We start from the raw sequence: 113,780 nt of genomic DNA, 5'->3' as shown, positions 1-113,780 counted from the left end.
CTTTGCGCGCTGAGGTAACGCAACAAGCCTAGCCATCCCATCGCGCGCCCCACATAGAGTACTGACTCGTCTGGGTAACCAGCCGGGCCCTTGGCGCACAGTCGCGGGCAAGCCCGGCTACCACGAGGGCCTGTAGCAGCCGGGCTTGCCCGCGACAGAGTTAAGCGCTGAGGTAACGCAACAAGCCTGGCCATCCCACTGTGCGCCCCACATAGGGTACTGACCAATATGGGGTGATCAACCCCGCCCTTAGCGCACAGTCGCGGGCGCGCCCAGCTGCTACGAGGGGCTGTAGCAGCCGGGCTTGCCCGCGACCGCTTTGCGCGCTGAGGTAACGCAACAAGCCTAGCCATCCCAGCGCGCGCCCCACATAGAGTACTGACCAATATGGGGTGATCAACCCCGCCCTTGGCGCATTGTCGCGGGCAAGCCCGGCTGCTACGAGGGGCTGTAGCAGCCGGGCTTGCCCGCGACAGGGTTGAGCGCTGAGGTAACGCAACAAGCCTAGCCATCCCATCGCGCGCCCCACATAGAGTACTGACCAATGTGGGTAACCAGCCCTGCCCTTAAAGGGTTAGCCACAACGTAGCGGGCCGCGCTTAAAAGCGAGTCCTCTGCCCGCAGTGCGCGGTCGTGGTAACCCTTCTGCCATACTTTTTTCGAGCAGCCTTTTGTCTGCTTGTTAATCGCAACGGTCGAGCGGGATTTCATTCTCCCCACAACGGTACCTAGGTCCGCCGGGCCTAGCCTGAACAGCCAATGAATATGATCAGGCATCACTACCCATGCGTACGTCTCAGTCAGCAGCGCTTCATCCGAGGCCCTGAGTGCATGAATGACCGGGCGGGCACTCACCCAGTCATGAAAGCGCTTTAAACGGTTTTCTGTATTTACCGTTACCAGATAGGCGCTTCCTGATTGGGAAAATCGCCCAGCGCGTAAAGTGTGCGTCTTGTAACCCATCGAGCCCTCCTTGGTACATAAGCACCAAAGAAGGTTATCAGTGGGGGTTCGCGAGGTGTCTGGTGCGGGTGTGTCCTAGTGCAACAACTGCACCGCTCAATCCGCCTCAAAAGGCCCTTTTTCCACAAAAGCCCCGCCGTGGTACAGCGCCAGTGGATCGTTGGCTGCAGGCTGCGGTTGTGCGTCGACCTTGGCCTGAAAGCCTGCCGAGCTGCTCTGCGGTTCATACCCCAAGTGGGCGGCCAGGCGGTTGTCCCACCACACCTCAGGGTTATCGGACATGCCGAACACCACGGTGTGCCCCAGGTTCGGTGCTTCCAGGCCTTTCACGATCAATTGCGTCAGGTCTTCGTAGCTCAGCCAGGTGCTGAGCATGCGGCGGTTCTCAGGCTCCGGGAATGACGAGCCGATGCGAATGCTGAGAGTTTCGATGCCATAACGGTCGTAATAAAAAGTCGCGAGGTCTTCGCCATACGACTTCGACAGGCCGTAATAGCCGTCTGGGCGGCGCGGTGCCAGGGCGTCGATGGTTTCGGTCTGCTTGTAAAAGCCAATCACATGGTTGCTACTGGCGAAGATCACGCGCTTCACGCCATGTCGACGTGCAGCTTCGTAAACATGGTAGGTACCTGCAATGTTGGGGCCCAAGACCTCTTCGAACGGCCGCTCCGTGGACACACCCCCGAAATGCAAGACAGCGTCTACGCCCTTGACCAAGAGGTCCACGGCCGCTTTGTCTGCAAGGTCGCAGAGCACCACTTCTTCGTGATCTTCGGCTGCTTCTGGAGGCACGAGGTCAGAGAGGCGCAGCATGGAAACGTAAGGTTTCAGGGTACGCCGCAGCACCTTGCCAAGGCCGCCGGCCGCGCCGGTGAGCAGTAACCGGCGCCGTGGGGTAGGGGTATCGCTCGATGCACTCATGGGGTCTCCGTTATTGTCGTTATCGGTTGTCGTATAACCTGGCGTCAGTATCCGGATGGCGCCTGGTTTGTCAAAGACTGACCACGGATTTCATGCCACACAGGCATGACGTTCTGCCGATTGCTCCATTGTTCTGCCCTAGGCTGCGCTCGGATACTGGGCTTTTGACACAGGAGCGTAGCGTGATGGATGCAACGTCGAAGGGGTACCGTTTCAATCAGGCATTCCAGGCGCCAGGCGGGTCTGCGATCCGTGAGCTGTTCAAGTACTTGTCCCAGCCTGGAATGATCTCCTTCGCAGGGGGCTATCCTGCCCCGGCACTGTTCGATGCTCAAGGCTTGGCCGCTGCGACGGCCTTGGCCATGGCCGAGCCTGAGCGCTGTCTGCAATATGGCGCCACGGAAGGCACGCCTGCGCTGCGCGAGCAACTGGCTGCGCTGATGGCTCGGCGCGGGGCACCCGTGCGCCCCGATGAGCTGCTGGTAACGACCGGCTCGCAGCAAGGGCTGGACCTGCTTATTCGGGTGCTGCTCAGCCCCGGTGACGCCGTACTGGTAGAGCGCCCCACCTACCCGGCAGCGGTACAAGCCTTTCGATTGGCGGGGGCAGCCATCACCGGCGTAGCCAGCGATGCCGACGGCCTGGACCCTCACGCCTTGGCCGAGCGACTGGCCGATGCAGCCCCAGGGCATTACCGCCTGCTGTACTGCGTGCCGGACTTCGCCAACCCCACCGGTGCCTGTATGCCCCTGGCCCGTCGCCTGGCCTTGCTGAGGCTGGCGGCTCAACACCAACTGCTGCTGATCGAGGACGATCCTTACGGTGCCCTGCGTTTCAAGGGGCAGGCCATACCGTCACTGCTAGCACTTGCCGCCCAGGTCCCCGGCGCCGAAGGGCAGGTCGTGCATTTGTCCAGCCTGTCCAAGGTGGTCGCGCCCGGCCTGCGCATAGGGTGGATGATCGCGCCCGCCGCCATCGGCCAGCGCTGCATCATTGCCAAGCAAACCGTAGACCTCTGTACCTCGCCCATCAGCCAACAGATTGCGGCGTGCTACTTGGCCAGCGGCGCGTTGGAGCAGCATCTGCCCAGGCTGTGCGAAGGCTATGCGCGTAAATGTGAAGCCATGCTTGTCGGCCTTGCCGCTTTGGATCGCCGCCTGACTGTGCTGCGGCCTGATGGCGGCATGTTCGTATGGGGGCGCCTGGCCGACGGCAGTGATGCCCAGGCGCTGTTCGACCGTGCTATCGAGCAGAACGTGATGTTTGTGCCAGGGCGGCCCTTTTATGCCAACGACCCCGACCCTGCCAGCCTGCGCTTGTCGTTTGCCGCCCCTGACGTGGAGCAGATCGGCGAAGGCCTGCACCGCCTGGCCAGGGCGCTCGGCCAGGGGTGAGCGGGCCCTGGCGATAGCGGCGGCTGGCGGCGCGGGTTAATCTTGGCGCCCAGGCGGTTGCACGGCCGCCCGGATGGTCGGTTCCCGAGCGCATACGAGGCTGCGATGAAGCTGCTGTTGGTAGAAGATGAAGCCCTGCTACGCCATCACCTGCACACCCGGCTGGGTGACAGCGGGCACATCGTCGAAGCCGTCGCCGACGCCACCGCAGCGCTGCACCAGGCGGCGCAGACCGCCTTTGACCTGGCCATCGTCGACTTGGGCTTGCCGGGGCTGTCGGGGCTTGAACTCATACGTCAGTGGCGGTCGGAAGGGCAGGGGTTCCCGGTGCTTATCCTGACCGCGCGCAACAGCTGGCAGGACAAGGTAGAGGGCTTGGCGGCGGGTGCTGACGACTATGTCGTCAAACCCTTTAGTTTCGAAGAGGTCGAGGCGCGCCTGAACGCCCTGTTGCGCCGCGCCAGCGGCTTCACCCAGCCCACGATTCTGGCGGGCCCGCTGGCCCTGGACCTCAATCGCAAGCAGGCTACCCTTCAGGGTGAGCCCCTGGTGCTCACCGCCTTTGAATATCGCATCCTTGAGTACCTGATGCGCCACCACCAGCAAGTCGTGGCCAAGCAGCGGCTGATGGAGCAACTCTACCCCGACAATGACGAACACGACCCTAATGTGATCGAGGTGCTGGTGGGCCGCATCCGCCGCAAGCTGGAAGCCGCCGAGGGCTTCAAGCCCATCGACACGGTGCGGGGCCTGGGCTACCTCTTCACCGAGCGCTGCCAGTGATTCGTTCCCTGCGGCTGCGCCTGATGCTGGCCGGGGCCTTGCTGGCCGTGCTGTTCATGCTCGGCCTGTTGCCAGCGCTACAGGGGGCGATCAGCCAGGCCCTGCGCGAGTCGGTGGAAGAACGCCTGGCCACCGAAGTCAGTACGCTGGTCGCCGCCGCGCGCCTGGAGCAGGGCCAGTTGCGCATGCCAGCGCCTGCTACCGACGCACGGCTGGCCGTGCCGGATGAGCGCCTGCTGAGCTATATTTTCGATCACCAGGGGGCCCTGCTATGGCGCAGTCAAAGCGCGCCGCCGCCCGAATACCACCCCAGCTACGACGGCCATGGCAACCGCTTTTCTCGCTTTACCGACAAAGCAGGGCAGGCCTGGTGGGTCTATGACGTTGAAGTGCGCGTGCTAGGGGGTGAGCAGGCCGCGTTCAGCGTTGTCACCTTGCAGTCTGTGGGGCCCTACCAGCGCACCCTGGACGCGCTGCGCGATCGGCTTTACCTGGGCTCCGGGGCCGCGTTACTCACCTTGTTGATGTTGTTCTGGGTAGGGATGACCTGGAGCTTGCGCTCGCTGCGTCGGCTTAGCCGTGAACTCGACGAGATTGAAGCCGGCCACCGCCAGGGCTTGAGCGAAGAGCACCCCAGTGAGCTGTTGCGCCTGACCCGGTCGCTCAACCGGCTGCTGGCCAGCGAACGCGAACAGCGCCAGCGTTACCGGGATTCGTTGGGCGACCTGGCCCACAGCCTCAAAACCCCGTTGAGTGTGTTGCAAGGTATCGGTGAGACCCTGGCCAGTGGCAATACCAGCGAAGACGGGCGCCAGGCCTCGGTGCTGCGCGCCCAGGTGGCACGCATGAACCAGCAAGTGGACTACCAACTGCAACGCGCCAATGTGCGTCATGGCGGCTTGGTGCGCCGCCGGGTAGCGGTACGCCCCGTGCTGGATAACCTGGCGACCAGCCTGCGCAAGGTGTACCCGGACAAGCCGGTGACGCTGCACATTGCCCTGGAACCACCCGGTACGCTGCCCATTGAAGAGGGCGCCTTGCTGGAGCTGCTGGGCAACCTGCTGGAAAACGCCTGGCGGCTCTGCCTGGAAGACGTGAGCGTAAGCATGAGCGTGATCGGCCGGCACCTGGAGCTGCTGCTCGAAGATGACGGCCCTGGCATCCCGCCGGACCAGCGCAGCCGTATCCTCCAGCGCGGGGAGCGTTTGGATCGCCAACACCCTGGCCAAGGCATTGGCTTGGCGGTGGCCCAAGACATCGTGCGCGGGTATCACGGCACTCTCACCATCGAGGATTCTCCATTGGGCGGGGCCCGATTCCGGATGAGCTTTCCACTTTAGCGGCCGCCTTTGCTGCGCCTGCGTGTCGTAAAGTTGGCGGATATCCGCCGCGCTGGCCCTCTGCCACCTAGCGGGGTGGCGAGAAACCGCCACCCTCTGTACCTGCCTGTATTCACTTTATCCGCTACAACGCCCGGCTGCTCTGGTGTGTAACGATCTTGTGCGTCTTGGCACGGCCCTTGCGATCTAGCACGCCAGGCCTGCCGGGAATCGCTTCCCGTGCAGCTAGCCAAGAACAAATCCCTCCAATCAGGAGGGTTCACGCTTCATGTGCGCCCGTGTCCGGAAGACGCAGGCAAGCACGCTTGAGGAAATTGCCATGACGACCCGTCAGCCGTTTTATAAATCCCTGTACTTTCAGGTGATCGTCGCGATCATCATCGGTGTGCTGCTCGGCCACTTCTATCCCCAGACCGGGCAAATGCTCAAGCCTCTGGGTGATGGCTTCATCAAGCTGATCAAGATGGTTATTGCACCGATCATCTTCTGTACGGTCGTCAGTGGTATTGCCGGCATGCAGAGCATGAAGGCCGTGGGCAAGACGGGCGGCTACGCGCTGCTGTACTTCGAAATCGTCTCCACCCTTTCTCTGATCATTGGCCTGATCGTGGTCAACGTGGTCCAGCCTGGCGCAGGCATGCACATTGACCCCGCTACCCTGGATGCTTCCAAGGTTGCCACCTATGTGACTCAGGGCGAAGGCCAGAGCGTGGTGGGCTTCCTGCTCAACGTGATCCCGAACACCATCGTGGGTGCCTTCGCCAACGGCGATATCCTGCAGGTGCTGATGTTCTCGGTGATCTTCGGCTTCGGGCTGCACCGCCTGGGCGCCTATGGCAAGCCGCTGCTGGACATGATCGATCGCTTTGCCCATGTCATGTTCAACATCATCAACATGATCATGAAGCTTGCGCCCCTGGGTGCGCTGGGTGCCATGGCCTTCACCATTGGTAACTACGGCATCGGCTCGCTGGTGCAACTGGGCCAACTGATGCTGTGCTTCTACCTCACCTGCGTACTGTTCGTAGTGCTGGTGCTGGGCGCCATTGCCCGTGCTCACGGCTTCAGCGTGTTGAAGTTGGTGCGTTACATCCGTGAAGAACTGCTGATCGTGCTGGGTACGTCATCTTCCGAATCGGCCCTGCCGCGCATGCTGGCCAAGATGGAACGCCTGGGCGCTAAGAAATCTGTGGTGGGCTTGGTGATCCCTACCGGCTACTCGTTCAACCTGGATGGCACTTCCATCTACCTGACCATGGCGGCGGTGTTCATCGCACAGGCCACCGACACTCATATGGACATCACTCACCAGATCACCTTGCTGGCCGTGTTGCTGTTGTCCTCCAAGGGCGCTGCGGGCGTGACCGGTAGCGGCTTTATCGTACTGGCCGCCACCCTGTCGGCGGTGGGCCACTTGCCAGTTGCCGGCCTGGCGTTGATCCTGGGCATCGACCGCTTCATGTCCGAAGCTCGCGCCCTCACCAACCTGGTAGGCAACGCCGTCGCCACCGTGGTGGTTGCCAAGTGGGTTGGCCAGTTGGATGAAACCAAGCTGCAAAGCGAGTTGGCTTCCGGCGGTACGCCGTTGGAGCTGGCATTGCCTGAAGATGACCTGCAAGTGGCCGAAGGGACTCGCTTGTAACACCGGGCCTGGCGCTGTGGGAAGCGTTCGCGAGCTTCGCCCGCTTCCTACAGTGCAAAGCCTTGATGTGGGAAGCGGGTGCTAGCTCGCGAATAGCACACCGCTGTACTCCTTTATGAACATCCCCCTCTCTACTCGTCATTCCCGCATCGGCCTATCAGCCCTTACCGATGCAGGGCTCTCCTGCCTGCCCCACAGCGATGCGCCAGCGCGCTATAAGAGGGCTAAAACCTGTAGCTTTCGCCGAAGATTTTAGCTAAGTAATTGATAAATATAACAATTAAATAATGGCCTGGTTATTGCTAAAGCTGGATTACAACTTGGATACAAGATGGAATCCGCTATGCAGCCCACTCGTTCCTCTTTCTTTGGCTGGACTATCAGCGAATGGATCGCCGCCTACCAAAGCAATGCCATCACGCCTGACAGCCTCCATTGCCTTTCTAAGCAATACCCGCAGGACGACACCGCGTGGATTGCGCGGGTGAGTGATTCCCAGCTGCAGTCCCAGCTTGCCGAGCTTGGCGAGCGGTTGGCTGCCGTAAGTGGCGATATCAGCAAGCTTCCTTTATATGGCGTGCCGTTTGCCATCAAAGACAACATTGATGCCGCCGGCTGGCCCACCACCGCAGGCTGCCCCGAATTTAGCTACATGGCCAGTGAAGACGCTTTCGTTGTCGCACGGCTGCGTGCCGCTGGCGCCATCCTCATGGGCAAGACGAACCTTGATCAGTTCGCTACCGGGCTGGTAGGTACGCGGTCTCCGTTTGGTGCTGTGGTTAACACCTTCAACCCTGAGTACGTCAGTGGTGGCTCCAGCTCAGGGTCTGCATCGGTCGCGGCTCGTGGGTTGGTCGCGTTTTCGCTCGGCACTGACACGGCCGGGTCTGGTCGGGTACCCGCGGGGTTCAACAATATCGTCGGCCTCAAGCCTACGAAGGGGCGGTTGTCCAATACCGGGCTGGTGCCCGCCTGCCGCACGGTTGACTGCATCTCGATTTTTGCACTCACAGTCGAAGACGCTGAATGCGTTGCCAACCTGGCAGGCGTCTACGATGCCACTGATGCGTACTCACGGCACAATCCACAGGCCGCGCCCGTAGCGATGGGCAAGGCGCCGACGTTTGCAGTGCCTGCATCGCTTGAGTTTTTCGGTGACGCCCAGGCCCACGCGGTGTTCGAACACGCGCTGGTGAAGCTTGCCGACCTCGGCGCAGAAATCACGCCCATCGATTTCGCGCCGTTCCGTGAATTGGCCGAGCAGCTTTACTACGGGCCTTGGGTGGCCGAGCGAACCGTGGCTGTGGAGAGTGTGCTGAAGTCCAGGCCTGAGGCTATCGACCCTGTGGTACGCGGGATCGTTGAGAGTGGTTTGGGGTACAGCGCGTGCGATGCTTACAAGGCTGAATACTTGCGTGCTGCGTTGAGCCGCCACATCAACGATGCCCTGGCGGGCTTCGACGCGCTGGTAGTGCCTACATCCCCCACCATCCGCACCTTGGCCGAGATGAAGGCAGAACCGGTGCTGTTCAACTCGCAGTTTGGTTTCTATACCAACTTCACCAATCTGGCGGATTTGTCCGCGCTGGCATTGCCCGCAGGCGTGCGCGCGGACGGGCTGCCCGCAGGGATCACACTGATCGCTCCCGCATGGCATGACCTTGCGCTTACCCATTTCGGGAAACGCTGGCAAACCGCTATCGGCCTGCCGCTGGGTGCAACCGGGCGTTCTTTGCCTGCGGCCCGGCCCGCTGCTCAGGCCGCAGGCACGGTGAGGGTTGCCGTAGTGGGGGCTCACCTGACAGGTATGCCGTTGAACGCTCAGCTGACGAGCCGTAATGCCGTGTTGGTGGAGCAAACCATGACCAGTGGCGACTACCGGCTCTACGCCCTTCCTGGGACCGTGCCGCCCAAGCCGGGGCTGGCCAAAGCCATGGACGGTAAATCGATCATCGTCGAACTGTGGGACATGCCCCTTGCACGGTTCGGCGAGTTCGTTGCCGAGATCCCATCCCCCTTGGGTATCGGGAACCTGACGCTGCTGGATGGGCGCAGTGTGAAGGGCTTCATCTGTGAGCCCTGGGCGCTCACGGACGCGCTGGATATCACAGGTTTCGGCGGATGGCGGGCGTATATCGCTAGCGTGAAAAACACCTGATCGCCGCCCGCAGGCCAAGACAGGCGCTGGCGTTGTTTTCTCGACATTCCTAGGGGTCAACTGATGTTCCATACCGTGCTTATCGCTAACCGCGGAGAAATCGCAGTTCGCGCCATTCGGACGCTGACGCGTCTGGGCGTCAAGAGCGTTGCTCTGTATTCGGAGCCGGACCGTAACGCGGCGCATGTCGCCATGGCCGACGTGTCTGTGGCCCTGGTAGGCGAAAAACCAGCGGATACCTACCTGCATATCGACAAGATTCTGGCGGCCGCCAAGGAAACAGGTGCCCAGGCGATTTACCCCGGTTACGGTTTCTTGTCCGAAAGCGCCGAGTTCGCGGATGCATGCGAAGCGGCGGGCATTGCGTTCATTGGGCCAACGCCTGACCAGATCCGTGAGTTTGGCCTTAAGCACCGTGCACGTGAGCTGGCTGGCGCCGCGCAGGTTCCCATGACGCCGGGCACAGGCTTGCTAGCTAGCCTGGACGAGGCCTTGGAAGAAGCTGCGCGCATTGGTTACCCGATCATGCTGAAAACCACGGCAGGTGGGGGCGGCATCGGTTTGACGCGCTGCGATGACGTTCAAGCCTTGCGCGAGGCCTACGACAGCGTAAAGCGCATGGGTGAGCAGTTCTTCCGCGATTCTGGCGCGTTTATAGAGCGCTTCGTGGATCAGGCCCGGCATGTAGAGGTACAGATATTTGGTGACGGCCAGGGCCGAGTTGTCGCCCTGGGCGAGCGCGATTGCTCTTTACAGCGGCGCAATCAGAAAGTCGTCGAAGAAACGCCAGCGCCGCATCTTCCTGAGGCCACCCGTGCAGCACTGCACCGGGCGGCGGTGAAACTGGGCGAGTCTGTCCGCTACCGAAGCGCGGGCACCGTTGAGTTTATCTATGACGCGGCGTGCGACGAATTTTACTTCCTCGAAGTCAACACCCGTCTTCAAGTGGAGCACCCGGTGACCGAAATGGTGACAGGGCTGGACCTTATCGAGTGCATGCTCAGGGTAGCCGCTGGCGATGCGCTCGACTGGGCAGCCATGACCCGCAAGCCTCAGGGCGCGGCCATCGAGGTGCGTCTTTACGCGGAAGACCCACTGCGCAACTTTTTGCCAAGCCCAGGCGTGCTGACCGAGGTATTTTTCCCCGACGATGTACGTGTCGACAGTTGGGTGAGCACCGGCACTGAAGTGTCCGCATTCTACGATCCGATGATCGCCAAGCTCATCGTGCATGCGCCAACCCGAGAGCAGGCCATTGAAAAGCTTCAGGCCGCACTGGCCGCAACGCGCCTGCACGGCCTGTCGAGCAATCTGGATTATCTGCGTCAGGTGGTGGCCGACCCTCGCTTTTTGAAGGGGGACGTCTGGACCCGGATGCTGGATAGCTTCGTCTTCAAACCCAGCGTCATTGAAGTGATCGAGCCCGGCACCTACAGCAGCATCCAGGATTTTCCCGGTCGCTTGGGCTATTGGAGCGTGGGTGTACCTCCCTCCGGGCCCATGGACGATTTTGCCTTCCGCCTGGCTAACCGCATCGTCGGTAACCACGAAAGCGCGGCTGGTCTTGAGTTTACATTGCAGGGCCCGACGCTGCGGTTTCATTGCGACGCGGTGATAGCGCTCACAGGCGCCAACTGCCTGGCTACCCTGGACACTAAACCGGTGCCGTCTTGGGCGCCGATCCAGGTCGCCGCCGGGCAGGTGCTCAAGCTGGAGCGTGCTATCGATGGGTGTCGGGCTTATCTTGCGGTGCGTAACGGGCTGGACGTGCCCCAGTACCTGGGCAGCCGATCAACGTTCGCCCTCGGGCAATTCGGCGGTCATGCCGGTCGTACCTTGCGCACGGCCGATAGGTTAAGCGTGTCACAGCCTGACCTGCCAGCCTGCACGACGCCCGCCCCCGAAGCGTTACCCCAGGCCGTTTCGTCCGCCCTGATTCCGGTGTACGGCAACACCTGGAAGATTGGCGTGCTGTATGGCCCGCATGGCGCGCCGGACTTCTTCACCCAGGCCTCCATAGACGAATTCTTCGCGACCGAATGGGCAGTGCACTACAACTCCAATCGGCTGGGCATTCGCCTCACTGGCCCAAAGCCAGGCTGGGCGCGGCCCGATGGCGGCGAGGCGGGGCTGCACCCTTCTAACGTGCACGACTGTGAGTACGCCATTGGTGCCATCAACTTCACGGGCGATTTTCCGGTCATCCTCGCCAAGGACGGCCCCAGCCTCGGTGGGTTCGTCTGCCCTGTCACCATTGCCAAGGCTGAGCTGTGGAAGATAGGCCAGGTCAAGCCCGGTGATAAATTGACCTTCTACCCGGTCAGCTTCGAACACGCTCGGCTGATGGAGCAGGCACAAGGCGAGGAGGTGCTGACGCTGCAGGCCAGCCAGGTGGTGGCGTCGCCTGGCCCCAGCCTCCATGCCAGCAGCACCCGCTCGGCCACTGTGCTCGCAGAGCTGGAGGCCACCGACAGCCGCCCTTGCGTGGTCTATCGCCAGGCAGGCGATCACTACCTCCTGATGGAGTATGGCGACAACGTCCTTGATATCGCTTCGCGCCTCAGAATTCATGTGTTGATGGAGGCGCTCAACGCCAACCCCCTTGAAGGATTGGAGGAACTCGCGCCGGGTGTTCGCTCCCTTCAATTGCGGTACGACAGCCGGTTGCTGCATCAGCGCACGCTGATCGCTCACCTTATTGAGCTGGAGCAAACACTTGGGGATGTTTCGGGCATCAAGGTACCGACACGTATCATCCACCTCCCTCTTGCGTTTGAAGACAGCGCAACGCTTGGCGCTGTCCAGCGTTACCAGGAAACCGTCACGGCCCAGGCACCCTGGCTGCCTAACAACGTCGATTTCCTGCAAAGAACCAACGGCTTGCAAACCCGTGAACAGGTGCGCGACATCCTGTGCGAAGCCAGCTATCTGATCCTGGGGTTGGGCGATGTGTACCTGGACGCACCCTGTGCGGTCCCCTTGGACCCTCGCCACCGTTTGCTCAGCTCTAAGTACAACCCTGCGCGCACCTTTACCGCCGAAGGCACTGTCGGAATCGGCGGGATGTACATGTGCATCTACGGGATGGACTCCCCAGGCGGCTATCAGCTGGTAGGCCGTACCTTGCCGATCTGGAACAAATACGCCAAGAACTCTCAGTTCAAAAACGGCCAGCCGTGGCTGCTCCACTTTTTTGACCAAGTGAAGTTTTATCTGGTGGAGGAGCAAGAGTTGACCGCACTTCGCGAGGCGTTTCGCGAAGGTCGTGCGCACATCCGCATCGAAGAGACGGAGTTCGATTTCGCTCAGTACAAACGCTTTCTCGACGACAACGCGGACAGTATCGACGCGTTCCAGGCCCGGCAGAAAATTGCGTTTGACGCAGAGATCGACCGATGGAAAGACGACGTTATCGATGACCCAATCGAACAGGCCACGCCAAGTCAGCAGGAAGACAGCTTCGCAGGCCATCAAGTGTGTGCCGATTTGAATGGAAGCGTCTGGAAAGTGTTAGTAGAGCCAGGGCAGGCGGTGGAGGTGGGCGATAAGCTGGTGGTGGTCGAGGCCATGAAGATGGAACTTGCGATCACTGCCCCAGTGGCGGGCACGGTCGCCTCGATTCGATGCATCCCCGGCAAACCCGTTGTACCGGGTGATGTAGTGCTTTACATCGATACCACTGAGCGAGCAATCGCCTAAACAGACCCGCCGGACGCACATACACATGCAGATTTCAGATTCGAAAAAGTCAAAAGAACGTCCGGAAAACCTTGCCGAACGCATCTACACCCAGCTTAAGGGCGACATTTTCGAATTTCGCCTCATCCCCGGCGACCGCTTCAGCGAAACTGAAGTAGCAGAACGTGTTCAGGCGAGCCGTACGCCGGTTAGACAGGCGCTTTATCGCCTGGAGCGTGAGGGGTACCTCGAAGTGTATTTTCGTAGCGGCTGGCAAGTTAAGCCTTTTGACTTCAATTACTTCGAAGAACTGTACGACGTGCGGGTCGTGCTGGAAACCGCCGCAGTGGCACGGTTGGCGTCCATGGACCTTGAGGCCAACCCCGAAATCAGCGAACTCAAGACTATATGGCTGATTGAGGAGGCTCAGCGCTTTCAGGACAGCCAAATCGTTTCCACGCTAGATGAGCGTTTTCACTGTGCCTTGGTAGAGGCCACGGGTAATACGCAAATGGCCCGGATGCACTTCGAGGTCACTGAAAAGATCCGGATCATCCGGCGCCTGGACTTCACCCAGGCGCCCAGGGTCAGCGCCACGTATGCCGAACACGGGCAGATTCTTAGCGCGATATTGCAACGTAGGCCCGAACAAGCGCAGCAATTGCTGAAGACTCACATCGAGATCAGTAAGAAAGAAGTGCGCAAGATCACCCTTCATATGCTGCATGTGGCTCGCCAGCGTGCCCAGTTGAAAGCGGTGACAGAGTAAACCTTTGATTCAACTGCCCGGCTGTCTCGATTGACCTTTGGCAACTAATTAGAATTGGAGCAGATATCAATGAAGCGTCGTAGTTTGATCAAGGCTTTCACGCTGACGGCATCCATCGCCGCCATGGGGCTGACCTGGACTGCCCAGGCCGCAGAGACCCTCAAGGTTGGCATCCTGCATTCGCTGTCGGGCACCATGGCAATCTCCGAGACGTCCCTCAAGGATGTCGCGCTGATGACAATCGATGAGATCAACGCTAAGGGCGGTGTTAACGGCAAGATGCTGGAGCCGGTGGTGGTCGACCCCGCGTCCAATTGGCCGCTGTTCGCGGAAAAGGCCCGGCAGTTACTGACCCAGGACAAGGTGTCCGTGGTATTCGGTTGCTGGACCTCGGTGTCGCGTAAATCGGTACTGCCGGTATTCGAAGAACTCAACGGTTTGTTGTTCTACCCTGTGCAGTACGAAGGTGAAGAAATGTCGCCGAACGTATTCTATACCGGCGCCGCACCCAACCAGCAGGCAATTCCCGCAGTTGAATACCTGATGAGCGAAGACGGCGGTGCGGCCAAGCGATTTTTCCTGCTGGGCACGGACTATGTTTACCCGCGCACGACCAACAAGATTCTGCGTTCGTTCCTGCACGCCAAAGGCGTGAAAGACAGTGATATCGAAGAGGTGTACACCCCATTCGGGCACAGCGACTATCAAACCATTGTGGCGAACATCAAGAAGTTCTCCGCCGGTGGCAAGACCGCTGTGATTTCTACCGTTAACGGTGACTCCAACGTGCCGTTCTACAAGGAACTGGCCAACCAGGGCCTGAAAGCGACCGACGTTCCAGTCGTCGCCTTCTCGGTGGGTGAGGAAGAGCTGCGCGGCATCGACACCAAGCCGCTGGTAGGCAACCTTGCCGCCTGGAATTACTTCCAGTCCGTCGAGAACCCGGTAAACACGAAGTTCGTGGCGGACTGGAAAGCCTATGCCAAGGCTCACAACCTGCCAGGTGCTGACAAGGCGGTCACTAATGACCCGATGGAGGCCACCTACGTGGGTATTCACATGTGGGCGCAGGCAGCCGAAAAAGCCAAGTCCACTGAGGTGGATAAGGTTCGCGACGCCATGGCCGGGCAGACGTTCGCCGCCCCCTCGGGCTTTACCCTGACCATGGACAAGACCAACCACCACCTGCACAAGCCGGTGATGATCGGTGAGATCCAGGACGACGGCCAGTTCAACGTTGTGTGGCAAACCAAAGAGCCCATCCGCGCCCAGCCTTGGAGCCCCTACCTTCCAGGTAATGACAAGAAACCTGACCACCCGGTGAAGGGTAACTAACCACGGGTTAGTCATGTTCATCTGAAATAAATCCTGTCCAGGGCTGGCTGCGCGCCAGGCCTGGATGGCTCGGCGATGATTTCAGGATCCCTTATGCGCTTAGTGTTTTATCGATTGGTTTTGATACTGGGCATGCTGATCCCCGCATGGGCCCACGCATCGGATGCCGAGGAGTTCGCCTCGGCCAGTTCATCTGGGCAGGCCGAGCTTTTGGAGACGTGGGGCGCCCAACCTGATCCGTCACGAGTGAGCCTGTTGGTTGCCCTGCAAGAAGGGCGAGTTGCAGTGGGCAACGACAAGCGTGTGTTCATCGAAACCGGCACAAACTGGGTAGCGCTCGACGGGGCCGAGGTGGGCACCGAAGCGCCCCGAAAACTGCGTTTGAATAACCGCATGCGCGGGCTGGTCAATATGGCGCTGGCTAGCCACCAATTACTGTCTGGCAACCCAAGGGTTCGCCTGTCCTCCGCGCAGGAACTACAGAAGACCGCGCAGCCCGCGATGTTGGGCCTGCTGGATCGACGGGCCGCGGCAGAAACCGATAGCAACGTTAAATCCGCGTTGATCCTGGCACTGGCCAATCTGCAAATGGTCGACCCCCACCCGGCGGTTCGGCTGGCCGCTGTGCGCTTGCTAGGTGAAACCGGCGAACCCATGGCGCAGGTTCGCCTGGAGGCCTTGTTAGCACCTTCGGTCGAGGCAGATGCCTCGGTTCGCCTGGCAGCGGAAACCAGCCTTGCCCAAGTCAAACGCAAACTGATGATCGGAGAGCTGCTGGGCCAAGCGTTCAGCGGGCTGTCATTGGGTTCGATTCTGCTGCTCGCGGCGCTGGGGTTGGCCATTACCTTCGGCCTGCTGGGCGTCATCAATATGGCCCACGGCGAGATGTTGATGTTAGGTGCCTACTCCACCTACGTGGTGCAAAAGCTAGTCCAGCAGCTCGCGCCAGAGGCGCTTGAGTTCTACCCATTGATCGCACTGCCGGTCGCCTTCGTGGTAACAGCGGCCATCGGCATGATGTTGGAGAGGGTCGTGATACGCCACCTTTACGGGAGGCCACTGGAAACCTTGCTGGCGACCTGGGGCATCAGCCTGATGCTGATCCAGGCAGTCCGCTTGATCTTCGGCGCACAGAACGTCGAAGTGGCCAACCCTCAGTGGCTATCAGGTGGCTGGCAGGCCCTGCCGAACCTGGTGCTGCCATACAACCGGATCATCATCATTACCTTCGCGTTGTGCGTTGTACTGCTTACCTGGCTGCTGCTGAACAAGACGCGCCTGGGGTTGAACGTACGCGCCGTGACCCAAAACAGAAGCATGGCGGCGTGTTGTGGCGTGCCAACAGGCCGTATCGACATGATGGCCTTTGGGCTGGGCTCAGGTATCGCGGGCCTTGGGGGCGTCGCGCTGAGCCAGATTGGCAACGTGGGCCCTGACCTCGGCCAGGGCTACATCATCGACTCCTTTCTGGTCGTGGTGCTGGGCGGTGTGGGCCAGTTGGCTGGTAGCGTATCAGCGGCCTTCGGCCTGGGTATCGCGAACAAGATTCTCGAACCTCAGATCGGCGCCGTACTGGGCAAGATCCTGATCCTGGTGCTGATCATTCTATTTATCCAGAAACGTCCGCAGGGCCTCTTCGCACTCAAAGGCCGGGTAATCGACTGATGAATCAACCACTGATGCTGACTGCTGCACAAAAAGCCGGGCCCAGGCTCACGGCGACCCTGGGTGGCGCGGTGTTGCTGCTGCTGATCGCACTGCCCTTGTTGTCATTGCTACCGGCTGATAACCCACTGCACGTCTCTGCGTACACCTTGACGCTGGTGGGCAAGATTCTGTGCTACGCGATCGTCGCATTGGCGCTTGATCTGGTCTGGGGTTACGCCGGTATGTTGTCCCTTGGGCATGGCCTGTTTTTCGCATTGGGTGGTTATGCGATGGGCATGTACCTGATGCGCGAAGCGGCTGGCGATTCATTGCCTGGCTTCATGACCTTCCTCTCCTGGACGGAGCTGCCGTGGTACTGGGTCGGTACTCAGCATTTCCTCTGGGCACTGTGCCTGATCGTACTGGCACCCGGTTTATTAGCCTTGGTGTTCGGCTTTTTCGCGTTCCGCTCACGGATCAAGGGCGTGTATTTCTCGATCATGACCCAGGCACTTACGTTCGCCGGCATGCTGCTGTTTTTCCGTAATGAAACCGGCTTTGGCGGAAACAACGGGTTCACCAACTTTCGCAGTATTCTGGGCTTTGATATCACCTCGCAGGGTACGCGGGCCGTGTTGTTCTTGCTGACCGTGGCGTTACTGGTGGCAAGCCTTTATGTGGGCTGGCGCTTGGCTCAGAGCAAGTTCGGCCGGGTGCTGACAGCACTTCGTGATGCTGAAAATCGCCTGATGTTCTGCGGCTACGATCCGCGCGGTTTCAAGTTGTTCGTGTGGGTACTCAGCGCCGTGTTGTGCGGCTTGGCAGGCGCGTTGTATGTGCCTCAAGTTGGCATCATCAACCCCAGTGAAATGTCACCCACCAACTCTATCGAGGCTGCTGTCTGGGTGGCATTAGGCGGCAGGGGCACGCTGATTGGCCCCCTGTTGGGCGCCGGGGTGGTGAATGGAATGAAGAGCTGGTTCACCGTGGCGTTCCCGGAATACTGGCTGTTCTTTCTGGGTGCCCTGTTTATCGTGGTAACGCTGTACCTGCCAAGGGGCGTTATTGGTCTGGTGAAGAAAAAGGCGGAGCAATGAAAGATCCAGCAGCGTCCTCCAAGGCTTGCTTAGTAGCCAATACGCTCGACAACCCGCATGGCAGTGGCCGGGATGCAATTGGCCTGGGCCATGCGCCTAGTGCGGGCCTTGACGTCAGGCACGGCACCCTTCTCACCCTGGAAGATATCAGCGTCAGCTTCGATGGGTTCAAAGCGCTGAATAACCTGAACCTCTACATTGGTGTCGGTGAACTGCGGTGCATCATTGGCCCTAATGGCGCGGGCAAGACCACGCTGATGGACGTGATCACCGGCAAGACACGGCCTACAGAGGGCAAGGCATGGTTCGGCGAAACCATGGATTTGACCAGGATGAGCGAGGTGCAGATCGCTCAAGCGGGCATCGGTCGCAAATTCCAAAAGCCAACGGTATTCGAGGCGCTCAGCGTTTTCCAGAATCTTGAGCTGGCCCAGAAAACCGACAAATCGGTATGGGCGAGTTTGCGTGCAACGCTTAGCGGTGAGCAGCGTGATCGTATTGAAGGCGTGCTTGAGACCATTCGCCTCACCAGCTCGATGCACAGGCCGGCCGGGCTCCTGTCCCATGGCCAGAAACAATTCCTGGAGATTGGAATGCTGCTGGTGCAGGGGCCGCAGCTCCTGCTGCTCGATGAGCCGGTAGCGGGTATGACCGATGCTGAAACCGAGTTCACGGCAGAGCTTTTCAAAACGCTGGCGGGGGCACACTCGTTGATGGTGGTGGAGCATGACATGGGCTTCGTCGGCGCTATTGCCGACCATGTAACGGTACTGCATCAAGGCAGTGTGCTGGCGCAGGGATCGCTTGAGCAGGTTCAAGCCGATGAGCGTGTGATCGAGGTGTATCTGGGCCGTTAAGCCCGACGGGGGTAACTATGTTGCGAGTCGAGAAACTTCACCAGTTCTACGGTGGCAGTCATATTTTGCGGGGGTTGTCCTTCGAGGTGAACGTGGGCGAAGTCACCTGTTTGCTAGGGCGAAACGGGGTCGGAAAAACCACCTTGCTCAGGTGCCTGATGGGGCTGATTCCCGCACGGGAAGGCTCGGTATTCTGGGAGGGCACTGCTATTACCGGTTACAAGCCCCACCAGCGTGTCCATTCAGGGATCGCCTATGTGCCTCAAGGGCGAGAGATCTTTGGGCGGCTTACAGTGGAGGAAAACCTCTTGATGGGGTTGTCGCGTTTTCCAGGCTCACAGGCCAAGGCAGTGCCCGAATTCATTTACGAGCTGTTCCCCGTGCTGCTACAGATGAAACATCGCCGGGGCGGAGACTTGTCTGGTGGTCAGCAGCAACAGTTGGCAATTGGTAGAGCATTGGCCAGCCGTCCACGGCTGTTGATCCTCGATGAGCCCACGGAGGGCATACAGCCGTCTGTCATCAAGGAAATCGGGGCTGTGATCAAGACGCTGGCCGCCCAGGGCGACATGGCTATTCTGCTCGTCGAGCAGTTCTACGACTTCGCCGCCGAGTTGGCGGATCACTACCTGGTGATGTCACGCGGGGAAATCGTGCAGCAGGGGCGTGGTGAGCACATGGAGGCCGAGGGTGTGAGGGGGTTGGTGACCATCTGAGTCGGCGACCGGGCATGGCTACATCACCTTCGTTTCCCCACTGAACACCAAGGCCTTGCGGCACGCCCGGCATAGGTAGCGGCGCCCTTTGCGCACGAACCCATGACGTTGAGCAGTAAAGTGGAATACCCCTTCGGGGCAAGGGCAGCGGTAGATGTACCGCGTTACTTGCCGACGCTTCACAGCATAGTTGTGACAGCGCAGGGGTTTAAGTTCATACACCCCCTTCATGATGAGCTGCCATTCCTCGCCATGGGGCTGTATGCGGTCGCCGAACAATTCGTGCGCCACCAGGTGCGCCACCTCATGGGGCACCGTCTGACGTAGAAAGTCTTCGGTGTTTTGCTGGTACAGCTCGGCATTGAAGCGCAGCGTGTTTTCATGCAGATGGGCAACGCCGGCTTTCTGGCCGCGCAGCTTCAGGCTCACCATCGGGCGCTTGAAAGGGCGTTTGAAAAAGGTTTCGGCTTGCCGGTAGCAAGCTTCTACCTGGGATAACAACGGTTCGGACATAGGCAGTGCTCCACAAGCGGCAATTATGCCCTGCACACCGCTGCGCTGTAGAACCGCTTGTCATTGTTCATGGGCGGCCTGGCCCTGCACGCGCTGCCTGGCCTACGTTTGCCGCCGATTTGCAGGTAGAATGCGCGCCTTCGCATTCCGCCGTCGTACGTATCAGGATTTCTTTTCATGGGCACCTTCTCGGTCAACCAGAACAAACTGCAGAAACGTCTTCGCCGCTTGGCGGGGGAGGCCGTGGCTGACTTCAACATGATCGAGGACGGCGACAAGGTGATGGTGTGCCTGTCGGGCGGCAAAGACAGCTACACCATGCTGGACGTGCTGCTGCACCTACAGAAGGTAGCGCCTATCCGCTTCGAGCTGGTGGCGGTGAACATGGACCAGAAGCAACCGGGTTTCCCAGAGCACGTGCTGCCGGCTTACCTCAAGGCCTTGGGAGTGGAGTACCACATCGTCGAAAAGGACACCTATTCGGTGGTCAAGGCGTTGATCCCGGAGGGCAAGACCACCTGCTCGCTGTGCTCGCGCCTGCGCCGTGGCACGCTCTACACCTTCGCTGATGAAATTGGCGCGACCAAAATGGCGTTGGGGCATCACCGTGATGACATCGTGGAGACGTTCTTCCTCAATATGTTCTTCAACGGCGCGCTCAAGGCAATGCCGCCCAAGCTACTGGCAGACGACGGCCGCAACGTGGTGATCCGGCCACTGGCCTATTGCGCAGAGAAAGACATCCAGGCCTATTCCGACCTCAAGCAGTTCCCGATCATCCCGTGCAACCTGTGTGGCTCTCAGGAAAACCTTCAGCGCCAGGTGGTCAAGGACATGCTGGTGGAGTGGGAGCGCAAGCACCCAGGCCGCACGGAGAGTATTTTCCGTGGCTTGCAGAACGTCGTGCCGTCGCAATTGGCCGACCGCGACCTGTTCAACTTCTGTGACCTGCGTATCGACGAAAGCGCCACGCCGCGCTTCGTCGATCTGATGAACCTCTGACCCTCAGTGATTCACCGTGTGGGCCAGCATCACCGACAGTTGGCACAAGGGGCGCCCGCTCTGCGCGTGCCAGGTGTTGAACGCCGCTTGCGCCGCGGCCAGGTCTCGCAAACTGGTGGGCACCCGGTCCACGATACCCTGGGCATTAAGCGCGGCGACCACATCTTGAGTGGCCACAAAGGTGTCTTTGCCTACCATGCGCAAAAAACGCGGCGCCGATAGCCCACCCAGCTGGTTGCCATGGCGTTGCAGGTAGCGCCATAGCCCAATGATGTCTGTCACGGGCCAGTCGGTGATAAAGGCTGCGAAGCTGCCGTGCTCCTGGGCCACGTCCAGGATCATCTGGGCATTGATCGGCACGCTACGCAGCTTGCCCAGGTGCCGGATGATCCGCGTGTCGTGCATCATTCGCTCCAGGTGCTCGCCCCCCATCAGCACGACTTTCTCCGGATCAAAGCCGAAAAACACCTGCTCGAACGCCGGCCACTTGGCGTCCACCAGGCTGTGCTTGAGCCCGGCACGGAACACACGCAAGGCGAGGGTAGAGAGGTAGCGGTCATCAGGCTTTGCCCGCAGCTCGCTGTCGGGGCGCGGGTGGGGCAGGCGTGCCTCTAGCGCCGCGACCGAGCCGAAGCGGTTCAGGCAGTGTTCGTACAGCCATTGGTAATCACGCATTCAGGCCCGCGCCTCCAGGGGGTGGGCAAGCCTGCGCGCAGCCTCGGCCACCCGTTGGCCCAACGCCCGACACAGGGTAGTTTCATGGGTGTCCAAGGGGCGTTTGCCGTCGTTACCGGCGTGGTGGCTGGCGCCATAGGGGGTACCGCCGCCCTGCGTGTCCAGCAAAGCGGATTCACTGTACGGCAGGCCGGCGATCAGCATGCCGTGGTGCAGCAGGGGCAGCATCATCGACAGCAGGGTGGTTTCCTGGCCACCGTGCAAACTGGCCGTAGAGGTAAACACCGCCGCCGGTTTGCCAGACAGCGCGCCGCTCAGCCACAGGCTGCTGGTGCCGTCGAGAAAGTACTTCAGGGGGGCGGCCATGTTGCCGTAGCGCGTAGGGCTGCCCAGTACCAGGCCTGTGCAGTGGCTCAGGTCGTCCAGCGTGGCGTAGGCCGCACCTTCGGCCGGTACGGCCGGGGCGACGGCTTCGCAGTCGGCCGAAACCGCCGGAACGGTACGCACACGGGCTTCCAGGCCGCCACGTTCGACGCCTCTGGCCACTTGCATGGCCATCTCCCGGGTGGCGCCGTGGCGGCTGTAATAGAGCACTAAAACGTAGGGGGTGGTCATGACAACAGCTCCAACAGGTTATCCAGCGGTCGGCCGATAGCGGCGCGGTCGCCACGCACCAGAATCGGCCGCTCGATGAGTACAGGGTGGCTGACCATGGCGTCGATCAGCGCTTGTTCAGAGTGGTGAGGCGCCGCCAGGTTCAAGGCGGTGTAGGCGTCTTCGCCGGTACGCAGCAGCCCACGGGCACCGATGCCCAGGCGTGCCAGCAGGTCGCGCAGGGTGTCAGCGCTGGGTGGCGTATCCAGGTAACGCACCACGGTAACGGGCAGGTTACGGCCTTGCAGCAGTTCGAGCGCGGCTCTTGATTTGGAGCAGCGTGGGTTGTGATAGAGAGTAAGGTCGTTCATGGGGGTCGCCTAGGCTGTCAACAGGCGGCTATTCTACCGTCCTGATTCCTGATGACGAGGCAACCCATGCGTTCACACTTCAACGTGGGTCGGATAAGGGCGCTGGCGCCCTGGCTGCTGGCGCTGTGCTTGGCCGGTTGTGGGCAACCCGACCTGGGCCCTGACATGAAGGGCCAGACGGTCACGGCCAAGAGCCTTGAAGGGCAATGGCTGGTGGTTAATTACTGGGCCACTTGGTGTGGGCCCTGCCGCCGGGAGATTCCCGAGCTCAATGCCTTTGCCACACAGGTGGCAAGCCAGGGGGTGCACGTGGTGGGGGTGAATTTCGATCAGCTCAAGGGCGACGAACTGGCCCAGGCTGCCACGGGCATGGGCATCACCTACCGGGTGTTGGTGCAAGACCCGGCAGAGGTGCTGGAATTACCATCGGCCGAGGGCTTGCCGGTAACCTTCGTACTTGACCCGCAACGTAAGGTACGGGCCATCCTACTCGGCGAACAAACAGCGGCTGGCCTGACCCAGCGCCTGGCAGCGCTCAAGGGCAGCTAACCGCTACGCTGCTTGGGCTGCGCAGGCCGGGCAGAGGTGACCAGCGCTTTCGCTGCGCCAGCCCAGCTCGGCAATGCGCGCAGTGGCGGCCGGCTGAAGCGCCGCCTCGCCCAGGCTTGAATCCACCGCGAACTCGAAGTTCATGGCCTTGCCACAGGCGTCGCAGTTCACGTCCCAGCGGTGAATGGCCAGTGCCTTGAAGGCCGGGCCACTGGCCACGGCGGTCCACTGACCGGGTGGGTTGATGAGGTGGCGCACTTTGTCGACCGTCAGGCGCATGCTCAAGGTTTGACTGCCCTTGAGGGTGACCAGCAACACGTCATCGGCGCGCACCGCGCCCCCGTTACCCGTTACCTGATAGCGGCCTGGCGACAAGGCCCGGCACTCGATCAAGGTATGGTGAGGCGTAAGCAGGCTGTAGCGGAAATCGTGTTCGACCATAAGGCCTCCGAGAAAGGGCGCGCATCTTACCACGTGGCTGCCCCTGGGGCGCCCCTGCGGGCAGGGCTTACGCCGTTACCCGCGCATGCGCCGCCAGCCGCACGATGGCCTGTTCCAGTTCGTCCAGGGCGCCTTGAGCGCCCGGGGCCTGTTGTTTGAGCAAGGTTTCACTGCGCTGACAGGCTGCGCGCAGTTGAGGCACGCCACAGTACCGCGTTGCGCCATGGAGCCGGTGCACCCGTTCGAGCAACGCATGCTGGTCGTTGGTCTGACGGGCCGCGTGGATGGCCCGACGGTCTTCGTCCAGCGCTGCCAGCAGCATGGCCAGCATGTCCACCGCCAAGTCTTCCTTGCCGGCAGCCAGGCGCAGGCCTTCCTCGTGGTCGAGAATCAATTGATCGCTGTCGCTGCTGGCGATTTCGCTCAAGCGTTCAGCCGGCTGGCCGCGCAGGGCGAGGCCTGTCCACTTGAGTACGACTTGTGCCAGCTGACGCTCGCTGATGGGCTTGGTCAGGTAATCGTCCATGCCGCTGTGCAACAGCGCCCGTTTTTCATTGGCCATGGCGTGGGCGGTGAGCGCCACGATTGGCAGCGCGGCGCCTGGCCGGTTGGCTTCCCATAAGCGAATGCGTTCAGTGGTTTCACGGCCGTCCATGCCGGGCATCTGCACGTCCATCAGCACCAGGTCCAGCGGGCGATGCTGCACGGCCTCCAATGCGGCCTTGCCACTGTCCACGGCCTCCACCCAGGCGCCCATGTCTTCCAGCAAGGTCTGTACCAGCAGCAGGTTGGCAGGGTTGTCGTCCACACACAGGATGCGCGGGGGGCGGTCCATGGGCGCTTCTTCAACGGTGACCTGCCCCCGGTGTGGGCTTACCAGTTCGCTCAATACCCTGCGTAACGTGCGGTTGCAGGCAGGTTTGGCCTGAAGCTGACTATGGGGGTTGGGCACCACTGAGTGGAAGGCGCTTTGCTCGGTCGTTGGGCACAGCACCAGCACATGACACCCTTGCTGTTGCAGGTCCCTGAGCCAGGGCCTCAGGCGCTCGGGCGGGTATTGCTGGGCCGTCAAGCCCAGCACGGCCAGCTCGATGGGCTGGCCGGCCACGTGTGCTGCCGCCACCGCATGGGCCAGTGTTTCCAGGGTGCTGAAGGTCACAGCCTGCAGGCCCAGGTCCGTGAGTTGGTGCTCCAGGGCCTGGCGTGCCAGTTCGTGGTGCTCCAATACCGCTACGCGCCGCCCTTGCAAGGCCGGTACAGGCAGGTCTTCGGCTTCTTCACGGGCGCGGGGCAGGGCAAGGCTGATCCAGAAGGTACTGCCTTCGCCGGGGGTGCTGTCTACGCCGATCTCGCCGCCCATCTGTTCGACCAGGCGCTTGGAGATCACCAGGCCCAGGCCCGTGCCGCCGGGTTGCCGGGACAGTGAGTTGTCGGCTTGGCTGAAGGCCTGAAACAGCGCTCGCACGTCATCGTTGGACAGGCCGATGCCGGTGTCCTGAATGCTGATGCGCAAGTGCGCAATGTCGCCAGACTCACTGTCCTCTTCGAGCATGGCGCGGGCAATGATAGTGCCTTGGTGAGTGAACTTGATGGCGTTGCTGACCAGGTTGGTAAGGATCTGCTTGAGCCGCAGCGGGTCGCCCACCAGCGCCAGCGGGGTGTCCCGGTAAACCAGGCTCACCAGCTCCAGCTCCTTGGCATGGGCGGCAGGGGCGAGGATGGTCAGGGTGTCCTGGAGCACGTCACGCAGGTTAAAGGGGATGCTGTCGAGCACCAGCTTGCCGGCTTCGATCTTGGAGAAGTCCAGAATCTCGTTGATGATCGCCAGGAGGTTATCGGCCGATTTTTCGATGGTGTTGAGGTAGTCCAGCTGGCGCGGTGTCAGCTCGCTCTTTTGCAGCAGGTGGGTAAAGCCCAGGATGCCGTTGAGAGGCGTGCGAATTTCGTGGCTCATATTGGCCAGGAATTCGGACTTGATCCGGCTGGCCTCCAGGGCCTCTTTGCGGGCTAGGTCCAGCTCTATGTTCTGGATCTCGATGGTTTCGAGGTTTTGCCGCACGTCCTCGGTGGCTTGGTCGATGCTGTGTTGCAGCTCATCGTGGGCTTCTTCCAGGGAGGTGGCCATGCGGTTGATGCCGTCGGCCAGTTCGTCCAGCTCATGGTTGCCCAGGGTGGGCAAGCGGTAGTCCAAGTGGCCTTCTTTGATACGGGCAACGGCCAGCTTGATGTGCCCCAGCGGAGCGCTGATGCCACGGCCTAGTTGCAACGCCAGCAACAAGGTGGTGATCAGGCCCGCCGCGATCAGCACCAGGCTGGCAAACAGCATGCGGTAGCCGCGTAACAAGGTATTGGCATGGGAGAGTTCGACCTCGACCCAGCCCAGCAGGCGGTCTTCCTCACCCGGTACCCGTTTACCGGCCATGTCCCGGTCCCGGCCAAACACCGGCTGCAGGTAGCGGGTGGCATCGTTGCCGCTGCGTTGGGCGAGCTGGGTGCCGGTTTCGGTGGGCATGGGGTTCAGCATGCTAGGCCCGGCATGGGCCAGCAGGCCGCGCTCGGCATCCAGGAAGGTCACGCTGCGCACGTCGTTCTGTTCCAGTGCCTGGGCCGCGATCCGCTCCAGCTGGTTGGTTTCGCGAGCAGCCAGGGCAGGCGCCGCCAACGGGGCTAACTGGCTGCTTAGCATTTCGCCACGATTGAGCAGTTGCACGTGCAGCTCAGCCTGCTGCACCCAGGTGAAGTAACCGCCCAGCAGGACCGCCAGCAAGGTTGCCGGCAACATGGTGAGCAGGATCACCCGCCCCTTGATTCCCACTTTCCTTAACACGCCCACACCTCGATACCGGAAGCTCCGCTTGGTGGGCGAACCATACCCTGCTGGCGCCCCCCGTGCACCTGTGGCGCTCGGATTACATCAAGGCGTAAAGCAACAGGGCATTGACCACCAGCATGGCCAGGGCTGTAGGTACCTGCGCCTTGATCACGGCGTAGCGGTCGGGCAGCTCCAACAGCGCCGCGGGCACCAGGTTGTAGTTGGCGGCCATGGGGGTCATCAGGGTGCCGCAGTAGCCAGAAAACATGCCGATGGCCGCGATCACCGCGGGGTTACCGCCGTACACCCCCATCAATACAGGTACCCCCACACCGCCGGTCATCACGGGAAACGCTGCAAAACCGTTGCCCATGACCAGGGTAAACAGGGCCATGCCCAGCACGTAGACCAACACAGCCACCAGGCGGTAATCCATGTCGATGTAGCTGCTGGCCAGGAAGGCCACGGCCTTGCCCACCCCCGCTTCGGTGAACATCAGCCCCAGCATGGCGAGCATTTGCGGCAACACCAGGGCCCACCCCAAGGCTTCGGTCAGGCGCCGGGATTCGCGCATGGCCTGCGCTGGGGTATCCCGCGTGAACCAGCAAGCCAACAGCAATGCCGCCACGCTGGCGACGCCCAGCGCGACGAAGGTGGTATTGGCAGGGTCCAGCAGCAGGCGGTCACCGAGCCTGACGTGCTTCAACCCCAGCGATACCGCCACCGTCAAGACAGGGATGGCCAGCGCTGGAATGAACAGCCGATTGCCCAGCCGGGCCGCCACGGCCTGCTGAACGGTGTCGGCCAACGGGCGGTAGCTGCCGACCGCGACCCCACCGCAGCCGGCCAGAATCGCCATTACCAGTACGCCAATGCCTACCGCCACCGGGGGAAGGCGTTCGCCTATCAGAAACGCCACCGCGAATAGCCCCCAGAACACCCCACTGCGCCAACGACGAGGGTGGGCACGGTCGGCCAGGGTCATGAGGCTGGTAATGGCCAGGATTACCCCCGCCAGCCAATACAGGTACTGGATAGACAAGATCATGCCCGTGGCCCCTCTGCCGGTGGGGCCGCCTGCGCGTGTCGAGCCAGGTAGTGGTCCAGCCGGTACAACCGCAGGCCATGAATGATGAACACACTGATCGCGGTAGGAATGCCCCAGACGGCAATGTGCAACGGGTCCACGTCAATGCCTACACCCAGCAGGAAGGTGTGCATCAAAGCAATGGCGCCAAAGGCCACGAAAATATCTTCACCGAAGAACAAGCCAATGTTGTCGGTGGCCGCACAAAAGGCCAGCAGGCGTTGTCGCACGTCGCTCGATAACGGGCCGTGTACGCGGACTGCGGCGCCCTCTGCCATGGGCGCCAGCAAGGGCCGCACCATTTGCGGATGGCCACCCAGGCTGGTCAGCCCCAGCGCCGCGGTACTTTCACGCACGAACAGGTAGCCGATCAGCAGGCGCCCGGCAGTGGCCTTGGCGAAACGCCCGATCCACTGTTGAGCGTGACGGCGCAGGCCGTGCCGCTCCAGCAGCCCGATCACGGCCAGCGGCAGCAGAATGATCAAGGGCAGGGTGCGGGTTTTGATGAAACCGGTGCCGATGCTGGCGAGGATGCGCTCCAGCGGAAAGTGCGCGGCAAGGCCGGTGACCACGGCAGCGATAGCCACCACCAGCATGGGGTTGAAGCGCAGGATAAACCCGAGAACGATGACGGCGACGCCCGCAAGCGGCCAGAGGTTGAGCGACTCATTCATGGAGAGGTGCCTTTGAGTGGGACGTTCGGCAGAAGCAAGATTATTGTTGCAAGGGCGGGGAGCCCCCTGTTGTTATGAGGCCATTGTTGAAACGGGTGACAGTAAGCGTCCAGCGAGAAAATCCCGTGCCCCCTGATAGGTTTTTCTTGAGGCCCCTTGCCTGCATGAACATTCGCTTTCTAGAAACGTTCGTTTGGGTCGCACGGCTTAAAAGCTTCCGGTTGACCGCCGAAAAGCTGTGCACCACCCAGGCCAGCATCTCCAGCCGGATCGCTGCCCTCGAAGCCGAACTCGGCAGCCGGCTGTTCGTGCGCGACCCACGCGGCGTAACCCTGACCCCGGACGGGCAGCGGGCACTGGACTACGCCGAGCGCATGGTCGACACCTTGCACGCCCTCAAGGCTACTCTCAAAGACCCTGGCCTGGCCCGAGGGCACTTGCGTATCGGTGCCATGGATACCGTCATTCACACCTGGTTCAGCGGGCTGATCCGGCAGGTGGGGGCCACCTGGCCAGGGGTCGAGGTGGACATCACCGTCGATACCGCCCGCAACCTTTGTGAGCAGTTGGAAAAAGGCTACCAGGACATCATCCTGCAAACCGACATGGTACGCCTGGACACCGTGCGCAATCGGGTGCTGGACCGCTACCCCATGCAGTGGGTGGTCGCCACGGGCTCACCTCAGGACCGGCCCTACGCCGACCTCGCTGCGCTGGCCGCCGAGCGCCTCGTGACGTTTTCACGCAACTCGCAGCCCCACCAGGATTTGCTCAACCTGCTACACAACGCCGGCCTGGCCAGTACGCGGGTGAACTGCGTCAACTCCGCCTCAGCAATCATTCGCTTGATCCACGACGGCTTTGGCATCGGCCTGATGCCATTGCCCCTGGTCAAGGCGGGGCTCAGCGATGGCAGCTTGCGGCTAATCGACCACATCGCCAGCCCGCCACCCATGGACATCGTTGCGTCATGGCGCACCGGGCCAGGCATGGCGCTCTCTGAGCGAGTGGTGGCCCTGGCGCAGACGATGACCAGCCCCACCCCGGCATAAACAATTGTTATCGCCCACGGTCGGTTTTTCTGGGTTGACCCTGGTGGCATCCGGCTTCTACCGTGCAGGTGTTTTCCTCATGTGGAGTGGCCCCATGATTGTTCTGAACTGCGACATTGGTGAAAGCTACGGTGCCTGGCACATGGGCCTGGACGCCGAGGTAATGCCCCTGATCGACTGCGCCAACATCGCCTGTGGGTACCACGCGGGCGACCCGGTCACCATGCGCCGTACGGTGGCGCTTGCCGCCCGGCATGGGGTACGCATCGGGGCGCACCCTGCTTACCCCGACCTGATGGGCTTCGGGCGCCGCTCGATGGGGTGCTCCGGCGAGGAAATCGAGAACCTGCTGCACTACCAGATCGGAGCATTGCAGGCCTTCTGCGCTCTGGAAGGCACGCGGGTGGAGTACGTGAAACCTCATGGCGCCTTGTACAACGACATGATGGCCAACCCCGCGATCCTCACGTCGGTGCTGACCGCCATGGCGCCGTACGGGTTGCCCTTGGTGCTGCTGGCGACTCGCGACAACAGCGCCGAGCGTGCCTTGGCTGCCGAGCATGGCGTACCCCTGTGGTTCGAAAGCTTCGCTGATCGCGCCTATGAGGGTACCGGGCATCTGGTGTCTCGGCGCTTGCCGGGGGCGGTTCATGAAAGCGCCGATCAGGTGGTTGCCCAAGCCCTGGCTCTGGCTAACGGCCAGCCGCTGACCGCGCGCGATGGCAGCGAGCTGCGCCTGCACACCGATACCTTATGCGTGCACGGCGATAACCCGGCATCGGTGGCCGCCGTGCGGCGTATCCGTGAGGCGCTCAAGGCCCATCAGGCATGAGCGGCCTACAGGTGCGCGTTGGCCAAGGCCTTAAGGGCGTGATCGAGACGGTCGCCCTTGACACCCTCATGGTGCGTCTGTTCGAGCATATCGACGAGGCCAACGTGGGCTGGCTGCTGACGGTGGTTACGTGCCTGCGTGACGCCTTCGGCGAAAGCCTGCTGGATGCGGTGCCGTCCTACACCACCGTCATGGTGCATTACGACGTACTTGCGCTGAGCCCCGAGGTTGCCAGAGCCCGGGTTGTGCGCGCCTTGGAGGGGCTGGCGCCGGCCGCCCTGACCGAGGGCCGCGAGCACTGTGTGCCAGTGTGGTACGACCCCAGCGTGGGGCCGGACCTGCAGCGGTTATCCACCGTGAGCGGCCTGGCGGTAGAGGAGGTGATTCGCCGCCACTGCGCCAAGCCTTACCGGGTCTTCGCCTTGGGCTTTACGCCAGGCTTTGCGTTCATGGGGCTGGTCGAGCCTGCCCTGGCAGCCCCCAGGTTGACCACGCCGCGCCAGCGAGTCGTGGCTGGGAGCGTAGGCATTGGCGAACGCCAGACCGCGATCTACCCCAGCACGTCACCCGGCGGCTGGAACCTGTTGGGGCGAACGCCGGTGGTGCTGTTCCGGGACGGCAGCAGCCTGCTTGATCCAGGCGACAGCGTACGCTTCGAGGCCGTCAGCCGTGCGCGCTTCGAGGCATTGGGCGGAGATTCGACGCCGTTTGGAGAGGCACCATGAACGCGTTACGTATCGATAAAAGCCATGCCTTGTGTCAGCTTCAGGATGCTGGCCGGTTCGGTAGCCGCCACTTGGGCATTACCCAGGGCGGCCCCGCCGACTGGCTGTCCATGGGCTGGGCGAACTGGCTGCTGGGCAACCCACCGGGTGCAACGGCGGTGGAGATCACCTTGGGCGGTTTCGAGCTGACAGCCCTTGAGGACTGCCACCTGGCCCTGGCCGGCGCAGACCTGAACGCTACCGTAGACGGGGCTGCACTGGTGCCTTGGCGCAGCTTCAACCTGCGCCGTGGCCAACGCTTGATGTTCAGCGCACCCGCGCAGGGTGTACGCGCTTACCTGGCGGCCCCGGGTGGCTTCACCGCGCCGGCAGTCTTGGGCAGTACCGCCACAGTGAACCGAGACCAGCTGGGCGGTCTGCACCGCAACGGCGCCAGCCTGGAGGCGGGGGATGCCTTGGCCTGCACCGGGCACATGGCACAAGGGCGAGAAACGGCTGTGGCCCGTATTCCCGACCTCAGCCTGGCTGAGCCTCTGGACTTGGTGCTAGGGGCTCAAGTGGCGGGGTTCTCAGGGCAAAGCCTGTTCGACGCCTTCAACCAGCCCTGGGCCCTGGACAGCCGCGCCGACCGCATGGGCATACGCTTGCTAGGCCCCGCGTTGGTCTATCAAGGGGGCGGGCTGGTGTCCGAAGGTATCCCGCTGGGCGGTGTGCAAGTGCCACCCGATGGTCAGCCCATTGTGCTGGGCAATGATCGACAGACCATCGGCGGGTACCCGCGCCTGGGCGCACTCACGCCCCTTGCCTATGCCCGGCTGGCGCAGGCAGCGCCTGGTGAATGCCTGCGCTTGCGGGCGACGGGCGCCCAACAGGCGCGCGACGAACACTTGAAGGTGATGAAAACTCTAATGAGTTAAGTCTAGGTTTATAACTGGATCGAATAACCGCCTAACGCAGCGTGATATGGCGTTCAGGCGAATGCGCGTATCATGGCGCCCCCCGCGTCCGGAATGCGAAATGTCATGACCGTGCATTACTCTACTATCGCCGACTGCGTCGGTAATACCCCGCTGGTTCGCTTGCAGCGCCTGGGCGGGGTTACCAGCAACACACTCTTGGTCAAGCTCGAAGGCAATAACCCTGCCGGCTCCGTGAAGGACCGCGCCGCGTTGTCCATGCTTACTCGGGCAGAGCTGCGTGGCCAGATCACGCCAGGCGACACCCTGATCGAGGCCACTTCCGGCAATACCGGGATCGCCCTGGCCATGGTTGCGGCGATCAAGGGCTACCACATGATCCTGATCATGCCAGACAACTCCACCGCTGAACGCAAGGCGGCGATGACTGCCTATGGCGCCGAACTGATCCAGGTCACCCGCGAAGAGGGCATGGAAGGCGCGCGCGACCTCGCCGAGCGCCTGCAAGCCGAGGGGCGTGGCAAGTTGCTGGACCAGTTCGCCAATACTGACAACCCCGAAGCGCACTACCACAGCACCGGCCCGGAGCTCTGGCAGCAGACTAACGGCACCATTACCCATTTCGTCAGCTCCATGGGTACGACCGGTACCATCATGGGCACGTCCCGTTATCTCAAGGAACAGAACCCCGCCGTTCAGATCATCGGCTTGCAGCCCATGGAAGGCGCAGCCATTCCGGGTATCCGGCGGTGGCCACAGGCCTATCTTCCGAAAATCTACCAGGCCGAACGCGTAGACCGAGTGATCGACATGGGCCAGGCTGAAGCCGAGAACACCATGCGCCGGCTTGCCCGAGAAGAGGGCATCTTCTGCGGCGTGTCCTCCGGTGGTGCGGTGGCGGGCATGTTGCGGCTGAGCCAGGAAGTCGAAAACGCAGTCATCGTGGCCATCGTATGCGACCGTGGTGACCGCTACTTGTCCAGCGGCCTGTTCGACGCGCCTAACTAATGGCGCGCAAATCAGGGGGGCTGCGGTTTCAGCCCACCGGCGGCCAGCGTGCCGTCGCCGTGCCCGTCGGCAAAAAGCAGCGGCTTACCCTTGAGCGCCTTGCGGCCGACGGGCGTGGCGTTACGTTCGTTGACGGGCGTACCTGGTTCGTCGCCGGTGCCCTGGCGGGGGAGGAGGTCGAGGCGCGCGTGCTGGGTAGCCACGGCAAGGTGGTAGACGCTCGGGCCGAACGGGTCATCAAGCCCGCCGCCATGCGCCGGCCAGCGCCGTGCCCCTTCGTCGACCGTTGCGGCGGGTGCAGCGTGCAGCACCTCAGACACGACGATCAACTGGCCCTCAAGCAACGTCAGCTGGCCGAGCAGCTAATGAAAGTTGCCAGCACCGAACCCCAGGCCTGGGTGGCGCCCTTGGTGAGCGCTGAGTTCGGTTACCGGCGCCGTGCGCGCGTCGCAGTACGTTGGGACCCGAAACAGCGCCAGCTGGAAGTAGGCTTCCGCGCCGCGTCCAGCCAGGCGATCGTGCCCATCGACCAGTGCCTGGTGCTGGTACAACCCTTGCAGCGGATATTCCAAGCGTTACCCGGAGCCCTGCGTCAGTTGAACAACCCCCAAGCCATTGGCCATGTCGAGTTATTCCATGGCACCGCGCCGGCGGTACTGGTTCGCCATACCGCTGCGCTGGCCGAGGCAGATCAAGACACTCTTCGAACACTGTGCGTCCAGCAGGGTGCGCAACTGTGGTGGCATGGCGTGGGCGAGCCTTCGCCTGACCAGCCGCAGGCCGTGTCTGGCTATGAGCTGGCGCCCTGGCAGCTGGAGATCAGCTACCGTCCTGGCGATTTCGTTCAAGTGAACGAGGCGGTCAACCTGGGGATGATCGAGCAGGCCCTGGCGTGGCTTGCGCCTCAACCGGGCGAACGCATCCTCGATTTGTTCTGCGGGCTGGGCAATTTCAGCCTGCCCATTGCCCATCGGGCGGGCGAAGTGGTGGGTGTGGAAGGGGTAGCCGGCATGGTGCAGCGTGCTCAGGCCAACGCGCAGCGTAACGGACTGATCAATGTCACCTTTTACCAGGCTGACCTTTCGCAGCCGCTGCAGGGCGCGGAGTGGGCCAGGAAAGGCTTCGACGGTATAGTATTGGATCCGCCCCGAGAGGGCGCCTATGAAACAGTTCGCCATATATCCTCGCTGGGGGCCCGGCGCATCATTTATGTATCGTGCAACCCGGCAACCCTGGCGCGGGACACCTTGGTGCTTGAGCAGCAGGGCTATCGCTTGAAACGTGCTGGCGTGCTCGACATGTTCCCGCAAACGTCCCATGTCGAGGCGATGGCGTTATTTGAAAAAGGCCAACAGGCCATATGACTGGTGGCCTACGTGGCGATCAAGGTCCGCACCCCCACAGGGCTGTGCGAAGCCGGTGAACACCGGCGCGTCGAGCGACGCGCCATAGGGAAGGTAAGCAGATGGTACAGGTGAGAGCACAGCAGCCGGTCAATACGGACGGCAGCATCAACCTCGATGCGTGGCTCGATCATATTGTCAGTGTCGATCTGGCGCTGGACCGGGAGGCCCTGAAGCTGGCCTGCCAGTTCGCCCGCGACCTGGATATTTCGGACAACACCGCGAAGCACTCCTGGGCCGATGGCACGTCCAGTTTCCAGGCCGGGCTTGAGATCGCCGACATTCTTGCCGACCTCAAGCTGGATCAGGATTCCCTCGTCGCGGCGGTGATCTACCGTGCCGTGCGCGAGGGCAAGGTATCCCTGGCCGAAGTAGGCCAGCGTTTCGGCTCGACGGTGACCAAGCTGATCGACGGCGTGCTGCGCATGGCGGCCATCAGCGCCAGCCTTAGCCCGCGTCAGTCCCTGGTGCTGGGCAGCCAGGTGCAGGTAGATAACCTGCGCAAGATGCTGGTCGCCATGGTCGACGACGTGCGCGTTGCGCTGATCAAGCTGGCTGAACGCACCTGTGCCATTCGCGCCGTCAAGAATGCTTCCGAAGAAAAGCGCCAGCGAGTGGCCAGGGAGGTATTCGATATTTACGCGCCTTTGGCTCACCGGCTGGGCATCGGGCATATCAAGTGGGAGCTGGAAGACATTTCCTTCCGCTACCTGGAGCCGGACCAATACAAGCAGATCGCCAAGCTGTTGCATGAGCGCCGCTTGGACCGGGAGCGTTTCATTTCCGACGTCATGAGCCAGTTGCACCACGAGCTGATCGCGACCGGGGTCAAGGCCGACATCAGCGGGCGCGCCAAGCATATCTATTCCATCTGGCGGAAGATGCAGCGCAAGGGCCTGCAGTTCAGCCAGATCTACGATGTGCGAGCGGTGCGGGTGCTGGTGCCTGAAGTGCGCGACTGCTACACCGCCCTGGGGATCGTCCACACCCTCTGGCGGCACATTCCCAAGGAATTCGACGACTACATCGCCAACCCCAAGGAAAACGGCTATCGCTCTTTGCACACTGCGGTGATTGGGCCTGAGGGCAAGGTGCTGGAGGTGCAGATCCGCACCCACGCCATGCACGAGGAGGCCGAGCTGGGGGTGTGCGCGCATTGGCGCTACAAGGGCACGGACGTCAAGCCTAGCTCGAATCACTACGAAGAGAAGATTTCGTGGCTGCGGCAGGTGCTGGAATGGCATGAAGAGCTAGGCGACATCGGCGGCCTGGCTGAGCAACTGAGGGTAGATATCGAGCCTGACCGGGTGTACGTGTTTACCCCCGACGGCCATGCGATCGATTTGCCCAAAGGCGCCACACCGCTTGATTTTGCGTATCGGGTACACACCGAAATCGGCCACAACTGCCGGGGCGCCAAGATCAACGGCCGCATCGTGCCGTTGAACTACAGCCTGCAAACGGGCGAGCAAGTCGAAATCATCACCAGCAAGCATGGCAACCCCAGCCGTGACTGGCTCAACTCCAACCTTGGCTACGTCACCACCTCGCGTGCCAGGGCCAAGATCGTTCACTGGTTCAAATTGCAGGCCCGCGATCAGAACGTCGCTGCCGGGCGCAGCCTGCTGGAACGCGAGCTCAGCCGGCTTGGCCTGCCTCAGGTGGACTTCGAGCGCTTGGCGGACAAAGCCAATCTGAAAACCGCCGAAGACCTGTTCGCGGCACTGGGCGCCGGGGATTTGCGCCTGGCGCCATTGGTCAACGCTGCTCAGCAACTGGTAGAGCCCGAGCGCAGCCAGACCGAAACCTTCGACCTGCTCACACGCAAGCCTGCCACGGGCTACAAGCCCGGCAAGCGTGGGGATATCCAGATCGAAGGGGTGGGCAACCTGCTGACCCAGATGGCAGGCTGCTGCCAGCCTCTGCCGGGGGATGCCATCGTCGGCTACATCACCCAGGGCCGGGGGGTGAGCATCCACCGCCAGGACTGCGCCTCGGTGCTTCAACTGGGTGCCAAGGAGCCAGAGCGCATCATCCAGGTCAACTGGGGCCCTGTGCCGGTGCTTACCTACCCTGTGGACATCGTTATTCGGGCATACGACCGTTCAGGCCTGCTGCGCGACGTGTCGCAGGTATTGCTCAACGAGCGTATCAACGTGCTGGCGGTCAACACGCGCTCCAACAAGGAGGACAACACCGCACAAATGTCTCTCACGATCGAAATCCCTGGGCTCGATGCCCTTGGCCGGCTGCTGGGGCGTATCACGCAGTTGCCTAACATCATCGAAGCCCGCCGCAACCGTACGCCATGAAGCAGCCTTCCACCCCTTACAGCCTTGGGGACCTGCTGTACCTCATGGCGAGGCTGCGTGACCCCCTTCATGGCTGCCCTTGGGACCTGAAGCAGACCTACGCCAGCTTGGTGCCGTTTACGCTGGAAGAGGCCTACGAGGTGGCTGATGCCATCGAGCAGGCAGACTTCAAGCATTTGCCAGGCGAGCTGGGCGACTTGTTATTCCAGGTGGTGTATTACGCAAGGCTTGGTGAAGAAGAAGGTCGTTTTGCCTTCTCCGACGTGGTAGACGGGATTACTCGCAAACTGGTGCGCCGCCACCCCCATGTGTTTCCTACCGGGGATTTGTACGCACCACCCGGCACGGCGGCCCTGGATGACACCCAGGTCAAGCAGCGCTGGGAGGCCATCAAGGCGGAAGAGCGCGCCGAGCGTGCCCAGGTGCCTGAACAGTTATCCCTGCTTGATGACGTACCGGCTGCGATGCCTGCCCTGGCCAGGGCCGCCAAGCTGCAAAAGCGTGCCAGCACCGTTGGCCTGGATTGGCCTGCGGCATTGCCGGTAGTCGAGAAGGTACGCGAAGAGTTGAGCGAACTGGTCGAGGCGATGGAGCGGGGCGATCCAGTCAGCATGTGCGACGAGCTGGGCGACCTGTTATTCACGGTGGTCAACCTTGGCCGCAAACTCACGCTAGACCCAGAAACCGCCCTGCGTGGCGCTAACGCAAAGTTCGAACGGCGTGTGCGCTACATCGAACAGGCATTGCGCGAGCGGGGGCAAGTCATTGAAGATTGCAGCCTGGAGGCACTCGATGCACTCTGGGCTGAAGCCAAACGTCACGAATAACCCGCGCCTGCAAGCGTGCCCAGCCACGGCTGAGTAAGAGTGAGTACACCATGAGCCTTTCCCTTCGCGACCAACTGCTCAAGGCAGGGTTGGTCAACCAGAAACAAGTCAAGCAGGTTGCCAAGGACCAGCAAAAGCAGAAGCGGCTAGTCCACAAAGGCCAGGCTGAAGAAGACGACACCCAGAAGCGCCTGGCCCAGGAAGCGGCCGCCGAGAAGCAGCGCAAGGACCAGGAGCTCAACCGTCAGCAGCAGGAAAAAGCTGAAGCAAAGGCCCGTTCGGCTCAGGTCAAACAGCTTATCGAGGCCACGCGCCTGCCTAAGTTGACAACCGAAGACTATTACAACTTTGTCGACGACAAGAAAGTGAAGCGCCTGTCTGTGAACAGCCTGATGCGCAGCAAGCTCTCCAATGGCAGCTTGGCCATCGTTCACCATGGTGGGGGTTACGAAGTCATTCCGCGGGAAGCTGCCCTGAAGGTGCAGGAGCGTGAGCCCCGCCGGATCATCATGCTCAGCGTGCCGACCGAGGAGCCCGAAGGTGAAGATCCATACGCCGCATATAAGATCCCGGATGACCTGATGTGGTGAGGTTATAGGCGTTCACTTGAACGCCATAGCAGCAGGCCGCGACCGTGGCCGACATCACACTGGTGTCGGGCCGGTCGCGGCCTGCTGCTACGTCCCTCTTGGCGGGAGGCATGTTCAAGGCGTTGCCTGTGCTCGCTGTGCTTCACTCTTCTGCAGCTCTTGCTGGTACGCCACTGCTTCGTGTTCGTTATGGAACATGCCCACCAGCAAGTCTTGCTGATACACGTCCCAGATCCGAACCCCGGCGGCTACGCCTTCGTGTGACATATGGGCATCATCGCGCTCGCTAACTTTCACAGTCATGCTGTTACTCCTTTCGGTTGCCATAATCAGTACGTGCTTCTGTTATAGAAGTGTCGATGAGTGATGGGAACAGGGCGTCAGCGCAACGGTGCTTTACGGAATACGAGAAAATCGCTAAGGGCCAGGCGCAGCACGGGCTGCGACAGATTGTCGCGCTAAATGAAGCTACGTGAAGAAAATGTTAGGGAACGCAGTCGCGGCTGTCTCGGTAGCCGCGACCTTGGATAAGGCAGGCGTTGCGCGCGGCCTTAGTTGCCTTTGACGGCGCGGCCGTCCACGGTGCCGTCTTGCAGCATGATGGTGTATTCCTTGCCATCGGTTTCAATCTGCTGCAGTTGTACCAGCAGGTAATCCCAGCCCTTGGCAAACCACAACACGGTTACACGCTTGCTTTGTGTCGGGTCGCGAACACGCTCTACCTTGATGGCATCTATGGAGCCGGCCTTGGTTGCGACTTTTTCTTCGCCCAGTACACGAAAGTCATAGGTGTCGATTTCATCACCGTCTACCACTTGGTAGCTCATGCTCTTCTTGCCTGCCGCTACATCATGCTGCAGGGCCAACTGGTAGCTGCTTTTATCCAGTACGCCGCGGTTGAGCGGAAGGTTAATAGGGTCACCGCGGTCGGTGCCGGTGATCTTCTTGGCAGACCAGTCGAAGTCCAGGTCCACTTTCTTGGACTTGCCAAGGCCGCCGCGCTCGAAGGTGTAGGCAACCGGCAGCAACGTGCCCTTGTCCATGCGCAGGGTGCTGATTTCGCTCAGGCTGGCGATCATCATCGAGGCCTTGAACTGGAGCGTCCAGGTACCGTCTGCGTTAGCGCTGAGGCTGCGTTCGGCAGTGCCGCTCATGGGGAGTTGTTTCCAGTCAGCAGTGTAGCTGGCGGAGAAGGGCTTTAAATCCGCAGCCTGTAGGCCAGGCACAGTGAACAAGGCAAGGGCGAATAATAGAGCACGACGCATAGGGTCTCCTAAGGGCAAATCAAATGGCCAGTTGCGGCAAGGGGGCGGCTGTCCAGCAGCACGCCTTGGCTACCCAGGCTAAGCCTGCCTTCGGCAAACCAACGTACGGCCATGGGGTAGATGTCATGCTCTTTGGCATGAACGCGGCGGGCCAGTGACGTTGGCGTGTCATCGGCCGCCACCGTAACGGCAGCCTGTACTACCAAGGGGCCTCCATCCAGCTCCTCGGTAACGAAGTGTACGCTGCAGCCGTGTTCGCTGTCCCCCGCTTCAAGCGCGCGCTGATGGGTGTTCAGGCCTTTATGGCGAGGCAGCAGCGAAGGGTGGATGTTAAGCAACCGGCCGTGGTAATGCCGGACGAAGGCGGGCGTAAGGATGCGCATGAACCCGGCCAAAGCCACCAAGTGAGGGTCGAAGCTGTCGATCAAGGCCATGAGCGCCGCGTCGAACGCTTCGCGGCCCACATATTCTTGATGCTCGATCACGCGGGTTTCGATGCCAACGGCCTGAGCCCGCCGAAGGCCCGGTGCATCGGCGCGGTTGGAGATCACTGCCGCTATACGTACGGGTGCAGGGCCCTCCGCGAACGCATCGATCATAGCCTGGAGGTTGCTGCCGGCGCCCGACAGCAAGACCACCAGATTGCAGGGCCCAGGCATCAATGGGCCTTGAGGTTTTTCAACTCGACCTGTGCCGCGCCCTGGGCGGCGGCGGTGATTTCACCGATGACCCATGGCTGCTCACCTTCGGCCTTGAGCACGTCCAGTGCACGCTGCACGTCCGCCTTTGCCACGCAAATCACCATGCCTACGCCGCAGTTGAGCACGCGGTGCATTTCGGTTTCATCCACATTGCCGTGCTGCTGAAGCCAGTCGAATACCGCCGGGCGCGCCCAGCTGGCCACGTCGACCACGGCCTGCGCACCAGCGGGCAGCACGCGAGGGATGTTGTCCAGCAAACCACCGCCAGTGATATGCGCCATGGCCTTGACCGCGCCGGTTTGGGCGATCAGTTTCAACAAGGGTTTGACATAGATGCGGGTAGGCGCCATGAGCAGGTCTGCCAGGGGCGTGCCGTCCAGCTGTTCGGTAGCGATGTCGGCGCCCGAGACCTCGATGATCTTGCGGATCAACGAGTAGCCATTTGAATGAGGGCCGGAGGAGGGCAGGGCAATCAAGGCGTCGCCGTTGGCGACCTTGGAGCCGTCAATGATGTCTGCCTTTTCGACGACCCCTACGCAGAAGCCTGCCAGGTCGTAGTCTTCGCCTTCGTACATGCCAGGCATCTCGGCGGTTTCGCCGCCCACCAACGAGCAACCTGCCTGTTCGCAGCCTTCGCCAATACCGGTGACCACGGTGGTGGCCACGTCCACGTTCAGCTTGCCGGTAGCGTAGTAGTCGAGGAAGAACAACGGCTCGGCGCCACAGACCACCAGGTCATTCACGCACATGGCGACCAGGTCGATGCCGATGCTGTCGTGCTTGTTCAGGTTAAGGGCCAGGCGCAGCTTGGTACCCACGCCATCGGTGCCCGACACCAGCACGGGCTGCTTGTAGCCGGCGGGAATTTCACACAGGGCGCCAAAGCCACCCAAGCCGCCCATCACCTCAGGCCGTGCGGTACGCTTGGCAACGCCTTTGATGCGTTCGACCAGCGCTTCACCAGCGTCGATGTCCACGCCGGCGTCCTTGTAGCTCAGGGAGGGTTGCTTGCTCATGATCCAGGCCTTTGAAAGGGGCGATACAGAAAAAACCACAAGGGTCTGCGAAGGCGCGCGATTTTATCAGGCTTGGCTTGTTCAGGCCAGAACAGGCCTAGGGCGGCTTAGTGGATACGTGGCGGGCCGGCGATTTTGACCGTTTCGTTACCGGCGGGTACGCGATCAGAGTTGGCAGGCCGAATGTTTTACGGGAAAGTGTGTCCCACTCACTTCGGCACCCCTGTCTTTGGAAACCAGCCCATGCGCCTGCGCCCCACTTTGTTCGCTTCATTATTATGTTTTGGCTCCCTGGGTGCCTGGGGCGAGACGGTCACGAACCTGTATCAGGTCAATGAGCCGGTAAGCGGTCAGGCGACCGAGGAACGTAGCCAGGCCACCCAGCACGCTCTGGAGACTCTGGTGCTACGGCTTACCGGCGACGCCAAGGCCTATGCAGGCGCCGGGCTGGCGTCTGTGCGCAAAGATCCTCAGCAGATCATCAGCCAGTTCGGTTATCAGGCCGGCCCTCCTCAAGTGCTGCAGGTGGATTTTGACCCGGTGAGCACCGACAAGGCGCTGCGTCAGGCCGGCCTGGCGACCTGGGGTGCCAATCGCCCGTCGATCCTTGCCTGGTGGTTGACCGAAACGGCTGGCGGCACCGCCCTGGCCGGTGACGCGCAACCGAGTGCCGCCCCCTTGCGTAGTGCGGCCAAACACCGCGGGTTGCCGGTCAAATTGCCTATCGCAGATCTACAAGAGCAATTGGCGGCCACCGCTAAAAACCTCGAAGGCACAGACCCCGCACCGCTCCAGGCTGTTTCGGGGCGGTATGGCGCAGACGCCCTGCTCGCGGTGCATGCCAGTGCCGACGGCGACCATTGGCAAGCCAAGTGGCGCCTGTGGCAGGGTAGCCAGCGTGAGCAGGGCAGTGTACAGGCCGCTGACCAGGCCACCCTCGCCGATGCCGTCATGTTGGCTGTGGCTCAGCGCCTGGCCCCTCGCTATGCCGTCAAGCCAGGCGCCAGCGGTGACCTGACGGTCGAGGTGCAAGGCATGACACTGGAGCGTTACGCCGAACTGGGCCGCGTACTGGATAGCCTGGGCGGGCGCCTTCAATCCGTTTCTGCCGATACCGCCGTGTACCGGGTGACCGCCAGCCCTGAACAGGTGCGTACGCAATTGGCGTTGGCCCATGTACAGCCGTCGGATGACGCCACCGCGCCTGCTGTGGCGCCGGTAACGCCGCCGCTACCAGGCGCTGCGCCTGCTGGCCCCGAACCTCTGCGGTTTCACTGGTGAGCCTGATGATGACTGACAAGAAACAATGGGTGTGGCTTGCCCTGGGCGTGGTGTTTTGCGCCTTTATCTTTGAGCTTCACGCCATTCTTTCGCCGTTTCTGGTCGGTATGTTGATCGCCTATTTAGGTGACCCGCTGGTGGATCGCCTGGAGCGGTTGAAGCTGTCACGCACCTTGGCAGTGGTGGTGGTGTTCGTACTGTTCACCCTGATCGTCTTGATTGCGCTCATCGTCGTGATTCCCATGCTGGCCAAGCAGTTGGTTCGCTTGTACGAGCTAACGCCTCAGTTCCTTGACTGGCTGCAACAAGTGGCCTTGCCTTGGGTTCAGGCCAGGCTCGGGCTGGCTGAAGGCTTCTGGAAGTTCGACAAGATCAAACAGGCTATTTCCGGGCACATGGGCCAGACCACTGACGTGGTAGGCCTGGTGCTGGCTCAGGCCGGAGCTTCCGGGTTGGCCCTGATAGGGTGGTTGGCCAACCTGGTGTTGATTCCGGTGGTAGGGTTTTACCTGCTGCGGGACTGGGACCTGATGATGGCCAAGATCCGTGGCTTGCTGCCGCGTCAGCGCGAGGCCCGAATCGTGGCGCTGGCCCGCGAATGCCATGAAGTGTTGGGCGCGTTCGTCCGCGGGCAGTTGATGGTGATGCTGGCGCTGGGCGGCATCTACTCCGTGGGGCTGATGCTGACCGGCCTTGAGCTGGGCCTGCTGGTAGGCGTGGTGGCGGGGCTTGCGTCTATCGTGCCGTACATGGGGTTTATCACGGGCATCACTGCGGCACTGGCAGCGGGGCTGTTCCAGTACGGGCTGGACGCCTGGCACCTGGCTGCCATTGGCGCGGTGTTCGCCATCGGTCAGGCGCTGGAAGGCATGGTGCTTACTCCGCTGTTGGTGGGGGACCGCATTGGCCTGCACCCGGTGGCCGTCATCTTCGCGATTCTGGCCGGGGGCGAGCTGTTCGGCTTTACCGGCGTGCTACTGGCCTTGCCCGTTGCGGCGGTGATCATGGTGCTGATTCGTCACGCCCATGTGCTCTATAAACAGTCGGATCTGTATGGCGGTAGCGAAGACCCTCAGCTCTAACGGCCCATGCGCGGCGTGCATCAGGTGTGCGCCGCGCTTGCAGCTTCCAGCCAAGCCGTTAGAATTTGCCACCTTTGAGCTAAGGCGTAACCCTGGGCCGCATGAAAGAGCCGATCCAACTCCCGCTGGGTATACGCCTACGCGACGACGCCACCTTCGTCAATTATTACCCTGGCGCCAACGCTGCCGCGCTTGGCTATGTAGAGCGCCTGTGTGACGCAGACGCTGGCTGGACAGAAAGCCTGATCTACCTCTGGGGCAAGCCTGGGGTAGGGCGCACGCACCTGATGCAGGCGGCCTGCCTGCGCATGGAGCAGCAGGGGCAGCCGGCCGTGTATTTGCCACTGGCCGACCTTCTGGAGCGCGGCGTAGGTATTCTCGACTACCTTGCCCAATTCGAGCTGGTATGCCTGGATGATCTGCAGGTCATCGCCGGCAAGTCGGAATGGGAAGAAGCCTTGTTCCACCTGTTCAATCGCTTGCGTGACAGCGGCCGGCGCTTGTTGATCGCCGCATCGCATTCGCCTCGGGAGCTGCCGGTGAAGCTGGCGGACCTCAAATCTCGTCTTACCCTGGCACTGGTGTTCCAGATGCGGCCGCTATCGGATGAAGACAAACTACGAGCGCTGCAGTTAAGAGCGTCGCGCCGGGGCCTGCACCTCACCGATGAGGTAGGGCATTTCATCCTCACCCGTGGCACCCGCAGCATGAGCGCATTGTTCGACTTGCTGGAACGCCTCGACCAGGCGTCACTGCAGGCGCAGCGCAAGCTCACCATCCCCTTTCTTAAAGAAACGCTCGGCTGGTAAAGCTTCGTAACGCTCACGTGAATCCCCAGCGATAGTCTTTCTATATCGGTGTCAGATTCGTGACGCTTCTCGATTGCTCAAGCCACCGAAACGCCCCTGGCAACCTTACTTCTCAGAATAAATTTATTGATATAAATCAGTTGTTTAAAAGCCCTCATGGTTTATAAGGGCTGACGCTAAGATGATCGGGCGAGTTAGATAGACGGTGCGTCACCAGAAGTCACAAAATGTTCTATTAAATTTGCAAATAGTAGAGATAGTAGGCATATTCCTTTTCCGTCATCCCCAACCGCCACGGTCGTGCCCATGCTCAGTCGCTTTGCACCCCTCGTGCCCCTTGCACTCGTTACCTTGCTGTTTGGCTGCGCTGCCCAGTCACCGGTGTCGCAACCCCAGATCTCTGCTCCCATTACTGCCGAACGCGCACCTTTCGTGCAGGCCCATCGCCTAGCCACCGCGCCCTTGGCGTTCAACGAAGACGCCAGCGAAGAAAAAGACGCGTTTCAAAGCTTTTCCCGCAACGTGCCTTACAAGCTGCCCTTGCTGGCAGACAGCATTCTTGAGCGCGGCAAATCATTGATCGGTACGCGCTACCAGTTTGGTGGTAGCACCGAAAACGGTTTCGATTGCACCGGTTTCATTAATTTCCTGTTCCGCGAAGAGGCGGGCATGACCCTGCCGCGCTCTAGCCGCGACATGATCAACGTCAACGCGCCGCTGGTAGCCCGTAATAAGCTCAAGCCGGGTGACGTGTTGTTCTTTGGCACTACCGGCCGCCGTGGCCGTGTCAGCCATGCGGGCATTTACCTGGGTGATGACCAGTTCATTCATTCCAGCAGCCGCCGCAGTGGTGGGGTGCGGGTGGACAAGCTGGGGGACTCCTACTGGAGCAAAACCTACATCGAAGCCAAGCGTATGCTGGCCATGGCCCCTACGTCGGAGTTGGCGCGCAAGTAATCGATTTATCCCTTCTTAAAAGGCAGCGACGAGCGGTCACGCTTTCGCTGCCCTTTTTCATTGAAAACAGCGAGTTAAGCGCTACTCTTCACCAGCAGTCGAACTCGAGACTTTTCTCCATGGCTTTTTCCCCTTTGCGCTTACTTGCAGTGGCCAGTGCGGCGCTGCTCGCAGCGTGTTCAAGCTCACCCCCACCACCGCCCGCGCTGGTGCTCGTCGCGCCGCGTCCGGTCATCCTCAACCCTGGGGATTACTCGCTAAAGGCCGATGATGTGCTCTTCAGGGCCATTGGGTTGGTTGGCACGCCTTACCACTGGGGCGGGAACACCCCCGACTCTGGCTTCGATTGCAGCGGCTTGATCGGCTTTGTGTACAAGGACGCTGCAGGTATCGCGCTACCGCGCTCCACTCGAGAAATGATCGCCATGCGGGCGCCTAGTATTGACCGCTCCGCCCTGCGCTCCGGCGACCTGGTGTTTTTCTCGACGCAGGGGCGGGGTCAGGTTAGCCATGCCGGTATCTATGTAGGGGAAGGGCGTTTCGTTCATGCGCCTAGAACAGGCGGCACGGTCCGGCTGGATTACCTCGACAAGCCCTATTGGCAGAAAGCCTACCTGGCCGCCAAGCGCGTTATCCAGCCAGAGCGGTTGGCACAGACAGCAGTCAGCGCCAACTAACGCCGGCGCCCTCGGGCGCCAGGTTACAGTCAGTCATTACTGACGGGTGACCCGCCAAATCTTGTTGCCCACGTCATCGGCTATCAGTACACCGCCCTTGCCATCGCCGATCACGCCTACGGGCCGGCCTTGCGCCTCCCCCTTGTCGTTAACGAAGCCCGTGAGCAGGTCTACGGGTTGACCGGTAGGCATGCCGTTGGCGAAGGGCACGAACAGCACCTTATAACCACTGAATGGCTTGCGGTTCCAGGAACCGTGCTGGCCAATGAAAGCGCCATGATCGAAGGGTGCCGGTAACTGACTGGGCTGAGCAAACGCCAGCCCGAGCGACGCCGTATGAGGGCCGACGGCGTAATCAGGGGCAATCGCCTTCTGTACCATCTCTGGCTTGCCTGGCTCTACCCGCACGTCCACGTGCTGCCCGTAGTAGCTGAACGGCCAACCATAGAAGGCACCGTCTTTCACTGAGGTGATGTAATCGGGTACCAAGTCACTACCGATTTCGTCGCGCTCGTTCACCGCCGTCCACAACGTGCCGCTTTGAGGTTCCCACGCCAGGCCGTTGGGGTTGCGCAGCCCTGTGGCATACAGGCGTTTCTGGCCGCTGGCGCGGTCCACCTCCCAAATCGCAGCGCGGCCTTCTTCCTGGTCCAGGCCATTTTCGGCAACGTTGCTGTTAGACCCCACGGTCACGTACAGCTTCTTGCCATCAGGGCTGGCAATCACGTTCTTGGTCCAGTGATGGTTCAAGGTGCCCGCAGGCAGGTCCGTTACGGTTTGTCCTTCGCCTTCAAGGTGGGTAGCCCCGGCCTGGTACTTGAAGTGGACGAGGCGGTCGGTGTCCGCCACATAGAAATCATCCCCCACCAAGGCCATGCCGAACGGCGAGTTCAGGTGTTGCGCGAACACTTCGCGGGTCTCGGCAATGCCATCGCCGTCTTTGTCGCGCAGTAACGTGATGCGGTTAGGGCTAGGCACACCGGCGCCAGCACGGCCCATGACTTTGTTCATGACCCAGCCACGAATGCCTTTGCTGTCATCGGGCTTGGGCGGTGAGTTGGTCTCTGCCACCAGCACGTCGCCATTGGGCAGTACATACAGCCAACGAGGGTGGTCCAGCCCTTCGGCGAAGGCTGCCACCCGGGTGCCTGGTGCAGCGGCGGGCATTTTTCCGGCAGGCCAGCCTACCGCCGGTGCAATGTTCACGGTAGGCATGAGGGTTTTGTTAGGTGCGGGCAATTGCGGAGAAGGGCCGGTGCCGTCAGCAACCTGTAGCCTGGAGCTTTCACCGCAGCCGGCCACGCTGACCGCCAGCAGTACGGTGAGTGCAATACGAGAAGTGGGCATGAGCGATTCCTTATGCGTTGTGTAAGGTAGAGGTAGCGAAGCGGGCGTGGTTCAACATGTTTAATTGACGCTGTAGGGCCAACCCCTTACCCTTCGCCGATTGTTTCAGGTGCCCCGCAGCCTTCGCTCGCAGGGTGAAACAGGGAAGCCGGTCCGCCCGCACGCCTTCATGGCCTAGCGCGCAATGCCGGCGCTGCCCCCGCAACGGTAGATGAGTCAACGCTTGCGCACAGGCCACTGGGTAACCGGGAAGGCGCGCCAGCGGGGCAGCAGGCCCGCTCATGAGCCCGGAGACCGGCCTGAAACCCTGTACGGGGCGGCACGCGCCCGTTAACCCTTGGATCGCCGCGCGGGTGAGAGCGGCATCGACGTCAACGCGCCAGCCACGGCTTGGCGTGGGTGCATTCGTCGGTGCGCACGCGTGAGCGAGGAGAGCAACGATGGACGATACCCCTGGGCGCGACGAGCGTCACCTGGCCCGCATGGCCCGAAAAAAAGCCGTAATCGATGCCCGCATCGCCGCCTCGGCCGACGAGCGCGGTGTGCTGCTGGTGCTCACTGGCAACGGTAAAGGCAAAAGCAGCTCAGGGTTCGGCATGCTGGCGCGGGCCTTGGGGCATGGCATGCAATGCGGCGTGGTGCAGTTCATCAAGGGCCGCCAGACCACCGGCGAAGAGGCATTCTTCCGCCGCTTTCCCGAGCAGGTCAGCTATCACGTCATGGGCGAGGGCTTTACCTGGGAGACCCAGGACCGTCAGCGAGACATCGCTGCTGCCGAGGCCGCCTGGGGGATCACTCGCAGCCTGCTCACCGACCCCGCCGTCGATTTCGTGTTGCTCGATGAGCTGAACATCGCCCTCAAGCATGGATACCTGGACCTCGCCACGGTGCTGGCCGACCTTCAGGCCCGGCCACCCCTGCAACATGTGATCGTCACCGGCCGTGGGGCCAAGCCTGAGCTGGTTGAGCTGGCGGACACCGTGAGCGAGTTGGGCGTGGTCAAGCATGCCTTCGCCGTAGGCATCAAGGCCCAGAAGGGTATCGAGTGGTGAGTGCATCACGTCACTGCCCGGCAATGCTGATTGCCGCCCCGGCTTCAGGCCAGGGTAAGACCACCGTCACGGCCGCCCTGGCGCGCTTGCACCGCAATCGCGGGCGTAAGGTGCGCGTCTTCAAGTGTGGCCCGGACTTTCTTGACCCGATGATCCTGGAGCGTGCCAGCGGTGCACCCGTGTACCAGCTGGACCTCTGGATGGTCGGCGCTGAAGAAAGCCGTCGGCTGCTATGGGACGCGGCACAAACCGCGGACATCATTTTGGTGGAAGGGGTAATGGGGCTGTTCGATGGCATACCTTCCAGTGCCGACCTTGCCATCGAGCTGGGCCTGCCGGTCATAGGCGTCATCGATGGCACCGCCATGGCCCAGACCTTCGGTGCCCTTGCCCTGGGGCTGGCCCGTTATAACCCCAGCCTGACCTTTCTAGGGGTATTGGCCAACCGGGTAGGCAGTGAACGCCATGGGCAGCTGCTTCGAGGCAGCCTGACCGAAGGCCTGCGCTGGTTCGGCGGCCTTCCACGGGAGCAGGCCATCACCTTGCCCAGCCGGCACTTGGGCCTGGTACAGGCGAGCGAACTGAACGACCTCGACCGGCGCCTGGACGCCGCGGCCGAGTCGCTGGCGGCCAGTTGTGATGATGCCCTGCCTCCACCGGTGTGCTTCACCGCCCCCGAGGTGGCCCCACTTTCGCCGCTTTTAAAGGGGGTTCGCATCGCCGTGGCGCAGGACCAAGCGTTCGCGTTTCTCTACAGGGCCAACCTCGACACCTTGCGCAGCCAAGGAGCAGAACTGAGCTTCTTCTCCCCGGTGGCCGACAGCGAGCTGCCGCCATGCGACAGCCTGTACCTGCCGGGGGGTTACCCTGAGTTGCATCACCATCGGCTGGCTGCCAACCAGCCCATGCTTGCCGCCATTCGGGCGCACCATCAGGCCGGCAAGCCGTTGCTGGCCGAGTGTGGCGGCATGTTGTACCTGCTCGATGGCTTGACCGATGTAGAGGGCCAGCGGGCGCCTTTGCTCGGGCTGATCCCTGGCGAAGCGACCTTGCAAAAGCGCTTGGTGGCGCTGGCCCTGCAACAGGTGCGCCTCCCCCAGGGGGCGTTGCGAGGCCATACGTACCACCATTCCCTGACCACCACGCCCTGGAGCCCTGTGGCCCGAGGCGAAAGCCCCAATGGTGGGCGAGGTGCCGAGGCGGTTTACCAAGCGGGGCGGCTTACTGCATCGTACGTGCATTTTTATTTCCCGTCCGACCCCACCTTGGCGGCAGCCCTGCTCATGCCTGACGATGTGCGCCCATGACCGACCAAGCGTATAGCCAGGCAGAGCGCGCGGCCGTGTACCGAGTGATTGCCGAGCGGCGTGACATGCGCCACTTCATCGGCGGCGAGGTGGCCCCTGAGGTATTGCACCGTTTGCTCGCGGCGGCTCATCAAGCGCCCAGTGTGGGCTTGATGCAGCCATGGCGCTTCATTCGTATCCGTGACGCCGCTGTGCGCGACGCTATTCATGAGTTGGTCGAAGAGGAGCGCGTGCGCACGGCGGCCGCCCTCGGGGAGCGTTCCGATACGTTCATGGCATTGAAGGTTGAAGGGGTTCGCGACTGTGCCGAAGTCCTGGTAGTGGCGCTGGGCGATGACCGTGAACGTCATGTCTTCGGGCGGCGTACCTTGCCCGAAATGGACGTCGCCTCCCTGGCCTGCGCGGTGCAAAACTTATGGCTGGCCGCGCGCGCCGAGGGCTTGGGCATGGGCTGGGTGTCGTTGTTCGACCCGGCCAAACTGGCCAAGCTGTTGCACATGCCGGCCGGTGGCAAGCCCTTGGGCGTGCTCTGCCTGGGGCCGGTCGAGGTTTTTTATCCCGCCCCCATGCTTGCCCTTGAAGGGTGGGCGCAGGCGCAGCCGCTACATGAGTTGTTGTACGAAGACCGTTGGGGGCTACCGTCATGAGCATGGCCTTGGCTTGCGTGGCCGCCTTTGCCTTGGATGCACTGCTGGGCGAGCCGCGGCGCTGGCACCCGCTGGTGGGGTTCGGGCACCTGGCGCAGCGCCTTGAACACCGTTTCAATTTCGCCGGGCATGGGTGGCGCAGTCACGGCGTTACGGCCTGGCTCATGGCCGTTGTGCCCCCGGTGCTGGTGCTCACGCTGTTGTCCTGGTTGCCGCTGATAGGCGGCGTGGTCGAGGTGTTGGCGCTGTACTGGGCTATCGGGCTGCGCAGCCTGGGCGAGCACCTGTTGCCGGTGTCCCAAGCCCTGCGCGATCAAGACCTGCCCAAGGCCCGCGAGCGGGTAGGGCGCCTGGTTAGCCGGCACACCGACGCGCTGGACGCCACAGGCGTTGCCAAGGCTGCCACCGAATCTGCATTGGAAAACGGCAGCGACGCGGTGTTCGCCGCACTGTTCTGGTTCGTCGTAGGTGGGGTGCCTGGCGTGGTGCTCTACCGGTTGGCCAACACCCTCGACGCCATGTGGGGCTACCGTAACGAGCGCTTCGAGCGGTTCGGATGGGCAGCGGCGCGCATCGACGATGTACTCAACTTCATCCCCGCTCGCCTCGTCGCGCTCACCTATGCCGTGCTAGGCAAAACACGCCTTGGGTTGAAATGCTGGCGCGGCCAGGGCAAGCAGTGGGATAGCCCCAACGCCGGGCCGGTCATGGCCGCAGGCGCAGGTGCGCTGGGCGTCACCCTGGGCGGCCCCGCCGTGTACCACGGGGAGCTTCACGAGCGCCCGGTCCTCGGTGAGGGCCCACCCCCTGATGCAGATGCCATCGAGCGCGCCTGGTCTCTGGTGCAACGCGGCGTCTGGCTGTGGTTGCTGGTGATGTGTATAGGAGCGCAGTTTTATGCTTGAGCACGGTGGCCGCTTGCAGGCCGCAGCGCTGGCGTTTGGCCGGCCAGCCTCGGACTGGGTTGACCTCTCCACCGGGATTGCACCCTGGAGCTGGCCGATTCCGCCCATTCCTGAACGCGCCTGGGCACGCCTGCCTGAGGCCGAAGATGGGCTGGATGCCGCGGCTTGCACGTACTACGGCGCTGCCCATGCGCTGCCTGTGGCCGGCTCTCAGGCGGCGATCCAGATGTTGCCCCGGTTACGTCGCACCGGCAAGGTGGGAGTTCTCAGCCCCTGTTACGCCGAGCATGCCGAGGCCTGGCGTCGGGCTGGGCATGTGGTGCGCGAGTTGGGGGACGACGAGGTGGAGGACTACCTCGATACCTTGGATGTGCTGGTAGTAGTCAACCCCAACAACCCCACAGGGCGGCTAATCAGCGCAGCCCGCCTGTTGGCCTGGCAGGCACAGCTGGCCGCTCGCGGTGGCTGGCTGGTGGTGGACGAAGCCTTCATGGACACCACTCCGCGCCTTGGCCTGGCGCACGAAACTCAACGCCATGGGCTGATCGTGCTGCGCTCGTTCGGTAAATTCTTTGGGCTGGCGGGCGTGCGGCTCGGGTTCGTGCTGGCCGCGCCTTACCTGCTCAAGGCACTGGCCGAGCAATTAGGGCCCTGGGCGGTGAGCGGCCCCACCCGCACCTTGGGTATCGCTTGCCTCACTGATACCCCCGGCCATCAGCAGCAGATTGAGCGTTGCACGGCAGCCAGCCAGCGCCTGGCCACCCTGTTGGCAGCCCATGGTCTGGCGCCCAGCGGTGGCTGCGCGCTGTTCCAATGGGCACGCAGCCCCCATGCCGATGCCCTGTACCTGCACCTGGCGCAGCGAGGCGTGCTGGTGCGGCTGTTTTCAGTCACCAGCAGCCTGCGCTTTGGCCTGCCAGCGCTAGATGCGCATTGGCAACGGCTGGGCGAGGGCTTGGCCACCTATCACGAGGAACCTTGATGCCTACGCTTATGGTGCAAGGCACCACGTCCGACGCAGGTAAAAGCACGCTGGTGACAGCGCTGTGCCGCTGGCTACGCCGCCAGGGCGTTTCGGTGGTGCCGTTCAAGCCTCAGAACATGGCCCTCAACAGTGCCGTGACCGCCGACGGCGGCGAGATAGGCCGAGCCCAGGCGGTGCAGGCGCTAGCCTGTGGCCTGGCCCCGCATACGGACATGAATCCGGTACTGCTCAAGCCTAATAGCGAGACCGGTGCGCAAGTGATCATCCATGGCCGGGCGGTGGGCAATATGAATGCCCTGCGCTACCACGGCTACAAAGCTACCGCCATGCGTGCGGTGCTGGCTTCCCATGCACGGCTGGCAGCCAACTACCACACCGTGGTGGTGGAGGGCGCAGGCTCCCCGGCTGAAATCAACCTGCGTGAGGGTGACATTGCCAACATGGGGTTTGCCGAAGCCGTGGACTGCCCGGTGATACTGGTCGCGGATATCAATCGCGGCGGGGTATTTGCTCATCTGGTGGGGACCCTGGCGTTGCTGTCGCCCAGCGAGCAGGCACGGGTCAAGGGGTTTGTGATCAATCGCTTCCGAGGCGACCTGGCCCTCCTGCAGCCTGGGCTGGACTGGCTGCACGCCCATACCGGCAAGCCCGTGTTGGGCGTACTGCCGTACCTGATGGGCTTCCACCTCGAAGCCGAGGATGCCGTAGACAGCCGTCAGCCCGCCAAGCAGGGTGAACTGCTACGGGTAGTGGTGCCGGTACTGCCGCGCATCAGCAACCACACCGATTTTGACCCCCTTCGTTTGCACCCTCAGGTGGCCCTGAGCTTCATACGCCCTGGTGAACCCATACCAGCTGCCGACCTGATAATCCTGCCAGGCTCCAAAAGCGTTCGGGCCGACCTTGCTCGGTTGCGCGAAGGCGGCTGGGACGCGGCCATCACTCGCCACCTACGCTATGGGGGTAAAGTGCTTGGAATCTGCGGCGGGCTGCAAATGCTCGGCACTCACCTGCACGACCCCGCAGGCCTTGAAGGGCCCGCAGGCAGCAGTGATGGCTTAGGCTGGTTGGCCCTTGAAACCACGCTTGCCGAGGAAAAGCAGCTGCGCAACGTCAGCGGCCACCTGACAATGGAGGCCGCGGCAGTTCACGGGTACGAGATCCATGCGGGCGTGAGTGAGGGCCCAGACCTCGACCGCCCTGCGGTGTGGCTGGACGACGGCCACCGTAGCGACGGCCGTCGGGCTGACGGCGCCGTCAGTGCCGATGGCCAGGTTATGGGTACTTATGTTCACGGGCTGTTTGAGTCCCCGGCTGCGTGTACTGCACTGCTGCGCTGGGCAGGCCTGAACAATGCCGCGCAACTTGATTACGACGCCCTGCGTGAGCGCGAAATCGAGCGCCTCGCTGACCTGGTGGCAACGCACCTGGACACTGACCTTCTCTGGGCGCTGTGCCAAGAGGGCGCGTCGGATGCATAGGTTGATTCTAGGCGGCGCGCGCTCAGGCAAGAGCCAGCTGGCCGAGCGGTTGGCCACCACTAGCAACAAGCCAGTGACCTATATCGCTACCAGTGAGGCCCGCGATGCGGAGCTAGACGCTCGGGTCCGCTTGCACCAGGCGCGACGCCCCGCAGGGTGGGCGCTGGTGGAAGAGCCCCTGGCGTTGGCGGCTGCCTTGGCGGCCCACGCGGCGCCCGACGGTTGCGTGCTGGTGGACTGCCTCACGTTATGGCTCACCAACCTGCTCATGCTCGACGACCCCGCGCGCCTTGCAACCGAGCGAGACGCGCTATTGGCCGGGCTTGCCGGGCTGCCCGGAGAGATCATCCTGGTGAGTAATGAAACCGGGCTGGGCATCGTGCCCTTGGGTGAGCTCACCCGCCGTTATGTGGATGAAGCCGGTTGGCTTCACCAAGCGATTGCCGAACGCTGCCAGCAGGTGATTCTGACCGTGGCAGGGTTACCTCTGACGTTGAAAGGACCTACACCATGACCGCCGCCTGGTGGCGCATTGCTTGCGCCGACGAGCATACCGAGATGGCTGAACGTGCACGGGCACGTCAGCGTCAACTGACCAAGCCCCAGGGGTCGTTGGGCGCACTGGAAACGCTGGTAGTGCGCCTGGCAGCCCTGCAAGGCGCAGAGCGACCCCGGCTTGATCATATTCACATCGCGCTGTTTGCAGCCGACCACGGTATCGCCGCCGAAGGGGTGTCGCCCTATCCGCAGGCCGTGACGGGGCAAATGCTGCACAACTTCGTCAAGGGCGGGGCCGCCATCAGTGTGCTGGCCCGCACCCTGGGTGCGGGCCTCACGGTGGTGGACGTGGGCACCCTTGCGCCGTTGGGGCTGGCACAGGTGTGCGATAAACGAATTGCGGCAGGTACCCTTAACTTTGCCAAGGGGGCAGCCATGACCCACGCCCAGTGCGAGCAGGCGTTGGCGGTAGGTCGCGAGATCGCCATGGCTGCCGTTGCGGGAGGGGCCCAGCTCTTTATAGGCGGTGAAATGGGCATCGGCAATACGACCTCGGCCAGCGCCTTGGGCTGCCTGTTGCTGGGCTGTCCAGCCGCTGAGTTGGTTGGGCCGGGTACGGGGCTTGGCCCTGAAGGCGTGAGCCATAAAGCACAGGTGATCGACGCCGCCCTTACGCGGCATGCCACTGCAGGCTCTGATCCCTTGGCCGCGCTGGTCTGCGTGGGGGGCTTTGAAATCGCGGCACTGGTCGGCGCCTACCTGGCAGCCGCTCAGGCGAAACTGCCGGTGCTGGTAGATGGCTTTATCTGTTCAGTGGCAGCGCTGCTCGCGGTACGTTTGAATCCCACTTGCCGGCCTTGGTTGTTATTCGCTCACCGTGGTGCCGAGCCTGGCCATGGCCGCCTCCTGCAGGCACTGCACGCCCAGCCTCTGTTGGCGCTTGGATTAAGGCTGGGTGAGGGCAGTGGGGCAGCCCTGGCAGTGCCTTTGATGCGCCTGGCCTGCGAGCTGCATGCAAGCATGGCTACCTTCGAGGAGGCCGCCGTGGCCGACCGCCCCGCATGAGTGTGCGCCTGGATTTGCTACGCCACGGTGAAACCGAGTTGGGTAGCGTGTTTCGTGGCAGCCTGGACGACGCTCTTACCCCGGCCGGTTGGGCCTCAATGGAAGCGGCGATTCGGGGGCAGGGGCCGTGGCAGGTAATCGTCACCTCACCCTTGCAACGCTGCGCAGCCTTCGCTCAGGCCACAGGCAGCCGCTTGGGCCTGAGTGTATTGCCCATGCCCGGTTTGCAGGAGTTGCACTTCGGTGACTGGGAAGGGCGCAGCGCGGCAGACCTGATGACCGATCAGGCCGAGGCGCTGGGTGATTTCTGGCGCGATCCGTTCAACTGCACTCCACCGGGTGGGGAGCGTTTGGCGGACTTCTGCGAACGTGTAGAGGCAGCGGTCGCCGCGCTGCACGCCGCGCATCTTGGCCAGCGGCTATTGGTGGTCTGCCACGCAGGGGTGATGCGTTTACTGCTGGCCCAGGCCCGGGGTTTGCCTGCCAAGGCGTTGCTGGAGGTACAGGTCGCCCACGGCGCGCTGCATTCGATCAGCGTTCATGCCGGTGGCCGTCTTGAGGACCTGAGCTAATGCCCTGGTGGATCGCGCTGCAATTTCTAAGCAGCCTGCCGGTGCGCCTTGCGCGTATGCCAACGGCCGATGAAACAGGCAAATCCCTGTTGTATTACCCGGCGGTAGGCCTAGTGTTCGTAGCGCTATTGGGCCTTCTTGCGCACCTGCTGGCAGGCGCGCCCGTATTATTAAGCGCTGCACTGTTACTGGCGGGCTGGGTAGCCCTGACGGGTGGGCTGCACCTGGATGGCGTAGGCGACACGGCAGATGCGTGGGTGGGGGGGTATGGTGACCCTGCTCGAACACTCACCATCATGAAAGATCCGCGCAGCGGGCCCATGGCGGTCATCGCCTTGGTACTGCTGTTGCTAATCAAGTTCACTGCGTTGGTTGCGCTGATCGAAGCTGACACGAAACTGTGGCTATGGGTGCCAGTGTTAGGCCGTGCAGCCATGCTGGGGCTGTTTCTGACCACCCCCTATGTGCGAGCCGGCGGGCTAGGGCACGCACTGGCCAGTCGTTTGCCCCGCACCGCCTGTTGGTGGGTGCTGGGCATTTGCCTGGCCGTGGGCATGGCCATGATGAGCGTGGCGACGGTGGCGGGCCTTGTAGCCTTTATGTTGCTACGTAAATCGATGATTCGCCGGGTAGGGGGTACCACCGGGGACACCGCTGGTGCATTGCTGGAATGCTTGGAAGCGGTGATGTTGGTAGCCTTGGGGCTTGGGGTTTAGGGGGGTAGCAGGTGTGATGCTAGTCGCCGGCAAGCCGTGCTGCTACGTGCAGACATCCGAAGCCTGTATCGACCAGGCTTCGGAGTGGGCGTTCAAGGCCGGCTTAGAACTTGTACGTCAGCGAGCTGCCGAAACCGTGCGCGCTGTTGTGGTACGTGGAGCTGTAGGCACCTTTGGTGGCACTGACCAGATTGACATCCACGCTCTCTTCTTTCAGGTAGGAGTAGGCGAAGTCCAGGGTGACGTTCTCGGTGGGGCTATAGCCTGCACCTACGCTGAACACATGGCGGTCACCCGTAGGAATGCGTGGTGAGCGGTCGGTGTTGTTGGTAGGCGATTGGTCCACGCTGAACCCGGTGCGCAATGTCCACTGCTTGTTTAGCTTGTAAGAGGCGCCGATGGCGTGAGCCCAGGTGTCGCGCCAGTTCTGCTCTTCCGTGATGGTACCCAGCCCCAGGCGTGTGCCGATGGCGCTGCCCGAGTTCTCGACGGTGATGTTTTCGAGCCTGCTCCAGCGGGTCCAGGTGCTGCCTGCGTAGAGGGTCCAGCGATCGTTAAGCTCATGGGTAAAGGAGAGGTCTACCGACTCGGGCGTGCTGATGTCCAGCGAGGCATCGGCCTTGAAGTTAAACGCAGGCAGGGCCGCTACAGGGCGCAGGTTGCGCACCTTGGTGGTGCCATCAAGCTTGTAGTCGACTTTCGAATGGTAGGTAAGGCCCACGCGAGTGTGATCGGTGGCCTGGACCAGGATGCCGGCGGTAAAGCCCACGGCAGTGTCGTCGCCCTTGATCTTCACCTGGCCGTCGCCCCCGGAGATCGGGTTGGCGGCGTTGATGGTGCGCGAGGTTAGCTCACCCTCAATGCGATTGAAGGTGGGGCCGATGCCGATGGACACTTTGTCGTTGAAGGCGTAGCTGATGGTGGGCTGGAAGGTAATGACCTTCACGTCGCTTTTGTCTGCCCAGTAGCGCCCTGCGAAACCGCTCTCGTAGTCCGTGACCAGGCCGAAGGGTACGTAAACGCCAAAGCCTACGGCCCACTGGTCGTTGAGTGGCTTGACATAGTAGCCCAGGGGCACGCCGATCAGTGGAACCATGTCGCCTTCACTACTGCCGCCCAGCGTGGAGCGGGAGTGGGTGATATCTGTTTTGGCATAGACCGCCGCCGCACCGACGGTGACCTGCTCGCGCTTGAGGCGTGACATGCCGGCCGGGTTGGTGGCCACGGTACTGGCGTCTTCCGCCGATGATGACCGACCTGCAAACCCCACGCCCATGCCACTGATGCTTTGCTCATTTACCGCGAAGCCACTGGCAAGGAGTTGAGTGGACGCGAGCGTGACTGCTAAACCAAGGCTCGTTCTAATCATGACTTTTTTCATTCTTGTTGTTACTCCGTGGGTGATCACCGGCGCAAATTACCAATAAAACCGGGGCGGCGCTATAGGTGGTATCAGGCGAAGTAGAGCCCTTTTTCAGGGCGTTTCACAAGCAACGAAAAGAAATGATTAGAAGACCGGCCAACGTGCTGAAATTACCGCTTAAATTCTGGCAACGTTTTATTGACGCTCGCATGAGAGGCCCTGTGCTAAATGCCCACGGATTTGTAACAAGCCATCAAATGCCGCTTGGCTTTCCCACGTTATGAGAACACGAACGCGATAGGGCCCATCCGCTGGATCGAAGCGTAGCTCCAATCACAGGTATCAGGCAGCAGTTCGTCGGAAGGGTAAACGGGGAAGGAAAGCTTGGCGCCAGTGCCCGGTGAGGGCACATGGCAGCGCGTTACGCGACCAGGGACTGGCGCGCGCGTTCGATCACAGCCTGCAACGGAGCAGGGGCTGAGTATTGCTCCGGGTACAGGCGCTGGGTGTGACGAGCTACGCCATGTTCATTGACGACCGAGAAGCTAAAACTCTCGTTGCGAGCGGCTAGAATCACGCAGCGCAACGGGGCGAAGGCTTGGGACAAGGTATGGATGGCAACCTGAGTTTGGGTGTTTAGGTTCATTTATTGTGTTCCTGCGATTGACACGGATCAGAGCCGTGAACATGAGATTCGTTCCAGCCCGCCTGTTAAAGGCGGGTAACCTGCTGGAACAGTACAACTCGCCTGTGACGCCAATATGAATACGGCGGTGGCGAGCGGTAAGTACGCAAGACGAGGGGCGAGCCACACCTGTGGTAACGGCAGGGGCGGGCAAAACCTTAGGAAGCGAGGCAGCGAGGCGTGACGATAAAGGACGCTTGGCGCTGGCCAGTAGGCCGTGTGGGGTCCGAAATAACAGCGATGGGCACGACGGTGTAGGTCGGCGGAGTAGCTGGAGGGACTTGAGCGGCCGAAAGAGCTTTCAGCTTTTGTACAAACTGCGCCGGAAACTACAGCAGCATTCGGCACTGATCAAGGCTGCCTATGGCGTCTACGACGAACGGTAACCGTGGTCGCTTGCGTTTTCATGAGTTGTAAGCATTTGTACAAGGTTACGAACGCACGCCTTCGGTTTGCCTTGTACACAAGGCGACGTCTAACTGTCACATTCCAGGCACTACGTTCGTCGGCAGGCGAGCTGCCTTGGATAATTTCTTAAGTCAATGAAAAAAAACACTTTTCGGAGCTGGTGAAAAAATCGACAGTTTGTCTCAAGCCCCCGGCCCATCGGGGTTTGAAGGCTGCGGAAGGATGTTGTCCACTGAGTTATCCACAGGTTCTGTGGATTGTGCACAGCAATGGCTCTAGCCCGGTGATTCTTAAATGTTGTACCGGGCTTCTCGAAGCCGGCGTCTGAATTGTCAAGTCTCTCGCTAGACCTTACCGGCATAGCGCCGTTGCTGGATAGAATGCGCGTACCCATGGCACGTGCCAAGTGCCTTTGCTCGGAGTCGGTGTCCCCCATGTTCGATGAAAACCTCCGTTTAGTGGTGGCCGCCCTCGCAGGTGCCCTGCCTTGCCTCGCATTGGCCTGGCGCCTGTATAAGGCCGCTGTGGTTGCCAGGGAAACCATGCCAGTCCTTGAAGAGCGCTTGCGCGTGGCCCAGGCCAGTGAAGCCAGGCTGGCGGAGCGTGAGCAGGTTCAGGGGCTGGAGTTGGCTGCCCTGACCACGCGCCAGGGCGTCCTTCAGTCAGAGTTGGCCGCCGCTGCGCGTGAGCTGGACATGCTGCGCCTGGAGGTCGACAACAGCCGCGACGCGGCTCACGCCTGGGGCCATGAGCGCACCCGCCGTGAGGACGATGCCAGGCGCCTGGAGGCACGTTGTGCGGCGCTAGAGGCAGAACTGCGCGAGCAGCAGGACGGCCATCAGCAGCGTCTGAACGATATGCAAAATGCGCGGGATGAACTGCGCGCCCAGTTTGCCGAGCTGGCAGGGCGGATCTTCGACGAGCGTGAGCAACGCTTTGCCGATACTAGCCAACAGCGCCTGGGGCAATTGCTGGACCCCCTCAAGGCGCGTATCCAGGCCTTCGAGACACGCGTGGAAGAGAGCTATAACAATGAGGCCCGTGAACGCTTCTCGCTGAGCAAAGAGCTAGAGCGCCTGCAGCAGCTCAACCTACGCCTGAGTGACGAGGCAACTAACCTTACCCAGGCCCTTAAAGGCCAGAAAACCCAGGGTAACTGGGGTGAGCTGGTACTGGAGCGGGTGCTGGAGCACGCCGGCCTGCAAAAGGGCCGCGAATACCGCACCCAGGTGAACCTGAAAAGTGAAAGTGGGGAGCGCTTCCAGCCCGATGTACTGGTGAGCCTGCCCGGCGACAAACAGGTGGTGGTCGATGCCAAGGTGAGCCTGGTGGCCTGGCAACAACATGTGAGCGCCAGTGAAGCGGATGTGGCGCAAGCGGCCCTCAAGCAACACGTTCAGAGCCTGCGCGCCCATATCAAAGGGTTGGCAGGCAAAGACTACAGCCGCCTGGAAGGGCTGCACAGCCTGGACTTCGTGTTGCTGTTCGTGCCTATCGAGGCCGCCTTCGCCGCCGCCCTCCAGTATGAGCCGGGCCTGTTCCAGGAGGCGTTCGACAAGCAGATCGTGGTGGTCAGCCCCACGACGCTGCTAGCCACCCTCAAGGTGGTCGACAGCCTGTGGAAGCAAGAGCGTCAAAGCCAGAACGCCCGTGAAATCGCCGAGCGCGCAGGTTGGCTCTACGACAAGTTCGTGCTCTTCGTTCAAGACCTGGACGAGGTGGGCAATCGCTTGCAGCAATTGGACAAGGCCTACGCCAATGCCCGTAACAAGCTGACCGAGGGCCGTGGCAACCTGGTAAGCCGCAGCGAGCAACTCAAGCTGCTAGGCGCGCGCGCCAGCAAAAGCCTGCCGCCAGACCTGATAGACCGAGCGTTATCGAACACTCCGGAAGGCCCTGCCGAGGCCGATTTACCCCTCGGACGGGCTTCGCTGGGCCCGGTGCCGGCCAAGTAGAGCGCGCAGGGCGGCCGGTTTGAGCGGCTTGGGCAGGTAATCCAGGCCTGCCGCATGCACTTGCGCGACTGTATCGGCGTGCCCGTCGGCGCTGATAACCACGCCCGGCAGCGGCGCATTGAGCTGCATGCGTAACCAGGCAACCAAGGCTGGGCCGGTATCACCTTGATCGAGGTGGTAATCCACCAGCGCGACCTGTGGCTGTAGGCCGCTCGCCAGCAGCGCGGCGCAGCCTTCACGGTCGGCCGCTGTCCATACGGCGCACCCCCATCGGCTGAGCAGGCTGGTCATGCCCGATAAAATACTGGCCTCGTTGTCCACACACAGCACCCGCAGCCCTTCGAAGGGGCTCCCTCCCGAAGTGTTCGTTCGAGGCGTAGCCGGTGTTGATAGGGGCATAGGGCTGCTCGACAGTGGCACCGTCACGCTGAACACGCTGCCACGCCCCGACCAGGAGTTCACCGTCAGGCGGTGATCCAGCAGGCGGCACAGGCCGTCGGCAATGGCCAGCCCCAGCCCCAGCCCTCGCTCAGCACGAGTCTGGTGGCTGTCCAGGCGCTGAAACTCTTCAAAGATCACCCCAAGCTTATCAGCCTCTATGCCTGGCCCTCGGTCCCACACCTCCAGCCGTAGGGCGCTGCCCTGGCGGCGGACCCCTAGCAGGACCCTGCCCCTGCCATAGCGCAGGGCATTGGTGAGGAAGTTTTGTAACACCCGGCGCAGCAACTTGATGTCGCTGTCCACCCGAAGCGGGCTACTGCGAACCTTGAAATCGAGCCCGCGTTCCTGGGCCAGGGCAGTGAACTCGGTGCCCAGCGCCGTGTACAACTCGCTCACGGCAAAGCTCTGGCGTTCCGGCGTCACGCGGCCGTTTTCTAGCCGGGAGATGTCTAGCAGGTCGCCGATCAAGTCTTCGGCAGAGCGCAGCGCGCTTTCCATGTGGCTGACCAACTGCACGGCCTCGCCCGGCAACTCGTGGGCCTGATGGCCCAGCGCGGCGCAAAACAGCCGGGCAGCATTCATCGGCTGCATCAGGTCATGACCCACGGCGGCGAGAAAGCGGCTTTTAGAGCGGTTTGCGGTGTCGGCGTGGGCCTTGGCCTGCGTCAGCGCCTGGTTGAGGGTGGACAGCTCCATCGTGCGCGCTGCGACGCGCAGCTCCAGGCTCTCGTTGGCATGCTTGAGGTCGCGTTCGGCTTCACGGTAGGCGGTGATGTCGGTAAAGCTCATGACAAAGCCGCCTCCGGGCATCGGGTTGCCGATCAGCTCAATCACTTGCCCGTTTGGAAATACCCGCTCAGAGGTGTGGGCTCGCCCCTGGCGCATGAAACCGATACGCCGGGCCACGTGCTCGTCCGCCTCGCCAGGGCCGCAGAAACCCCGTTCGGCATTGAAACGAATGATGTCAGCGATAGGGCGGCCGACCGCTATCAGCCCTTCGGGGTAGGTGAACAGTTCCAGGTAGCGGTGGTTCCAGGCAACCAGGCGCAGGTTTTGGTCGACCACGCTGATGCCTTGGGTGATGTTCTCAATGGCGCCTTGTAGCAGCGCGCGGTTGAATTGCAGCACCTCGGAGGCCTCGTCGGCGATGCGCACCACGTCTTCAAGCTGCATGTCCCGCCCTTCGATGGCGGCCTTGACCACCGCACGGGTGGATGAGCTGCCCAGGGTGCCTGCCAGCAGTCGCTCGGTATGGGCAATCCAGTCTGGGTCTGCGGTTTGGGCAGGGTTGAAGCCTTTGCCCTGGCGCTCGGCAAAGCGGGTGAAGCTTTCCAGCGCGCGGGCCTCGCCCACAAAGCGGCTGGCCAGCTTCAGCAAATCGTCCAGTTGTACCGCCAACAGGCCTTTGTCACGAGGCCGCACGCTGTATTGATGGCCGACGAAGCGCCCTGCTTGCCAGTGCTCCGACACCCGCGTACGGGACAGCACTGATACCCACACGAACAGAATGAAGTTGCCCGCCAGGGAGAGCACCACGCCCTGAGTCAGCGGCGAGATGGGCAAATGCAGCGGGTTACCGTGCAGCCACTCCATCGCAGGGAACGCGGACAGTGGCCAGCCCATGCTGTGGGCCGCGATGGGAATGACCAGTGCGTAGAACCACAGGAAGCTGCCTGCAGCCAGCCCGGCGAACACACCGCGGCGGTTGGCATGTTTCCAGTACAGCGCGCCCACCATGGCGGGCGTGAGTTGAGCCACGGCGGAAAACGCGATCTGGCCGATGGTGGCAAGGCTTGCGGTAGAGCCCAGCAGCCGGTAACTCACATAGGCCAGCAGCAGGATCACCAGGATGCTCACTCGGCGGGCGGTGAGCATCCAGTAGCGGAACGCTTCGAAGGGCCGGTCGGTGCGCTGTCGGCGCAACAGCCAAGGTAGCAGGATGTCATTGGAGACCATGGTGGACAGCGCCACGCTCTCCACGATCACCATGCCGGTAGCCGCCGAGGCGCCCCCGATGAAGGCCAGTAAAGCCAGGGCCGGGTGGGCTTCGGCCAAGGGCAGGCTGATTACGAACGAGTCCCGGATCACCGCGTTTGGCAGGAGCATCTGCCCGGCCAGGGCGATGGGCACTACGAAGAGCGCAGCCAGCGCCAGGTAGCCCGGAAACACCCAACGTGCCAGGCGCAGGTCGCTAGGCTCCAGATTTTCCACCACGGTGACTTGGAACTGACGCGGCAGGCAGATCATCGCCATCATGGCCACGCCGGTCTGTACCAGCATTGACGGCCAGTTGATGGTCTCGCTCCAGTAGCCGTCGAGCGCAGGGGCTTGCCGCGCCTGATCGAGCAGGTCGCCGAGGCCGTTAAACAGGTAGTAGGTGATAAAGGCGCCCACGGCCAGGAAAGCGAACAGCTTCACCAGGGCCTCGAAGGCAATGGCCAGTACCATGCCTCGATGGTGTTCAGTCACATCCAAGCTGCGCGTGCCGAACACAATGGTGAACAGCGCCAGCACCAGGGACACCACCATCGCGGTGTCCTGTACCCGAGGGCCCGTAGCGTCCGCGCTGGCGCCAATGAGCAGGTTCACGCCCAGCACGATACCTTTTAACTGCAGGGCGATATACGGCAGCATGCCGATCAGGCAGATCAAGGCCACCACAATGGCCAACGGTTGCGACTTGCCGTAGCGCGCCGCGATGAAGTCTGCGATCGAGGTAATGTTTTCCTGCTTACTGATCAACACCATCTTTTGCAGCACCCGCGGCGCCACCAGCAATAGCAGGGCAGGGCCCAGGTAGATGGGCAGGAACGCCCATAGCTGCTCGGCGGCCTGGCCCACGGCGCCGAAGAATGTCCAGCTGGTGCAATACACCGCCAGCGACAGGCTATACACCCAGGCGCGCAGGCGGGGCGGCAGCGAGGTTTTACGCCGGTCGCCCCAATAGGCGATGGCGAACATGATGGCCATGTAGGTCAAGGCAACGGCGGCGATCAGCCCACTGGACAGCGACATTCAAGCTCCAAACGATGGGTCCACTCTGTATCCGGTACAGGGTACGCGGTACCCGGTATCCGGCAGGGTGGGAGTCTGGCACGGCCCGGGCGGTTCGTCAGGGGCGACCATGGTCTATTGCAGGTTGAACGCAGCCTGCAGGCCCCAGCAAGGCGTTCCTGTGCTTCAATGCCGCCATCAACTTTGCGAGGCCTGCCCGCGATGAGTTCACCGTTCAATCTGCTGCGCACACGGCGGTTCCTGCCGTTTTTCATTACCCAGGCGCTTGGCGCGTTCAACGACAACGTCTTCAAGCAGTCCCTGATCCTGGCCATTTTGTACAAGCTGAGCCTGGAAGGGGACCGCACCCTGTGGATCAACCTCTGCGCCCTGTTGTTTATCCTGCCCTTCTTTTTATTTTCCGCGCTGGCGGGCCAGTTGGGTGAGCGCCTGGCCAAAGACCGGTTGATGCGCGCCATCAAGCTGGCCGAGGTGGCGATCATGGTAGTGGGGGGAATGGGGTTTTTATACGGTCAGTTGCCACTGCTGCTAGTCACCCTGTTTGCCATGGGTACGCACTCAGCGCTCTTTGGCCCGGTCAAGTATTCCCTCCTGCCCCAAGCCCTTGCGGCTGATGAGCTACTGGCCGGCAATGGGCTGGTAGAAATGGGCACCTTCCTGGCAATCCTGGGAGGCACCATCGGGGCAGGTATCCTGATGGCCCAGAGCACGTATGCCCCCGGCGTGGCCGTGGCTGTGGTGGTCGTGGCCGCCTTGGGGTACCTGGCCAGCCGCGCCATCCCGCCGGCGGCGGCCTCGGCCCCTGGGCTGCGCGTCCAGTGGAATATCCCGGTCCAAACCTGGCGCACCCTGCGCCTTGGCTTGGGCCAGCCGCGGGTGGTATCACGGGCATTGCTGGGTAACTCATGGTTCTGGTTCGTCGGGGCAATCTACCTCACCCAGATTCCCGGCTACGCCAAAACCTGGCTACACGGCGACGAAACCGTGGTAACGCTGGTGCTTACGGTGTTCTCGGTAGGTATTGCAGTGGGCTCGGTGCTTTGTGATCGGCTGTCTGGCCGGCGCGTGGACATCGGCCTGGTGCTGGTGGGGGCCATAGGGCTCACGGTGTTCAGCCTGCTGTGGTGGTGGCATTCCGGCAATCTGGCTGAGCCCGCAGTGGGCACAAGCCGGGGCTGGCTTGAGGTGCTAGGGCTTGGGGCGGCATGGCCGGTGCTGCTGGATATCCTTGGCCTGGGCATCTTTGGCGGGTTTTACATTGTGCCGTTGTATGCCCTTGTGCAGGCCCGTGCGCCTGCTCACCAGCGGGCCCAGGTCATCGCCGCCAATAACATCCTCAACGCGCTGTTCATGGTGGTGTCAGCGGTGGTCGCGGTGGTGCTGCTCAGCGGTGCCGGCCTAAGCATCCCTCAGTTGTTTTTGGCCATTGCTGTGATGAATACCCTCGCGAACCTGTGGCTGTTTGGCAGTGTGCCGGAATTTCGTGAGCGCTTCGCCGAGTGGCTGTTCAGAAAGAAAGGGTAGGGGCAGCAATGCCGCCCCTCGGGCACTACTCGGTGCCTTTCATCTTGCGGAAGAAGGTTGAGAGCAGCGCGCCGGAGATGTTGTGCCACACACTGAACAGCGCGCTGGGCACCGCCGCCAGAGGCGAGATATGAGCAGCCGCCAGGGCAGCACCCAAGCCTGAGTTCTGCATGCCCACTTCCAGTGCCAGTGACTTGCGCTGCGCCAGCGGCAAGCCACACAGGCGGCCGGTGAAGTACCCTAGCGAGTAGCCAATGCCATTGTGCAATATCACCACCGCCATGATCAGCAGGCCGGATTCGGCAATCTTCGCTTGGCTGGCTGCCACCACCGCACACACGATCATCACGATACTGACCACGGATACCAGCGGCAGCACCTCGACCGCGAACCCTACCGCTTTACCCAGCACACGTTGCGCGATCACCCCCAGCACGATAGGCAGCATGACCAGTTGCAGGATCGACCAGAACATCTCCCAGAAGGACACCGGCATCCATGCCGAGGCCAGCAGGTAGATCAGCGCGGGCGTGAGCAGCGGCGCCAGCAGCGTGGTCACCGCGGCAATCGCCACGGACAGCGCCAGGTCGCCCTTGGCCAGCCAGGTCATCACGTTGGACGACGTGCCGCTGGGGCAGCAACCTACCAAAATCACCCCCACCGCGATTTCTGGCGGCAGTGCGAAGGCCTGGCACAGCGCCCAGGCCACGCCCGGCATGATCACGAAATGCGCAACCACCCCCAGCCCTACGCGCCAGGGTTGGCGAAACACGGCGGCGAAATCGTCCAGCTTGAGCGTAAGGCCCATACCGAACATCACCAGCCCCAGCAAGGGCACAATGGCGCCTTTCAGGCCAATGAACCAGGCAGGCTGCATAAAGGCTAGCAAGGCGAACACCAGCACCCAGAGGGCAAAGGTGTTCCCTACGAAACGGCTGAGGGCGGCCAGGGCGCGCATAGAACGGTGTCCTTATAAAGGCGAGGCTATGAATTAAAGGCCTTGAGGGGTTTCTTCGCCACCCAGCGCCTCGAACAGCGCAGGGAGGAAGTCGCCGAACGTCAGCATCATCAGCAGGAAGCTGGCGTCCAGTTGGCTCAGCGCTTCGTCCCCGCCGTCCTGTTCAGCCTGGTCTTGAAGCAGCTCTTCGAAGCGCAGGCGCTTGATGACCATTTTGTCGTCCAGCACGAACGACAGTTTGTCTTGCCAGCCCAAGGCCAGTTGAGTGACTTGCTTGCCCGTATTGAGGTGCAACTGGATTTCGTCGCTGGTCAGGTCCTGGCGTTTGCAGCGTACGGTGCCGCCATCCTCGTGGGTGTCCCGCAGCTCGCATTCGTCCAGCACGAAGAAATCCTGTGCGGCGTTCTGGTTCTTGACCCAGTCGGTCAGCGTTGCACTTGGGGCCACCTTCACGGACAGCGGCCGTACTGGCAGGGAGCCCATGACTTCACGCAGCGTTGAGAGCAGGTCTTCGGCGCGCTTGGCACTGGCAGAGTTGACCAGAATCAGGCCTTGCTTGGGAGCGATAGCGGCAAAGGTGCTGGAACGGCGAATAAAGGCACGCGGCAAAAAGGCCTGGATGATTTCGTCCTTTATCTGCTCGCGTTCCTTTTTATAGACCTTGCGCATCTGTTCGCTTTCGATCTCTTCGATCTTTTCCTGAACGGCGTCACGCACGACGCTGCCGGGCAGAATTCGCTCTTCCTTGCGCGCAGCCACCAGCATGAAGTCTTGGCTCACATGCACCAGCGGGGCGTCTTCACCTTTACCGAACGGCGCCACGAAACCGTAGGTAGCCAGTTCCTGGCTGGCGCATGGGCGGGCAAGCTTGCTGGCCAGCGCGGCCTCCAGCGCTTCGGCGTCAAAAGGTACTTCCTGGGTAAGGCGGTAGACGAGCAGGTTTTTGAACCACATGGGCGGGTGTCTCTTGGGGAACAGAAGCCGCGCATTATTCTCTCTGTTAAGCCTCAGGCCAAGCCTGCGCTAAGTCTTTGGAAGGGCTCGGAATTTTTTTTAAAAAAAGGCTTGCCAGCAGGGAAAGCCATCCGTAGAATGCGCGCCACACCGAGAGACAACGGGTGATTAGCTCAGCTGGGAGAGCGTCTGCCTTACAAGCAGAATGTCGGCGGTTCGATCCCGTCATCACCCACCACTCGCTCAGTGTATCGCGCAGCGGTAGTTCAGTCGGTTAGAATACCGGCCTGTCACGCCGGGGGTCGCGGGTTCGAGTCCCGTCCGCTGCGCCATATTTGCTCACCAGTCACTGAACGCTGATGAGCTGCCGAAAAGGCGACCTGAAAAGGTCGCCTTTTTTGTTTTCATCTGTGTGGTGTGTATCAAGCGCTTCAAACCTCGCTGTAAACCGGCGGCCTGTCGCTTCGCGACAGGCGCTTAGGCCTTAACGAGGCGCGGGGCGTTGCGGCTTGAACAGTGCCAGGGTGTCAGCCTCTATCTGGTTGGCGGCACCCAGCTGCCGGATCAGCTGCGCAGCTCGGCTGCCCCGCAAGCCGGCGAGGGTCAGTTCACCGCCGCGTACGTAGGTGAACACGCCGCCCACCGCAAAGGGTGTCACGTAGCGCACATGCTCACCCAACCCTGCAACTGCATGACGGAACGCGGTGGATTGGAAAAACTGCCGCCGCGCCAGGGGTGATTCAAACACCAGCTCCAGCATTGCCAGGTGAAGGCGGGCCGAGGGCGCTTCGTGACGCACCCCAGGGGCGGGCGGAGCGGGGCGGGCGTTGTCGTACGGAGTCGGTAAATGCAGGCGAAGCTTCATCACCGCAGGGTCTGCCGCAAAGGCAGGCGCCAGCTGTTCGCTGAAAAACTGATTAAAGGCGCTGCTGTTTCCCACCTCGCCATGGAAGTGCACGTGCAGGCGGTCCAGTAGCTCGGTTTCATTCGGGCACGGGTCTGCCAGGTAGTCCACCAGCGTGGTAGAGCCTTGGGGCAAGTCGTAGCACAGTGTCTCTTCAAACACATTCTGTTCGTCGGCGAACAACAGTTTGCTACCTGCCTTGAAACGCTGCTGGTCTTCAGCCGAGCCAAACCCGATCTCCACCGCGCCGTCCAGGGTATAGCCGGGCAAGGGCGCTATACCCTCGATCACGGGCCATAAGTGGGCGTCTTTCTCGCGGTTGAAGTGGTACTGCACGTACCAGCCGAGCCCCGGAATGCGTGAGCACAGCGGCCCGTGCACATCCCGCCAGTAGGCGGCGAACAGGTCATGTGGGACCCGTGAGTGACGAAGCACGGTGGTGTAGGAGTTGATCACGATGCTGTTGTCTCGTGATGAGGAGTCCAGCGCGGTAAGTGGATTGTCCATAAAATGCCCCCAAGTGTGCTGAACACTAGGACCCGATCTGCAGGAAGGTAGCGCCGCTACGCTTGGGATTTCCCGACGTGAGGTCGTTGGTTGGGGTCGCGGGGGTTATGCGCTATTTCAGCCAGTACTCTTTAGCCTCAAGCTAGCCACTGATTTGCCGCTGTTGACTGCTAACACAGTCATTCGTTGAGGAGTCAGAAACCTAATATAACTGCCAGGTTGGGGTGCTAGTGGAAATGTGAAAAGATAACGGTGCACTTTCTCTGCCGGGGGGCTCATGCAAAGTTCTAATTCAGCACTATTATTCACTGATATAAACAATTCAAATTTAGATAGTTCCAGAAGCGGGTATCCCGCTAGCTGCTATACGCCATACGGGTTTCGGCCTGACCTGAAAGGGGCTGTAGGTTTTACGGGATACTTTCAGGAATACCAAGGCAACTACATGCTTGGTAATGGATACCGCATTTATAGCCCCCAACTCTTTCGATTTGGCAGACCTGACGCTTCCAGCCCTTTTGGGACGGGCGGGATTAATGCATATGCTTACTGCACGTGCGACCCTCTGAATTTTGTAGACCGCAGCGGCAGGTCAAAAGAGGTTTTAAAGCTGTTTTATAAGTACCTCGCCAAAAAACAGAACACTTCAGTAGCAAGATTAGTAGAGGAGATACCTTTGGCTGTCGTACGGCCTCAAAGGATAACTCCATTGCCCAGCGTTGGAACGTTTCCCTCTACCATCGTAAGGCAGCCACGCAGCCCAGCACGTGTTGGAATTTCGAACAGGCCTGTGGCTACCGTACGGCCTCAACTTAGTGCTTCAGAGTCCAGTCTCGTACCTTCACCTAGCCCGGCAACTTCAAGAAGATCGTCTGTAGCGTCTAGCTACGATTCGGATGATTCCTATGAAGTAACCATGGTTAACGGACGCCGAATGGTCATAATCCGCCGACCTTAATGCTGGGCTCTACTCAGTGACCTAAACGTTCCAGAGCCACTCTGGCACACAAAATGCTCAGCCCCTTCTTATCCTGCCCCCGCGTCGGTTTACCGCCGGGGGTTGCTATTAAGAGGGTGCGCCGAGCATGCGATTTTCCTGTGTGGGTTGTGGCAAGTGCTGTAACGATCACCATGTTCCGCTCACCCTGAGCGAGGCCGTGGCCTGGGCCAACGACGGCGGGCAATTGATCGTGCTTACGGAGGGTTTTCTGGAGGCCGCACGCCCTGAGTTGGATCCTGCGCTGGAGCATGCCCGCCGTCGGTCTCTGCGCGTGCCCTGTGGTAGTACCCATGCCCATGTGGCCATTACCTTTGCGGCCTTTAACCAAGGGCCGTGCCGCAACCTCGATGAGCAACAGATGTGCCGCATCTATGACCGGCGGCCGCTGGTATGCCGCATTTACCCCATGGAAATTAACCCGCACATTCCCTTGAGGGCCGAGCGCAAGGACTGCCCGCCTCAGGCGTGGGAGCAGGGCCCTGTGCTGATCCATGGCACTCAGGTGATGGACCCCGCGCTGGCGGGCCTGATTGAGCAGTCGCGTCAGGCCGACCGTGCCGACATCGCCGCGAAAGCCGCGATCTGCAAGCTGCTTGGCATACGCACCATGGCACTGAAGGGGGAGGGTTTTACCGCCTACCTGCCGGACATGGCGCACTTCAGTCAGGCGGCGGACAGGGTAGACGCCATGGGCCTGGCGGCCACGGCGCACCAGTACCCGTGGCTGCTGCATGCACCCAGCGAGGAGCTAGTAGCCCGGCTGGAAGACACCGGCGCACGCATCGCGGCGGCCTTGGAACAGCATGACCTGACGTACATCCCCTTGCGGCAGGCGTCTTAAGCCTGGGTTTGCGAAAGCGCGCGGCCTACAAAGCCGCCCTGCCCTTTAGAAGTCGACCGTGCCGGAGAACTTGACCGTGCGGGGATCACCTTGACTTAGGGAATTATTGGTTCCATAGGCAGATGCCCAATAGTTCTTATTAGTGAGGTTTTCCACGTTGACCCTGAGAGTCACGTCTTTCTTGCTTACCTTGAATTTATAGCGGGCACCAGCATCGAATCGGTTCCACGTGGGCAGAGTAAGCGTATTTGCTACATTAGCGTATTGACCACCGGTACGAAGCATACGCGCGTTAACGGCTACACCTTCCAAGCCCGGTACATCCCAATCTACGCTGGCGTTCATCTGGAAAGTGGGCACGCCCACTGCGTGGTTACCCTCGGTGTCATCACCGGTATCTTCAAGCTTAGTATCAAGACGAGTCGCGCCAGCCACCAAGCGGAGGCCTTGGATAGGTTCGCCGAACACGTTTAGCTCAATGCCTTTGTTGATTTGCTTTGCATCAGCAACGAATACACCATTTCGGGCAAAGCCATCTGTTGGTTTTTCGATGCGAAAGACACCTAAGCTAGCGCCGTAAGTCTCCCAATCGAATTTGATGCCTGCCTCAAGTTGTTTAGTACGACCAGGGGCAAATACTTGGCCGCCATTGCTGACAGAGCCGTCAGTGGGTGCCGTGGGGCCTTGCGCTAAACCTTCTATACGGTTGGCATACAAGGATACGAAATTCCAAGGTTTGAATACGAGCCCATAAACGGGAGTAGTTATGGCCTCGTCATAAGTGGCAGATTTATTTCCATCATATTGAGTTAGGGTGCCACCATCGTATTGATAGGCTTCCACCCTTAACTGTTGACGGCGTAGGCCGGCGGTGACCAATAGCGTGTCATCGAAAAAGCCTAGTGTGTCTGAGAGAGCAATACTGCGATTACGCGTTTTGCCGGTGACGCCTGGGTCGCCCAAGTCGCCGCCGATGAAATAAGGATTTGTGGACTCAGTAAGCGCGTGAGGGTGGTAGATGTTAGTGGCGGTAGGCGCACCGTTGTAGAATTCAAAGGCATTTTCCTGCTGGGCCCAAATGATAGCAGCACCTATTGCTACTTGGTGGCTAACCGGACCGGTTTGAAATTTACCATTGAGCCCGCCCGCAAAGCTGGTGTTATCTTCATTGTGATTGATAGCAGAGCTACTGATGGTCGCATCGCCTGTCGTACCATTTTGCAAAACGGGAGTGCCATACAATCCTGTTTCGCGGGTGTGTTTCACGCCACCGGATAGATAGGCCGTCCAGCTTTCATTTAAATCATATTCGCCATGCAGCATGCCGAAGGTGTCTTCACTTTCCGTATAACTCCAATCCTGGCCATAATTCTTACTAGCTTCAGGAGGGGTTGGAATGCTAGTGGCATTGCCTAAACGTACTGTATTTCGGGCATGATTGATTCGCTGCTTCTGATACCCCACGTCCGTCGATACCCTGAACCGATCGCCTCGGTAATCCAGGCCCGCCACGAACAGCTTGCTGCGCTGATCCTGGTCGTCGATAGCCGTCTCGCCCTCGCGCTGGCTGATGTTCACCCGCGCGCCGAAGCGGTTGTCCTCGCCAAAGCGCTGGCCAAGGTCCAAATGCTCGCCCACCCGGCCATCGGTGGTGATGTCCTGGGTATAGCGGCGCGTGGGAACATCTCCGGCGCGTTTTGATACCAGATTCACCGCGCCGCCCAGCCCGCTGCCGGTAGGGGATACGCCGTTAAGAAAAGAGTTAGGGCCCTTGAACACTTCCACCCGTTCCAAGGCATCGGTGGACAGAATCTGCCGGGGCAGCACCCCATACAGCCCGTTGTAAGAGATGTCATCGCCGTTGAGCGTCAAGCCGCGGATCACGAACACCTGCGAGTTGTTGCCGAAGCCAAACGCCTGCCGCACCGAGCTGTCGTTAAGCAGAACATCGCCCACGTCCTCGGCTTGTTGGTCTTCGATCAGTTTGGCGGTATAGCTGGTCAGTGTGAAGGGCACGTCCATGGTGTCCTGGTTACCCAGCACCCCTAATTGCCCGCCCCGCGCCACCTGGCCACCCGGAAATTCCGGCGGTAACGAGGTAGCTTCTTCGGTTTTCTGCGCGGTGACCGCGACAGTGCCCAGGTTCACTGCGTCATCGGCGGCGTAGGCATTCACGCTCAGGGAGCAGCACAGCGCCAGAAGGGTAGGGCGGGACGGAAAGCGAACGGCCATGGGGGTTCCTGCAATGGATCAGCTGATAGGCGCCAGGTTGGCAATAGGAATGACTCTCGGGCGTGAAATCCTATCAGTAGTCATTACGAAGTGTTACGGCTTTTTACAGATTTCTTCCGAAAATAATCAAATTCCGACCATGCCTCGGTCCGTCGACTTCGACAGAACGAGCATGTGCCCTTGTAAAAGCGCTATAAGCCAAAGTTAAAGGCCACCGACATGCGGGGCCGAGTACCTGTGAAGGGCCGCACGCTGTGGAGTAACCAAGAGGGGAACATCACCAGCGTGCCGCTGCGCGCAGCCTCGGTGGTAGAGCAGCCAGCAGTGACGCATTCCTCCACACGCATGCGCAGCTCTGGACGGTAGGCAGACGCCACCAGCCCACGTGGGTCGAGAAACTCAAGGTCGCCGCCGATGGCGGGGTTCTCGCTGCGGCCGCCATCGTCTACCCAGTACACAGCCGACCAGAAGGCCCCGGCGTGGCCATGCACGCTATTGCTGTCACCGGCACGGTTGATGTTGGCCCAGGCATTGAAGTGCCAGTCAAATGTTGCGTGCACGAGGGTGTTCTCTGGTGTGTGAACGGCCGTGAGGCTGCGCGCCATGTCCTGGGCGAAAGCCAGCAATTGAACACCTGCCTCCCCGGCCCAGTCAGCAAAATCGCCCCCCGACTGCCAACCGCCCTGATTGCTGTGCTGCACGCCCCGGGCGCGGGCCTCCTCCGCCAGGATCAATTCACGCAGTTGCTCATTGAGGGCCTCGAAACCGGGCAGTTGGCAGCTCACCAGGGGGGTGGGGAACAACTTGCGAATGGTCAGGTTGCTTTCATCGAACACAGGGTTAGTCATGAGCGCACGCCGTACTGCGGGAGGGGGATCAACCTTCTTCAGAAGCAGAAGCGGCTGTGTGATGGGTTGCCCTGTGAGCATAGCGTAACTTGAGGCGGCAGGGATTTTACCGAACCGAGCCTTGGGCCGCGCTGTCGGTAACCTATGTACGCCGTTTTTCAGCGGCCGCACCCTACACCGACAGGAGCCTCTGATGACCAAATCTGTGCCTTACGTGACCCTCAACGACGACAAGATGATGCCGCAACTGGGTTTGGGTGTCTGGAAAGCCACTGACCCCCAAGCCCGTGATGCCGTGCGCACAGCCTTCGAAGTGGGCTATCGCGCCATTGATACCGCCTCTATCTATGAAAACGAGACAGGTGTTGGCCAGGGCTTGGTCGATGCTGGCTTACCGCGTGAGTCGTATTTTGTGACCACCAAGGTGTGGAACGCTGACCAAGGGGCCGAGCAAAGCCTTGACGCTGCTCGCAAGAGCCTGGACCGGCTGAAACTGGAGTATGTTGACCTGCTGTTGATTCACTGGCCGCTGCCTCAGAAAGACCAGTACGTAGAAACGTGGAAAACCCTGATTGCCTTGCGCGAAGAGGGGCGGGCGATGTCCATTGGCGTCTCCAACTTCAACCCTGACCATTTGCAGCGCCTGATCGATGAAACCGGCGTAACCCCGGCGGTGAATCAGATCGAAGCCCACCCGTACTTTCAGCGTGCCGACCTGCGCGAAGTGCACGCACGCTTGGGCATTCATACTGAAGCCTGGAGCCCGCTGGCCCAAGGTAAAGTCAGTGATGACCCCACCTTGCAGGCCATCGCCCAACAGTACGGCAAAACCGCCGCTCAGGTTGCGCTGCGCTGGCATATAGACAAGGGCATGATCGTGATCCCCAAGTCGGTTACACCTGAGCGCATTCGTAGCAATTTCGAGATCTTCGATTTCGAGCTGACTGAAGACGATCATGCCCGCATCAGTCAATTGGAGCGCAACGAGCGCCTGGGCCCAGACCCAGTGACGTTTAACATGGGCGCCTGACGGTACGAGGCTGCCAGCATGATGTACGCCTTGGGAGAGGGTGGAGAGCCGGCCAAGCGGCTGTTCTTCGCCCTCGAATGCCCGGCCGAGCAGCGCAAGGCGATCTCCCGCTGGCGTAGCACATTAACGCTCGGCAGTGGCCGCCGCGTGCCGGCCGCCAATTTTCATCTTACGCTGCTGTTTCTAGGCGAGGTGGGGCTGTCCCGGGTTCAGGGGGTTGTAGACGCGGCAGCCACGGTAAAAGCCCCCGGTGGGCGAACACGTATTCTGCTGGACCAGTTGGAGACGTGGCGCCGGCCAGGGGTATTGGTACTGGCGCCTCAAGACCCGCCCAAGGGGTTATTGCGGCTTGCCTATGACTTGCAACAAGCCTTCCAGCCATTAGGGGTGCTGCCGGCCTTTACTGAGTACCGCCCCCATATCACGCTGGTACGGGATTACCGGGAGCCGCCCCCTGAAGCCGTTAGCCCACCTGATTTTGCGGTTAACGCCACTCACTTCACACTGTTTGAATCGCGCAAAGGCGAATACGTGCCGCTGGAACGCTGGCCGCTGGCCTAAGGCACTCGCCAGCCGCCAGCGCCTTACACCTTGAAGCGCCCTACCAGCCGGCTGAACGAGGTGGCCAGGCGAGACAAGTCTTGGCTGGACGCATTGGTTTGATTGGCACCCGCTGCGGTCTGGCTGGACAAGTCCTGAATGTTAACCAGGTTACGGTCCACTTCTCGCGCAACCTGTGCTTGTTCCTCCGCCGCGCTTGCGATCACCAGGTTACGCTCATTGATACCTGCAACCGCCAGGGTGATGCGCTCAAGGGCGTGGTCCGCTGCCTCGGCCATCTGTTGCGTGTTCTGCGCCAGCGTCTGGCTATTGCCCATAGCGCGCACAGCCTGTTCCGCGGTGGCTTGTACAGTTGCGATCATGGTTTCGATTTCTCCGGTGGACGTCTGGGTGCGTGCTGCCAGCGCTCGTACCTCGTCGGCCACTACGGCAAAACCACGACCTTGCTCGCCCGCCCGCGCAGCCTCAATGGCCGCGTTTAGCGCCAGCAGATTGGTTTGTTCAGCGATGCCGCGAATCACATCCACCACATTACCGATGTTGCGTACCTGGTTGGCCAAGGTATGGACGGTTTCGGTGGACCCATTGAGCTCGCGCGCCATGCCGTTGATGGCCCCTACGGCTTGTTGCACCTGCGCACGGCCGGTCTCGGCTTCCTGGCTGGTGCTGCGTGAGGCTTCCGATGTGGACACGGCATTGCGGGCCACTTCCTCTACGGCACTGGTCATTTCGTTCACAGCAGTGGCGGCTTGCTGGATTTCATCATTCTGACGCGTCAGGCCGCGGGTGCTCTCATCGGTAACCGCACTCAGCTCTTCGGCTGCGGAGGCCAATTGGTCTGAGGCCCGTGCGATTTCGTCGATGGTGTTCTTGAGGTTGGTCTGCATTCCATCCAGCGCAGTAAGCAGTTGGCCGGTTTCGTCGGTGCGGTCGGCATGTATGGTAGCGGTCAGATCACCTTGGGCAACTCGTTGTGCGGTGGCAACCGCTTGAGTGATAGGCCGCACGATGGCACGGGTGATTAGCAAGCCCAGGGCCACGGCGAGGACGAAGGCCACTGCAATGCCGCTTACCAGCCAATATGTCGCAGTGGCGGCACTGGCGCGAGATGAGGTATTGGTCTCACCCATCTGGCGCACATTTGAATCGTTTATTACGGTAATGTCGGTGATTACCTTCCGATAGGCTTCAAACGTCGGGCCGTTGAGGGCTTCACGAGCCCCGGTTATATCGCTGTTGTTTATCAGGACGATGGCGCTGTCTACTGCTGCCTGCAAAGCATTCCAATCGGTTTGCTGAAGGCTGTCACCCGCCGCGCGCTCATCGTCGGCCAGGGGCGTAGTGCGGTAGGCCGTGAACGCCTGCCAAGCTTCATCACGGCTAGTTTTCAAGGAGGCAAGGGTATCGCGAACAGTGTCGGGCGATGCATTGCTGGCTTGAAGGGACAGGTAACGATAGAGATCGCGGTTCTGAGCGACCACGTTGGCCTTTACCTTGTTGATGTTAATAACAGACGCCACGTTATTGGAAAACACCGAGTCAAGGTTATCGCTCACCTGGCCGATGCCATGGCCACCAATCACACCTACTGCCAAGGTCAACAGCGCGCACAGCACGAATGACGTTAATAGTTTGGTGGCCAGTTTTGCGTTAGTGATCACACTCATGTGCGTAGCCCTTTTCGACCCAGAAGCGAAAGGTGCGAGACAGCACCTGCCAATGGCCTTAAGCATCGGCTAATTGCGCTGAAACTAAAGCGAGACGGTAACGCGAACGACGAACGTAACCGTCTCGCTGTTGTGGCGGGTAAATCAAGGTGACATGATCTGCGCCGCGAGCGTCCAGGCTTGCAGGACGGGTGACGCCGCACGAAGCAGCGTCCGATGCTGAACCGTTTCAAAGGAGAACGAGGGTTGAGCCATGCCAGTAGCCGGCGCGAATTGGGGCGCGACTTCGCACGTCGCATTTATGGGCCGCGCACGCTTGGCTGTGCATGCAGCCTGATCTTCATTAGCGCCATTGCCCTAGAGCGCCCGACCACCAGCCTGTGGGTATGGGGGTTGATGCTATTTAACGCCTTCGTATGGCCTACGCTGGCGTACCTCACCGCCCGGGCAAGCCTTGATCCCTTTGCGGTAGAGCGCCGAAGCCTGTTGTGCGATGCCCTGTTTGCGGGCCTATGGGTTGGGCAAATGGCCCTTAACCCGCTGCCCAGCGCGTTGCTGCTGGCGATGGTCGCCATGAATGCAATGGCCGCTGGCGGCTGGAAGCTGTTGCGTGTGTGCCTGGGCCTGCAAGGCCTGGGGTTGCTGGCCACCCTTGCGCTGGGCGGCTTCGAGCTGGCGCTGCACACGTCTGAAACCGAGCTATGGGCGTGCTTGCCCATGTTGCTGCTGTACCCCTTATCCGTAAGCCGCGCCAGCTACGGGCTGGCCGTTCAGTTAGCGGTGCACAAAAAAGCCTTCAAAATCATCAGTACCCTGGATGGCATGACTAGCCTGCTGCACCATGCGGCCTGGATGGAGCGGCTACGTACCACGTTCGGCGGGTGCAAGGACGGCCAAGGGGTGGCCATTCTGGCGCTACTGGACATCGACGACTTCAAGACGGTGAACGACGGCTATGGGCATCTGGTAGGGGATGCCATTATCGCTCGGCTGGCCAACCTGTTGCGGGCAGGTTTGGGGGCTCACGCGGTGCCGGGCCGCTACGGGGGGGATGAGTTTTGCGTGTTGTTGTTCAACATGACCGTAAGCCAGGCGTATGACCAGCTCAACGATATACGGGAATTATTCTGTGAATGGGCCGACGACACGTCACCAGTGCCTAAGGTCAGCTTGAGTATTGGCCTGGTGCCTTATTCGCGAAAGTACAGTTGCGAGCGAGAGTGGCTGCAGGCAGCCGACGAAGCTCTGTACCGAGCCAAGCACAACGGCAAGAATCGCTTATGGCTACAGGAATTACCGATCAGCTAGCAGTCAATCGGTGGGTACTCACTGGCCGGCTTAGCCCCGCCAGCCGGGTACCGCGACCCAGGGCATAGGGTCCGCGAAGGGTGCGCCATCGCAACTACGGCGATGCTGGAACGGTTGGCGACTCTGCCACCGGCCCTGGCTGGAACCGCAGTGGCGACACGTCAACCGATCGCCCTGTAAGGCCCAGTGGGTTTCCCAGGCAGTGATTGCATCCAGTGCAAAGCTCAACCCAGCTGAAGAAGTTTGGACAACGGCCATATGCCATCTCCTGACGTTGAGTAAAATAGAGCCACCGTGAAAGAAAAGGTTCGCGCCAGTGGTCTCTTTTGTTCACCCGTTGTCGTGCGTTTAAGGAACACCATGTCTGAGGTATTGATTCAGCCGCTGCTTGAAGCTGATCTTCCGGCTGCCCGAGAGGTAGTGCGTGAGGCGTTCGCCGCCTTTATGGGCGAGGCACCACCTGGGGAGTTCTGGAACGATCGCGACTACGTAGAAGGCCGTTGGCGCGCCCCTCACACGGCCTGGTTCAAGATTGAGCTGGAGGGCGAACTGGCGGCCGTGGCGGGAGTAACACGCTGGGGGCTTCATGGGGTGATCGGGCCTGTGGCGGTGCGCCCGGTGTACTGGAAGCGCAAGCTGGCCAAGGCACTCATGGGGACCCTTACTGAACAATTGGACAGCTGGGGGGTTGTCCATGCGGGCTTGTTCACCTTCCCGGATAGCCCACGGCATCTGGGCCTTTATCAAAAGTTTGGATTCTGGCCGCAAGCGCTGACCGCCGTCATGCAACGGCCAGTGCGCCCTACCACAGGCGAATCGCCTGCAGTACCTGTGCTGGATAGTGAGGCACTGCGCGCCTGTGCAGTGCTGGCTGACAGCATCGCCCCGGGCCTGGACGTGAGCGGCGAATTGCAGGCAGTGGACCAACTGAAATTAGGCGCCAATCTAGTGGTACGCGCAGCGGACGGTTCGGTTGAAGGGTTTGCAGCCTGCCATTTCGGCGCCTACAGCGAAGCAGCCGAGGGCGTGTGCTACCTGAAATTCGCGCTGGTGCGAGGCGGGGGCCAAGCTGCCGCCCGGCTTGATCGGCTATTAGCGGCCTGCAACAGCCTTGCCGCTGCCAACGGGCAGACGCGGCTGATGCTGGGTGTTAATACAGGGCGTCGGCTGGCCTATCAGCACCTGCTTCGAGCCGGGTTTGCTATCGATATCCTGGGGATAACGATGCACCGGGGAGAGGAAGGATATGATCGCCCCGGTACATGGATATTCGACGACTGGCGCTAAGCGGCGAGTACGCCATCCCTCTACACAGCATTGTCCTAGCAGCGTGGCTTGCCAGCGACCAGAGTGATAACAGCGTAATGGCGGTCGCAAGCAAGCTGTGGTGCTACGGGCTGGGTGTTTGCGGGAGGCCTCAAGAACATGTCAGTTGTGCAGCTTACGCTCCACCTGAGCGTTGGCGCGCTCAAGGGTTTCGGCGTCCTGCTCTTTGTGTTTGATCGAGGTAGGGGTAAGCAGGTTGTCGACGTCCTCGGTCTGCGGGTCGGGTTGTTCGATGTCGCGCTCTACCACATGTACCGGTTTACCTTCGGTGTCGGTAACCCGCGCATCAGGCTGTTGGGTGTTTTGTTCGTCAGTCATATAAGCCTCCAGGCTGGGGGTCAGGGGGTGGCGGGCGTTGCCGGCCTGATTGAGTTTTGAGTGCAACCTGCACGGTTTGTTCGACCAATTGCTGGCACGCCGCCATTCATCCGCCAGCGCCTGTAACAACGGGAACCAACCATTCACCGTTCCGCTCGCATAATCATGACGTACGCCCTTAGCAACACTCATTACGCGGCGTGCCCTACCACGATAGGCGGCGTGGTGGCGCTGGAGCTTCCAGTGCTTATAACGAACCGCCACCCTTAGCCTGAGGACCTGACCCATGAACGCCGTCGAATTGCTCAAAGAAGACCATGTACGCATCAAGGGTTTGCTCGAAGAACTGAGCAATACCACCGTGCGTGCCGTGAAGAAGCGTGGCGAGTTGCTCGACAAAATCGAGATGGAACTGACGCTTCATACCCACATCGAGGAGGAAATCCTCTATCCGGCATTCAAGAAGGCCGGTGGCAAGGACGAAGAAGAGATGTACCACGAGGCCAAGGAAGAGCACCGTGCCGTGGACTCGTTGGTAGTGCCAGACCTCAAAGCCACTGACCCCGGCACCTTGGAGTTTTCAGGCCGTTTGAAAGTGTGCAAAGAAATGCTTGAGCACCACATCGAGGAAGAGGAAGAGGAAATGTTCCCTAAGGCCGAGGCGTTGCTGGGCGACCAGTTGGACGCGCTGGGAGCAGAAATGGAAACCCGTCGCACGTCCCTGAAAAAAGAGCTGACGGCCAAGGCCAAAACCGCTGCCTGACACGTGACTGGGGCCACGCACCTGGTCAGCCGAGGGCATGAATACACACCTTCATGCCCTCGCCGGGGCAAGGCCCACCCTAGGATGCAAGCATGCTCTCTTACTCCGACATTACCGCTCCCCAGGTGCCAGGCCAGCGTACGCGCCCACTGCGTATCGGGGTAATTGCGCATATTCAATACCCTATTCGAGAGCCCTTTGCCGGTGGCCTCGAAGCCTTTACCCATGACATCGTGCTAGGCCTTCGCCAGCGTGGCCACGAGGTAACCCTGTTCGCCCGTGACGCCAGCGCGGAAGTGCTCAAAGCGGTGCCTATCCTTGAGCACCAGTGCCACCCTATTACCACCAGCGATGGCTACATGGCCGAACATCACGCCTACTTGGGGCTGATGCAGCGGATCGACAGCCTTGGCCTGGATGTGATCTTCAATAACGCCTTGCACTACGTGCCCGCCACTATGGCCGGCATGATCCGCACGCCAATGCTCACGGTGCTGCATACACCACCGTTTTTCGAGCTGATCAATGCCTACCGGCATGGCCGTGTGGCCGGGCATTTTTGTACCGTGTCTGCCGCCAACGCCCGGAGCTGGCAGCACCTGATTCCCGAGTGCCGGGTGATCCCCAACGGTATTGACCTCGACACATGGGCACCCGGCCCGCGGCCCCCTGGCGACCATGCGTTCTGGTTCGGCCGCCTGGTGCCCGAAAAGGGCGCCCACCTCGCCATTCAGGCCGCGCGCTTGGCCAACATGGAAATTCACTTGGCCGGCACCATGTCTGATGACAACTACTTCCGAACCCATATCGAACCCTTGTTAGGCCCTCGCGTACACCACTTGGGGCATATGAGCCGCGATAAGCTGCCGCTGGCGGTGTCCAGGGCTAAAGTGGCACTGGTTACGCCCTGTTGGGATGAGCCGTTCGGGCTGGTGGTAGCTGAAGCCATGGCCTGCGGCACGCCAGTGGCCGGGTTTGACCGAGGGGCCATCCCTGACCTGATCACCCCGGAAACCGGCGTGGTAGTGCCCGCCAATGACGTCAACGCCCTGGCTGCCGGGATGCTTGAAGCTGCGGGCAAATCCAGGCAGGCGTGCCGAGCCCTGGCGGAGCGTTCCTGGAGTTTTGGCCTGATGCTGGGTCGCTACGAGAACCTCCTGCAAGAGGTGGCCCACGCCCATGCGTGAGGTGCACATCGGCTATTACGTTCATCACCACGGGGCCGGCCATGGCGTACGTGCGGCCACGGTCGCAGCACAGTGCGGCCTGCCGGTGACCTTGATGGGCAGTCATTTGCCAGAGGGGCCATTGCCATCCCATGTGTCGCGGTTGGTGCTCCCCCTCGATACCGCCGAAGGGGTAGAGGCGTCGCCGCTTTCGACCTTGCACTACGCCCCACTGGGGGTGAAGGGCTTGAGTGAACGTATGGCGCTGATTGCCCAGTGGTGTGTGGCGCATTGGCCATGCCTGCTGGTGGTGGACGTGTCCGTGGAAGTCGCACTCCTAGCGCGGCTGTGTTCCGTGCCCGTGGTGTATGTGCGTCAGCATGGCCAGCGGGACGACCCTGCCCACCAATTGGCGTACGAATGCGCAACCGCCTTGCTTGCGCCATATCCCGAGGCAATGGAGGACCCACACCTGGCGCCCGTCTGGCGTGCCAAGACTCATTACGCTGGGTGGCTGTCGCGTTTCGCTGAGCAACCCTGCGCTGCGCCCGAGCCTGGCCGGGCACTGGTGATCTGTGGCAGAGGCGGTAGCGGTTTAACCCCCGAGCTATTGCAGGCGGCTGCCAGGGCCTGCCCGCAGTGGCAATTGCGCGTAGCCGGCCTTCACGCTCACTGCCTGGCCGATGGCCCCGCGAATCTAGTAGCGCTCGGGCACTTGGCAAGCCCGTTGGAAGAGCTGCAAAAGGCGTGGGTGGTGATGGGGAGTGCGAGTGACAGTTTAGTGGGCGAAGCGGCCTCGCTAGGGTGCCGCTTTGTTGCAGTGGCCGAAGCCCGCCCGTTCGATGAGCAACTGCATCAGGCCAGGCGGCTTCAGGCGCTAGGCGTGGCCCTGGGGCTGGACGCCTGGCCTGCCCCTGCGCAATGGCTCAGCGTGCTGCAACGTGCGGCGAGCTTAGAGGGCAGCCGTTGGCAACATTGGGCCGACATCGCTGCCACGGCACGCGCCGCGGCCATTATTCAAGAAAATGCCCGCGCGGCCTTCAAAAACCCTGGCGAGCCAGATTGAAGCACGCTTCTACCTCTGTCTGTTCCGGCGTACGCAACACCCTTAACGTGTCGCCTGCCCAGTGAATCAGGCCGCGCTCGCTGAAGCTGCGCAGCCAACCTTCCATTGGCCACACCTTCCATCGCTGATGGAAGCGTTCAGCATTTTTGATGATGTCTTGAAAGTGGTTAAGGGGAGGGCTGTAGGTAGGGTGATACTGATGGAAGGCCAATGCCTCGGCGACCCGCAATGGCACTTTGCGGTCTTGGGCGCGGAACGCAAAGTCGGTGTCTTCGGCGCCATACCCGGTGTAGCCCTCGTCAAAGCCCCCAATGCGCTCGAACACCTCGCGGGTGCAGGCGAAGTTCAGCGACCAGAACAGCGCATGGTCCATTTCATCCCCTGGGTCGCCCCGGTATACGCTGAGCGGGTGGGCAACGCTCGTGGCGCGCAGGCTGGCATGGTCCCACCCCGGTGCGTTGGCCCCTTCAGGCAAATAGCGCACGGCCCCCAGGTGAAGGTCGTGAGGGTAGGCCGCCAGGGCAGAGCAGTAATGCTCCAGCATCTGCTCGGCCGGGATGCAGTCTACGTCCAGAAAGACCCATGGCCCTTGGGCCTTTAAACCGATCATGGCATTGCGCGCCCTGGCCAACGGCAGGCCGTTCTGACCCTCCAGCGTGATCTCTTGGATTGGAAAGCGCTCGCTGCATAGGCCGGCAGCCGGTTCATTCATGTGAATGACCCACAGCCCTTGTGGGGCAACGGTAGAGCGCTCCATGCCGCTGATCAGGTTGGCCAGGTGAGCAGGGCGGCCATGTACGATCGTTACGACGTTGACCCCTGTAGCAGAACCCTGTGCAGGGTCGGGTGGGGAACCCACCGGGGTGGCGGTTGAGGTCATTGGAGCGCTCCCAAAACTAAAGCCAGGCATGATTGGCGGCAGGGCGGATCAGCACGTAAGATCGTGCCGCACCGGCTCCAGAGAGCTGCCACGCGTGTAGTATCGACGTGTTGAGGGCTTGAAGGTTTCTTCAAGCCGACCAGCGCCTCACGCTTTTGCCAAGGAATCACTATGTCACCCAGAGATCTATTGCTCGCGTTGGTCGTGATCATCGCGTGGGGCCTTAACTTCGTTGTGATCAAGGTGGGCCTGGATGAGCTGCCGCCCATGCTGCTGGGTGCGTTGCGCTTTGCCTTGGTGGCGTTCCCAGCGGCCTTGTTCATCAAGCGCCCCAAGCTGCCCTGGCGGTGGCTGCTGGCCTATGGTGCGACCATCTCGCTGGGCCAGTTCGCCTTCCTGTTCCAAGCCATGGCCACCGGCATGCCGCCAGGCCTGGCGTCCCTGGTGTTACAAAGCCAGGCATTCTTCACGTTATTTTTCGCGGCGCTGTTTCTCAAAGAGCGGCTGGGGCCGGCCAGTGTGATAGGGCTGTTGGTCGCGGCCGGCGGGTTGGCCATGATCGGCCTGGAAGGCGATCACGCCACGCCGCTGCTGGCGGTGCTGCTCACCCTGTGCGCGGCGTCCATGTGGGCCATGGGCAATATCATCACCCGGCGCTTCGGTAACGTAGACCTTGTGGCGTTGGTGGTGTGGGGCGCACTCGTGCCGCCGCTGCCGTTCCTGGGCTTGTCGTGGATGCTCGAAGGTCAGGCGCGGATCGTGGATTCGCTGCTCAACATTCACCTGAGTTCGATCCTGAGCCTGGCCTACCTGGCGTTCGTTGCCACCATGCTGGGGTACGGGCTCTGGAGCACCTTGCTTTCCCGCTACCCCGCCGGGAAGGTCGCGCCGTTTTCGCTGCTGGTGCCGGTAATCGGCCTAAGCTCGTCGGCCCTGCTGCTGGGTGAGCGCCTGGGGGCGTTACAGTGGGTAGGCGGGGGGCTGGTGATGGTCGGGCTGCTGATCAATGTGTTTGGGCCCAAGCTGGCGGCGATGCGCCGGCCGGCGGCTGCCCCTGACGGCCTGCCACGCTAGCTGCGGCGCAGGCTCGGCGGCCCGGCGGGTTTGTGGCATTATCGGCGCCTTTGACCTTACGCCCTGGAGATGCGCATGAGCTTGCCTACCGTCACCGTTGTACCGCCTGGCACACCCTTGCAGGGGCGGGTGACGCCGCCGGGGTCCAAGTCCATCACCAACCGGGCCTTGCTGCTGGCGGGTCTGGCCCACGGCACCAGCCGCCTGACCGGCGCGCTCAAAAGCGATGACACCCGGTACATGTGCGAGGCGCTCCGGCAGATGGGCGTGGGCATCGACGAACCTGACAGCACCACCTTCGTGGTCACCGGCCATGGCCACCTGCGCGCCCCTGTGGCGCCGTTGTTTCTCGGTAATGCGGGCACCGCAGTGCGGTTCCTTACGGCCGCCGTCGCAACGGTAGCGGGCGAGGTGGTACTCGATGGCGATGCGTATATGCGCAAGCGCCCCATTGGGCCTCTGCTTGAGGCCTTGCAGGCGGCGGGTATACAGGCCAGCAGCCCTACCGGCTGCCCGCCGGTGACCGTACGCGGCAGCGGCGGCCTGCGGCTGCCGCGGCTTGAAATCGATGGGGGGCTGTCGAGCCAGTACGTGTCCGCACTGTTGATGCTGGCCGCGTTGGGGCAAGCGCCGGTCGAGGTCGCCCTCACGGGCAAGGACATCGGGGCTCGTGGCTATGTAGACCTTACCCTGGCGTGCATGAGCGCCTTCGGTGCCAAGGTCGAGGCCATAAATGACAGTACGTGGCGGGTACAAGCCACGGGCTATCACGCCATGGATTATCACATCGAGCCTGACGCCTCGGCGGCCACCTACTTATGGGCAGCCGAGGTGCTGACGGCGGGCCGTATCGACCTGGGTGTTGCCAACGATGCCTTTACCCAACCCGATGCCAAGGCGCAAGCCCACATTGCCCGCTTCCCGGACATGACGGCGGTGATCGACGGGTCGCAGATGCAGGACGCGATCCCAACGCTGGCGGTGTTAGCGGCGTTCAACCGCACGCCGGTGCGGTTCACCCATCTGGCGAACTTGCGCGTGAAGGAATGTGACCGCGTTCAGGCCCTGCATGACGGCCTCAATGCCATCCGCCCAGGGCTTGCCACAGTGGAAGGGGATGACTTGCTGGTGAGGGCAGATGCAGCCTTGGCAGGCACTGCTACCAACGCACTGATCGACACCCACGCTGATCACCGCATGGCCATGTGCTTTGCCCTGGCGGGGCTGAAGGTCAGCGGTATCCGTATCCAGGACCCGGCTTGCGTGGCCAAGACGTACCCCAACTACTGGGACACGCTGCGTGATTTAGGGGTAGCGCTAACCTTTGCCTGATACAGGCCAGCGGCCAGGTGCTTGCCTGGCCGCTGGCTGTTCAGGTCACGCCCTGACCTGCGGCGTGCCTAGCAGGTTTTCGATCTTCACAGGCAGGTCACGCACCCGCACACCGGTCGCGTGGAACACCGCGTCCGTGATGGCCGCCGCTACGCCCGCCAACCCAATCTCACCGATGCCCCTGGCCCCCAGCGGGTTGAGGGCGTAGTCGGGGTAGTCGAGGAAGGTGATGTCTACCTCGGGCGCATCCGCGTGAGTGGTGACGATGTAATCAGCCAGGTTGGCATTGACCGGGGCACCTGTACGGTGGTCGTACTCGGTGGCCTCGAACAGCGCCATGCCTACGCCCATCATCAACGCGCCTTCGATCTGGTTGCGACCTGTGCGGGTATTGAGGATGGTGCCAGCATCGATCACCGTCACGATACGGTTCACCTTGAGCCGGGCGATTTCCGGCTGCCAGGTCACCTCTACGAAGTGGGCGCCATAGGAGTGAAGGGACACCTTCTTGGCGGCTTCCTCGCTGCCTTTGCCTTCCCCGTCCCCGCTCACCTGGCCCATGCCTGCGGCCCTCAGCACTTCATGCACAGGAACCGCCCCCCCCGTGCTGCCCTTCACGCTAATGGCCATGTCGGCGAACATCAGGTCTTCCTTGCGCTTGCCCTGGAAGCTGGCATGGCTACGCAAAGCCGCATCGACGGCTTCGTCCATGGCCTCACGCGTGGCTTGCTGAATGGCCGGCACCAAGGAGCCGGTGGCCATGGAGCCGCCCGACATCGGCCCTGGCGGCAGGCGGGTGTCGCCAATCATCACGTCCACGCGCTCAAGTGGCAGGCCGGTGAGCTCGGACACCATCTGCGCGATCACCGTGTAGGTGCCGGTGCCGATATCTTGCGTGCCACACAAGACCCGGGCGCGGCCGTCCGACCCCAACTGAACCGTGGCTTTGGCCGGTAGCGCCTTGGCCATCCAGGAGCAGGCGGCCATGCCCCAGCCTACGATTTCGCCGCCGCCGTTGCGCATGCTGCCGGGGCGAGGGTCACGGGCTTTCCAGCCAAAACGCTCGGCGCCGGTTTGCAGGCATTCCACCAAGTGACGGGAGGAGAAGGGCTGCCCGGTGCTTTCGTCTATCTCCGGTTGGTTCGCCAGGCGGAGCTGCAACGGGTCCATGTTCACGGCTACGGCCAGCTCGTTCATGGCGGACTCTACGGCATACAACCCAGGTACCGCACCCGGCCCGCGCATAGACGTAGGCGGCGCCACGTCACGGCGCGCGACGGACCAGGCCGCCTTGAGGTTGGGCGTGCTGTAGAGGAAGCCGGTGGCTTCGCCGCAGTTCTCTTTGTAGGTGTCCAGCCGAGCGTTGTGGAACAGATAATCGTGGCGCAGGCAATTGAGTTTGCCGTCTTGGCTGGCACCCAGGCGCAAGCGCTGCTGAGTGTTGGCACGGTGGCCCACGGTCTGGAACATCATGCGCCGGTCTACCACCAGCTTGATCGGTTTGCCCAGCTCACGCGCGGCAGCGGCGGCCAGCAACGAGTGCGTCCAGGGCCACAGTTTGCCGCCAAAACCTGAACCCAGGTACTCGGTAATGACGCGTACCTGCTGGGTGCCTACGCCCAACATCTGCGCCATCACCAACTGGTGGTTCATGATCGCCTGAGAGGTTTCATACAAGGTGAAGTTCTGGCCATCCCACAACGCCACGCTGGCGTGCAGCTCGATAGGGTTGTGGGTCTGTGGCGGGGTGGTGTACGTCTGGTCGACCTTCACGGCTGCCGTGGCAAAGGCCGCTTCGACGTCACCCCGCTCAGTGTCTATTTTTTCCGGTGCTTCCGGGCTCAGGCGCACGCTGACGTCTGGTTGCTCTTCGGCATAAGTTGCTTTTACCGCAGCTGCGCCGGCCACTGCCTGCTCATAGGTGCGCGCGACTACCAGGGCCACGTACTGGCCGTAGTAAGTGATCTTGTCGTCAGACAGCGGCGGGCGGGCCTCGTCGTTCTTGCCTTTATTAGGCTGACGGCGGTACAGCTTGCCGCCCAGGTTGCCTTGATGAAATACCTTCACCACGCCAGGCGCGGCTTCGGCAGCCTGCGTATTGAGGCTCACCAGGCGGCCCTTGGCGATGCTGGCAGTGACCGGAACCGCATAGAGCAGGCCGGGGAAGTGGTGGTCCGACGTGTACAAAGCCACACCGCTGACTTTTTTCGGGCCATCGATGCGCGGCAGCGGCTGACCTATGAAACGCTCTGAAGTAGATGCCATGGGGTATGCCCTCGCTTAGGCGGTGTGCGCGTTCAAGGCCACGGAGGCCAGACAGTGGGCGACGCAGCGCTTGGCCAGCTCCACCTTGAAACCGTTCTCACTCTGAGGCTGTGCGTTACGCACCGCTACTTCCGCTGCCATTTGCCAGGTCGCGTCACTGGCGGGCCGGCCAATCAGGGCCTGTTCCGCTTCTGGCACGCGCCAGGGTTTAGTGCCTACGCCGCCCAGGCTGATCCGGGCTTCTGCTACACGGCCGGCTTCCAGGCGCATCCATACCGCTGCAGACGCCAAGGCGAACTCGTAAGAGGCGCGGTCGCGCAGCTTGAGGTACGCCGATTGAGCGCCTTTGACCGGAGCAGGCAGGCTTACCGCAGTGATCAAGTCACCCGGCTGAAGTACGGTCTCCAGGTGTGGCGTGTTGCCAGGCAGCAAAAAGAACTCGCTGATGGGCACCGCACGCTCACCGCTATTGCCTTGGATATGTACGGTGGCTTGAAGGGTGGTAAGCGCCACGTTCATGTCTGACGGGTTACTGGCAATGCAGTGTTCACTGGTACCGAACACCGCCAGGTTGCGATTGGCCCCACCGATGGCGGCGCAGCCACTGCCTGGCTCACGCTTGTTGCAGGCACTCAGGTTGTCACGGAAGTACATGCAGCGGGTGCGTTGCAACAAGTTGCCGCCGGTGGTTGCCATGTTGCGCAGTTGCGCCGAGGCCCCCGAGAGCAAGGCCTGGCTCAGCACGGGGTAGTCATTCTTCACCCGTGGATGCCACGCCAGGTCGCTGTTACGCACCAGAGCGCCGATGCGCAGCCCGCCGTCAGGGCTGTCTGTCACCTGGCCCAAGGGCAACCGGTTAATGTCGATCACCTGTGAAGGATGCTCTACGCCCAGTTTCATCAAGTCGGTGAGGGTGGTGCCGCCTGCGATAAAGCGGACCTGTGCGCCTTGCTGCGCGGTCTGGGCGCTGGCGCCCAGGTGCACGGCCTGCTCCGGGCTGCTGGCCCGAACGAAGGTAAAGTTTTGCATGGTTGCCACCTCAGGCTTTGCGGGTATCTTCGATGGCCGCAAGAATGTGTGAGTAGGCCCCGCAGCGGCAGATGTTCCCGCTCATGGCCTCTTTGATTTCCGCAGACGAGCCACCATAGGGCTCCTTGGCCAAGGCCACGGCGGACATGATTTGGCCGCTGGTGCAGTAGCCGCACTGGTAGGCATCATGCTCGACGAAGGCCACCTGCATGGGGTGAAGCTTTTCAGGTGTACCCAAGCCTTCGATGGTAGTGATGTCGTCACCCTCGTGCATCAGCGCCAAGCTCATGCAGCTATTTACCCGGCGCCCGTTCACGTGCACGGTGCAGGCGCCACACTGGCCATGGTCGCAGCCTTTTTTAGTACCCGTCAGGTGCAAACGCTCGCGCAATGCGTCGAGCAGGCTCGTACGAGGGTCTACCTGCAGGGTGTGGGGTTCCCCGTTTACCTTGAGGGTGAGGCGTTGTTCTCCAGGTTCGGCAGGCGTTGTGCCTTGCGTGGCAGTGGCCTGGGCCGCTACGGCTAACCCGCTGCCCAGGGCAGCAGCCGTGCTGCTCACGCCCATGGCTTGCAAGAGCAGGCGGCGGGACAAGGGCAGGTGCCCCTCATTGCCCTGAGGGGGCAAAGGCTTTTTTGACATGGTTCGGATCTCCATCAGGGCAGTTCAGGCGAGAAACGCGCCTCTGCGGGCGCTGGCTGCTTAGTAAATATTGGTCCACATGGGGAGCGCCTGGGTTCAACGAATCAAGCCCGTTCGTCGTATGGCCGCTCGGCCAAAGTCGGGAACTCCGAGGGCTAGTGTGCTTCACACGTCAAAGTACGTAAGGAGGCCTAGTGATGAGTGACGCCCTGCAGGAATACAACCGCAAACGTGATTTCGACGCTACCTCCGAGCCCTCGGGCGGGGCCAAGCGCAGCAAGCGTACGGGAGCCGAGCGTGCGTTGCAGTTTTGCATTCAGAAGCACGACGCCAGCCACCTCCACTATGATTTTCGCCTTGAGCTCGATGGCACGCTCAAGAGTTGGGCCGTGCCCAAGGGCCCGTCGCTGGACCCGCGCGATCGGCGCCTGGCGATTGAAGTAGAAGACCACCCCATCGATTACGCCAGCTTTGAAGGGCATATCCCCGAAGGGCACTACGGTGCCGGGGACGTGATCGTCTGGGATCGGGGCGTGTGGGAGCCCGAAGGGGACCCTCACCAGGCCTTCGAGAAGGGCCGGCTGAAATTCCGCCTGCAGGGTGAAAAGCTCAGCGGCCTATGGAACCTGGTGCGTACACGTATGAACGGCAGCAAGCAGCAGTGGTTTTTGATCAAGTCCCATGATGAGGCGGTCCGGGACCGTGATGAATACAACGTGCTGGAGGCAGCGCCCGACAGCGTGATCAGCGACCGCACCCTGGTGCCCAAGGCCCGGGGTAAAGCGGCTAAAGCAAAAGCCCCAAGCAGGCAGAAGGGCGCTGCGGTCAAAGCCCCGGCCAAGGCGGCACCCTCGCGTAAAAAGGCCAGCACCACGGCCCTGGAGGGCGCCTTACCCGCGTCGTTGCCTGAGCACATGCAGCCTCAACTGGCAACACTGGTCGACAGCACGCCGGGTGGCGAGTGGAGCTACGAGATCAAGTTCGACGGCTATCGGATCCTTGCCCGCATCGAGCAGGGCAAGGCGCGGTTGTTTACCCGCAGTGGCCATGACTGGACGGCAAAGCTTGCCACGCAGGCGAAGGCACTGGAGGCGCTTGGTCTGGAGTCGGCCTGGCTGGATGGGGAAGTGATCGTCACCAACGATGCGGGCGTGCCGGATTTCCAGGCGTTGCAGAATGCCTTCGAGGCCGAGCGCAGCGCGAGCATTCTCTATTACCTGTTCGATGTGATGCACCTCAATGGCATGGACTTCACCGGCGTGCCGTTAGAGCAGCGCCGCGCGGCGCTGGAAACGGTGCTGGCGCGTACCGATGACGCCACGCTGTGTTTTTCCGCAACCTTCGATGAGTCTGCCACCGCGCTACTCGACACGGCCTGTCAAATGAACATGGAGGGGCTGATCGGCAAGCGGCTCGGTAGCCCTTATGTGAGTAGGCGCAGCAACGACTGGATCAAGCTCAAGTGCAAGCATCGGCAAGAATTCATCGTTGTGGGCTATACCGACCCTAAGGGCGCCCGTAGTGGTTTTGGCGCGCTGCTTTTGGGGCTGCACGACGCTGACAGCGGCAAGCTGCGCTACGCCGGCAAGGTGGGCACTGGGTTTAACGAGCAGACCTTGCGCAGCCTGCTGGCTCAATTGAAGCCGCTCGCGGCAAAGAAGCCGATCATGCTCAATGCCCCCAAAGGCGCCGAGGCACGTGGCGTGCATTGGCTACAGCCAACGTTGCTGGCTGAAGTGGCCTACGCCGAAATGACCCGAGAGGGCAGCGTGCGCCATGCCGTGTTCCAGGGGCTGCGGCAGGATAAACCGGCCACCGGGATCACTGAAGAAACCCCTGTAGATGCCCGCGAGCTGAAAGCCGATAAAGCCCTTGAGCAGGCGCCTGCAACGCCTGAGAAAAAGCCTGCGCCGACGCGGGGCAAGGCTACGAAGCGCGAAGCGAGCGCCGCTGAAGTGCGCATCACCCACCCCGACCGCATCATCGACGCTGCCAGCGGCACCACCAAGCTGGAACTGGCCCAGTACTATGCCCAGGTTGCCCCGTGGTTACTCCCGCACCTGGAGCAGCGCCCGGTGGCACTGGTACGGGCGCCGGAAGGCATTACCGGCGAGCTGTTCTTCCAGAAGCATGCCGAACACCTCAATATCCCCGGCCTGTCCAACTTGGACGCAGCCTTTCCCGGCCAGCCGGTCATGGTGGTGGACACCCCGCAGGCGCTCATTGGCGCCGTGCAGATGAACACTGTGGAGTTTCATACCTGGAACGCCACTGGCAAGAATGGCCGGCTCCCTGACCGGTTCGTGCTGGACCTGGACCCTGACCCGGCGCTGCCGTGGAAAGCCATGGTAGAAGCCACCCAGTTGACACTTACGGTGCTGGATGAGCTGGGCCTTAAAAGCTTCCTTAAAACCAGCGGGGGCAAAGGCATTCATGTGGTGGTGCCGCTCAAGCCAAAGGATGACTGGGACGCGGTAAAGGACTTTTCTCATGCGATTGTCAGCCACTTGGCGAAGTTGCTGCCAGACCGCTTCTCGGCCGTGGCAGGCCCTAAAAACCGCGTGGGGAAAATCTTTGTGGATTACCTGCGCAACGGCCAGGGTGCTACCACCATCTGTGCTTACAGTGCGCGCACCCGAGAAGGGATGCCAGTTTCCGTACCGGTGTTTCGTGAGGAGGTGGCCGAACTCAAAGGGGCAAATCAGTGGACCATTCACAACGTACATGAGCGCTTGGGTGAAATTGAAGGCAACGACCCGTGGGAAGGCTACTCAAAGGTACGCCAAACCCTTACAGCCGCTATGCGCAAGAAACTCAACATGAAGGCCTGACCCCAGGCAGGCGGTTACGCGTTACCGTTACCTGTTTGTAACTTACCGGATATCCATGAGCAGAATAATCACCGAGTTACCCCACCCACCTAGCGATGCAAGCGAGACCAGCGATGGCGCCATTTTTGGTACGCCCAAGGCGCGTTTGCAGTTTTACCGTCAGGAAATTCAGTACGAAACCACCTTACTGTCCAACCGTACCAACGCCTATTTGTCCGCGCAGTCCTTTCTTGTCATTGCCCATGCGTCATCCATGGCTAACCTGAATCCCGACTGGGGCAAAGTGTTTACCTTGTTTGTACCGGTCATGTTGGCCCTGCTGGGGATTGTCAGTTCTCTGCACGCGTGGCCCGGCATACGCGCGTCATACGACATTATCGACCACTGGCACTTCAAGCAATTTCAGCTATTACGCGCCGAGCCTGCCATGGGCGTGGCCTATGACGATTCACCGCTATTGAGCAAGCACGAGACCCAGCAAAAAGGCTACCGCCAATCTCTGTTGTTTTCAGTGCGCACGCCCTGGATTTTCACCGGCTTCTGGGTGGTGATGGGCGTTTTTTCGCTGTGGGTACAGTTCTTCGGCTAACACAGGCGGGGGCCTAGGCGCTCAGCCGGTAGAACCGCCGGGCGTTGTCCCACAATACCGCTCGAGCGCCTTCTCGCCCCAGGGCCTGCTGAATTACGCCGATGTCCGCCGGTTCGAATGGCCGGGGCGCTCGGGTGGAGGGCAGGTCTGTTCCGAACATCAAAGCGTGAGGGTTGGCGGCGTGCAGCTGAACCAACGCGGGGCCTACCGGGAAGTCCACGCGGCCGAAACCACACGCTTTAATCCGCACGCCGGCTTCAGCCAGGCGGGTGAGCACTGGCAGGCCTTCAGCGCTAAGCCCCAGGTGGTCGATACTCACCGCAGGCAGGCGCAGTAGCAGCGGGGTGAGCGCCGCAAGGTCTCGGCTGTCCACGTACAGCTCCACGTGCCAACTCAGCAGGCTATGCACCCGCTGGGCCATCGCCTCTAGCTCTTCCAGAGGCGCCGACCCTCCGCGCTTGAGGTTGAACCGCAGGGCACGCACCCCTTGGCTGTCTAGCTCGCGCAGAGTTTCATTGGAGGTTTCAGCGGGTAATTGCGTCACCCCCACGAACCCATCCCCCAGCCGTTGCAACGCATCCAGCAGATAGGTTTGGTCGAAGCCCTGGAACGAGCCGGACACTACCGCGCCGCCCTGGATGTCCAGTGGGATTGCCTCATGGCGGTAGGCTGCAACGTCGAACGCCGGTGGCAGGTAGCCCTGGTTGGCGATCAACGGAAAGCGCGGGTCGATGATGTGGCAGTGGGCGTCGAACAGCATGGGTTACTCCAGAATCAAGGTACCAGTGCCGTCCAGTATCACACGCAACGCCTCCTTGACCACGTCAAGGTCGACCAACGCGCCGGTGAGGTTCGCACTCAGCAGTGCGGCTGAAAATACGCCTTCCGCCTCCGCCGGCAGCGCCACCGTGAGCTGCTCGTCACTCAAGGTAACCTTGATGTCTCGCACCAGCGTGGTGTCGTCTCCCCACACTACTTCGATGTCGGCTTCACCCGGCGCTCGCGAGAGGAGCATCAGTTCCCCGCCGACCCCCTGACAGCACACCAGCGCCAGATTGTCTTCTTCTTCGTCGCACGGGTTGCCTATCAGCAAGGCAGCGTTCATCTGCATGGTCTTTTGCTCCTGTAAAGAGCGGTAGTGTGGCACGCGGGCAGGTGGTTGCGCCAAGTGCAACCGAGGGCTGACTCAATATGTCGCCCTGTGACAAGAAGTCACACCCCCGGTGTCGCTAAGCTGAATTGTCCATGATAAAACGCTGCGGCTGAGTCCGATCGGAACCCAACGGAACCCGATGGGAACCCGATGGGAACCCAACCGCCTTCGCATGGACCCAACAGCTTTATCACCCCTTGCAGGGGCGACAGGTTATTTACACCCTGACGTGTCATGCGGGGGATACACGCTACGCTTCCCCAAATACAAAGCCCGAGCGGAGTACCACAGATGGCGTTTTTCACCGCGGCCAGCAAAGCCGACTTCCAGCACCAACTGCAGGCAGTCCTGGCCCAACACGTTGACGAACATGCCCTGCCACACGTAGCCCTGTTCGCCGAGCAGTTCTTCGGCATCATTTCTCTGGATGAACTCACCCAGCGTCGGTTATCCGACCTCGCCGGCTGTACGTTGTGTGCCTGGCGGCTGTTGCAGCGGTTCGAGCCTGCCAAGGCCCAGGTCAGGGTATACAACCCTGATTACGAGCGTCATGGCTGGCAATCTACCCACACCGTGGTAGAGGTTTTGCACCACGACCTGCCTTTTTTGGTGGACTCGGTACGCACCGAGCTGAACCGCCGTGGCTACAGCATCCATACCCTGCAAACCGCCGTACTGAGCGTACGCAGAGGCACTGCGGGCGAGCTGCTCGACGTGCTGCCTAAAAACAGCCAGGGCGAGGGTGTAGGCCAAGAATCCCTGATGTACCTGGAAATCGACCGGTGTGCCACGGTTGCCGGTCTGGCGAGCATCGCCACCGGCCTGCAGGAAGTGCTGGGCGAGGTGCGCACCGCAGTGGCGGACTTCGAGCCTATGAAGGCCAAGGTTCGCGAAATGCAGGCGTTGGTGGACGCCAGCCCCTGGCCTGCCGATGGTGCCGAAAAGGCCGAGGTGAAAATCTTCCTCGAATGGCTGGTGGACAACCATTTTACCTTCCTGGGCTACGAAGAATTCCAAGTGGGCGAGGACCCTCAGGGCGGCCACATGGTGTACGACGAACAGTCGTTCCTTGGCTTGCCGCGCCTGCTGCGTTCCGGGCTGAGTGCAGAAGACCTGCGCATCGAAGATTTCGCGGTCAACTACCTGCGCGAGCCGGTGTTGCTGTCATTTGCCAAGGCCGCTCAGCCGAGCCGGGTTCACCGCCCTGCGTACCCCGACTACGTGTCCATTCGGCAAATCGACGCCGAGGGCCGTGTGGTCAAGGAATACCGCTTCATGGGCCTCTACACCTCGGCGGTGTATGGCACCAGCGTGCAGCAAATCCCCTATGTGCGCAGCAAGGTGGCCGAGGTCGAGCGCCGCTCTGGCTTCGACATGCGCGCGCACTTGGGTAAGGAGTTGGCGCAGGTGATTGAGGTACTGCCGCGCGACGACCTGTTCCAGACCCCGGTGGATGAGCTGTTCAACACGGTAATGTCCATCGTGCAGATTCAGGAGCGGGCCAAGGTGCGCGTATTCCTGCGCAAAGACCCCTACGGCCGCTTCTGCTACTGCCTCGCCTATGTGCCGCGCGATGTGTATTCCACCGAAGTACGGCAAAAGATCCAGCAGGTCTTGATGGACCGGCTCAAGGCCAGCGACTGCGAATTCTGGACGTTCTTCTCCGAGTCTGTGCTGGCCCGTGTGCAGTTGATCTTGCGGGTAGACCCAAAGAACCGCCTGAGCATCGATCCGCATCAATTGGAAAACGAAGTGGTTCAGGCCTGCCGCTCATGGCAGGACGACTACCAGGCAATGACCATCGAAAGCTTTGGCGAGGCCCAGGGGACCAACCTGCTGGCCGAATTCCCCAAAGGCTTCCCCGCAGGGTATCGCGAGCGCTTTGCCGCGCACTCCGCCGTGGTAGACATGCAGCACTTGCAGGCGCTGACCGAAGCGTGCCCGCTGGTCATGAGCTTCTACCAGCCATTGGCGCAGGGCGGTGAACGCCAACTGCACTGCAAGCTGTATCACGCCGATGTGCCACTGGCACTGTCGGACGTGCTGCCCATCCTGGAAAACCTGGGCCTACGCGTGCTGGGTGAGTTCCCGTACCGCCTGCGCAACCGTAACGGTCGCGAATTCTGGATTCATGATTTCGCTTTCACCTATGCAGAAGGCGTAAACCTGGACCTGCAACAGCTCAATGACACGCTGCAAGACGCCTTCGTCCATATCGTCAAGGGTGAGGCCGAAAACGATGGGTTCAACCGCCTGGTGCTCACGGCCGGGCTGCCCTGGCGTGACGTGGCGCTGCTGCGTGCCTACGCCCGCTACCTCAAGCAGATCCGCCTGGGCTTCGACCTGGGCTACATCGCGGCGGCCCTGAACAACCACACCGACATTGCCCGCGAGTTGACACGCCTGTTCAAAACCCGGTTCTACCTGGCGCGCAAGCTCAGTGGCGAAGACCTGGATGACAAGCAGCAGCGTCTGGAGCAGGCCATCCTTACGGCCCTGGACGACGTTCAGGTGCTCAACGAGGACCGCATCCTGCGGCGCTACCTAGACCTCATCAAAGCCACCCAGCGCACCAACTTCTACCAGCCTGACGCCAACGGTCAGCCCAAGTCGTACTTCAGCTTCAAGTTCAACCCGGCGCTGATTCCCGAGCTGCCAAGGCCGGTGCCCAAGTTCGAGATGTTCGTGTACTCGCCTCGCGTTGAAGGCGTGCATTTGCGCTTTGGCAATGTGGCACGTGGTGGCTTGCGCTGGTCAGACCGTGAAGAAGACTACCGCACCGAAGTACTGGGCCTGGTAAAGGCGCAGCAGGTGAAAAATTCCGTCATCGTGCCCCTGGGCGCCAAGGGCGGTTTCATCCCCCGCAGGCTGCCAACCGGCGGCAGCCGCGACGACGTGCAGAACGAAGCCATCGCCTGCTACCGCATCTTCATTTCCGGCTTGCTGGATGTCACCGACAACCTCAAGGACGGTGAAGTGGTACCGCCAGCCAACGTAGTGCGTCACGATCAGGACGACCCTTACCTGGTGGTGGCCGCCGACAAAGGCACGGCTACCTTCTCTGACATCGCCAACGGCATCGCGCTCAGCTACGGCTTCTGGCTGGGTGATGCCTTTGCCTCCGGCGGCTCGGCAGGTTACGACCACAAGGGCATGGGCATTACCGCCCGCGGCGCCTGGGTGGGCGTGCAGCGCCACTTCCGTGAGCATGGCATCGATGTTCAGAAGGACAACGTCACCGTAATCGGCGTGGGTGACATGGCCGGTGACGTGTTTGGCAACGGCATGTTGATGTCCGACACCTTGCAACTGGTGGCCGCCTTCAACCACCTGCACATTTTCATCGACCCTAACCCGGAGGCTGCCAGCAGCTTCGTCGAGCGCCAGCGGCTGTTCAACCTCCCGCGTTCGTCGTGGAGCGACTATAACGCCGCGCTGATTTCCGAAGGCGGGGGTATTTTCCAGCGCAGCGCCAAGAGCATCGCCATCAGCCCGCAAATGAAGGCCCGCTTCGACATTCAGGCTGACCGGCTCACGCCCACCGAGTTGCTGCATGCTCTGCTCAAGGCGCCGGTGGACCTGCTGTGGAATGGCGGGATCGGCACCTACGTCAAATCCAGCGAAGAAAGCCATGCCGATGTAGGTGACAAGGCCAACGATGCCCTGCGCGTAAACGGTGACGAGCTGCGCTGCAAGGTGGTAGGCGAAGGCGGCAACCTGGGCATGACCCAGTTGGGGCGCGTGGAGTTTGGCCTCAATGGCGGCGCCACCAACACTGACTTCATCGACAACGCCGGTGGCGTGGACTGCTCCGACCACGAAGTGAACATCAAGATCCTCATCAACGAAGCGGTGGCTGCTGGGGACCTTACCGAGAAGCAGCGCAACGAGTTGCTCGGTAGCATGACCGATGAAGTGGCCCACCTGGTGTTGGGCAACAACTACAAGCAAACTCAGGCGCTGTCCATCGCGGCACGGCGCGCCAACGACCGGCTGGCCGAGTACCGCCGGTTGATCGCAGAACTCGAAAGCCGTGGCAAGCTGGACCGGGCCATCGAGTTTCTGCCTTCCGAGGAGCAGCTCAGCGAACGTGCTGCCGCAGGGCACGGTTTGACCCGTGCCGAGCTGTGCGTGTTGATTTCCTACAGCAAGATCGACCTCAAGGAAACGCTGCTCAAATCCAAAGTGCCGGATGACGACTATCTTACCCGCGACATGGAAACCGCTTTCCCGCCCAGCCTGGTGGCCAAGTATGGTCAGGCTATGCGTCGGCACCGCCTCAAACGCGAGATTGTGAGTACCCAGATCGCCAACGACCTGGTCAACCACATGGGCATCACCTTTGTGCAGCGGTTGAAAGAGTCCACTGGCATGAGCGCGGCGGACGTTACTGGCGCCTACGTGGTAGTGCGGGACATCTTCCACCTGCCACATTGGTTCCGGCAGATTGAAGCCCTGGATTATCAAGTGCCCGCCGATATCCAGTTGAGGCTGATGGAGGAGCTAATGCGCCTGGGCCGCCGCGCCACGCGCTGGTTCTTGCGCAATCGTCGCAATGATCTGGATGCAGGGCGTGACGTGGCCCATTTTGGGCCGCACATCGCAGCGCTGGGGCTCAAACTCAACGAGTTGCTGCAAGGGCCGACCCAACGTGCCTGGGAAAGCCGTTACCAAGCCTATGTGGAAGCTGGCGTACCTGAGCTGTTGGCGCGAATGGTGGCGGGCACGACCTACCTCTACAACCTGCTGCCGATCATCGAAGCCTCTGACCTCACCGGGCAGACCCCGGCGCAGGTCGCCAAGGCGTTCTTCGCCAGTGGCAGCGCGCTGGACCTTAACTGGTACCTTCAGCAGATCAGCAGCCTGCCGGTAGGCAGCAATTGGCAGGCCCTGGCACGTGAGGCGTTCCGGGACGATCTGGACTTGCAGCAGCGTGCTATCACCATCTCGGTTTTGCAGATGGAGGAGGGCCCCGAAGACATGGACGCCCAGGTGGCGTTGTGGCTGGAGCAGCACCGGGTAGGTGTAGAGCGGTGGCGCGCAATGCTGGACGACCTGCGGGCCGCCAGTGGAAATGACTACGCCATGTATGCCGTGGCCAACCGCGAACTTGCGGACCTGGCCTTGAGCCCAGCAGTGTCACACCAACTGGCCTGAGGGCTACCTCTGGCCATCTCACAATGAAAAGGCCAGATGAGGAGGCGGTTCCGACTGCCGGCCACTCGCAGGGAAGCTTAGGTTCGGTGAGCGCTGTCATGGCGCTTGCCGAACATAAGCCTTGCTTGGAGCTCACATGGCCGACATCAACGGACAATCCTTTATCGCGACACTGACTGGACGCACCCATGGGGTTGCTTGGCCAATTGGCTATCAGCAGGACGGCCTTCCAGGTGACGATGGCTGGTTGATTCAGGCAGAACATCTTCACACCCACGCCGTCCTTCGTTTTGACTTTATCGAAGAGCAAGGAACGCGTCTGCTCTATACCCTGACCGCAGCTAAAGATACGTTCTATGAAGGCGCCAAGGTAGGCGTCAGCCGCAACGGTTATCTCGGGTTTTATTGGAAGTCAGCGGTGACCGATCCTTGGAAGATCGAGCTATGCGGCGAAAATTCTGACCCTAATACCTTCAACTTCCTACTGCGTGATCATCGTGGCTACCGAGTGGGCGCTGTCACAGAAGCCGCAGGCGGGGCCTTTACAGGGCTTAAACCGGCCGACCGGGGTCGTAAGATCAATTACCTGAATGTAGAAAACGGCGACATAGTCTCCTTTCAGGGGCAGATTCATCGTTATTTGTAGTCGAACCAGACTTGCAATTATGGGTGGAGGATTTTGACCGCTGTAGCAAACCGCCCGGTAAAGCGCCTAAGAGACGAATCGGGCCCCTCCAGTAAGTCGGAGGGCAGACTTCCAAGTGCGCGAGATGTGTTTTGTAGCTTAGGTTAGTAAAGCGCTCTTAAGCGCACTTGCTCTTAAGCTCATGACAGGAGGCAAAAATGGCCGTTATCAATGGACGATCTTTTATCGCAACACTTGAGGGTACGACTGGCAATGAAGTGTACCCCATTGCTTATACGAACGACGGGGCTGTAACCGGCAATGGCTGGCTCGTTCAAGAGGCTGGCTTGCCGGGTACACAGTTAAGAACCAGTTTTGAGTTTAACTTTCTGAGAGAACTTGGCAATCGATTCTATTACAACATCAGTGCGGGTGCAGAAAGCACTTACCCTGGTTTTAGAGTTGGTTTGAGTCGAAACGGCTACTTGGGCTTCTACCCTGCCACTAATGTTAAGGACCCGTGGATAATTGAGTTGCAGGGAGGTGGGGCAGATCCAGGAGCCTTCGAATTCGTTCTGCGGGATGCCCAAAACCGTCGTGTTGGGTGTTTACTCGAGCCAGGTCGAGCGGGTTACGTATTGGAGCACATGAGGTATTTAAGCGTAACGTCGCATGACGCCATTCAGTTCAGGGCTCGTATTCTGCGAGATATTTAAATCTAGTATTCTATTGTAGATCGTAAGCTCTAAGTAACATCGGCTATGGCAGCTTTGAATGAAGCAAGCGTATAGTCCCTTTTTCATAATCAGAATAGGACGCCCAGGATGGCTGATTTGAAACGTTCTTTTATCGCCTCCCTTACCAGCAATTGCGGGGATGGTGAATACCCGGTGGGTTGGCTAAGGGAACCTGACCGGGAAACAGGTTCGGGCTGGATCATTCAGCAGGAACACAGCAATCGAAGTCATGTCAGCGCCGAGTTTCAATTCGACTTTATCAAGGAAGAAGGCAACAGAATTTATTACACTATCATCGCGACGCCCTCCAGCTATGGAGGCTTCGATGAGGGTGCAAAACTCGGCGTTAGCGTGAATGGATACCTTGGGCTCTATCACTTTGCGAGTGTTAAAGATCCTTGGAAAATTGAGGTGGAAGGCGAAAACACGAAGTCCCACACCTTCAACTTTATTTTGCGCGATGCGCGAGGCTATCGCGTAGGCTGTTTGAAGCAAACAACCCAAAATGTTCTGGAGCAGCTAGCGCCTTGGGCCGAACCTACTGAGCCGGTTCGCTTTTTGAACGTCGAAGAGGGTGAGATCGTTCATTTCACCGCGCGGATTCGTCGTTACCTCTAGTAGGTCCTGTTAAGTGTGGAGGGTGATTATCCTAAATAATCGGGCGGGGTTCGATGTAGCCCCGCTGTTCATGTCACGACAGGAGGCCAGGGATGGCTGATATCAATGGGCGGTCTTTTCTCGCGTCGCTTTCAAGTATCGGTGAAAGCAGGACGTACCCGATTGGCTATATGATGGATCACTCTTTCGACGGAGGGGGGTGGTTGGTTGAGTTGCAAGGCCAACTGAGTGAAGAGCGTCGTGCTGTTTTTCGGTTTGACTTTATCGACAAGATAGGGAGTCGACTGTACTACATCGTCAGCGCAGGGCCCGAGGAATTTAAGCCGGGCGCGAAGGTAGGAGTGAGCCGTAATGGGTATTTAGGATTTTATTCTGTCGCCCGAGTTACGGATTTTTTGAAAATCGAGCTGGAAGGAGAAAATGCTGATCCGAATACCTTCGAATTTATCTTGCGAGATGAGCGAGGGTATCGCGTTGGCCGTCAGGTTGAAACCAGAGGAGGGTGGCTCACAGGTACTGGCCCCTCTGAAAGATGGTTATATCCCATTAGGTATTTGAACGTGGAGTCCGATGACATCATTCACTTTCGAGGTTGCATAATCGAGTATCTGTAGTGCAGCAGTACCCAGACTCACAGGGTTTAAAGGAGGCCTAGGATGGCTACTATCAACGGACGATCTTTTTTCGTAACGCTTCAAGGGAAGGTTGGCGGCCGGCAGTATCCGGTTGGATACTTATTTGAACCTTCTAGCAAAAGAAATGGCCGTGTCGTTCAGCAAACTGGCTGGCCCATTACCGAGCGCAGCGTAGTGTTCCGTTTCGATTTTATCGAAGACGCAGGTGATAGGCTTCACTATGCCATTAGCATTGGCCCGACTACCAATGAGATTGGCGAAAAATTGGGAATCGACCGAGATGGTTATCTGAAATTGTTTCCTGCTGCTGAAGTAACGGATTTTTGGAAGGTTGAGCTTGAAGGTGATGGTGCAGGCATCAACACGTTTGAGTTCGTATTACGCGATGCGCGAGGCTATCGAGTAGGCTCTGTAAGAGACCCCCTTGGTAGTTTCGATCATCCTCTGCACGTTCTCAGACCTTTAAACGTTGAGTCAGGTGAGATCGTTCACTTTCAGGGCTACATTATCCAAGAGATTTGACGGGTGATCAGGGCTAGAAGGCCTAGCCCTGATTTCGGGCCTCAAAGATTAGTCATGCTCTGGCTTTTTGCGTCGTACCGGTCGCCTACCACCTCAGTGGCAGGCAAGGCGCGGGTAATGGCGGTTAACGTAGCCTCGTCCAGCACCAGGCCACCGGCGCCGGCGTTGTCGGTCAAGTGGGGGATTTTGCGGGCGCCTGGTATGGGCACGATCCAGGGTTTTTGCGCCAGCAGCCACGCCAGTGCCAACTGAGCAGCAGTGCAGCCCTGTTGCTGTGCGAACGTGTTAAGTGCGTCGACCAAGCGTTGGTTCTGGTCAAGGGCGGCCTCTTGAAAACGGGGCAGCCCACGGCGCATGTCCTGTGCGTCCAGCTCTTTGACCTTCAGGTTACCAGTGAGAAAACCACGCCCCACCGTAGGCGAAGCTCATGCCCATGCAGCCCAGGCCAATAGCGGAGACGTTCAGGCCTTGGCCCAACGTGCGGGTTTGCATCCTAGTGCTCCTGTACGTAATTGGCCCCTAAGCGTAGCAGGTGGGACGGGCCTCGCAGGTCGGGCCTCGCAACTACAAAAGTGAATTTTCTTCCGGCCGAAAAAAATCCGAAGCCTTGAGGCTTCGGATTTAGTGAACAGCGTTAGCGGTAAGTTGTGCTAGCGCTTAAACCTGTGCAACCGGGATGTTCGCGTTCTTGGCCGCTTCGCGGAAATCGGCGATCTGGTCGAAGCTCAGGTAGCGGTACACGTCGGCAGCCATGCTGTCGATGTTTTGCGCATAGCCCATGTACTCCTCGACCGTTGGCAGCTTGCCAATGATGGACGCAACGGCAGCCAGTTCGGCCGACGCCAGGTACACGTTGGCACCGTCGCCCAGGCGGTTGGGGAAGTTACGGGTAGAGGTAGAGACCACGGTAGAGTTAGCCGCCACCCGCGCCTGGTTACCCATGCACAGCGAGCAGCCGGGCATTTCCATACGCGCGCCTGCTTTGCCGTAGATACCGTAGTAGCCTTCCTCGGTGAGCTGGTGGGCGTCCATTTTGGTAGGCGGGGACAGCCACAGGCGCGTAGGAATGGCGCCCTTGACCTTGTCCAGCAACTTGCCGGCCGCGCGGAAGTGGCCGATGTTGGTCATGCACGAACCGATGAACACTTCGTCGATCTTCTCGCCAGCTACCGAAGACAGCAGGCGAGCGTCGTCCGGGTCGTTCGGCGCGCAGAGCACAGGCTCTGTCACTTCAGACAGGTCGATCTCGATCACTTCGGCGTATTCAGCATCGGCATCGGCCGCCAGCAACTCAGGGTTGGCGATCCAGGCTTCCATGGCCTGGGCACGGCGCTCGAGGGTACGGGCATCGCCATACCCTTCGCTGATCATCCAGCGCAGCAAGGTAATGTTGGAGCGCAGGTAATCGGCGATGGCGTTTTCTGGCAGCTTGATGGTGCACCCCGCGGCAGAACGCTCGGCCGAGGCGTCGGACAGCTCGAAGGCTTGCTCGACGGTAAGCTCGTCCAGGCCTTCGATTTCCAGGATGCGGCCAGAGAAGGCGTTTTTCTTGCCCTTCTTCTCGACGGTGAGCAAGCCCTTCTGGATGGCGTAGTACGGGATGGCATGCACCAGGTCACGCAGGGTGATGCCGGGTTGCATGGTGCCTTTGAAGCGCACCAGTATCGACTCTGGCATGTCCAGGGGCATGACGCCGGTGGCTGCGGCAAAGGCGACCAGGCCGGAGCCTGCCGGGAAGGAGATACCCATGGGGAAACGGGTGTGCGAGTCACCGCCAGTGCCCACGGTATCCGGCAGCAGCATGCGGTTGAGCCAGCTGTGAATGATGCCATCGCCCGGGCGCAGCGACACGCCGCCACGGGTGCGGATGAAGTCGGGCAGCGTGTGGTGAGTGGTCACGTCGATGGGCTTGGGGTACGCCGCAGTGTGGCAGAAGGACTGCATCACCAGGTCGGCGGAGAAGCCCAGGCATGCCAGGTCTTTCAACTCGTCGCGGGTCATTGGGCCAGTGGTGTCCTGAGACCCCACGGTAGTCATCCTGGGCTCGCAATAGGTGCCAGGGCGAACGCCTTCCACACCGCATGCCTTGCCGACCATCTTCTGCGCAAGGGTGTAGCCCTTGCCGGTATCGACAGGCGATTCAGGTAGCTTGAACAGGTTGGCAGCTGGCAGGCCCAATTCGGCACGGGCCTTGTCGGTCAGACCACGGCCCACGATCAGCGGAATACGCCCGCCTGCGCGCACTTCGTCCAGCAGAACCGGGGTTTTCAGGCCGAAGGTTGCCAGCACTTCATCGGTACCGTGCTTGCAGACCTTACCCGCATGAGGGTACACGTCGATCACGTCGCCCATGTTCAGGTTCGACACGTCGAATTCGATAGGCAGCGCGCCGGCGTCTTCCATGGTGTTGTAGAAGATCGGAGCAATCTTGCTGCCAAAGCAGAAGCCCCCTGCGCGTTTGTTGGGCACGTAGGGAATATCGTCGCCAAAGAACCACAGCACCGAGTTGGTAGCGGATTTGCGCGACGAACCGGTGCCGACCACGTCACCGACATAGGCCACCGGGAAGCCTTTGGCACGCACTTCTTCGATCTGCTTGAGCGGGCCAATGCTGCCTTGCTGCTCAGGGACGATACCGTCGCGGGCCATTTTCAGCATGGCCAGGGCGTGCAGAGGGATGTCAGGGCGCGACCAGGCATCCGGGGCAGGCGAGAGGTCATCGGTGTTGGTTTCGCCCGGCACCTTGAACACGGTCAGGGTGTACTTGTCGGCGATGGCCGGCTTTTTGGTGAACCATTCACCGTCTGCCCAGGATTGCAGTACGGCCTGTGCGGCGGTATTACCGTTCTTGGCTTTTTCGGCAACGTCGTGGAAGGCGTCGAACATCAACAGGGTGTGCTTGAGTTGCTCAGCGGCAACCAGCGCCAGGTCAGGGCTGTCGAGCAGGTCGACCAGGGTATGAATGTTGTAGCCGCCCTGCATGGTGCCTAGCAGTTCGGTGGCGCGTTTCTGGTCGATCAGGGGCGAGGTGGCTTCGCCCTTGGCCAGCGCGGACAGGAAGCCGGCCTTGACGTAGGCGGCTTCGTCTACCCCTGGCGGAACGCGGTTGGTGATCAGGTCGAGGAGGAAGGCTTCTTCGCCAGCGGGTGGATTCTTGAGCAGCTCGACCAGGCCTGCGGTTTGTTCGGCGTTCAGCGGCTGGGGCACGATACCCTGGGCGGCACGCTCTTCGGAATGTTTGCGATAGGCTTCAAGCACAGTTATTACCCTCATCAGTGGTCCCGCGGGGGACGCTTATCCAGCGGTGCTCTCGCACCCCGACGCCGTGCAGCTTCGTGAGCCGTGTGGCCGGAATGACGATGAGTACCAGGCAGAAGCTGCTTTCAAAGTTTTACGCCGCAGAATGCTGGGCGGATGAGGGCTGGCACGGCGGGGAGGGTGCCGTGCACTGCATTCTGACGGATCGACTGTGCTCGTGACGCTTTGAAAACAGCTTCCAGATGGACATTGGTGCCTTCAAGCAGGCTGAACGATTCTACGGCAAAAATTGCAGGAAGGTAAGTTATCCATTCGGCATGTAGGGGTGAAAGCACTACGACTAAGGGCTAAGATAGCCAGCCCACCGCTTCGCCCGTGTGCCTGTGACCATGCCCAAATCCACCATCAAAACCCCCTGCGTTGGCCTGTGTTCCACTGTCTATGGGGACTTGGTGTGCCGTGGCTGCAAGCGGTTTCATCATGAGGTAATTCACTGGAACGGCTATGACGACGAGCAAAAGCGCGCCGTATGGCTGCGCCTTGAGCAATTGCTGGTGCAGGTGATGGAGGGCAAGCTCGAAGTCTTCGACGCCGCGCGCTTGCGCCAGCAGCTGGAGCAGCGGCAGGTTCGGTTCCAGCCGCAACAGTCCGAATACTGCTGGGCTTACCAGTTGATCGCCCGCGGCGCACGGGTTATCAACCAGCTCGACGCCTACGGCTTGGCGCTGCTGCCAGAATTCCGAGGTTGGGATTTACCTGCCCTGCGCGATGCCATCGACCGGGAGTTCTTTCTGCTGTCCGAGGCGCATTACCAACGGTACATCGCACCGGCGTTTTTACGTGAGGCGATGGGGTAATTGCGGAGGTTAGGTCACTTGCCCCCGAGCAGTGTCTAGAACGTCCTGCCTAATTATCTACACCATGTCGCTTCGGTAGCCATCTCACCCTGAGTACTCCTTACAAGGAGGTACTCATGAGTGATGGCTATTACAAGGATGACGGCTACGTCAATATTCGCTCCGGCCCGATAGCATCCGGGCGGGGTAATCTAGGTTTCTTCGGCTCAAGCTTCGCCAGTGGCGCGAGTGGCTCCAGTCGCAAGCGACGAAAACGCAGGCTAGCGGCGCGTCGGGCCCAGGAGGCGGCCCATCGGTCGGCACTTGAGCGAGAGCATCAAGCACGGGAAGCAGCAGCGGCACTGGCTAGGCGCGAAGCCTACCAGCGTCGTTACCACAGTCATCTTCTCGAGTTAAGCCATGCTCGCCAAGTTGCCAGCGAGCGCTTGGAGATGGACGTCCGAGAGGGGCTGATTCGCCAAGGGGCCTCACCCAGTGAGGTTCTTTCGAACGTGCCGGGAAACCGGCACCTACGACAAGAGCTTGCAGCGGTGACTGCTTTACGCCAGCAGCTGTCCGCTCAGCGCGCCCAGTTGCTTGCCCAGGCCGATAGCTTTTATGGAGACAACCCTGGTAGTCATCCTGAAGCGCATTATCTTGACCGGGTGTTGGCGGGTGGCGAGGCTGCCCATGAGCAATGGCGCAACGCCATGCATGCTGCGCAGCAGGCGCAGGCACTCGCTGATCGTATTGTTCGCATCGATGAACGCGCCGCTGCGTTGGCCCTGCAAACCGCAGCGCATGAAACCGCTTTGCAGGCGAGCCAGGAGTCGCAGGCGCGCTATCGAGAGATCAACGCTCGCCGTGATATCGACATGCAGGCATTGCAAGGGATGCGCCAAAGCGCCCGAGAGCAAGAGGTGCTCGACCAGCATACCTTGCGTGTCGGTGCAGCGACCCTTGCGGGCCCAGCTCTCATCTCAGGCAGCACTGAAGCCATCCGGGCAGATGTGCTTCGCACAGCCTTACAGACGCTGCGCGAAGCCGGGGCTTTCGTCAAACCTACGGCAGATATGTTGCGCAGGCCTTCCTTCTGGACCTTGCTTGCATATTCCCCACAGTTAGGAGATGGAGAGCTTAGTCCCGAGCAACGTCGGCGCTTTGCTGTAGTACTTCCTCTCCCCGACATGGGCATCACTACCACTGGCTCACCCCTTGAGCCCGGTACTACAACGGTACTGGATTACAGGCTCAAGGCAGAAACCGTAAAGGGTGAGACCGCCGTCCATGTGATCCCCACCGGCGGCGCGGTTTCACCGCAGGTGCCGGTACGCGCCGCCCAATGGCACCACGACTCGCAGGCCTATGAAATACGCGGCGACGAGGCAATCGCACCAAGGCTACAGGTTGATCCCAGCGCTTATACCCCTCCTGTGGCACAACTCGCTCCAGCGCTTCGCGGTGTCACTAGCCTTGCCCATCTGGAAGGCCCCGAACTGCCTGCAGGCGCATCTACTCACTTCAGTGACTGCATACTGGTATTTCCAGCAGGTTCTGGCATCGCGCCCTGCTACCTGGCATTTGAAGATCTACTCACTGGTACTGGCGTAGCCACCGGCGCTGGCCGTGGCAGTGTCAATCTCGGACAGCAGCTGGCCAACCCTACCTCGGAGGCTATCCCGGCAAAGGTGGCCGCCTCCTTGAAGTGGCGCACGTTCGACTCTACTGAGGCGCTTGCGGCCCATGCGTGGAGGGAGTTCGCTCATCAGGCCGTGCAGGAGGCGCCAGGCCTTAGTGAAATCAACCGTAACCGTCTGCGCAAAGGCTACCCACCGCTGCTGGCGCGTCCGTTGTGGAGCAGCACGCAGCGTACGCTCGAACTGCGCTATGTCCACCCGCCACAGACGCTGACTGAGGCCTATAGCCTCGATAACCTCAAGCTCAGCGCTCAAGGCGGGCAACCGCTTCTGTCCAACGGCCAACCGGTACGCACCCCATGGCATTCCGCCCACCCAAGATACGCCGAGCAACTGACGGGCGCTCATACGCAGCAACGTACTGAAGCAACCGCCGTCCTGGAGCAGGAGCAGATCCGCAGTCGCCAGGCTGAGGAAGCCGCCTACGCCAACGCCGCCGCTGCCCGCTGGCTTCGCGCAGCCAACAATTTCACTCATGTCCGAGCAGGGCACGCGACAATTCCCTATCTGCTCAGTCCCGCCGGCGAGGTGCCACTGACTGATGTAGCAGGGGCGACCATCGAGACCAGCCTGCGTTCGGCATTGGTAGCGCTAGAGATGGCAATGGCCACTGATCTTGCAGTGGACTTTCTGGACCTGGTCTTCGACGCACCGGAAGGTGACTTCCCGCCCGGCATTGCGCTGAGTCTCCCGCTAGAGTGGCTCGCGCCAGAAGCGCTGACAGCCCTTGATCTCTCCGAGTTAGGGACCTCTTTGGAGTTGCCGTTCCGGGTAGGCTCGGTAGCTGAGTACAACGGCGCTTCACTTTTTGTAACCCGTACCGGCAGCGAGGGTGTCGGCCGAGCGGTACCGGTCGTTCAGGCACGGCAGAACCCTGATACGGCCAGTTGGGTCCTGATCGATGACGCGGCGAGCGGGCGCCGCCTGACCTGGACACCCGCCAGCGCACCAGGCGCCGAACACCTTGGAGGCACCGCCCTGCCGTTAGTACCCGCACTGGTCGGGGCCTACACCGGAAGTGGCGAACCCGTCACCTCGCCACAGCTTGAAATATATCCAGGGCTCCACGACTGGGATATTGATGATTTCATAGTCATCTACCCTGCGGACTCCGGCTTGCCACCTGAGTACGTAATGTTCAGCGAGGCCTGGCGCCGTTATGCGCCGGGCGTGGTCAGCGGATCAGGGCAGGCGGTTGAAGGGCGATGGTTGGATGAAAGGGTAGCAACAGTAGGGGTGCCTGTTCCAGCAAGCGTGGCGGAGCGGATGCGAGGGCGGAGTTACTCAAGCTTCGACGCATTCAGGAGGGCGTTCTGGAAGGAGGTGAGTAAGGAGCCGGCGTTGCTTTCAGGCGCGGGACACGGCATTTACAAAGCCGTAGGCTCTGGCCGGGCTCCATATGCAAACCGAGTGGACAGGGCAGGTAGGCGATCAAAGCTAGAAATCCATCACATAAGATCGATAAGCGAAGGAGGTGAAGTCTATGATCTGGATAATCTGATTGTGGTCTCTCCAATAGCACACATCAAGATTCATCAGGGTATGCAGGAGTAAGTGTATGCAATATTCAAGGTCGCAGCTGGTTAAACTTTTGGAAAAGGTTGAAAAAAATCTGGATAACCCTGAAGGAGACGAAGATGAGCTTGATAACTTGGTGCTTGAATTCGAAGAGGTGAGCGAACATCCAGAGGGTTCCAATTTGATTTTTTGGCCTAAGCCGGGCGCGGATGATTCTCTCGAGGGTATCATTGCAGAAGTAGAAAGATGGCGCGCTGAGAACGGCCTTCCGATTTAAAAAAGGGCGGTTTCAAGGGCTGAGTGCAACACGCAGTTATTGAATTAGAGAGGGCTGTCGTGATGCTTGGCCATCATCGCAGTCATCATCTCAATCGGGCATTTGTACTCAAACCGCTGACGTGGGCGGATGTTCAATTGGTACGCGATGGCGTCCAGGTTCTCTTGGCTTACGCTCGACAAATCAGCGCCCTTGGGCAAGTACTGGCGAATCAGGCCATTAATGTTTTCGTTACTGCCGCGCTGCCAGGGACTGTGCGGATCGCAAAAATAGATCGCTACGCCGGTGCGCTGAGTGATTTCGGCATGTCGCGCCATCTCCCGGCCCTGGTCATACGTCATCGTTTTACGGGCCGCCAGCGGCATACGATTCAACGCCGCACTGAAGCCTTCAACCGCCGAGGTGGCGGTCGCATCGTTCATTTTCACAAGCATCAGGTAGCCCGTACTGCGCTCCACCAATGTGCCAACCGCGGAGGCATTGGCCTTACCCTTAATCAGGTCGCCTTCCCAGTGGCCGGGTGTTTGCCGGTCTTCTACCTCAGGTGGACGTACGTGAATACTAACCAGATCAGGAATCTGACCACGTCGGTCAACACCCCCAGAGCGCGGACGCCTAGTGGTGTTGCCTTGGCGCAGGCAGATGATCAGCTCCTTGCGAAGCTCTCCCACTGGCAGTGCATAGATGGCGTTATAGATCGTTTCGCGGCAAACGAAGGTATCTTCAAAATGTGGAAATTCCATGGATCTGAGCTTGCCTGCAATTTGCTGTGGAGAAAAGCGCTGTCGCAAAAGATAGATCACCAGGTCGAACAGTTCGTTACCTGGAACCAACTTTCGTTCAGGGCGGCACACCTTACGCCGGCAACACATGTGCTGCTGGGCCTGGCTGGCCGAGTAGAGGTTAGCCGAGGGGCTGTTGCGGCGGATTTCGCGGCTAACGGTCGAGGGGTTTCGGTCAAGCATCTTAGCAATGGCCCTCAAGCTAAAGCCTTGGAGCTTGCCGAGCTGGATCGTGACGCGTTCATCAATGCTGAGTTCGTGATAAGACATGTGCACACCGTACCGGAAGGTGAGGTGTTGCACTCAGTTTTTGCCGCCAAGAAGCATCAATCCAGGCAAGTGCAGCAGGTAACTGGAGTATTCAAGTTTTGATACCTCCGGCGGGTGCTCTGGAAAACGATGAAGAGTGAGGGTGTCTTCGCAAACACAGATTTTACGAGCTATAAGTTATGGCCGGGCTCCATATGCAAACCGAGTGGACAGGGCAGGTAGGCGATCAAAGCTAGAAATCCATCACATAAGATCGATAAGCGAAGGTGAAGTCTATGATCTGGATAATCTGATTGTGGTCTCTCGAATAGCACACATCAAGATTCATCAGGGTATGCAGGAGTAAGTATATGCAATATTCAAGGTCGCAGCTGGTTAAACTTTTGGAGAAGGTTGAAAAAAATCTGGATAACCCTGAAGGAGACGAGGATGAGCTTGATAACTTGATGGATGAATTCAGGCAGCTAACTGAACATCCCGAGGGTTCCAATTTGATTTTTTGGCCTAAGCCGGGCGCGAATGATTCTCTTGAGGGTGTCATTGCAGAAGTAGAAAGATGGCGCGCTGAAAACGGCCTTCCGATTTGACCGGGGGCCAATACCGGCAATCGTAGCGCAGGCATCAGGAATAGTTGAGTTTGCCCCTTCCGGCGGGCGCTTCGGCAAGGAGTAAGCGGAGGGGGGTGTTTCAAATGACCTGGACGATTTGAGCGCCGTCTATCAGTGGCACATTTCATCATCGGTTACAGGTAGTTCGATGGAGTACTCAAGATCGCAGCCGATGCGGATCGTAGAGGGCATTAAAGCGAACGTTCGTTATCCGCTGGGAGATTAAGGTGAGTTGGATGATTTGATCGATCAGCTGGAGTTGATTAGCAAGCATCCTAGTGGATCTGTTCTATTGTTCTGGCCTAAATCTAGGTCTGATACCTCAACCGAAGAAGTGGTTGCAGAGGTAGAAAGATGGCGTGCTGAGAATGAGCTTCTGCTCTAATCCAGGATAAGCAGGAAGGAAAGAGCAGTAATTTACGCCGACGGATGTTATTCACAGGCATAGGGGATTTGCATTGATGCTTAAAGAACGATACGAAGATTATACGGAGCAGGAGTTTCTTTCGCTGTGTGAAAGAGTTTTAAACGTGGAAGGCGATGCTGCTAGTCATGAAAGGCTAGTTGCCGAGCTTGACATGCTTGTAGATGCACCAGGCTGGGAACAAGGTTTGATTTTTGCAGCAGGGCGGCCACTGGCGCCACTCCCCAGAACGCCGTTAGGGCTCATGAGGATGATTAAGCATTGCAGGGGCAGGCGGCCGGGCCTTAAGCCTGGGGGCGATCTGCAAGCGGTCGTTGCACTGGTTCCTTTGGATGAGGCCATGAGCCAACGTGAGGCCCAGCGAACAGCGTTAAGGGCCGCCGGGGAAAAAGATCAAAACTTAGGTCACCTGCTACAGCGCCTACTCTACCAAGAGCAGCAAACCGAGCGCGAGTTACTTGTAGGTGCGACCCTCATGCACGAAGTACAGTCGTTGCTGGCCATAGGAGATCTTCAGCAGTGGCAGCGATGCGTACAGCTGCGTGATGCGCTTAATGAACTGGAAAAAGTATTGCATCGTCTTGCCCCGTTGGATCGTTTTACAAAATTTTCCCGGACGTGGCTTTACGATGCATTCGAGTCCCGCCGGGTCAGGCGTAACTCACCCGCTCCTGTAGAGGGCTGGGAAGCATGGGCCGCGCATTGGCACGAGAGGCTTGCCGAACATGATATTCGGATGAGCGAGATAGGGATGTCAGTCGACCACTTGAGACCAACGGCCGAAGCGGCGTTTATCCAAGGGAAATATGCCTGGGTTCGGGGCTTCGCGGCCCTGCACAGCTTAGGTGGGTACCCGCTGCACTACGAAATCCCTCTTGCCGATGCGCTTTCGAGAGCCCTGCTTTGCCATCCGGACCGGAAGGTCATGGACTTTTTTTCGTCCCCTGAAAGTGGGCTTACGGCGTCAATTTTATCAGCCGTCGCCCTGCAGGTGGCGGGCACCGATCCCGCGTGGGCACTGGGTGCCTGCGCTCATGTCTATGAGTTTGGTCGGCAAGCGTGGCGAGCCGATCCTTACGTCCTGACGGTGCCTTTGGAATTGATAGCGCCCGTTCTTGATCGCAATAGCTTGTATA

100 protein-coding genes, 2 tRNA genes, 1 pseudogene and 1 riboswitch (1 of these 104 cut by a window edge) are annotated in these 113,780 nt (G+C 60.8%); of the genes and pseudogenes, 68 read left to right on the top strand and 35 right to left on the bottom strand.

Annotated features, from left to right (window positions below):
• Positions 1–504 precede the first annotated feature (504 nt).
• Positions 505–963, bottom strand: coding sequence for an REP-associated tyrosine transposase (locus tag AC4LE2_RS13175; RefSeq protein ID WP_491826193.1), 459 nt, complete (start codon positions 961–963; stop codon positions 505–507).
• 96 nt (positions 964–1,059) lie between these two features.
• Positions 1,060–1,884: an NAD-dependent epimerase/dehydratase family protein gene (locus tag AC4LE2_RS13170; protein ID WP_491826192.1), complete on the bottom strand. Its 825-nt coding sequence runs from the start codon at positions 1,882–1,884 to the stop codon at positions 1,060–1,062.
• Between the two features lie 185 nt (positions 1,885–2,069).
• Here AC4LE2_RS13170 and AC4LE2_RS13165 point away from each other — a divergent pair, with 185 nt between their 5' ends.
• From AC4LE2_RS13165 to urtE, 12 genes are all read left to right on the top strand, one after another.
• Complete coding sequence (locus AC4LE2_RS13165; RefSeq protein WP_491826191.1) at positions 2,070–3,278, top strand: aminotransferase-like domain-containing protein; 1,209 nt, start codon at positions 2,070–2,072, stop codon at positions 3,276–3,278.
• A 105-nt stretch (positions 3,279–3,383) separates the two neighbouring features.
• Positions 3,384–4,061, top strand: a complete 678-nt coding sequence (locus AC4LE2_RS13160; protein ID WP_491826190.1) for a response regulator — start codon at positions 3,384–3,386, stop codon at positions 4,059–4,061.
• Positions 4,058–5,401, top strand: coding sequence for an ATP-binding protein (locus tag AC4LE2_RS13155; RefSeq protein WP_491826189.1), 1,344 nt, complete (start codon positions 4,058–4,060; stop codon positions 5,399–5,401). Before AC4LE2_RS13160 ends, AC4LE2_RS13155 begins: the two co-directional genes overlap by 4 nt.
• 319 nt (positions 5,402–5,720) lie before the next feature.
• Positions 5,721–7,043: a dicarboxylate/amino acid:cation symporter gene (locus tag AC4LE2_RS13150; RefSeq protein WP_491826188.1), complete on the top strand. Its 1,323-nt coding sequence runs from the start codon at positions 5,721–5,723 to the stop codon at positions 7,041–7,043.
• 343 nt (positions 7,044–7,386) lie between these two features.
• Positions 7,387–9,201 (top strand): allophanate hydrolase, encoded by a 1,815-nt coding sequence (gene atzF / locus AC4LE2_RS13145; RefSeq protein ID WP_491826187.1) that lies wholly within the window; start codon positions 7,387–7,389, stop codon positions 9,199–9,201.
• Positions 9,202–9,264: 63 nt separating this feature from the next.
• Complete coding sequence (uca, locus tag AC4LE2_RS13140) at positions 9,265–12,900, top strand: urea carboxylase (protein WP_491826186.1); 3,636 nt, start codon at positions 9,265–9,267, stop codon at positions 12,898–12,900.
• Between the two features lie 25 nt (positions 12,901–12,925).
• Positions 12,926–13,648: a GntR family transcriptional regulator gene (locus tag AC4LE2_RS13135; RefSeq protein WP_491826185.1), complete on the top strand. Its 723-nt coding sequence runs from the start codon at positions 12,926–12,928 to the stop codon at positions 13,646–13,648.
• Positions 13,649–13,717: 69 nt separating this feature from the next.
• On the top strand, positions 13,718–14,983 hold the full coding sequence (gene urtA / locus AC4LE2_RS13130; RefSeq protein WP_491826184.1) for an urea ABC transporter substrate-binding protein: 1,266 nt from the start codon (positions 13,718–13,720) through the stop codon (positions 14,981–14,983).
• Between the two features lie 93 nt (positions 14,984–15,076).
• Entirely contained in the window at positions 15,077–16,648 is a 1,572-nt protein-coding gene (gene urtB, locus AC4LE2_RS13125) for an urea ABC transporter permease subunit UrtB (protein WP_491826183.1), read from the top strand.
• Positions 16,648–17,727: an urea ABC transporter permease subunit UrtC gene (gene urtC, locus AC4LE2_RS13120; RefSeq protein WP_491826182.1), complete on the top strand. Its 1,080-nt coding sequence runs from the start codon at positions 16,648–16,650 to the stop codon at positions 17,725–17,727. The genes urtB and urtC overlap by 1 nt, the downstream gene beginning before the upstream one ends.
• Positions 17,724–18,584 carry an urea ABC transporter ATP-binding protein UrtD gene (gene urtD / locus AC4LE2_RS13115; RefSeq protein WP_491826181.1) on the top strand — a complete coding sequence of 287 codons (861 nt, stop codon included), beginning with the start codon at positions 17,724–17,726 and terminating at the stop codon, positions 18,582–18,584. The genes urtC and urtD overlap by 4 nt, the downstream gene beginning before the upstream one ends.
• 17 nt (positions 18,585–18,601) lie before the next feature.
• Complete coding sequence (gene urtE / locus AC4LE2_RS13110; RefSeq protein WP_491826180.1) at positions 18,602–19,300, top strand: urea ABC transporter ATP-binding subunit UrtE; 699 nt, start codon at positions 18,602–18,604, stop codon at positions 19,298–19,300.
• An 18-nt stretch (positions 19,301–19,318) separates the two neighbouring features.
• Here urtE and AC4LE2_RS13105 read toward each other — a convergent pair whose 3' ends face one another.
• Positions 19,319–19,813 (bottom strand): SprT family zinc-dependent metalloprotease, encoded by a 495-nt coding sequence (locus AC4LE2_RS13105; protein ID WP_491826179.1) that lies wholly within the window; start codon positions 19,811–19,813, stop codon positions 19,319–19,321.
• 177 nt (positions 19,814–19,990) lie between these two features.
• Between AC4LE2_RS13105 and ttcA the strand changes: the two genes are divergently transcribed.
• Entirely contained in the window at positions 19,991–20,815 is an 825-nt protein-coding gene (gene ttcA, locus AC4LE2_RS13100; protein WP_491826178.1) for a tRNA 2-thiocytidine(32) synthetase TtcA, read from the top strand.
• Between the two features lie 3 nt (positions 20,816–20,818).
• Here the strand turns inward: ttcA and AC4LE2_RS13095 are convergent, their stop codons facing one another.
• Genes AC4LE2_RS13095 through arsC form a run of 3 tightly spaced genes read right to left on the bottom strand, consistent with a single transcriptional unit; the run spans position 20,819 to position 22,455 of the window.
• Positions 20,819–21,490: a DNA-3-methyladenine glycosylase I gene (locus AC4LE2_RS13095; protein ID WP_491826177.1), complete on the bottom strand. Its 672-nt coding sequence runs from the start codon at positions 21,488–21,490 to the stop codon at positions 20,819–20,821.
• Positions 21,491–22,105, bottom strand: coding sequence for an NAD(P)H:quinone oxidoreductase (gene wrbA, locus AC4LE2_RS13090; RefSeq protein ID WP_491826176.1), 615 nt, complete (start codon positions 22,103–22,105; stop codon positions 21,491–21,493).
• On the bottom strand, positions 22,102–22,455 hold the full coding sequence (gene arsC, locus AC4LE2_RS13085; RefSeq protein ID WP_491826175.1) for an arsenate reductase (glutaredoxin): 354 nt from the start codon (positions 22,453–22,455) through the stop codon (positions 22,102–22,104). Before arsC ends, wrbA begins: the two co-directional genes overlap by 4 nt.
• Before the next feature lie 66 nt (positions 22,456–22,521).
• Here arsC and AC4LE2_RS13080 point away from each other — a divergent pair, with 66 nt between their 5' ends.
• The gene (locus tag AC4LE2_RS13080) at positions 22,522–23,004 is read left to right on the top strand and encodes a TlpA family protein disulfide reductase (RefSeq protein ID WP_491826174.1); all 483 of its coding nucleotides are present in this window, start codon (positions 22,522–22,524) and stop codon (positions 23,002–23,004) included.
• Between the two features lie 3 nt (positions 23,005–23,007).
• On the opposite strand, the gene AC4LE2_RS13075 is transcribed toward AC4LE2_RS13080, so the two are convergent.
• The 4 genes from AC4LE2_RS13075 to AC4LE2_RS13060 form a co-directional block, all read right to left on the bottom strand.
• Positions 23,008–23,445: a hypothetical protein gene (locus AC4LE2_RS13075; protein ID WP_491826173.1), complete on the bottom strand. Its 438-nt coding sequence runs from the start codon at positions 23,443–23,445 to the stop codon at positions 23,008–23,010.
• A 67-nt stretch (positions 23,446–23,512) separates the two neighbouring features.
• Positions 23,513–26,272, bottom strand: a complete 2,760-nt coding sequence (locus AC4LE2_RS13070; protein ID WP_491826172.1) for a response regulator — start codon at positions 26,270–26,272, stop codon at positions 23,513–23,515.
• An 82-nt stretch (positions 26,273–26,354) separates the two neighbouring features.
• On the bottom strand, positions 26,355–27,305 hold the full coding sequence (locus tag AC4LE2_RS13065) for a DUF979 domain-containing protein (RefSeq protein WP_491826171.1): 951 nt from the start codon (positions 27,303–27,305) through the stop codon (positions 26,355–26,357).
• Positions 27,302–28,018 (bottom strand): DUF969 domain-containing protein, encoded by a 717-nt coding sequence (locus tag AC4LE2_RS13060; protein WP_491826170.1) that lies wholly within the window; start codon positions 28,016–28,018, stop codon positions 27,302–27,304. The genes AC4LE2_RS13065 and AC4LE2_RS13060 overlap by 4 nt, the downstream gene beginning before the upstream one ends.
• A gap of 164 nt (positions 28,019–28,182) precedes the next feature.
• Between AC4LE2_RS13060 and AC4LE2_RS13055 the strand changes: the two genes are divergently transcribed.
• The 9 genes from AC4LE2_RS13055 to AC4LE2_RS13015 all read left to right on the top strand — a co-directional run bounded on the left by AC4LE2_RS13055 (position 28,183) and on the right by AC4LE2_RS13015 (position 37,684).
• Entirely contained in the window at positions 28,183–29,070 is an 888-nt protein-coding gene (locus tag AC4LE2_RS13055) for a LysR family transcriptional regulator (RefSeq protein WP_491826169.1), read from the top strand.
• A 94-nt stretch (positions 29,071–29,164) separates the two neighbouring features.
• Positions 29,165–29,902: a 5-oxoprolinase subunit PxpA gene (locus AC4LE2_RS13050; RefSeq protein ID WP_491826168.1), complete on the top strand. Its 738-nt coding sequence runs from the start codon at positions 29,165–29,167 to the stop codon at positions 29,900–29,902.
• On the top strand, positions 29,899–30,627 hold the full coding sequence (locus AC4LE2_RS13045) for a 5-oxoprolinase subunit B family protein (RefSeq protein ID WP_491826167.1): 729 nt from the start codon (positions 29,899–29,901) through the stop codon (positions 30,625–30,627). The genes AC4LE2_RS13050 and AC4LE2_RS13045 overlap by 4 nt, the downstream gene beginning before the upstream one ends.
• Entirely contained in the window at positions 30,624–31,544 is a 921-nt protein-coding gene (locus AC4LE2_RS13040) for a 5-oxoprolinase subunit C family protein (RefSeq protein WP_491826166.1), read from the top strand. The genes AC4LE2_RS13045 and AC4LE2_RS13040 overlap by 4 nt, the downstream gene beginning before the upstream one ends.
• A 105-nt stretch (positions 31,545–31,649) precedes the next feature.
• A complete protein-coding gene (gene cysM, locus AC4LE2_RS13035; protein ID WP_491826165.1) occupies positions 31,650–32,552 on the top strand; it encodes a cysteine synthase CysM in 903 nt (300 codons plus the stop codon).
• Positions 32,552–33,916, top strand: a complete 1,365-nt coding sequence (gene rlmD, locus AC4LE2_RS13030) for a 23S rRNA (uracil(1939)-C(5))-methyltransferase RlmD (protein WP_491826164.1) — start codon at positions 32,552–32,554, stop codon at positions 33,914–33,916. The genes cysM and rlmD overlap by 1 nt, the downstream gene beginning before the upstream one ends.
• A gap of 101 nt (positions 33,917–34,017) precedes the next feature.
• Positions 34,018–36,267, top strand: coding sequence for a GTP diphosphokinase (relA, locus tag AC4LE2_RS13025; RefSeq protein WP_491826163.1), 2,250 nt, complete (start codon positions 34,018–34,020; stop codon positions 36,265–36,267).
• A complete protein-coding gene (mazG, locus tag AC4LE2_RS13020; protein ID WP_491826162.1) occupies positions 36,264–37,094 on the top strand; it encodes a nucleoside triphosphate pyrophosphohydrolase in 831 nt (276 codons plus the stop codon). The genes relA and mazG overlap by 4 nt, the downstream gene beginning before the upstream one ends.
• 50 nt (positions 37,095–37,144) lie before the next feature.
• Positions 37,145–37,684: a DUF2058 domain-containing protein gene (locus tag AC4LE2_RS13015; protein ID WP_491826161.1), complete on the top strand. Its 540-nt coding sequence runs from the start codon at positions 37,145–37,147 to the stop codon at positions 37,682–37,684.
• Between the two features lie 114 nt (positions 37,685–37,798).
• On the opposite strand, the gene AC4LE2_RS13010 is transcribed toward AC4LE2_RS13015, so the two are convergent.
• The 4 genes from AC4LE2_RS13010 to purM all read right to left on the bottom strand — a co-directional run bounded on the left by AC4LE2_RS13010 (position 37,799) and on the right by purM (position 40,666).
• On the bottom strand, positions 37,799–37,987 hold the full coding sequence (locus AC4LE2_RS13010) for a hypothetical protein (protein ID WP_491826160.1): 189 nt from the start codon (positions 37,985–37,987) through the stop codon (positions 37,799–37,801).
• A gap of 248 nt (positions 37,988–38,235) precedes the next feature.
• The gene (locus AC4LE2_RS13005) at positions 38,236–38,949 is read right to left on the bottom strand and encodes a DUF3108 domain-containing protein (RefSeq protein ID WP_491826159.1); all 714 of its coding nucleotides are present in this window, start codon (positions 38,947–38,949) and stop codon (positions 38,236–38,238) included.
• An 8-nt stretch (positions 38,950–38,957) separates the two neighbouring features.
• Positions 38,958–39,608 carry a phosphoribosylglycinamide formyltransferase gene (gene purN, locus AC4LE2_RS13000; RefSeq protein WP_491826158.1) on the bottom strand — a complete coding sequence of 217 codons (651 nt, stop codon included), beginning with the start codon at positions 39,606–39,608 and terminating at the stop codon, positions 38,958–38,960.
• Positions 39,608–40,666 carry a phosphoribosylformylglycinamidine cyclo-ligase gene (gene purM / locus AC4LE2_RS12995; RefSeq protein WP_491826157.1) on the bottom strand — a complete coding sequence of 353 codons (1,059 nt, stop codon included), beginning with the start codon at positions 40,664–40,666 and terminating at the stop codon, positions 39,608–39,610. Before purM ends, purN begins: the two co-directional genes overlap by 1 nt.
• Positions 40,667–40,909: 243 nt before the next feature.
• Here purM and AC4LE2_RS12990 point away from each other — a divergent pair, with 243 nt between their 5' ends.
• The 5 genes from AC4LE2_RS12990 (at position 40,910) to AC4LE2_RS12970 (ending at position 45,472) form a co-directional block, all read left to right on the top strand.
• A complete protein-coding gene (locus tag AC4LE2_RS12990) occupies positions 40,910–41,947 on the top strand; it encodes a DUF2066 domain-containing protein (RefSeq protein ID WP_491826156.1) in 1,038 nt (345 codons plus the stop codon).
• Positions 41,948–41,955: 8 nt separating this feature from the next.
• The gene (locus tag AC4LE2_RS12985) at positions 41,956–43,029 is read left to right on the top strand and encodes an AI-2E family transporter (protein WP_491828128.1); all 1,074 of its coding nucleotides are present in this window, start codon (positions 41,956–41,958) and stop codon (positions 43,027–43,029) included.
• Positions 43,030–43,130: 101 nt separating this feature from the next.
• A complete protein-coding gene (gene hda, locus AC4LE2_RS12980) occupies positions 43,131–43,838 on the top strand; it encodes a DnaA regulatory inactivator Hda (protein WP_491826155.1) in 708 nt (235 codons plus the stop codon).
• A 306-nt stretch (positions 43,839–44,144) separates the two neighbouring features.
• Positions 44,145–44,795 (top strand): C40 family peptidase, encoded by a 651-nt coding sequence (locus AC4LE2_RS12975; RefSeq protein ID WP_491826154.1) that lies wholly within the window; start codon positions 44,145–44,147, stop codon positions 44,793–44,795.
• 119 nt (positions 44,796–44,914) lie between these two features.
• Complete coding sequence (locus tag AC4LE2_RS12970) at positions 44,915–45,472, top strand: C40 family peptidase (RefSeq protein ID WP_491826153.1); 558 nt, start codon at positions 44,915–44,917, stop codon at positions 45,470–45,472.
• A 36-nt stretch (positions 45,473–45,508) separates the two neighbouring features.
• Here the strand turns inward: AC4LE2_RS12970 and AC4LE2_RS12965 are convergent, their stop codons facing one another.
• On the bottom strand, positions 45,509–46,819 hold the full coding sequence (locus AC4LE2_RS12965) for a PQQ-dependent sugar dehydrogenase (RefSeq protein ID WP_491826152.1): 1,311 nt from the start codon (positions 46,817–46,819) through the stop codon (positions 45,509–45,511).
• A gap of 90 nt (positions 46,820–46,909) precedes the next feature.
• A riboswitch (cobalamin riboswitch) is annotated at positions 46,910–47,136 on the top strand.
• A gap of 123 nt (positions 47,137–47,259) precedes the next feature.
• Here AC4LE2_RS12965 and cobO point away from each other — a divergent pair.
• The 10 genes from cobO to AC4LE2_RS12915 are packed head-to-tail and all read left to right on the top strand — an operon-like array spanning position 47,260 to position 56,047.
• Positions 47,260–47,871: a cob(I)yrinic acid a,c-diamide adenosyltransferase gene (gene cobO, locus AC4LE2_RS12960; RefSeq protein ID WP_491826151.1), complete on the top strand. Its 612-nt coding sequence runs from the start codon at positions 47,260–47,262 to the stop codon at positions 47,869–47,871.
• Positions 47,868–49,178, top strand: a complete 1,311-nt coding sequence (locus tag AC4LE2_RS12955; protein WP_491826150.1) for a cobyrinic acid a,c-diamide synthase CobB — start codon at positions 47,868–47,870, stop codon at positions 49,176–49,178. The genes cobO and AC4LE2_RS12955 overlap by 4 nt, the downstream gene beginning before the upstream one ends.
• Complete coding sequence (bluB, locus tag AC4LE2_RS12950; RefSeq protein WP_491826149.1) at positions 49,175–49,825, top strand: 5,6-dimethylbenzimidazole synthase; 651 nt, start codon at positions 49,175–49,177, stop codon at positions 49,823–49,825. Before AC4LE2_RS12955 ends, bluB begins: the two co-directional genes overlap by 4 nt.
• Positions 49,822–50,730 (top strand): adenosylcobinamide-phosphate synthase CbiB, encoded by a 909-nt coding sequence (cbiB, locus tag AC4LE2_RS12945; RefSeq protein WP_491826148.1) that lies wholly within the window; start codon positions 49,822–49,824, stop codon positions 50,728–50,730. Before bluB ends, cbiB begins: the two co-directional genes overlap by 4 nt.
• Positions 50,723–51,712, top strand: coding sequence for a threonine-phosphate decarboxylase CobD (gene cobD / locus AC4LE2_RS12940; protein WP_491826147.1), 990 nt, complete (start codon positions 50,723–50,725; stop codon positions 51,710–51,712). The genes cbiB and cobD overlap by 8 nt, the downstream gene beginning before the upstream one ends.
• Positions 51,712–53,196, top strand: a complete 1,485-nt coding sequence (locus AC4LE2_RS12935; RefSeq protein WP_491826146.1) for a cobyric acid synthase — start codon at positions 51,712–51,714, stop codon at positions 53,194–53,196. The genes cobD and AC4LE2_RS12935 overlap by 1 nt, the downstream gene beginning before the upstream one ends.
• Complete coding sequence (gene cobU / locus AC4LE2_RS12930) at positions 53,189–53,710, top strand: bifunctional adenosylcobinamide kinase/adenosylcobinamide-phosphate guanylyltransferase (protein ID WP_491826145.1); 522 nt, start codon at positions 53,189–53,191, stop codon at positions 53,708–53,710. Before AC4LE2_RS12935 ends, cobU begins: the two co-directional genes overlap by 8 nt.
• Positions 53,707–54,759, top strand: a complete 1,053-nt coding sequence (cobT, locus tag AC4LE2_RS12925; RefSeq protein WP_491826144.1) for a nicotinate-nucleotide--dimethylbenzimidazole phosphoribosyltransferase — start codon at positions 53,707–53,709, stop codon at positions 54,757–54,759. Before cobU ends, cobT begins: the two co-directional genes overlap by 4 nt.
• On the top strand, positions 54,756–55,331 hold the full coding sequence (locus AC4LE2_RS12920; RefSeq protein ID WP_491826143.1) for a histidine phosphatase family protein: 576 nt from the start codon (positions 54,756–54,758) through the stop codon (positions 55,329–55,331). Before cobT ends, AC4LE2_RS12920 begins: the two co-directional genes overlap by 4 nt.
• On the top strand, positions 55,331–56,047 hold the full coding sequence (locus AC4LE2_RS12915; RefSeq protein ID WP_491826142.1) for an adenosylcobinamide-GDP ribazoletransferase: 717 nt from the start codon (positions 55,331–55,333) through the stop codon (positions 56,045–56,047). Before AC4LE2_RS12920 ends, AC4LE2_RS12915 begins: the two co-directional genes overlap by 1 nt.
• Positions 56,048–56,150: 103 nt before the next feature.
• Here the strand turns inward: AC4LE2_RS12915 and AC4LE2_RS12910 are convergent, their stop codons facing one another.
• On the bottom strand, positions 56,151–57,428 hold the full coding sequence (locus AC4LE2_RS12910) for an OmpP1/FadL family transporter (RefSeq protein WP_491826141.1): 1,278 nt from the start codon (positions 57,426–57,428) through the stop codon (positions 56,151–56,153).
• 403 nt (positions 57,429–57,831) lie between these two features.
• Positions 57,832–58,056 (bottom strand): hypothetical protein, encoded by a 225-nt coding sequence (locus tag AC4LE2_RS12905; RefSeq protein ID WP_491826140.1) that lies wholly within the window; start codon positions 58,054–58,056, stop codon positions 57,832–57,834.
• An 839-nt stretch (positions 58,057–58,895) separates the two neighbouring features.
• On the opposite strand from AC4LE2_RS12905, the gene AC4LE2_RS12900 reads away from it, so the two are divergent.
• Positions 58,896–60,458, top strand: coding sequence for a DNA recombination protein RmuC (locus tag AC4LE2_RS12900; protein ID WP_491826139.1), 1,563 nt, complete (start codon positions 58,896–58,898; stop codon positions 60,456–60,458).
• Here the strand turns inward: AC4LE2_RS12900 and AC4LE2_RS12895 are convergent.
• Positions 60,414–63,914, bottom strand: a complete 3,501-nt coding sequence (locus tag AC4LE2_RS12895; RefSeq protein ID WP_491826138.1) for a hybrid sensor histidine kinase/response regulator — start codon at positions 63,912–63,914, stop codon at positions 60,414–60,416. The genes AC4LE2_RS12900 and AC4LE2_RS12895 overlap by 45 nt on opposite strands.
• Positions 63,915–64,115: 201 nt before the next feature.
• On the opposite strand from AC4LE2_RS12895, the pseudogene AC4LE2_RS12890 reads away from it, so the two are divergent.
• Positions 64,116–65,420, top strand: a pseudogene (locus AC4LE2_RS12890) (MFS transporter); the annotation flags it as partial.
• Between the two features lie 43 nt (positions 65,421–65,463).
• Here AC4LE2_RS12890 and AC4LE2_RS12885 read toward each other — a convergent pair.
• Positions 65,464–66,396, bottom strand: coding sequence for a bile acid:sodium symporter family protein (locus tag AC4LE2_RS12885; RefSeq protein WP_491826137.1), 933 nt, complete (start codon positions 66,394–66,396; stop codon positions 65,464–65,466).
• 33 nt (positions 66,397–66,429) lie between these two features.
• Positions 66,430–67,350: a recombination-associated protein RdgC gene (gene rdgC / locus AC4LE2_RS12880; protein WP_491826136.1), complete on the bottom strand. Its 921-nt coding sequence runs from the start codon at positions 67,348–67,350 to the stop codon at positions 66,430–66,432.
• Between the two features lie 162 nt (positions 67,351–67,512).
• Here rdgC and AC4LE2_RS12875 point away from each other — a divergent pair.
• Positions 67,513–67,588: transfer RNA gene (locus AC4LE2_RS12875), tRNA-Val, on the top strand.
• Between the two features lie 17 nt (positions 67,589–67,605).
• A tRNA-Asp gene (locus tag AC4LE2_RS12870) sits at positions 67,606–67,682 on the top strand.
• A 152-nt stretch (positions 67,683–67,834) separates the two neighbouring features.
• Here AC4LE2_RS12870 and AC4LE2_RS12865 read toward each other — a convergent pair.
• On the bottom strand, positions 67,835–68,761 hold the full coding sequence (locus AC4LE2_RS12865) for an EthD domain-containing protein (RefSeq protein WP_491826135.1): 927 nt from the start codon (positions 68,759–68,761) through the stop codon (positions 67,835–67,837).
• A 277-nt stretch (positions 68,762–69,038) separates the two neighbouring features.
• Here AC4LE2_RS12865 and AC4LE2_RS12860 point away from each other — a divergent pair, with 277 nt between their 5' ends.
• Together AC4LE2_RS12860 and AC4LE2_RS12855 are read left to right on the top strand one after the other, a co-directional pair.
• Positions 69,039–69,719, top strand: a complete 681-nt coding sequence (locus AC4LE2_RS12860; RefSeq protein WP_491826134.1) for an RHS repeat-associated core domain-containing protein — start codon at positions 69,039–69,041, stop codon at positions 69,717–69,719.
• Between the two features lie 127 nt (positions 69,720–69,846).
• Entirely contained in the window at positions 69,847–70,602 is a 756-nt protein-coding gene (locus AC4LE2_RS12855; RefSeq protein ID WP_491826133.1) for a YkgJ family cysteine cluster protein, read from the top strand.
• Between the two features lie 45 nt (positions 70,603–70,647).
• Here AC4LE2_RS12855 and AC4LE2_RS12850 read toward each other — a convergent pair whose 3' ends face one another.
• Together AC4LE2_RS12850 and AC4LE2_RS12845 are read right to left on the bottom strand one after the other, a co-directional pair.
• Positions 70,648–72,834 carry a TonB-dependent receptor gene (locus AC4LE2_RS12850; RefSeq protein WP_491826132.1) on the bottom strand — a complete coding sequence of 729 codons (2,187 nt, stop codon included), beginning with the start codon at positions 72,832–72,834 and terminating at the stop codon, positions 70,648–70,650.
• 191 nt (positions 72,835–73,025) lie between these two features.
• On the bottom strand, positions 73,026–73,682 hold the full coding sequence (locus tag AC4LE2_RS12845) for a TIGR02466 family protein (RefSeq protein WP_491826131.1): 657 nt from the start codon (positions 73,680–73,682) through the stop codon (positions 73,026–73,028).
• A gap of 193 nt (positions 73,683–73,875) precedes the next feature.
• On the opposite strand from AC4LE2_RS12845, the gene AC4LE2_RS12840 reads away from it, so the two are divergent.
• A complete protein-coding gene (locus AC4LE2_RS12840; RefSeq protein WP_491826130.1) occupies positions 73,876–74,712 on the top strand; it encodes an aldo/keto reductase in 837 nt (278 codons plus the stop codon).
• Positions 74,713–74,730: 18 nt separating this feature from the next.
• The gene (thpR, locus tag AC4LE2_RS12835) at positions 74,731–75,273 is read left to right on the top strand and encodes an RNA 2',3'-cyclic phosphodiesterase (protein ID WP_491826129.1); all 543 of its coding nucleotides are present in this window, start codon (positions 74,731–74,733) and stop codon (positions 75,271–75,273) included.
• Between the two features lie 23 nt (positions 75,274–75,296).
• Here thpR and AC4LE2_RS12830 read toward each other — a convergent pair whose 3' ends face one another.
• On the bottom strand, positions 75,297–76,940 hold the full coding sequence (locus tag AC4LE2_RS12830) for a methyl-accepting chemotaxis protein (protein ID WP_491826128.1): 1,644 nt from the start codon (positions 76,938–76,940) through the stop codon (positions 75,297–75,299).
• Positions 76,941–77,156: 216 nt separating this feature from the next.
• On the opposite strand from AC4LE2_RS12830, the gene AC4LE2_RS12825 reads away from it, so the two are divergent.
• A complete protein-coding gene (locus tag AC4LE2_RS12825; protein WP_491826127.1) occupies positions 77,157–78,248 on the top strand; it encodes a diguanylate cyclase in 1,092 nt (363 codons plus the stop codon).
• Positions 78,249–78,278: 30 nt separating this feature from the next.
• On the opposite strand, the gene AC4LE2_RS12820 is transcribed toward AC4LE2_RS12825, so the two are convergent.
• Positions 78,279–78,506 carry a hypothetical protein gene (locus AC4LE2_RS12820; RefSeq protein WP_491826126.1) on the bottom strand — a complete coding sequence of 76 codons (228 nt, stop codon included), beginning with the start codon at positions 78,504–78,506 and terminating at the stop codon, positions 78,279–78,281.
• Positions 78,507–78,608: 102 nt separating this feature from the next.
• Here AC4LE2_RS12820 and AC4LE2_RS12815 point away from each other — a divergent pair, with 102 nt between their 5' ends.
• Positions 78,609–79,535, top strand: a complete 927-nt coding sequence (locus tag AC4LE2_RS12815) for a GNAT family N-acetyltransferase (RefSeq protein ID WP_491826125.1) — start codon at positions 78,609–78,611, stop codon at positions 79,533–79,535.
• Between the two features lie 141 nt (positions 79,536–79,676).
• Here the strand turns inward: AC4LE2_RS12815 and AC4LE2_RS12810 are convergent, their stop codons facing one another.
• Positions 79,677–79,892, bottom strand: coding sequence for a hypothetical protein (locus AC4LE2_RS12810; RefSeq protein WP_491826124.1), 216 nt, complete (start codon positions 79,890–79,892; stop codon positions 79,677–79,679).
• Positions 79,893–80,178: 286 nt separating this feature from the next.
• On the opposite strand from AC4LE2_RS12810, the gene AC4LE2_RS12805 reads away from it, so the two are divergent.
• The 3 genes from AC4LE2_RS12805 to AC4LE2_RS12795 all read left to right on the top strand — a co-directional run bounded on the left by AC4LE2_RS12805 (position 80,179) and on the right by AC4LE2_RS12795 (position 82,887).
• Positions 80,179–80,655 carry a PA2171 family ribosome-binding persister protein gene (locus AC4LE2_RS12805; RefSeq protein WP_491826123.1) on the top strand — a complete coding sequence of 159 codons (477 nt, stop codon included), beginning with the start codon at positions 80,179–80,181 and terminating at the stop codon, positions 80,653–80,655.
• Between the two features lie 92 nt (positions 80,656–80,747).
• The gene (locus AC4LE2_RS12800) at positions 80,748–81,842 is read left to right on the top strand and encodes a glycosyltransferase (protein WP_491826122.1); all 1,095 of its coding nucleotides are present in this window, start codon (positions 80,748–80,750) and stop codon (positions 81,840–81,842) included.
• Positions 81,835–82,887 (top strand): hypothetical protein, encoded by a 1,053-nt coding sequence (locus AC4LE2_RS12795; RefSeq protein WP_491826121.1) that lies wholly within the window; start codon positions 81,835–81,837, stop codon positions 82,885–82,887. The genes AC4LE2_RS12800 and AC4LE2_RS12795 overlap by 8 nt, the downstream gene beginning before the upstream one ends.
• Here the strand turns inward: AC4LE2_RS12795 and AC4LE2_RS12790 are convergent.
• Complete coding sequence (locus AC4LE2_RS12790; protein ID WP_491826120.1) at positions 82,862–83,767, bottom strand: glycosyltransferase family 2 protein; 906 nt, start codon at positions 83,765–83,767, stop codon at positions 82,862–82,864. The two genes, AC4LE2_RS12795 and AC4LE2_RS12790, sit on opposite strands and share 26 nt — an antisense overlap.
• A gap of 171 nt (positions 83,768–83,938) precedes the next feature.
• On the opposite strand from AC4LE2_RS12790, the gene AC4LE2_RS12785 reads away from it, so the two are divergent.
• Together AC4LE2_RS12785 and aroA are read left to right on the top strand one after the other, a co-directional pair.
• Complete coding sequence (locus AC4LE2_RS12785; RefSeq protein WP_491826119.1) at positions 83,939–84,841, top strand: EamA family transporter; 903 nt, start codon at positions 83,939–83,941, stop codon at positions 84,839–84,841.
• A 75-nt stretch (positions 84,842–84,916) separates the two neighbouring features.
• A complete protein-coding gene (gene aroA, locus AC4LE2_RS12780) occupies positions 84,917–86,173 on the top strand; it encodes a 3-phosphoshikimate 1-carboxyvinyltransferase (RefSeq protein WP_491826118.1) in 1,257 nt (418 codons plus the stop codon).
• Between the two features lie 45 nt (positions 86,174–86,218).
• On the opposite strand, the gene AC4LE2_RS12775 is transcribed toward aroA, so the two are convergent.
• The 3 genes from AC4LE2_RS12775 to AC4LE2_RS12765 are packed head-to-tail and all read right to left on the bottom strand — an operon-like array spanning position 86,219 to position 90,107.
• On the bottom strand, positions 86,219–88,438 hold the full coding sequence (locus tag AC4LE2_RS12775; protein ID WP_491826117.1) for a xanthine dehydrogenase family protein molybdopterin-binding subunit: 2,220 nt from the start codon (positions 88,436–88,438) through the stop codon (positions 86,219–86,221).
• Between the two features lie 15 nt (positions 88,439–88,453).
• Positions 88,454–89,467, bottom strand: coding sequence for an FAD binding domain-containing protein (locus AC4LE2_RS12770; protein WP_491826116.1), 1,014 nt, complete (start codon positions 89,465–89,467; stop codon positions 88,454–88,456).
• 10 nt (positions 89,468–89,477) lie between these two features.
• The gene (locus tag AC4LE2_RS12765; RefSeq protein WP_491826115.1) at positions 89,478–90,107 is read right to left on the bottom strand and encodes a (2Fe-2S)-binding protein; all 630 of its coding nucleotides are present in this window, start codon (positions 90,105–90,107) and stop codon (positions 89,478–89,480) included.
• Positions 90,108–90,304: 197 nt separating this feature from the next.
• Here AC4LE2_RS12765 and ligD point away from each other — a divergent pair, with 197 nt between their 5' ends.
• Positions 90,305–92,938 (top strand): DNA ligase D, encoded by a 2,634-nt coding sequence (ligD, locus tag AC4LE2_RS12760; RefSeq protein WP_491826114.1) that lies wholly within the window; start codon positions 90,305–90,307, stop codon positions 92,936–92,938.
• A 55-nt stretch (positions 92,939–92,993) separates the two neighbouring features.
• Positions 92,994–93,527 (top strand): hypothetical protein, encoded by a 534-nt coding sequence (locus AC4LE2_RS12755; protein ID WP_491826113.1) that lies wholly within the window; start codon positions 92,994–92,996, stop codon positions 93,525–93,527.
• A 13-nt stretch (positions 93,528–93,540) separates the two neighbouring features.
• Here AC4LE2_RS12755 and AC4LE2_RS12750 read toward each other — a convergent pair whose 3' ends face one another.
• Both AC4LE2_RS12750 and AC4LE2_RS12745 read right to left on the bottom strand, forming a co-directional pair.
• Positions 93,541–94,287, bottom strand: coding sequence for an amidohydrolase family protein (locus tag AC4LE2_RS12750; RefSeq protein WP_491826112.1), 747 nt, complete (start codon positions 94,285–94,287; stop codon positions 93,541–93,543).
• A 3-nt stretch (positions 94,288–94,290) separates the two neighbouring features.
• Positions 94,291–94,638 (bottom strand): hypothetical protein, encoded by a 348-nt coding sequence (locus tag AC4LE2_RS12745; RefSeq protein ID WP_491826111.1) that lies wholly within the window; start codon positions 94,636–94,638, stop codon positions 94,291–94,293.
• 333 nt (positions 94,639–94,971) lie between these two features.
• Between AC4LE2_RS12745 and AC4LE2_RS12740 the strand changes: the two genes are divergently transcribed.
• The 6 genes from AC4LE2_RS12740 (at position 94,972) to AC4LE2_RS12715 (ending at position 102,974) form a co-directional block, all read left to right on the top strand.
• A complete protein-coding gene (locus AC4LE2_RS12740) occupies positions 94,972–99,837 on the top strand; it encodes an NAD-glutamate dehydrogenase (protein WP_491826110.1) in 4,866 nt (1,621 codons plus the stop codon).
• A 136-nt stretch (positions 99,838–99,973) separates the two neighbouring features.
• The gene (locus AC4LE2_RS12735) at positions 99,974–100,483 is read left to right on the top strand and encodes a hypothetical protein (protein WP_491826109.1); all 510 of its coding nucleotides are present in this window, start codon (positions 99,974–99,976) and stop codon (positions 100,481–100,483) included.
• Between the two features lie 197 nt (positions 100,484–100,680).
• On the top strand, positions 100,681–101,178 hold the full coding sequence (locus AC4LE2_RS12730; RefSeq protein ID WP_491826108.1) for a hypothetical protein: 498 nt from the start codon (positions 100,681–100,683) through the stop codon (positions 101,176–101,178).
• Between the two features lie 108 nt (positions 101,179–101,286).
• Positions 101,287–101,817: a hypothetical protein gene (locus tag AC4LE2_RS12725; protein WP_491826107.1), complete on the top strand. Its 531-nt coding sequence runs from the start codon at positions 101,287–101,289 to the stop codon at positions 101,815–101,817.
• A gap of 92 nt (positions 101,818–101,909) precedes the next feature.
• On the top strand, positions 101,910–102,431 hold the full coding sequence (locus AC4LE2_RS12720; protein WP_491826106.1) for a hypothetical protein: 522 nt from the start codon (positions 101,910–101,912) through the stop codon (positions 102,429–102,431).
• A 42-nt stretch (positions 102,432–102,473) separates the two neighbouring features.
• Positions 102,474–102,974: a hypothetical protein gene (locus tag AC4LE2_RS12715; RefSeq protein ID WP_491826105.1), complete on the top strand. Its 501-nt coding sequence runs from the start codon at positions 102,474–102,476 to the stop codon at positions 102,972–102,974.
• Between the two features lie 41 nt (positions 102,975–103,015).
• Here the strand turns inward: AC4LE2_RS12715 and AC4LE2_RS12710 are convergent, their stop codons facing one another.
• Positions 103,016–103,387, bottom strand: coding sequence for an aldo/keto reductase (locus tag AC4LE2_RS12710; protein WP_491826104.1), 372 nt, complete (start codon positions 103,385–103,387; stop codon positions 103,016–103,018).
• A 244-nt stretch (positions 103,388–103,631) separates the two neighbouring features.
• The gene (acnB, locus tag AC4LE2_RS12705) at positions 103,632–106,232 is read right to left on the bottom strand and encodes a bifunctional aconitate hydratase 2/2-methylisocitrate dehydratase (RefSeq protein ID WP_491828127.1); all 2,601 of its coding nucleotides are present in this window, start codon (positions 106,230–106,232) and stop codon (positions 103,632–103,634) included.
• 389 nt (positions 106,233–106,621) lie between these two features.
• On the opposite strand from acnB, the gene AC4LE2_RS12700 reads away from it, so the two are divergent.
• From AC4LE2_RS12700 to AC4LE2_RS12690, 3 genes are all read left to right on the top strand, one after another.
• Positions 106,622–107,089 (top strand): DUF1289 domain-containing protein, encoded by a 468-nt coding sequence (locus tag AC4LE2_RS12700; RefSeq protein ID WP_491826103.1) that lies wholly within the window; start codon positions 106,622–106,624, stop codon positions 107,087–107,089.
• A gap of 116 nt (positions 107,090–107,205) precedes the next feature.
• On the top strand, positions 107,206–110,319 hold the full coding sequence (locus AC4LE2_RS12695; RefSeq protein WP_491826102.1) for a pyocin-S2/colicin E7-DNase domain-containing protein: 3,114 nt from the start codon (positions 107,206–107,208) through the stop codon (positions 110,317–110,319).
• 4 nt (positions 110,320–110,323) lie between these two features.
• Positions 110,324–110,560 (top strand): bacteriocin immunity protein, encoded by a 237-nt coding sequence (locus AC4LE2_RS12690; RefSeq protein ID WP_491826101.1) that lies wholly within the window; start codon positions 110,324–110,326, stop codon positions 110,558–110,560.
• Positions 110,561–110,604: 44 nt separating this feature from the next.
• On the opposite strand, the gene AC4LE2_RS12685 is transcribed toward AC4LE2_RS12690, so the two are convergent.
• The gene (locus AC4LE2_RS12685) at positions 110,605–111,612 is read right to left on the bottom strand and encodes an IS30 family transposase (protein WP_491826100.1); all 1,008 of its coding nucleotides are present in this window, start codon (positions 111,610–111,612) and stop codon (positions 110,605–110,607) included.
• A 136-nt stretch (positions 111,613–111,748) separates the two neighbouring features.
• On the opposite strand from AC4LE2_RS12685, the gene AC4LE2_RS12680 reads away from it, so the two are divergent.
• The 4 genes from AC4LE2_RS12680 to AC4LE2_RS12665 form a co-directional block, all read left to right on the top strand.
• On the top strand, positions 111,749–111,958 hold the full coding sequence (locus tag AC4LE2_RS12680; protein WP_491826099.1) for an HNH endonuclease signature motif containing protein: 210 nt from the start codon (positions 111,749–111,751) through the stop codon (positions 111,956–111,958).
• A gap of 4 nt (positions 111,959–111,962) precedes the next feature.
• Positions 111,963–112,199 (top strand): bacteriocin immunity protein, encoded by a 237-nt coding sequence (locus AC4LE2_RS12675; RefSeq protein ID WP_491826098.1) that lies wholly within the window; start codon positions 111,963–111,965, stop codon positions 112,197–112,199.
• Positions 112,200–112,452: 253 nt separating this feature from the next.
• The gene (locus AC4LE2_RS12670; RefSeq protein WP_491826097.1) at positions 112,453–112,605 is read left to right on the top strand and encodes a bacteriocin immunity protein; all 153 of its coding nucleotides are present in this window, start codon (positions 112,453–112,455) and stop codon (positions 112,603–112,605) included.
• Between the two features lie 76 nt (positions 112,606–112,681).
• Positions 112,682–113,780, top strand: partial view of a pyocin-S2/colicin E7-DNase domain-containing protein gene (locus AC4LE2_RS12665; protein ID WP_491828126.1) — the 5' portion only. Its footprint extends 734 nt past the window's final position; only the first 1,099 of its 1,833 coding nucleotides appear in the window; it begins with the start codon at positions 112,682–112,684; its stop codon lies off the right edge, out of view.

The sequence above is a fragment of the Pseudomonas sp. 9.3L genome (genome assembly GCF_058536285.1).
This window is presented reverse-complemented; position numbering and strand designations above follow the sequence as displayed.

Bases quoted from the DNA above. Each gene is read 5' to 3' on its own strand.
- AC4LE2_RS12920 (WP_491826143.1), top strand. From the start codon at position 54,756: ATGAGTGTGCGCCTGGATTTGCTACGCCACGGTGAAACCGAGTTGGGT.
- AC4LE2_RS13135 (WP_491826185.1), top strand. From the start codon at position 12,926: ATGCAGATTTCAGATTCGAAAAAGTCAAAAGAACGTCCGGAAAACCTT.
- wrbA (WP_491826176.1), bottom strand. From the start codon at position 22,105: ATGACCACCCCCTACGTTTTAGTGCTCTATTACAGCCGCCACGGCGCC.
- AC4LE2_RS12865 (WP_491826135.1), bottom strand. From the start codon at position 68,761: ATGGACAATCCACTTACCGCGCTGGACTCCTCATCACGAGACAACAGC.
- urtB (WP_491826183.1), top strand. From the start codon at position 15,077: ATGCGCTTAGTGTTTTATCGATTGGTTTTGATACTGGGCATGCTGATC.
- cobO (WP_491826151.1), top strand. From the start codon at position 47,260: ATGGACGATACCCCTGGGCGCGACGAGCGTCACCTGGCCCGCATGGCC.
- AC4LE2_RS12685 (WP_491826100.1), bottom strand. From the start codon at position 111,612: ATGTCTTATCACGAACTCAGCATTGATGAACGCGTCACGATCCAGCTC.
- AC4LE2_RS13075 (WP_491826173.1), bottom strand. From the start codon at position 23,445: ATGGTCGAACACGATTTCCGCTACAGCCTGCTTACGCCTCACCATACC.
- AC4LE2_RS13050 (WP_491826168.1), top strand. From the start codon at position 29,165: ATGATTGTTCTGAACTGCGACATTGGTGAAAGCTACGGTGCCTGGCAC.
- bluB (WP_491826149.1), top strand. From the start codon at position 49,175: ATGACCGACCAAGCGTATAGCCAGGCAGAGCGCGCGGCCGTGTACCGA.
- AC4LE2_RS13080 (WP_491826174.1), top strand. From the start codon at position 22,522: ATGCGTTCACACTTCAACGTGGGTCGGATAAGGGCGCTGGCGCCCTGG.
- AC4LE2_RS13015 (WP_491826161.1), top strand. From the start codon at position 37,145: ATGAGCCTTTCCCTTCGCGACCAACTGCTCAAGGCAGGGTTGGTCAAC.
- AC4LE2_RS12830 (WP_491826128.1), bottom strand. From the start codon at position 76,940: ATGAGTGTGATCACTAACGCAAAACTGGCCACCAAACTATTAACGTCA.
- AC4LE2_RS13065 (WP_491826171.1), bottom strand. From the start codon at position 27,305: ATGATCTTGTCTATCCAGTACCTGTATTGGCTGGCGGGGGTAATCCTG.
- urtE (WP_491826180.1), top strand. From the start codon at position 18,602: ATGTTGCGAGTCGAGAAACTTCACCAGTTCTACGGTGGCAGTCATATT.
- AC4LE2_RS12885 (WP_491826137.1), bottom strand. From the start codon at position 66,396: ATGCGCGCCCTGGCCGCCCTCAGCCGTTTCGTAGGGAACACCTTTGCC.
- AC4LE2_RS13150 (WP_491826188.1), top strand. From the start codon at position 5,721: ATGACGACCCGTCAGCCGTTTTATAAATCCCTGTACTTTCAGGTGATC.
- urtA (WP_491826184.1), top strand. From the start codon at position 13,718: ATGAAGCGTCGTAGTTTGATCAAGGCTTTCACGCTGACGGCATCCATC.
- AC4LE2_RS12715 (WP_491826105.1), top strand. From the start codon at position 102,474: ATGGCTACTATCAACGGACGATCTTTTTTCGTAACGCTTCAAGGGAAG.
- AC4LE2_RS13160 (WP_491826190.1), top strand. From the start codon at position 3,384: ATGAAGCTGCTGTTGGTAGAAGATGAAGCCCTGCTACGCCATCACCTG.
- urtC (WP_491826182.1), top strand. From the start codon at position 16,648: ATGAATCAACCACTGATGCTGACTGCTGCACAAAAAGCCGGGCCCAGG.
- AC4LE2_RS13010 (WP_491826160.1), bottom strand. From the start codon at position 37,987: ATGACTGTGAAAGTTAGCGAGCGCGATGATGCCCATATGTCACACGAA.
- AC4LE2_RS12895 (WP_491826138.1), bottom strand. From the start codon at position 63,914: ATGTCGCTGTCCAGTGGGCTGATCGCCGCCGTTGCCTTGACCTACATG.
- AC4LE2_RS13055 (WP_491826169.1), top strand. From the start codon at position 28,183: ATGAACATTCGCTTTCTAGAAACGTTCGTTTGGGTCGCACGGCTTAAA.
- purN (WP_491826158.1), bottom strand. From the start codon at position 39,608: ATGCCTGGGCCCTGCAATCTGGTGGTCTTGCTGTCGGGCGCCGGCAGC.
- AC4LE2_RS12725 (WP_491826107.1), top strand. From the start codon at position 101,287: ATGGCTGATTTGAAACGTTCTTTTATCGCCTCCCTTACCAGCAATTGC.
- AC4LE2_RS13005 (WP_491826159.1), bottom strand. From the start codon at position 38,949: ATGCGTCGTGCTCTATTATTCGCCCTTGCCTTGTTCACTGTGCCTGGC.
- AC4LE2_RS12755 (WP_491826113.1), top strand. From the start codon at position 92,994: ATGAGCAGAATAATCACCGAGTTACCCCACCCACCTAGCGATGCAAGC.
- urtD (WP_491826181.1), top strand. From the start codon at position 17,724: ATGAAAGATCCAGCAGCGTCCTCCAAGGCTTGCTTAGTAGCCAATACG.
- AC4LE2_RS13060 (WP_491826170.1), bottom strand. From the start codon at position 28,018: ATGAATGAGTCGCTCAACCTCTGGCCGCTTGCGGGCGTCGCCGTCATC.
- ligD (WP_491826114.1), top strand. From the start codon at position 90,305: ATGAGTGACGCCCTGCAGGAATACAACCGCAAACGTGATTTCGACGCT.
- cobT (WP_491826144.1), top strand. From the start codon at position 53,707: ATGACCGCCGCCTGGTGGCGCATTGCTTGCGCCGACGAGCATACCGAG.
- cobU (WP_491826145.1), top strand. From the start codon at position 53,189: ATGCATAGGTTGATTCTAGGCGGCGCGCGCTCAGGCAAGAGCCAGCTG.
- AC4LE2_RS12900 (WP_491826139.1), top strand. From the start codon at position 58,896: ATGGCACGTGCCAAGTGCCTTTGCTCGGAGTCGGTGTCCCCCATGTTC.
- AC4LE2_RS13045 (WP_491826167.1), top strand. From the start codon at position 29,899: ATGAGCGGCCTACAGGTGCGCGTTGGCCAAGGCCTTAAGGGCGTGATC.
- AC4LE2_RS12905 (WP_491826140.1), bottom strand. From the start codon at position 58,056: ATGAACCTAAACACCCAAACTCAGGTTGCCATCCATACCTTGTCCCAA.
- AC4LE2_RS12775 (WP_491826117.1), bottom strand. From the start codon at position 88,438: ATGGCATCTACTTCAGAGCGTTTCATAGGTCAGCCGCTGCCGCGCATC.
- AC4LE2_RS12815 (WP_491826125.1), top strand. From the start codon at position 78,609: ATGTCTGAGGTATTGATTCAGCCGCTGCTTGAAGCTGATCTTCCGGCT.
- AC4LE2_RS12690 (WP_491826101.1), top strand. From the start codon at position 110,324: ATGCAATATTCAAGGTCGCAGCTGGTTAAACTTTTGGAAAAGGTTGAA.
- AC4LE2_RS12765 (WP_491826115.1), bottom strand. From the start codon at position 90,107: ATGTCAAAAAAGCCTTTGCCCCCTCAGGGCAATGAGGGGCACCTGCCC.
- cysM (WP_491826165.1), top strand. From the start codon at position 31,650: ATGACCGTGCATTACTCTACTATCGCCGACTGCGTCGGTAATACCCCG.
- arsC (WP_491826175.1), bottom strand. From the start codon at position 22,455: ATGAACGACCTTACTCTCTATCACAACCCACGCTGCTCCAAATCAAGA.
- AC4LE2_RS12845 (WP_491826131.1), bottom strand. From the start codon at position 73,682: ATGACTAACCCTGTGTTCGATGAAAGCAACCTGACCATTCGCAAGTTG.
- AC4LE2_RS12975 (WP_491826154.1), top strand. From the start codon at position 44,145: ATGCTCAGTCGCTTTGCACCCCTCGTGCCCCTTGCACTCGTTACCTTG.
- AC4LE2_RS12850 (WP_491826132.1), bottom strand. From the start codon at position 72,834: ATGGCCGTTCGCTTTCCGTCCCGCCCTACCCTTCTGGCGCTGTGCTGC.
- AC4LE2_RS12695 (WP_491826102.1), top strand. From the start codon at position 107,206: ATGAGTGATGGCTATTACAAGGATGACGGCTACGTCAATATTCGCTCC.
- AC4LE2_RS12860 (WP_491826134.1), top strand. From the start codon at position 69,039: ATGCAAAGTTCTAATTCAGCACTATTATTCACTGATATAAACAATTCA.
- AC4LE2_RS12840 (WP_491826130.1), top strand. From the start codon at position 73,876: ATGACCAAATCTGTGCCTTACGTGACCCTCAACGACGACAAGATGATG.
- AC4LE2_RS12735 (WP_491826109.1), top strand. From the start codon at position 99,974: ATGGCCGACATCAACGGACAATCCTTTATCGCGACACTGACTGGACGC.
- AC4LE2_RS12935 (WP_491826146.1), top strand. From the start codon at position 51,712: ATGCCTACGCTTATGGTGCAAGGCACCACGTCCGACGCAGGTAAAAGC.
- AC4LE2_RS12790 (WP_491826120.1), bottom strand. From the start codon at position 83,767: ATGACCTCAACCGCCACCCCGGTGGGTTCCCCACCCGACCCTGCACAG.
- AC4LE2_RS12740 (WP_491826110.1), top strand. From the start codon at position 94,972: ATGGCGTTTTTCACCGCGGCCAGCAAAGCCGACTTCCAGCACCAACTG.
- AC4LE2_RS12730 (WP_491826108.1), top strand. From the start codon at position 100,681: ATGGCCGTTATCAATGGACGATCTTTTATCGCAACACTTGAGGGTACG.
- uca (WP_491826186.1), top strand. From the start codon at position 9,265: ATGTTCCATACCGTGCTTATCGCTAACCGCGGAGAAATCGCAGTTCGC.
- AC4LE2_RS13165 (WP_491826191.1), top strand. From the start codon at position 2,070: ATGGATGCAACGTCGAAGGGGTACCGTTTCAATCAGGCATTCCAGGCG.
- AC4LE2_RS12820 (WP_491826126.1), bottom strand. From the start codon at position 78,506: ATGGCCGTTGTCCAAACTTCTTCAGCTGGGTTGAGCTTTGCACTGGAT.
- AC4LE2_RS12800 (WP_491826122.1), top strand. From the start codon at position 80,748: ATGCTCTCTTACTCCGACATTACCGCTCCCCAGGTGCCAGGCCAGCGT.
- AC4LE2_RS12825 (WP_491826127.1), top strand. From the start codon at position 77,157: ATGCTGAACCGTTTCAAAGGAGAACGAGGGTTGAGCCATGCCAGTAGC.
- AC4LE2_RS13170 (WP_491826192.1), bottom strand. From the start codon at position 1,884: ATGAGTGCATCGAGCGATACCCCTACCCCACGGCGCCGGTTACTGCTC.
- AC4LE2_RS12990 (WP_491826156.1), top strand. From the start codon at position 40,910: ATGCGCCTGCGCCCCACTTTGTTCGCTTCATTATTATGTTTTGGCTCC.
- thpR (WP_491826129.1), top strand. From the start codon at position 74,731: ATGATGTACGCCTTGGGAGAGGGTGGAGAGCCGGCCAAGCGGCTGTTC.
- AC4LE2_RS12810 (WP_491826124.1), bottom strand. From the start codon at position 79,892: ATGACTGACGAACAAAACACCCAACAGCCTGATGCGCGGGTTACCGAC.
- purM (WP_491826157.1), bottom strand. From the start codon at position 40,666: ATGAGCAAGCAACCCTCCCTGAGCTACAAGGACGCCGGCGTGGACATC.
- rlmD (WP_491826164.1), top strand. From the start codon at position 32,552: ATGGCGCGCAAATCAGGGGGGCTGCGGTTTCAGCCCACCGGCGGCCAG.
- AC4LE2_RS12985 (WP_491828128.1), top strand. From the start codon at position 41,956: ATGACTGACAAGAAACAATGGGTGTGGCTTGCCCTGGGCGTGGTGTTT.
- hda (WP_491826155.1), top strand. From the start codon at position 43,131: ATGAAAGAGCCGATCCAACTCCCGCTGGGTATACGCCTACGCGACGAC.
- aroA (WP_491826118.1), top strand. From the start codon at position 84,917: ATGAGCTTGCCTACCGTCACCGTTGTACCGCCTGGCACACCCTTGCAG.
- AC4LE2_RS12750 (WP_491826112.1), bottom strand. From the start codon at position 94,287: ATGCTGTTCGACGCCCACTGCCACATCATCGACCCGCGCTTTCCGTTG.
- AC4LE2_RS12675 (WP_491826098.1), top strand. From the start codon at position 111,963: ATGCAATATTCAAGGTCGCAGCTGGTTAAACTTTTGGAGAAGGTTGAA.
- AC4LE2_RS12700 (WP_491826103.1), top strand. From the start codon at position 106,622: ATGCCCAAATCCACCATCAAAACCCCCTGCGTTGGCCTGTGTTCCACT.
- atzF (WP_491826187.1), top strand. From the start codon at position 7,387: ATGCAGCCCACTCGTTCCTCTTTCTTTGGCTGGACTATCAGCGAATGG.
- cobD (WP_491826147.1), top strand. From the start codon at position 50,723: ATGCTTGAGCACGGTGGCCGCTTGCAGGCCGCAGCGCTGGCGTTTGGC.
- AC4LE2_RS13095 (WP_491826177.1), bottom strand. From the start codon at position 21,490: ATGCGTGATTACCAATGGCTGTACGAACACTGCCTGAACCGCTTCGGC.
- AC4LE2_RS12805 (WP_491826123.1), top strand. From the start codon at position 80,179: ATGAACGCCGTCGAATTGCTCAAAGAAGACCATGTACGCATCAAGGGT.
- AC4LE2_RS12745 (WP_491826111.1), bottom strand. From the start codon at position 94,638: ATGCAGATGAACGCTGCCTTGCTGATAGGCAACCCGTGCGACGAAGAA.
- cbiB (WP_491826148.1), top strand. From the start codon at position 49,822: ATGAGCATGGCCTTGGCTTGCGTGGCCGCCTTTGCCTTGGATGCACTG.
- AC4LE2_RS13105 (WP_491826179.1), bottom strand. From the start codon at position 19,813: ATGTCCGAACCGTTGTTATCCCAGGTAGAAGCTTGCTACCGGCAAGCC.
- AC4LE2_RS12785 (WP_491826119.1), top strand. From the start codon at position 83,939: ATGTCACCCAGAGATCTATTGCTCGCGTTGGTCGTGATCATCGCGTGG.
- AC4LE2_RS12720 (WP_491826106.1), top strand. From the start codon at position 101,910: ATGGCTGATATCAATGGGCGGTCTTTTCTCGCGTCGCTTTCAAGTATC.
- AC4LE2_RS13175 (WP_491826193.1), bottom strand. From the start codon at position 963: ATGGGTTACAAGACGCACACTTTACGCGCTGGGCGATTTTCCCAATCA.
- AC4LE2_RS12915 (WP_491826142.1), top strand. From the start codon at position 55,331: ATGCCCTGGTGGATCGCGCTGCAATTTCTAAGCAGCCTGCCGGTGCGC.
- AC4LE2_RS12795 (WP_491826121.1), top strand. From the start codon at position 81,835: ATGCGTGAGGTGCACATCGGCTATTACGTTCATCACCACGGGGCCGGC.
- AC4LE2_RS12910 (WP_491826141.1), bottom strand. From the start codon at position 57,428: ATGAAAAAAGTCATGATTAGAACGAGCCTTGGTTTAGCAGTCACGCTC.
- AC4LE2_RS12970 (WP_491826153.1), top strand. From the start codon at position 44,915: ATGGCTTTTTCCCCTTTGCGCTTACTTGCAGTGGCCAGTGCGGCGCTG.
- AC4LE2_RS12770 (WP_491826116.1), bottom strand. From the start codon at position 89,467: ATGCAAAACTTTACCTTCGTTCGGGCCAGCAGCCCGGAGCAGGCCGTG.
- AC4LE2_RS12965 (WP_491826152.1), bottom strand. From the start codon at position 46,819: ATGCCCACTTCTCGTATTGCACTCACCGTACTGCTGGCGGTCAGCGTG.
- AC4LE2_RS13040 (WP_491826166.1), top strand. From the start codon at position 30,624: ATGAACGCGTTACGTATCGATAAAAGCCATGCCTTGTGTCAGCTTCAG.
- ttcA (WP_491826178.1), top strand. From the start codon at position 19,991: ATGGGCACCTTCTCGGTCAACCAGAACAAACTGCAGAAACGTCTTCGC.
- AC4LE2_RS12855 (WP_491826133.1), top strand. From the start codon at position 69,847: ATGCGATTTTCCTGTGTGGGTTGTGGCAAGTGCTGTAACGATCACCAT.
- relA (WP_491826163.1), top strand. From the start codon at position 34,018: ATGGTACAGGTGAGAGCACAGCAGCCGGTCAATACGGACGGCAGCATC.
- rdgC (WP_491826136.1), bottom strand. From the start codon at position 67,350: ATGTGGTTCAAAAACCTGCTCGTCTACCGCCTTACCCAGGAAGTACCT.
- mazG (WP_491826162.1), top strand. From the start codon at position 36,264: ATGAAGCAGCCTTCCACCCCTTACAGCCTTGGGGACCTGCTGTACCTC.